Annotated in this window: 95 protein-coding genes and 5 pseudogenes (1 of these 100 cut by a window edge); 35 read left to right on the plus strand and 65 right to left on the minus strand. The window is 68.6% G+C overall.

The window, feature by feature from the left end; translation table 11 throughout:
- Positions 1-180: 180 nt before the first annotated feature.
- On the plus strand, positions 181-336 hold the full coding sequence (locus AC07NI_RS22635) for a hypothetical protein (RefSeq protein WP_494623357.1): 156 nt from the start codon (positions 181-183) through the stop codon (positions 334-336).
- On the opposite strand, the gene AC07NI_RS22640 is transcribed toward AC07NI_RS22635, so the two are convergent.
- On the minus strand, positions 317-1,930 hold the full coding sequence (locus AC07NI_RS22640; protein ID WP_494623359.1) for a carboxylesterase/lipase family protein: 1,614 nt from the start codon (positions 1,928-1,930) through the stop codon (positions 317-319). The genes AC07NI_RS22635 and AC07NI_RS22640 overlap by 20 nt on opposite strands.
- Before the next feature lie 145 nt (positions 1,931-2,075).
- Here AC07NI_RS22640 and AC07NI_RS22645 point away from each other — a divergent pair, with 145 nt between their 5' ends.
- Positions 2,076-3,482 carry a S41 family peptidase gene (locus tag AC07NI_RS22645; protein ID WP_494623361.1) on the plus strand — a complete coding sequence of 469 codons (1,407 nt, stop codon included), beginning with the start codon at positions 2,076-2,078 and terminating at the stop codon, positions 3,480-3,482.
- A 1-nt stretch (position 3,483) separates the two neighbouring features.
- Here the strand turns inward: AC07NI_RS22645 and AC07NI_RS22650 are convergent, their stop codons facing one another.
- The 3 genes from AC07NI_RS22650 to AC07NI_RS22660 all read right to left on the minus strand — a co-directional run bounded on the left by AC07NI_RS22650 (position 3,484) and on the right by AC07NI_RS22660 (position 7,619).
- Positions 3,484-4,953, minus strand: a complete 1,470-nt coding sequence (locus AC07NI_RS22650; protein WP_494623363.1) for a multicopper oxidase family protein — start codon at positions 4,951-4,953, stop codon at positions 3,484-3,486.
- A gap of 189 nt (positions 4,954-5,142) precedes the next feature.
- Positions 5,143-6,036, minus strand: coding sequence for a LysR family transcriptional regulator (locus AC07NI_RS22655; protein ID WP_494623365.1), 894 nt, complete (start codon positions 6,034-6,036; stop codon positions 5,143-5,145).
- 59 nt (positions 6,037-6,095) lie between these two features.
- On the minus strand, positions 6,096-7,619 hold the full coding sequence (locus tag AC07NI_RS22660; RefSeq protein ID WP_494623367.1) for a carboxylesterase/lipase family protein: 1,524 nt from the start codon (positions 7,617-7,619) through the stop codon (positions 6,096-6,098).
- Between the two features lie 143 nt (positions 7,620-7,762).
- Here AC07NI_RS22660 and AC07NI_RS22665 point away from each other — a divergent pair, with 143 nt between their 5' ends.
- Positions 7,763-8,527, plus strand: coding sequence for a LytTR family DNA-binding domain-containing protein (locus AC07NI_RS22665; protein ID WP_494623369.1), 765 nt, complete (start codon positions 7,763-7,765; stop codon positions 8,525-8,527).
- Here AC07NI_RS22665 and AC07NI_RS22670 read toward each other — a convergent pair.
- The 3 genes from AC07NI_RS22670 to putA all read right to left on the minus strand — a co-directional run bounded on the left by AC07NI_RS22670 (position 8,524) and on the right by putA (position 14,368).
- Positions 8,524-9,840 (minus strand): glycoside hydrolase 5 family protein, encoded by a 1,317-nt coding sequence (locus tag AC07NI_RS22670; RefSeq protein WP_494623371.1) that lies wholly within the window; start codon positions 9,838-9,840, stop codon positions 8,524-8,526. The two genes, AC07NI_RS22665 and AC07NI_RS22670, sit on opposite strands and share 4 nt — an antisense overlap.
- The gene (locus AC07NI_RS22675) at positions 9,837-11,210 is read right to left on the minus strand and encodes an alpha/beta hydrolase family protein (RefSeq protein ID WP_494623373.1); all 1,374 of its coding nucleotides are present in this window, start codon (positions 11,208-11,210) and stop codon (positions 9,837-9,839) included. Before AC07NI_RS22675 ends, AC07NI_RS22670 begins: the two co-directional genes overlap by 4 nt.
- A 68-nt stretch (positions 11,211-11,278) precedes the next feature.
- A complete protein-coding gene (gene putA, locus AC07NI_RS22680) occupies positions 11,279-14,368 on the minus strand; it encodes a bifunctional proline dehydrogenase/L-glutamate gamma-semialdehyde dehydrogenase PutA (RefSeq protein ID WP_494624062.1) in 3,090 nt (1,029 codons plus the stop codon).
- A gap of 457 nt (positions 14,369-14,825) precedes the next feature.
- Between putA and AC07NI_RS22685 the strand changes: the two genes are divergently transcribed.
- The 3 genes and pseudogenes from AC07NI_RS22685 (at position 14,826) to AC07NI_RS22695 (ending at position 16,274) form a co-directional block, all read left to right on the plus strand.
- A complete protein-coding gene (locus tag AC07NI_RS22685) occupies positions 14,826-15,293 on the plus strand; it encodes an Lrp/AsnC ligand binding domain-containing protein (RefSeq protein ID WP_494623375.1) in 468 nt (155 codons plus the stop codon).
- A gap of 226 nt (positions 15,294-15,519) precedes the next feature.
- Positions 15,520-15,640: pseudogene (locus AC07NI_RS22690) on the plus strand (hypothetical protein); the annotation flags it as partial.
- A gap of 10 nt (positions 15,641-15,650) precedes the next feature.
- Positions 15,651-16,274 carry a hypothetical protein gene (locus tag AC07NI_RS22695; RefSeq protein WP_494623377.1) on the plus strand — a complete coding sequence of 208 codons (624 nt, stop codon included), beginning with the start codon at positions 15,651-15,653 and terminating at the stop codon, positions 16,272-16,274.
- On the opposite strand, the gene AC07NI_RS22700 is transcribed toward AC07NI_RS22695, so the two are convergent.
- The 4 genes from AC07NI_RS22700 to AC07NI_RS22715 form a co-directional block, all read right to left on the minus strand.
- Positions 16,271-16,657 carry a DUF1801 domain-containing protein gene (locus tag AC07NI_RS22700; protein ID WP_494623379.1) on the minus strand — a complete coding sequence of 129 codons (387 nt, stop codon included), beginning with the start codon at positions 16,655-16,657 and terminating at the stop codon, positions 16,271-16,273. The genes AC07NI_RS22695 and AC07NI_RS22700 overlap by 4 nt on opposite strands.
- Before the next feature lie 160 nt (positions 16,658-16,817).
- Positions 16,818-18,248 (minus strand): efflux transporter outer membrane subunit, encoded by a 1,431-nt coding sequence (locus AC07NI_RS22705; protein WP_494623380.1) that lies wholly within the window; start codon positions 18,246-18,248, stop codon positions 16,818-16,820.
- 2 nt (positions 18,249-18,250) lie between these two features.
- Positions 18,251-21,418 (minus strand): efflux RND transporter permease subunit, encoded by a 3,168-nt coding sequence (locus tag AC07NI_RS22710; protein WP_494623382.1) that lies wholly within the window; start codon positions 21,416-21,418, stop codon positions 18,251-18,253.
- Between the two features lie 12 nt (positions 21,419-21,430).
- Entirely contained in the window at positions 21,431-22,588 is a 1,158-nt protein-coding gene (locus tag AC07NI_RS22715; protein WP_494623384.1) for an efflux RND transporter periplasmic adaptor subunit, read from the minus strand.
- A 186-nt stretch (positions 22,589-22,774) separates the two neighbouring features.
- On the opposite strand from AC07NI_RS22715, the gene AC07NI_RS22720 reads away from it, so the two are divergent.
- Together AC07NI_RS22720 and AC07NI_RS22725 are read left to right on the plus strand one after the other, a co-directional pair.
- Complete coding sequence (locus tag AC07NI_RS22720) at positions 22,775-23,371, plus strand: TetR/AcrR family transcriptional regulator (RefSeq protein WP_494623385.1); 597 nt, start codon at positions 22,775-22,777, stop codon at positions 23,369-23,371.
- A gap of 144 nt (positions 23,372-23,515) precedes the next feature.
- On the plus strand, positions 23,516-24,199 hold the full coding sequence (locus AC07NI_RS22725; RefSeq protein WP_494623387.1) for a M23 family metallopeptidase: 684 nt from the start codon (positions 23,516-23,518) through the stop codon (positions 24,197-24,199).
- A 3-nt stretch (positions 24,200-24,202) separates the two neighbouring features.
- On the opposite strand, the gene AC07NI_RS22730 is transcribed toward AC07NI_RS22725, so the two are convergent.
- The 6 genes from AC07NI_RS22730 to AC07NI_RS22755 form a co-directional block, all read right to left on the minus strand.
- Positions 24,203-25,384 carry a hypothetical protein gene (locus tag AC07NI_RS22730; RefSeq protein ID WP_494623389.1) on the minus strand — a complete coding sequence of 394 codons (1,182 nt, stop codon included), beginning with the start codon at positions 25,382-25,384 and terminating at the stop codon, positions 24,203-24,205.
- Between the two features lie 60 nt (positions 25,385-25,444).
- Entirely contained in the window at positions 25,445-26,296 is an 852-nt protein-coding gene (locus AC07NI_RS22735) for a rhamnogalacturonan acetylesterase (protein ID WP_494624064.1), read from the minus strand.
- On the minus strand, positions 26,293-27,918 hold the full coding sequence (locus AC07NI_RS22740; protein WP_494623391.1) for a family 43 glycosylhydrolase: 1,626 nt from the start codon (positions 27,916-27,918) through the stop codon (positions 26,293-26,295). The genes AC07NI_RS22735 and AC07NI_RS22740 overlap by 4 nt, the downstream gene beginning before the upstream one ends.
- 193 nt (positions 27,919-28,111) lie before the next feature.
- Positions 28,112-29,548 (minus strand): sugar porter family MFS transporter, encoded by a 1,437-nt coding sequence (locus AC07NI_RS22745; RefSeq protein ID WP_494623393.1) that lies wholly within the window; start codon positions 29,546-29,548, stop codon positions 28,112-28,114.
- Between the two features lie 241 nt (positions 29,549-29,789).
- The gene (locus AC07NI_RS22750) at positions 29,790-30,005 is read right to left on the minus strand and encodes a hypothetical protein (RefSeq protein WP_494623395.1); all 216 of its coding nucleotides are present in this window, start codon (positions 30,003-30,005) and stop codon (positions 29,790-29,792) included.
- A gap of 149 nt (positions 30,006-30,154) precedes the next feature.
- Entirely contained in the window at positions 30,155-31,555 is a 1,401-nt protein-coding gene (locus tag AC07NI_RS22755) for a pyridoxal phosphate-dependent decarboxylase family protein (protein ID WP_494623397.1), read from the minus strand.
- A 91-nt stretch (positions 31,556-31,646) separates the two neighbouring features.
- Here AC07NI_RS22755 and AC07NI_RS22760 point away from each other — a divergent pair, with 91 nt between their 5' ends.
- Positions 31,647-31,850, plus strand: coding sequence for a hypothetical protein (locus AC07NI_RS22760; protein WP_494623399.1), 204 nt, complete (start codon positions 31,647-31,649; stop codon positions 31,848-31,850).
- A 34-nt stretch (positions 31,851-31,884) separates the two neighbouring features.
- Here AC07NI_RS22760 and xylD read toward each other — a convergent pair whose 3' ends face one another.
- From xylD to xylR, 6 genes are all read right to left on the minus strand, one after another.
- Positions 31,885-33,660, minus strand: coding sequence for a xylonate dehydratase XylD (xylD, locus tag AC07NI_RS22765; protein WP_494623401.1), 1,776 nt, complete (start codon positions 33,658-33,660; stop codon positions 31,885-31,887).
- Complete coding sequence (gene xylC, locus AC07NI_RS22770; RefSeq protein ID WP_494623403.1) at positions 33,653-34,519, minus strand: D-xylonolactone lactonase; 867 nt, start codon at positions 34,517-34,519, stop codon at positions 33,653-33,655. The genes xylD and xylC overlap by 8 nt, the downstream gene beginning before the upstream one ends.
- Positions 34,520-34,625: 106 nt before the next feature.
- The gene (xylB, locus tag AC07NI_RS22775) at positions 34,626-35,372 is read right to left on the minus strand and encodes a D-xylose 1-dehydrogenase (protein ID WP_494623405.1); all 747 of its coding nucleotides are present in this window, start codon (positions 35,370-35,372) and stop codon (positions 34,626-34,628) included.
- 5 nt (positions 35,373-35,377) lie between these two features.
- Positions 35,378-36,814, minus strand: coding sequence for an aldehyde dehydrogenase family protein (locus tag AC07NI_RS22780; protein WP_494623407.1), 1,437 nt, complete (start codon positions 36,812-36,814; stop codon positions 35,378-35,380).
- Positions 36,815-36,830: 16 nt separating this feature from the next.
- Positions 36,831-37,985, minus strand: coding sequence for a fumarylacetoacetate hydrolase family protein (locus AC07NI_RS22785; protein WP_494624066.1), 1,155 nt, complete (start codon positions 37,983-37,985; stop codon positions 36,831-36,833).
- Between the two features lie 164 nt (positions 37,986-38,149).
- A complete protein-coding gene (gene xylR, locus AC07NI_RS22790; RefSeq protein WP_494623409.1) occupies positions 38,150-39,205 on the minus strand; it encodes a transcriptional regulatory XylR in 1,056 nt (351 codons plus the stop codon).
- A 68-nt stretch (positions 39,206-39,273) separates the two neighbouring features.
- On the opposite strand from xylR, the gene mobA reads away from it, so the two are divergent.
- A complete protein-coding gene (gene mobA, locus AC07NI_RS22795) occupies positions 39,274-39,786 on the plus strand; it encodes a molybdenum cofactor guanylyltransferase (protein ID WP_494623411.1) in 513 nt (170 codons plus the stop codon).
- Here mobA and AC07NI_RS22800 read toward each other — a convergent pair.
- The 3 genes and pseudogenes from AC07NI_RS22800 to AC07NI_RS22810 form a co-directional block, all read right to left on the minus strand.
- Positions 39,780-39,924, minus strand: a pseudogene (locus AC07NI_RS22800) (hypothetical protein); the annotation flags it as partial. The gene mobA and the pseudogene AC07NI_RS22800 sit on opposite strands and share 7 nt — an antisense overlap.
- 1 nt (position 39,925) lies before the next feature.
- Positions 39,926-41,302, minus strand: a complete 1,377-nt coding sequence (locus AC07NI_RS22805) for a sulfite reductase subunit alpha (protein ID WP_494623413.1) — start codon at positions 41,300-41,302, stop codon at positions 39,926-39,928.
- Complete coding sequence (locus tag AC07NI_RS22810; RefSeq protein WP_494623415.1) at positions 41,302-42,291, minus strand: FAD:protein FMN transferase; 990 nt, start codon at positions 42,289-42,291, stop codon at positions 41,302-41,304. Before AC07NI_RS22810 ends, AC07NI_RS22805 begins: the two co-directional genes overlap by 1 nt.
- On the opposite strand from AC07NI_RS22810, the pseudogene AC07NI_RS22815 reads away from it, so the two are divergent.
- Positions 42,266-42,434, plus strand: a pseudogene (locus AC07NI_RS22815) (hypothetical protein). The gene AC07NI_RS22810 and the pseudogene AC07NI_RS22815 overlap by 26 nt on opposite strands.
- Positions 42,435-42,438: 4 nt before the next feature.
- Here AC07NI_RS22815 and AC07NI_RS22820 read toward each other — a convergent pair.
- From AC07NI_RS22820 to AC07NI_RS22850, 7 genes are all read right to left on the minus strand, one after another.
- Positions 42,439-43,314 carry a DUF4198 domain-containing protein gene (locus AC07NI_RS22820; RefSeq protein WP_494623417.1) on the minus strand — a complete coding sequence of 292 codons (876 nt, stop codon included), beginning with the start codon at positions 43,312-43,314 and terminating at the stop codon, positions 42,439-42,441.
- A gap of 8 nt (positions 43,315-43,322) precedes the next feature.
- Positions 43,323-43,841, minus strand: a complete 519-nt coding sequence (locus AC07NI_RS22825; protein WP_494623419.1) for a DUF2271 domain-containing protein — start codon at positions 43,839-43,841, stop codon at positions 43,323-43,325.
- A 10-nt stretch (positions 43,842-43,851) separates the two neighbouring features.
- On the minus strand, positions 43,852-44,481 hold the full coding sequence (locus AC07NI_RS22830) for a PepSY-associated TM helix domain-containing protein (RefSeq protein WP_494623421.1): 630 nt from the start codon (positions 44,479-44,481) through the stop codon (positions 43,852-43,854).
- A 109-nt stretch (positions 44,482-44,590) separates the two neighbouring features.
- Positions 44,591-46,543, minus strand: a complete 1,953-nt coding sequence (locus tag AC07NI_RS22835; protein ID WP_494623423.1) for an HWE histidine kinase domain-containing protein — start codon at positions 46,541-46,543, stop codon at positions 44,591-44,593.
- Between the two features lie 94 nt (positions 46,544-46,637).
- Positions 46,638-47,321, minus strand: a complete 684-nt coding sequence (locus AC07NI_RS22840) for a 2OG-Fe dioxygenase family protein (RefSeq protein ID WP_494623425.1) — start codon at positions 47,319-47,321, stop codon at positions 46,638-46,640.
- The gene (locus AC07NI_RS22845; RefSeq protein ID WP_494623427.1) at positions 47,318-47,707 is read right to left on the minus strand and encodes a group III truncated hemoglobin; all 390 of its coding nucleotides are present in this window, start codon (positions 47,705-47,707) and stop codon (positions 47,318-47,320) included. The genes AC07NI_RS22840 and AC07NI_RS22845 overlap by 4 nt, the downstream gene beginning before the upstream one ends.
- 215 nt (positions 47,708-47,922) lie before the next feature.
- Positions 47,923-50,331, minus strand: a complete 2,409-nt coding sequence (locus tag AC07NI_RS22850; protein WP_494623429.1) for a glycoside hydrolase family 3 N-terminal domain-containing protein — start codon at positions 50,329-50,331, stop codon at positions 47,923-47,925.
- A gap of 250 nt (positions 50,332-50,581) precedes the next feature.
- On the opposite strand from AC07NI_RS22850, the gene mrdA reads away from it, so the two are divergent.
- Entirely contained in the window at positions 50,582-52,555 is a 1,974-nt protein-coding gene (mrdA, locus tag AC07NI_RS22855) for a penicillin-binding protein 2 (protein WP_494623431.1), read from the plus strand.
- Between the two features lie 19 nt (positions 52,556-52,574).
- Here mrdA and AC07NI_RS22860 read toward each other — a convergent pair whose 3' ends face one another.
- From AC07NI_RS22860 to AC07NI_RS22870, 3 genes are all read right to left on the minus strand, one after another.
- Positions 52,575-54,356: a DUF885 domain-containing protein gene (locus AC07NI_RS22860; RefSeq protein ID WP_494624068.1), complete on the minus strand. Its 1,782-nt coding sequence runs from the start codon at positions 54,354-54,356 to the stop codon at positions 52,575-52,577.
- A 339-nt stretch (positions 54,357-54,695) separates the two neighbouring features.
- Positions 54,696-56,651 (minus strand): M61 family metallopeptidase, encoded by a 1,956-nt coding sequence (locus AC07NI_RS22865; protein WP_494623433.1) that lies wholly within the window; start codon positions 56,649-56,651, stop codon positions 54,696-54,698.
- Positions 56,652-56,952: 301 nt separating this feature from the next.
- Positions 56,953-57,804, minus strand: coding sequence for a BON domain-containing protein (locus AC07NI_RS22870; RefSeq protein ID WP_494623435.1), 852 nt, complete (start codon positions 57,802-57,804; stop codon positions 56,953-56,955).
- A 205-nt stretch (positions 57,805-58,009) separates the two neighbouring features.
- Here AC07NI_RS22870 and dnaG point away from each other — a divergent pair, with 205 nt between their 5' ends.
- Entirely contained in the window at positions 58,010-59,944 is a 1,935-nt protein-coding gene (gene dnaG / locus AC07NI_RS22875; protein ID WP_494623437.1) for a DNA primase, read from the plus strand.
- Between the two features lie 507 nt (positions 59,945-60,451).
- Positions 60,452-62,413, plus strand: a complete 1,962-nt coding sequence (gene rpoD / locus AC07NI_RS22880) for an RNA polymerase sigma factor RpoD (RefSeq protein WP_494623439.1) — start codon at positions 60,452-60,454, stop codon at positions 62,411-62,413.
- 116 nt (positions 62,414-62,529) lie between these two features.
- On the opposite strand, the gene AC07NI_RS22885 is transcribed toward rpoD, so the two are convergent.
- From AC07NI_RS22885 to AC07NI_RS22915, 7 genes are all read right to left on the minus strand, one after another.
- Positions 62,530-63,033, minus strand: coding sequence for a VOC family protein (locus AC07NI_RS22885; protein WP_494623441.1), 504 nt, complete (start codon positions 63,031-63,033; stop codon positions 62,530-62,532).
- Positions 63,034-63,220: 187 nt separating this feature from the next.
- Positions 63,221-65,290: a hybrid sensor histidine kinase/response regulator gene (locus AC07NI_RS22890; protein WP_494623443.1), complete on the minus strand. Its 2,070-nt coding sequence runs from the start codon at positions 65,288-65,290 to the stop codon at positions 63,221-63,223.
- An 80-nt stretch (positions 65,291-65,370) separates the two neighbouring features.
- Positions 65,371-65,592 (minus strand): hypothetical protein, encoded by a 222-nt coding sequence (locus AC07NI_RS22895; RefSeq protein WP_494623445.1) that lies wholly within the window; start codon positions 65,590-65,592, stop codon positions 65,371-65,373.
- 90 nt (positions 65,593-65,682) lie between these two features.
- Positions 65,683-66,750 (minus strand): endo-1,4-beta-xylanase, encoded by a 1,068-nt coding sequence (locus AC07NI_RS22900; protein ID WP_494623447.1) that lies wholly within the window; start codon positions 66,748-66,750, stop codon positions 65,683-65,685.
- A gap of 1 nt (position 66,751) precedes the next feature.
- Positions 66,752-67,171 (minus strand): flagellar export protein FliJ, encoded by a 420-nt coding sequence (locus AC07NI_RS22905; RefSeq protein WP_494623449.1) that lies wholly within the window; start codon positions 67,169-67,171, stop codon positions 66,752-66,754.
- Positions 67,171-68,505 carry a flagellar protein export ATPase FliI gene (gene fliI / locus AC07NI_RS22910; protein WP_494623451.1) on the minus strand — a complete coding sequence of 445 codons (1,335 nt, stop codon included), beginning with the start codon at positions 68,503-68,505 and terminating at the stop codon, positions 67,171-67,173. Before fliI ends, AC07NI_RS22905 begins: the two co-directional genes overlap by 1 nt.
- A gap of 55 nt (positions 68,506-68,560) precedes the next feature.
- Positions 68,561-69,562: an alpha/beta hydrolase family protein gene (locus AC07NI_RS22915; protein WP_494623453.1), complete on the minus strand. Its 1,002-nt coding sequence runs from the start codon at positions 69,560-69,562 to the stop codon at positions 68,561-68,563.
- A gap of 159 nt (positions 69,563-69,721) precedes the next feature.
- On the opposite strand from AC07NI_RS22915, the gene AC07NI_RS22920 reads away from it, so the two are divergent.
- The 5 genes from AC07NI_RS22920 (at position 69,722) to AC07NI_RS22940 (ending at position 73,845) form a co-directional block, all read left to right on the plus strand.
- A complete protein-coding gene (locus tag AC07NI_RS22920; protein WP_494623455.1) occupies positions 69,722-69,898 on the plus strand; it encodes a CopG family transcriptional regulator in 177 nt (58 codons plus the stop codon).
- Between the two features lie 36 nt (positions 69,899-69,934).
- Complete coding sequence (locus tag AC07NI_RS22925; RefSeq protein ID WP_494623457.1) at positions 69,935-70,225, plus strand: type II toxin-antitoxin system RelE/ParE family toxin; 291 nt, start codon at positions 69,935-69,937, stop codon at positions 70,223-70,225.
- A gap of 70 nt (positions 70,226-70,295) precedes the next feature.
- On the plus strand, positions 70,296-71,072 hold the full coding sequence (locus tag AC07NI_RS22930) for a LytTR family DNA-binding domain-containing protein (protein WP_494623458.1): 777 nt from the start codon (positions 70,296-70,298) through the stop codon (positions 71,070-71,072).
- 441 nt (positions 71,073-71,513) lie between these two features.
- On the plus strand, positions 71,514-72,209 hold the full coding sequence (ctrA, locus tag AC07NI_RS22935; RefSeq protein WP_099581093.1) for a response regulator transcription factor CtrA: 696 nt from the start codon (positions 71,514-71,516) through the stop codon (positions 72,207-72,209).
- Positions 72,210-72,468: 259 nt separating this feature from the next.
- The gene (locus tag AC07NI_RS22940) at positions 72,469-73,845 is read left to right on the plus strand and encodes a M23 family metallopeptidase (protein ID WP_494623461.1); all 1,377 of its coding nucleotides are present in this window, start codon (positions 72,469-72,471) and stop codon (positions 73,843-73,845) included.
- A 16-nt stretch (positions 73,846-73,861) separates the two neighbouring features.
- On the opposite strand, the gene AC07NI_RS22945 is transcribed toward AC07NI_RS22940, so the two are convergent.
- Positions 73,862-77,179 (minus strand): ATP-binding protein, encoded by a 3,318-nt coding sequence (locus AC07NI_RS22945; protein WP_494623463.1) that lies wholly within the window; start codon positions 77,177-77,179, stop codon positions 73,862-73,864.
- Positions 77,180-77,458: 279 nt separating this feature from the next.
- Positions 77,459-78,982: an ATP-binding protein gene (locus AC07NI_RS22950; RefSeq protein ID WP_494623465.1), complete on the minus strand. Its 1,524-nt coding sequence runs from the start codon at positions 78,980-78,982 to the stop codon at positions 77,459-77,461.
- A 274-nt stretch (positions 78,983-79,256) separates the two neighbouring features.
- On the opposite strand from AC07NI_RS22950, the gene AC07NI_RS22955 reads away from it, so the two are divergent.
- A complete protein-coding gene (locus AC07NI_RS22955) occupies positions 79,257-80,216 on the plus strand; it encodes a DMT family transporter (RefSeq protein ID WP_494623467.1) in 960 nt (319 codons plus the stop codon).
- A gap of 86 nt (positions 80,217-80,302) precedes the next feature.
- Here AC07NI_RS22955 and AC07NI_RS22960 read toward each other — a convergent pair whose 3' ends face one another.
- Complete coding sequence (locus tag AC07NI_RS22960; RefSeq protein ID WP_494623469.1) at positions 80,303-81,595, minus strand: M20/M25/M40 family metallo-hydrolase; 1,293 nt, start codon at positions 81,593-81,595, stop codon at positions 80,303-80,305.
- Between the two features lie 38 nt (positions 81,596-81,633).
- On the opposite strand from AC07NI_RS22960, the pseudogene AC07NI_RS22965 reads away from it, so the two are divergent.
- Positions 81,634-81,766, plus strand: a pseudogene (locus tag AC07NI_RS22965) (hypothetical protein); the annotation flags it as partial.
- Positions 81,767-81,768: 2 nt separating this feature from the next.
- Here AC07NI_RS22965 and AC07NI_RS22970 read toward each other — a convergent pair.
- Positions 81,769-83,802: a phosphocholine-specific phospholipase C gene (locus AC07NI_RS22970; protein ID WP_494623471.1), complete on the minus strand. Its 2,034-nt coding sequence runs from the start codon at positions 83,800-83,802 to the stop codon at positions 81,769-81,771.
- Positions 83,803-83,882: 80 nt separating this feature from the next.
- On the minus strand, positions 83,883-84,986 hold the full coding sequence (locus AC07NI_RS22975) for a Zn-dependent alcohol dehydrogenase (protein WP_494623473.1): 1,104 nt from the start codon (positions 84,984-84,986) through the stop codon (positions 83,883-83,885).
- A 231-nt stretch (positions 84,987-85,217) separates the two neighbouring features.
- On the opposite strand from AC07NI_RS22975, the gene AC07NI_RS22980 reads away from it, so the two are divergent.
- The gene (locus AC07NI_RS22980) at positions 85,218-88,205 is read left to right on the plus strand and encodes a beta strand repeat-containing protein (protein WP_494623475.1); all 2,988 of its coding nucleotides are present in this window, start codon (positions 85,218-85,220) and stop codon (positions 88,203-88,205) included.
- A 6-nt stretch (positions 88,206-88,211) separates the two neighbouring features.
- Here AC07NI_RS22980 and AC07NI_RS22985 read toward each other — a convergent pair whose 3' ends face one another.
- The gene (locus AC07NI_RS22985; RefSeq protein WP_494623477.1) at positions 88,212-88,697 is read right to left on the minus strand and encodes a chemotaxis protein CheW; all 486 of its coding nucleotides are present in this window, start codon (positions 88,695-88,697) and stop codon (positions 88,212-88,214) included.
- A 193-nt stretch (positions 88,698-88,890) separates the two neighbouring features.
- Here AC07NI_RS22985 and AC07NI_RS22990 point away from each other — a divergent pair, with 193 nt between their 5' ends.
- Positions 88,891-89,271, plus strand: coding sequence for a hypothetical protein (locus tag AC07NI_RS22990; RefSeq protein ID WP_494623479.1), 381 nt, complete (start codon positions 88,891-88,893; stop codon positions 89,269-89,271).
- A 185-nt stretch (positions 89,272-89,456) separates the two neighbouring features.
- Entirely contained in the window at positions 89,457-89,684 is a 228-nt protein-coding gene (locus tag AC07NI_RS22995; protein ID WP_494623481.1) for a hypothetical protein, read from the plus strand.
- A gap of 12 nt (positions 89,685-89,696) precedes the next feature.
- Here AC07NI_RS22995 and AC07NI_RS23000 read toward each other — a convergent pair whose 3' ends face one another.
- From AC07NI_RS23000 to AC07NI_RS23025, 6 genes are all read right to left on the minus strand, one after another.
- Positions 89,697-90,002, minus strand: coding sequence for a hypothetical protein (locus AC07NI_RS23000; protein ID WP_494623483.1), 306 nt, complete (start codon positions 90,000-90,002; stop codon positions 89,697-89,699).
- A gap of 146 nt (positions 90,003-90,148) precedes the next feature.
- The gene (locus tag AC07NI_RS23005) at positions 90,149-90,700 is read right to left on the minus strand and encodes a bactofilin family protein (protein WP_494623485.1); all 552 of its coding nucleotides are present in this window, start codon (positions 90,698-90,700) and stop codon (positions 90,149-90,151) included.
- A 90-nt stretch (positions 90,701-90,790) separates the two neighbouring features.
- A complete protein-coding gene (locus AC07NI_RS23010; protein WP_494623487.1) occupies positions 90,791-91,033 on the minus strand; it encodes a DUF2188 domain-containing protein in 243 nt (80 codons plus the stop codon).
- A gap of 81 nt (positions 91,034-91,114) precedes the next feature.
- Positions 91,115-92,248, minus strand: coding sequence for a pepsin/retropepsin-like aspartic protease family protein (locus tag AC07NI_RS23015; RefSeq protein WP_494623489.1), 1,134 nt, complete (start codon positions 92,246-92,248; stop codon positions 91,115-91,117).
- Positions 92,249-92,322: 74 nt separating this feature from the next.
- Positions 92,323-93,333: a cobaltochelatase subunit CobS gene (cobS, locus tag AC07NI_RS23020; RefSeq protein WP_494623491.1), complete on the minus strand. Its 1,011-nt coding sequence runs from the start codon at positions 93,331-93,333 to the stop codon at positions 92,323-92,325.
- A gap of 77 nt (positions 93,334-93,410) precedes the next feature.
- On the minus strand, positions 93,411-93,785 hold the full coding sequence (locus AC07NI_RS23025; protein ID WP_494623493.1) for an RcnB family protein: 375 nt from the start codon (positions 93,783-93,785) through the stop codon (positions 93,411-93,413).
- A 138-nt stretch (positions 93,786-93,923) separates the two neighbouring features.
- On the opposite strand from AC07NI_RS23025, the gene AC07NI_RS23030 reads away from it, so the two are divergent.
- Positions 93,924-94,661: a phosphatase PAP2 family protein gene (locus tag AC07NI_RS23030; RefSeq protein ID WP_494623495.1), complete on the plus strand. Its 738-nt coding sequence runs from the start codon at positions 93,924-93,926 to the stop codon at positions 94,659-94,661.
- An 85-nt stretch (positions 94,662-94,746) separates the two neighbouring features.
- On the opposite strand, the gene AC07NI_RS23035 is transcribed toward AC07NI_RS23030, so the two are convergent.
- Together AC07NI_RS23035 and AC07NI_RS23040 are read right to left on the minus strand one after the other, a co-directional pair.
- Positions 94,747-95,184 (minus strand): hypothetical protein, encoded by a 438-nt coding sequence (locus tag AC07NI_RS23035; protein ID WP_494624070.1) that lies wholly within the window; start codon positions 95,182-95,184, stop codon positions 94,747-94,749.
- A 62-nt stretch (positions 95,185-95,246) separates the two neighbouring features.
- A complete protein-coding gene (locus AC07NI_RS23040) occupies positions 95,247-95,612 on the minus strand; it encodes a winged helix-turn-helix transcriptional regulator (RefSeq protein WP_494623496.1) in 366 nt (121 codons plus the stop codon).
- Positions 95,613-95,722: 110 nt separating this feature from the next.
- On the opposite strand from AC07NI_RS23040, the gene AC07NI_RS23045 reads away from it, so the two are divergent.
- Entirely contained in the window at positions 95,723-96,265 is a 543-nt protein-coding gene (locus AC07NI_RS23045) for an FMN-dependent NADH-azoreductase (protein ID WP_494623498.1), read from the plus strand.
- 7 nt (positions 96,266-96,272) lie between these two features.
- Here the strand turns inward: AC07NI_RS23045 and AC07NI_RS23050 are convergent.
- Both AC07NI_RS23050 and AC07NI_RS23055 read right to left on the minus strand, forming a co-directional pair.
- Positions 96,273-96,402: pseudogene (locus tag AC07NI_RS23050) on the minus strand (hypothetical protein); the annotation flags it as partial.
- 5 nt (positions 96,403-96,407) lie between these two features.
- Entirely contained in the window at positions 96,408-97,064 is a 657-nt protein-coding gene (locus AC07NI_RS23055; RefSeq protein ID WP_494623499.1) for a J domain-containing protein, read from the minus strand.
- A gap of 56 nt (positions 97,065-97,120) precedes the next feature.
- On the opposite strand from AC07NI_RS23055, the gene AC07NI_RS23060 reads away from it, so the two are divergent.
- From AC07NI_RS23060 to AC07NI_RS23070, 3 genes are all read left to right on the plus strand, one after another.
- Positions 97,121-97,396, plus strand: coding sequence for a BolA family protein (locus AC07NI_RS23060; protein WP_494624072.1), 276 nt, complete (start codon positions 97,121-97,123; stop codon positions 97,394-97,396).
- A 101-nt stretch (positions 97,397-97,497) separates the two neighbouring features.
- Positions 97,498-97,914, plus strand: a complete 417-nt coding sequence (gene cdd, locus AC07NI_RS23065) for a cytidine deaminase (protein ID WP_494623501.1) — start codon at positions 97,498-97,500, stop codon at positions 97,912-97,914.
- Positions 97,915-98,243: 329 nt separating this feature from the next.
- A complete protein-coding gene (locus AC07NI_RS23070; RefSeq protein WP_494623503.1) occupies positions 98,244-101,243 on the plus strand; it encodes a TonB-dependent receptor plug domain-containing protein in 3,000 nt (999 codons plus the stop codon).
- A gap of 108 nt (positions 101,244-101,351) precedes the next feature.
- On the opposite strand, the gene AC07NI_RS23075 is transcribed toward AC07NI_RS23070, so the two are convergent.
- From AC07NI_RS23075 to AC07NI_RS23085, 3 genes are all read right to left on the minus strand, one after another.
- Positions 101,352-101,723 carry a response regulator gene (locus AC07NI_RS23075; RefSeq protein ID WP_494623505.1) on the minus strand — a complete coding sequence of 124 codons (372 nt, stop codon included), beginning with the start codon at positions 101,721-101,723 and terminating at the stop codon, positions 101,352-101,354.
- A 3-nt stretch (positions 101,724-101,726) separates the two neighbouring features.
- Positions 101,727-103,316 carry an HWE histidine kinase domain-containing protein gene (locus AC07NI_RS23080; protein ID WP_494623507.1) on the minus strand — a complete coding sequence of 530 codons (1,590 nt, stop codon included), beginning with the start codon at positions 103,314-103,316 and terminating at the stop codon, positions 101,727-101,729.
- A gap of 101 nt (positions 103,317-103,417) precedes the next feature.
- Positions 103,418-104,704 carry an HlyC/CorC family transporter gene (locus tag AC07NI_RS23085; RefSeq protein WP_494623509.1) on the minus strand — a complete coding sequence of 429 codons (1,287 nt, stop codon included), beginning with the start codon at positions 104,702-104,704 and terminating at the stop codon, positions 103,418-103,420.
- A 227-nt stretch (positions 104,705-104,931) separates the two neighbouring features.
- On the opposite strand from AC07NI_RS23085, the gene AC07NI_RS23090 reads away from it, so the two are divergent.
- Positions 104,932-105,861, plus strand: coding sequence for a CPBP family intramembrane glutamic endopeptidase (locus AC07NI_RS23090; protein ID WP_494623511.1), 930 nt, complete (start codon positions 104,932-104,934; stop codon positions 105,859-105,861).
- On the opposite strand, the gene AC07NI_RS23095 is transcribed toward AC07NI_RS23090, so the two are convergent.
- Positions 105,839-106,294: a MarR family winged helix-turn-helix transcriptional regulator gene (locus AC07NI_RS23095; protein ID WP_494623513.1), complete on the minus strand. Its 456-nt coding sequence runs from the start codon at positions 106,292-106,294 to the stop codon at positions 105,839-105,841. The two genes, AC07NI_RS23090 and AC07NI_RS23095, sit on opposite strands and share 23 nt — an antisense overlap.
- Positions 106,295-106,448: 154 nt before the next feature.
- On the opposite strand from AC07NI_RS23095, the gene AC07NI_RS23100 reads away from it, so the two are divergent.
- Positions 106,449-107,009: a DUF308 domain-containing protein gene (locus AC07NI_RS23100; RefSeq protein ID WP_494623515.1), complete on the plus strand. Its 561-nt coding sequence runs from the start codon at positions 106,449-106,451 to the stop codon at positions 107,007-107,009.
- A gap of 96 nt (positions 107,010-107,105) precedes the next feature.
- The gene (locus AC07NI_RS23105) at positions 107,106-109,328 is read left to right on the plus strand and encodes a hypothetical protein (RefSeq protein WP_494623517.1); all 2,223 of its coding nucleotides are present in this window, start codon (positions 107,106-107,108) and stop codon (positions 109,326-109,328) included.
- A 22-nt stretch (positions 109,329-109,350) separates the two neighbouring features.
- Here AC07NI_RS23105 and aroB read toward each other — a convergent pair whose 3' ends face one another.
- Together aroB and AC07NI_RS23115 are read right to left on the minus strand one after the other, a co-directional pair.
- Positions 109,351-110,463 (minus strand): 3-dehydroquinate synthase, encoded by a 1,113-nt coding sequence (gene aroB / locus AC07NI_RS23110; RefSeq protein ID WP_494623519.1) that lies wholly within the window; start codon positions 110,461-110,463, stop codon positions 109,351-109,353.
- Positions 110,464-110,473: 10 nt separating this feature from the next.
- Entirely contained in the window at positions 110,474-111,028 is a 555-nt protein-coding gene (locus AC07NI_RS23115; RefSeq protein ID WP_494623521.1) for a shikimate kinase, read from the minus strand.
- A gap of 78 nt (positions 111,029-111,106) precedes the next feature.
- Between AC07NI_RS23115 and AC07NI_RS23120 the strand changes: the two genes are divergently transcribed.
- The 3 genes in view from AC07NI_RS23120 to AC07NI_RS23130 are tightly spaced (each overlapping or abutting the next) and all read left to right on the plus strand, a layout consistent with a single transcriptional unit that may run on beyond the window.
- Positions 111,107-112,573 carry a hypothetical protein gene (locus AC07NI_RS23120; RefSeq protein WP_494623523.1) on the plus strand — a complete coding sequence of 489 codons (1,467 nt, stop codon included), beginning with the start codon at positions 111,107-111,109 and terminating at the stop codon, positions 112,571-112,573.
- The gene (locus AC07NI_RS23125; protein ID WP_494623525.1) at positions 112,570-113,493 is read left to right on the plus strand and encodes a site-specific tyrosine recombinase XerD; all 924 of its coding nucleotides are present in this window, start codon (positions 112,570-112,572) and stop codon (positions 113,491-113,493) included. The genes AC07NI_RS23120 and AC07NI_RS23125 overlap by 4 nt, the downstream gene beginning before the upstream one ends.
- On the plus strand, positions 113,493-113,641 hold the 5' portion of the coding sequence (locus AC07NI_RS23130) for an alkylphosphonate utilization protein (RefSeq protein WP_291871567.1). 73 nt of this gene lie beyond the right edge of the window; the window shows 149 of its 222 coding nt (coding positions 1-149); the start codon lies at positions 113,493-113,495; the stop codon falls past the right edge of the window. Before AC07NI_RS23125 ends, AC07NI_RS23130 begins: the two co-directional genes overlap by 1 nt.

The following is a 113,641-nucleotide window of genomic DNA, read 5'->3' on the forward strand; positions in this document are numbered from 1 at the left end:
GGCCCCCCCCCCACGCGGCGTTCCCCCCAGCTAGCCCCCTCAGTCGCTCCGCGACAGCTCCCCCGCATCGCGGGGGAGCATCTTGTTTAAAAGCTTCAGCACGATTTCCTGGTTATCGCGCCGTTAACCAGCAACTCCTTGTTCCGCCGACCTTTTTACTCCCCGTAAAGGAGCGTCCCGGTGGAGTACGAAGAGCGTAGAGCGTGGATCGCCCTCTGGCAGGCCGTGTTCGGCGAGCCGCCGCCGGTCGAGCCCGAGCGGGAGCCGACGGCGCGGATCCTGGTCCAGCACCTGCCGCCGACGCTGCCTTACGAACCTAAGTCCCGAACTGAGTGAACGGCACGCGGTTGAAGAACTCGCGCTCGGCCCCGCGCGGGTCGTCCTCCAGCCGCGAGGTGGTGTCGAACACCATCGTCTGGCGGCGGGGCAGGGTGTAGGGCTCCCACTTGGGCAGGGTCCCGCCATTGGGATCACCCGTGGCGGCGAAGCGGACGAAGGCGTCGCTGACCGTGTTCGACATGGCCACCGACTCCGGCCCGCTTCCGACGATCGAGCCCTTGGCGTCCAGCGTGCCGAACACCAGGCCGATGTCGATGGTGTGCGGCGCGCCGAAGACGCCGCCGTCCTTGGGCGACTTCCAGTTGACCTGATAGGCGAAGGCCGGGGCGCCGGCCTTGGCGCGTTCCTCGTCCTGGATGATCGCCGCCTTCCACGAGCGACCGGCCGTCGAGGCGGCGAAATAGACGTCCGACGGCGAATAGTTCGGATAGGTCTGGCGGTAGAAGGCCACCACCGTCTCGGGATCGATGTCGATCCGCGCGTTGAACTGCCCCGGCAGCTTGGCGATCACCTCGTCCCAGGTCTTGGGGAACACGCTGGCGTCCCAGCCGATGAAGCCCTTGGTCTCGTCGTGGGTATTGCCGCACATCATCGGCACGGACAGGCCCACCGGCGAGGCGTCCGGGAAGAACGGGTGGCGGGTCAGGGTCCGCTCGTCCAGCACCGGACCCATATAGACGCCGCCCGAGCCGGCGATCGGATCGGTGGCGCGCAGGCCCTCGACCATCTTGTCGGCGGGCAGGGCGCGCAGGGCGGCCAGGTCCTTGGCGCCGGTCTTGTCCATGAAGGCCTTGGCGCGTTTGGTCGCGTTGAACGGACCGCCGGCGGTGACCTGCTGGCCGCTCATGGTGGCGGCGCGGTGGAACAGGCCCTTGGCGTTCTGCTGGGCCAGCAGCGTGGCGATCTTGGCGCCGCCGCCCGACTGGCCAAACAGCATCACCCGGTTCGGATCGCCGCCGAACGCGGCGATATTGTCCCGCACCCACTGCAGGGCCAGGACGAGGTCCAGCTGGCCGTTGTTGCCGCTGTCGGCCACCGACGGATCGTTGAACAGGCGGGCGAGATAGAGATAGCCGAAGGCGTTCAGGCGGTGGTTGACGGTGACCACCACCACGTCGCTGCGTTTGGCCAGCTTGGTCCCCTCGTACCAGGGATGGCTGCCGGAGCCCGTGTTGTAGGCGCCGCCGTGGATGTAGAACATCACCGGCCGCTTGCCGCCGTCGGCCAGGCCAGCCTTGCTGGCCTTGGCGGGGGTCCAGACGTTCAGGAACAGGCAGTCCTCGCCCTGCGTCTCATCCTCGCCCTTGCCCTGCGGGCAGGACGCGCCATAGGCCAGGGCGTCCTTCACGTCGGTCCAGGGCTCGGGCTTCACGGGGGCGGAGAAGCGGCGCGCGCCGCCGGTGTCCTGGCCATAGCGCAGGCCCTTGAACACGCTGACCTCGCCCTCGACATAGCCGCGTACCTTGCCGGCCGTGGTCGCCACCACCGGCGAACGCTTCTCGGCCGCGAAGCCGGCGCGGGGCAGGGCGGCGAAGGCCGTCAGGGCGGCGGCGCCCGTGATCAGGGTGCGGCGGGTTTGGGCGGTGTCCATGCGGCGTCCTCCGCGCTTTCTCGTGAAGCGTCATCGAAGCGGTAGCACGCGTGACACCGGTAACAATCCACTATTTCGCCGTTTTAACGTGGCGGAGCCGTGTTCGCCGACTACGAGGCTTGGTGAAGCTTTCCGGGGGACCACCATGATCTCGCGCCTTGGCGCCGCCGTCGTCGCCTTCGCCCTGATGGGTGTCGCCGCGCCCGCCTTCGCTTATGATCCCGCGCCTTGGATCGAGGACGCCCGCCAGATCCGCGCCGCGCTGGGCGGCCGCTACGCCAATCTCGACTGGCTGACCGTCGACCGGAGCCTGAACCTCGACACCAGTTTCAAGACGCTGGAGGCCGGCCTCGCCAAGACCACGTCGGACGCCGAGGCCCGCGCCCTGGTCGACCGCGCCCTCGCGTCCCTGGCCGACGGCCACGTGCAGATGGACTGGAGCCCGGCCGCGCCGGCCCCTAAGGTCTCGGCGCCGGCCGCGCCGCCCTGCGCCGACCAGCGCCCCTTCCGCCCGCGCCCGCCGGTGGCCTCGGGCCTGCCGGGCTGGACGCCGCTGGACACGGGCGAGGGCGCGCGCGAGTTCCCAGGCGGCCTGGTCACCGTCGAGGGTCGCAAGCTCGGCGTCGTGCAGATCAACATCTTCATGGCCGATCCGGCCGTCTGCGAGGCCGCCGCCGCCAGGCTGAAGCTGCCGTTGGACAAGCCCTGCGACAGGGATTGCGATGACCGGTTGGACACCGCCGTCTACCAGGAACTGACCGACCGCTTCGCCGCGCGTCTGGCCTCCGTGAAGGCGACGGGCGCGCAGGTGCTGATGATCGACCTAGCCGGCAACGGCGGCGGCCGCGAATGGGCCGAGATCGCCGCCCGCATGGTCACGCCGATCCGCCTCAAGAGCGCGCCCATGCGCCTGGTCCGCTCGCCCCAGGCGGCTGACAACCTGGACGCATTGGCCCTGGATATCGAGATGAACGTCGGCAAGGAGCGGGGCGCCGCTAAGGCCGCCCTGCTGGCCGAGGCCAGGGTCCTGCGCGACCGCGCCGCCGAAGCCCGCAAGCCCTGCGTCGAAGGCCAGCCGTGCGCCCTGCTGGTCGACGCCGGCTACAGCAGCGGCGTCCGCGCCTCGGGCGATCCGGTCGCCCTGGCCGACAAGCCGTGGGGCCAGTCGGTGTTCCGCCCCGTGAAATGGACCTGGCGCGAGGGCGTCTGGTCCGGCCCGCTGATCGTGCTGGTCGACGGCCGGTCGGCCAGCGCCTCGGAAGAGTTCGCGGCCATGATCCAGGACAACAAGGCCGGTATCCTCCTGGGTTCGCCGACCCTGGGCGCGGGTTGCGGCCATGCCACCGAGGCCGGTCCCGTGGTGCTGAAGAACAGCGGCGGCCGCCTGTCGCTGCCCGACTGCCTGCGGCTGCGCGCCGACGGCTCCAACGAGATCGGCGGCGTCGAGCCCGATGTGCTGGTCGGCTTCCGCAACACCGACGGCGCGGCGATGAAGACCCGCCGCCTGGCGCCGCGCCTGCCCGAGGCGGTGCGGCGGGCTACCGGCGGATAGCCTAGACCACGTCGAAGCGCGCCATCATGTCGTGGTCTTCGTGTTCCAGGTTGTGGCAATGCAGCAGGTAGCGACCGCGATAGCCGTCGAAGCGCACCACCACGCTGACCGTCTCGTCGCCCTCCAGGGACACCGTGTCCTTCCAGCCGCCTTCGTGGGCCGGCGGCGGCTTGCCGTTGCGCTCCAGCACCTGGAAGTGGGTCAGGTGGACATGCGGTGGGTGGCAATGCTTGGGGAAGGGCGTCTTCTCGTAGGTGAAGCGCCAGATCTCGACCTCGCCCAGCTTGGGCTTGGCGTCGACCCGTTCGGGATCGAAGCGGCGGCCATTGATGGTCCAGGCGATCGGCGGGAATTGCAGCTTGGCGATCGGCTTGGCCCCGAAGGTGAAGTCGCGCAGCCGCACGGCGTCTTCCGGGCGCAAGCGCTCGATGACGGCGAGGCGGTCGGGAATGCGGGCGAGGTCCTCGACCGCGCCGCCCTCCACCTCGAACCGCATGATCTCGGCCATGCCGCCCCGGCCCCGGCGGTTCAGCAGCAGCAGGGTCTGGCCTTCCACGCAGTCGGCGAAGTCGACCACCACCTCGGCCCGCTCGGCCATGGCTAGCGGCAGGTGCGTCAGCGAGACCGGGCGCTCCAGCAGGCCGCCGTCCGAGGCGATCTGGACCATCGGCCGGCCGTCCTCCAGCGCCAGGTCCAGCGGGCTGGCGTTGTCGGCGTTGAGCAGGCGCAGGCGGTACTTGCGACGCTGGACCTTCAGGCGCGGCCAGGGCGCGCCATTCGCCAGCATCACCGGGCCGCCGGCGCCGGTATAGCCGTGATGGTCGTAGACGAAGGCCCCGTCGGCCGTGAAGCGCCGCGTGCAGATCATCAGCGGCACGTCCTGGTCGCCGCGCGGCAGGGGCAGGGCGGCCTCGTCCGCGTCGTCGAGGATGTAGAAGCCGGCCAGGCCCATATAGGTGTTACGGCCCGAGCCGCCCATGCAGTGGTCGTGGTACCAGAGCGTCGCGGCCGGCTGGTCGTTCGGATAGACGTAAGCCCGCGTGTCGCCGATCGTGGCCTGGACCGTCGACAGGTCGATGCCGGGACCGCACATGGCGAAGGCCGGTCCCGCGAAACTGCTGGGGAAGATGGCGTCGGTCGGAAAGCCGTCCGAGGCCGGCGGCGTGCGTCCGCCGTGCAGGTGGACCACGGTCGGCGTCGACAGCTTGTTCACATGGCGGACGATGACCGGCGTCCCGCGCCGCGCCCGGATCGTCGGCCCGGGAAAGGCGCCGCCATAGGTCCAGGCCGTGGTCTTCAGCCCGGGCAGGATGTCCAAGGCCGCCTCGCGTTGCTCGATCTCGTAGTGCGCGCCGGCGGCGTCGATCCGGGTCGGTTGCAGAGTCGGCGGGATCGGTAGGTCGCGGCTGTAGCGGATCAGCGCCGCTTCGGCCTTGCGGGGACGGAGGGCCGCGCAGCCGGAAACGGCCAAGGCTACGCTCGAGGCTCCAAGGCCAAGCGCCTGCCTGCGCGACGGGGGCGAAATCATCGACGTCTCCGAACAGATGCGCCGGCCTCGCGACGGGGAGGCCTTCAGCGCGCGCGGACTGTTCGCGAGGTGGCCTCTATTCGTCCAATCGATGGATGGTATTTCGAACTATCGACTTGATGGATGTTCCGGCTAGAGCGCCAGGGTCCTCAAGGTGTTGGCGACATGCTGGGTGGCGACGTCGGCGTCATGGCGCGCGTGCCAGGCCAGGTGGACCGTGAACGGCGCGATCGGCACGGGCGGCGGGAAGGCGACCAGGGCTTCCATGTCGCTCAGCGGCAGGCTGTGGGTGGGGGCCAGGCAGATCAGGTCCGAGGCGCGCAGGAGAGGCAGAGCGATCAGGAAGCTGGGCACGACCACCGACACCCGGCGCGCCAGGCCCATCTTCGCCAGGGTCTCGTCGGCCGAGCCGCGCGGGTCGCCGACGCCGGACACCGAGACGTGCGGATAGGCCAGCCATCGCTCCAGGTCGAAACCCGCGGCCGCCGGATGGTCACGGCGCATCAGCACCCGCCAGCGCTCCTCGAACAGTTCCTCGCGGCGGATCGGCGGCGCGGCGTGCGGCAGGCGGGTGATGGCCAGGTCCGTGGTCGCCTTCATCAGGCCGTCCACCGCGCTTTCGGGACCGTGATAGGGCTGGAAGACCAGATCGATCCCCGGCGCGCTGGCCGCTAGCCTTGTGTGTAGCTGCTCGGTGACGCGGGCGGCCATGTGATCGGCGGTGGCCACGCGGACGGCGCGCCGCACCGTCTCCAGGGCGGGCGGCTGCAGCTCGAACAGGGCGTCGGTCTGGGCCAGCAGGTCCTTGAGCCGGACGCGCAGGGTCTCGGCCGTGGGCGTCAGGCGCATGGCGCCGTCGAACCGCTCCAGCAGCGGGTCGTCGAACAATCGCCGCAGCCGGGCCAGGCTGGCCGAGGTCGCCGGCTGTGACAGGTTCAGGCGGCGGGCCGCGCGCGAGACGTGGGCCTCGTCCAGCAAGGCGTCCAGCACCACCAGCAGGTTCAGGTCGATCGCGCGCAGGTTCATGCGGCGATCATAGGCAGTGCGGATGCCGGGTCGCCATCGGTATTCTTCGAGTGGATGAGCTACCGCGTCCGCACCGCGCCGTAGACCGCATCGAAGCCCGCGAGGCCGCCCGGCGTGAAGGGCTTGGCCGCGAGGGTGTCGCCGAGTTCCAGCACGCGTGGATCGGCCTCGTCGAACCGAGGCCAGGCGGGACGGTCGCTGCCGTTCGGGTCGCCGGCGCGGGCGAAGGCGACCCACTGGTCGACCATGGTCGCCGACAGTCGGCGGTCGGTGTCGGTCCAGGCCCAGGGCTCCTGAGGGAGGTGGCCGAACATGTACCAGAGCTCGGCGAAGTGCGACGCGCCCCAGCCGGCCCGCACCGAGCTGTCCGGGAACGGCGGCCGGCGCGAGAAGCGGTAGAGATAGGCCGGCGCCCCCGCCCGCGCCTGCAGCCGCGCCCAGGCCCACATGTCCCAGCCAAAGCGCAGGTCACGCTCGAACGCCCCGCGCGCGGCCTGGGCGCTGGCATCGTCGGTGAACGGATAGCCGGCCAGCAGGGCGGGCGGCAGCGGCCCGAACGTCTTGGCCAGATCGGCCTGGAAGGTGGCGGCGCGTATGGTCGACAGGTCGGTCAGCGACCGCGCCTCCTCGGCGTTGTAGCCCAGCAGCAGCGGGACGCGGTGCTCGCGGCCGGCGGCATAGGCGTCCCACGGCGCCAGCGGCAGGACTCGCGCGCCGATCACCGGGTGGCCCAGGCGCGCCGCGCCCGGGGCGGTCAGGGCCTCGACCGGCAGGGCCCGCAGCTCGGCGGCGGTGGTCGCGCCCAGCGTCTCGCCGAAGGCCGCGCCGTCGCGCTCGGCCTTGGCCAGGTGGTAGCTGGGCGCCAGGTCCAGGGGCTCGAACACCCCGCCGCTCTGGGCGATGGCCCGGTGGAACAGGCCCTTGGCCTCGGGCGCGGCCAGCAGCAGGCTGACCGACATCGCGCCCGCCGACTGGCCGGCGATGGTGACGTTGGTCGGGTCCCCGCCGAAGGCGCCGATGTTCCGCTGCACCCAGCGCAGCGCCGCCACTTGGTCCATCAGGCCGTAGTCGCCGGACGATCCGCCGTCTTCCGCGCTCAGCGCCGGATGGGCCAGGAAGCCCAGCGCGCCCAGGCGATAGGCGATCGACACCACCACGACGCCACGCCCGGCCAGGGCGTCGCCGGCATAGAGCGGCAACGACGTCGCGCCATTGGTCCAGCCGCCGCCGTGGATCCAGACGATGACCGGCAGCCGGCCGGCCGGCTTCGCGGGCGTCCAGACGTTCAGATAGAGGCAGTCCTCGCTCGTCACGGGCGGCGGCTCGCCTGGCATCGAGACGCCCCGTTGCGGACAAGCGGGGGCGAAGGCGGTCGCGGGCCGAACGCCCGTCCACGCCGCCGCCGGACGCGGCGCTCGCCAGCGCAGGTCGCCGATCGGCGGCTGGGCGTAGGGCAGGCCAAGGAAGGCGCGGACGCCCTTGGTCTCGACGCCCTCGACCCGTCCGGTGTCCAGCCGCGCGACTGGTCCAGCCGTCGCCAGGCTCGCCAGCGCCCAAAGCACCGCCGCCATCATCCAACGCATCGCTTCGCCTCTCCCAGACCAGGGCTTCAGCGTCGCGTCCGGCGCGCGTATCGGTAAGACCGGTTCGTCCCGTCCAGGCCTCGGTTCGTCACTTCGCCGCGAGAGGCGTGGACGGCGGCGGCTCGGCGAGGGCAAATGGCGGCATGGGTTCGTCGCTCTCCCTTCCGCGCTTCGAGCGCCTGTCCGGCCCCGGCTGGCTGGCCGTGGGCTTCCTCTATTGGCTGGCGCTGGTCTGCGCCTTGGAGCCCGGGAACCTGGCCTCTGCCAGCGTCCCGCCGCCGTGGCTGCGCGAAGTCACGCGCCTGCTGGCCGCCGGCGCCCTGGGCGCGGCCGCGACGCCGGCGGTGCTGGTCCTGGCTCGCGCTGGCGCCTGGGCGCGCGGCCTGGGCGTGCCGGCCCTGGCCTTCGTCCTGATCGTCGTCTCGTGTCTGCTGGAGGCCTGGCTGCTGGACGGCCGTGTTGTCCCCAGCCTGCGCGAGATCCGCCAGGAGCTGGCCGCCAACTTCGTGCTGCTGGTGTTCGGCCTGTCGATCTTCCTGGGCTTCGTCCTGCTGGTTCGGCGCGGCCAGGTTCAGCCCGAGGGCCTCGTCTTCAGCGAGCGCGGCCGGGCCCTCGTCATCCACCCCCGCGACATCGAATGGATCGAGAGCCAGGGCAACTACCAGGCCATCCGCGCGGGCGGCGTCACCCACCTGGTGCGCCGGACCCTGGACGACCTGGAAGGCCGTCTCGATCCCGACCGCTTCGTGCGCATCCACCGCCGGACCATCGTCGCGGTGGCCGGCGTGCGCACGCTCGCCGCCCTGTCGAACGGCGACGCCGAGGTCACCATGGCCGACGGCCAGGTTCTGCGCGTGACGCGTGGCCGTCGGGCTCAGCTGTCCCAGGCGCTGGCGAAGCTGGCCTAGAGCGCCTTCACCGCCGCCGCGTGCTCGGCGATCACCGCCAGGGTCGCCGCGTCGGTGTCGAAGACGCCGTAGAGGCCCTGCTCCTCTTGCGGCGGATCGCCGACGAAGCTCTTGTCGCCATGGGCGAACCAGGCGTCGGGGTGCTGGGCGCGGCCTTCGCCATTCCAGGCCCAGAAGTTGGTGCCGGCCGTCGGGCCGCCCGCCTTCATGTCGTCGAGGGCCAGGCCGTAGATCGTCCGGTAGAAACGGTCCTTGTCGGCCGTCGCCGAGCCGGGGACGAAGGCGCGACTATCACGGATCAGGCCGAACTCCTCGATGACCAGCGGCTTGTTCAGCTGTTTCGCGAGCGCGATGTGGCGGGTGACATAGTCGCGGCAACGGGCCTCGCCGGCGGCATAGCTCAAGGGCTGGTTCTTGGGATCGATCCAGGTCCAGTTGTTGGGCCAGACGTGCAGGGTGACGTAGTCGATGGTGGCCGGACGGTGGGCTTCCAGCGCGCAGGCCTCGCTGCGCAGGCACCCCATGCTGCCCTCGCTGCCGGTGCAGACCAGGTGGCGCGGGTCCAGGGACTTGATCAGGGCCGAGGTCTCGCGGATCCAGGCGTAATAGGGCGGTAGCAGCGTGTCGGCCTTGGCCTCGGTCCCGCCCGGACGCGGCTCGTTGGCCAGCTGCCAGGCCATGATCGTCGGATCGTCGCGATAGGGCTGGCCGGTGACGCTGTTGGTCCGCTGGACGAGACTGGTCAGGTAGCGGCGGAACAGCGCGTTGGCCTTGGCGTCGGCGTAGAAGCGGGCCGAATAGTCCGCATATTCCGGCCACGGATGTTTCGGGTCGCCCTGCTGGAACCACGGGCCGTTGCCGACCCAGTTCAGATAGGCCGGCATGCCGCCCGACCAGTCCCAGAAGTTGTTGACGTAGATCACCGCCTTCATGTCGCGGCGGGCCATCTCGGCCAGCAGGAAATCGAGGCCCTTCAGCAGGTCGGCGCTGTAGACGCCGGGTTCTTCCTGCACGGTCGGCGACACAGCCGCCTTGGCCGGCGAGCGCTCGCCGGCGCCCAGCACCCGCAGGTTGGTGACGCCCAGGGTCTTCAGCCGGTCGAGCTCGCGCCCTAGCCGCGCGCGGTCGCCGGTGGCGCCGGGCGAGCCCAGCCAGGCCCCGTACCAGAGGTTCGCGCCGGCGAAGCGGTAGGGCTTGCCGTCGAGCGTGAGCCGTCCGTCGGTGACGGCCACGAAGCTCTTCGGCGTCGTGGCCGCGCCGATGGCCGGAAGCGCGGCGAGGCCGATGAGCAGCTGGCGGCGCGAGGCGGTCATTTCTTCACCGTGTGGGCGACGGTCCAGTCGACGATCGTGGCCAGGGCGACGGGGGCGATGGTCTCCTCGATGTCGGCATATTCGGAGATCGACCCGGTCCTGGCCGTCTGGAACAGGTGATTCAGGCCGGGCAGGGCGGTCACGGTGACATCGGGGCTCTGGGTCAGGGCCGCCTTGATCGCCGGCAGGTTCTGCTCGGCCGAGACCTGGCGGTCCTTCTCGCCGTTCAGGGCCAGCACCGGGCAGCGCACCTGGCCCAGGGCCTCGGCGGGGTAGAGCTTGATGAAGTAGTCGAACCAGGGCGAGGTCAGCATCTCACCTTGCGCTTCGGCGGCCTTCTGGGGCGCGCCGAGCCCAGCCAGCAGGGCGACGATCTTGGCCTTGGCCGAGGCCGGGTCGGGCTGCATCCGCACCAGCAGGGTCGCGGCGCCGACGGTGTCGCCCTGCTTCTTGGCCGCCTCGGGCGACGCGCCGCTGGCCAGGGCCATGTCGCGGGCCTGGGTGGCGAGGACCTTGCCCCCTTGGACGCCCGTGCCGGCCAGCAGCACCACGAAGGCGATCTTCGGATCCTTGGCCGCGACCATGGGCGCGATCACCCCGCCCTCGCTGTGGCCGATCAGGCCGATGCGGGCGGGGTCGATGTCTTTGCGCCCGCGCAGGAAGGCCACGCCCGCCTCGACGTCGGTGACGAAGTCGCCCGTGGTGACCTTGGAAAGATCACCGGCCTGGGAGCCGCCCTCGCCCCGGTCGTCGACCCGCAGCACCGCCACGCCCCGCTTGGTCAGGGCGTCGGCGATCAGCAGGAACGGCTTGTGGCCGTCGATCGTCTCGTCGCGGTCCTGCGGGCCCGAGCCGGTGATCAGCAAGGCGACCGGATAGGGCCCGGAGCCTTGCGGCAAGGTCAAGGTCCCGGCCAGCTTCAGCCCCGAGACCGGATTGGTGTAGCTGACGTCCTCGGCGCGGTAGTCGAATGGAGGCTTGGGCGTCTGCGGACGCTTGGGCGCCGGCGCGGCGGCAGGCGCGGTGCGGGTCAAGGTCAACGGCAGGCCGCCGCCGTTCTGGCCCCACTGGCCGACCAAGCTCGCCCCGTCGGCCGCGATGGTCCCCTCGAAGGCGGCGGGGATGGCCTGCAGCGCGACCTTGACCTTGCCGTCCGTCACCGTGGTCGTCGCGCCCAGGCCCATGGCGTGTTGGGCCGGGCTGTCGACCGTGGTCGCCCCGTCGGCCTTTATGTGGAAGACGATCGGCAACGGCTTGCCCGGCGTCTTCAGCGTCCCGTACCAGTCCCCGACGATCGGCCCGACTTGAGCGGCGGCGATCGCGGGCGCGAACAGGGCGGCGGCGACGACCGCGCGAGGCAGGAAACGCATATGCAAAAACTCCCCGAACTTTGCCGGGGAGCTTAGGCGTCACGCGTAACGGTTGTGAAGATAGACCACTACAGATTCAGCAGCGCCGGATCCCCGCCCTGCGCCGTGATGTTGACGCTCACCGCGCGCTCGACCGCGAAGCGGAGGAGGGCGTGGGGGCCGCCGGCCTTGGGGCCGGTGCCGGAGAGGCCTTCGCCGCCGAACGGCTGGACGCCGACGACGGCGCCGGTCATCGAGCGGTTGACGTAGGCGTTGCCGGCCGGGACCAGGCGCTGGACGTCGGCGGCGAAGCTCTCGATCCGCGAGTGGATGCCCAGGGTCAGGCCGTAGCGGCGGGCCGCCAGGGCGCCGGCGACCTGCTCGAGGTTCTCGGGCTTGTAGCGGACCACGTGCAGGATCGGGCCGAACACCTCGCGCTCCAGGAAGTCGGCGGTCGGGATCTCGGCCAGGACGGGGGCGAAGAAGGTGCCGTCGGCCGGAGCCTTCAGGGTGTGAAGAACCTTGGCCTCGCGGCGCAGGCGGCCCTGGTGCTGCTCCAGTGCGTCGCGGGCTTCGGCGTCGATGACCGGGCCGACGTCGGTGACCGACAGGGCCGGATCGCCGACGACCAGGGCGTCCATGGCGCCTTTCAGGCCGTCGATGATGTTCTCGGCGGTGTCTTCCGGCAGGAACAGCAGGCGCAGGGCCGAGCAGCGCTGGCCGGCCGAGCCGAAGGCCGACAGGATGACGTCGTCGATGACCTGCTCGCGCTGGGCGGTGGTGTCGACAAACATGCCGTTGAGGCCGCCGGTCTCGGCGATGAACGGCACGATCGGGCCCTGGCGGGCGGCCAGGGTCTGGTTGATGCGCCAGGCGGTGTCGGTGCCGCCGGTGAAGGCGACGCCGTCCAGGCCTTCGTGACTGGTCAGGGCCGCGCCGACGGTCTCGCCACGGCCGGGCAGCAGGGCCAGAAGGCGCGGGTCGAGGCCTGCGGCGTGATAGAGCTTCACGGCCTCGCTGGCGATCAGCGGGGTCTGCTCGGCCGGCTTGGCCAGCACGGCGTTGCCGGCGGCCAGGGCCGCGGCGATCTGGCCGGTGAAGATGGCCAGCGGGAAGTTCCACGGGCTGATGCAGACGAAGACGCCACGGCCGGCCAGCTTGAGGGTGTTGGTCTCGCCGACCGGACCCTTGAGCAGCTCGCCGTCGCCGAACTGATCCTCGGCCAGCACCGCGTAGTAGCGGCAGAAGTCGACGGCCTCGCGGACCTCGGCGATGCCGTCCGACAGGGTCTTGCCGGCTTCGCGGGCCAGGATGGCGATCAGGCGGTCGATATCGCCTTCCAGGGCGTCGGCCATGGCGCGCAGCACCTTGGCGCGGGCCGGGCCGCCGGCGCGGTCCCACGCCGGTTGCGCGGCGCGGGCCAGCTTGAAGGCCTCGTCGATCTGCGAGGCTTGGGCCTCGGAGACCGCGCCCACCACCTTGTGCTCGTCAGCGGGGGCGACCACCGGCAGCGGCGGCGTGCCGGCGCTGACCTTGCCGCCGATCAGCGGACCGGCCGACAGGGTGACGGCGTCCAGGGCGGCGATGGCCGCTTCCAGGCGCTGGCGGTCGGCCTTCACCGACAGGTCGAGACCGGCCGAGTTCTGGCGACGCGGGCCGTAGACGTCGATCGGCGTCGGGATCTTGGCGTGGCGGTCGGGGTGAGCTTCCACGGTGTCGATCGGGTCGGTGACGACCTTCTCGACCGGCACGCGCTCGTCCAGCAGGGCGTGGACGAACGAGGTGTTGGCGCCGTTCTCCAGCAGGCGGCGGACCAGGTAGGGCAGCAGGTCCTCGTGACCGCCGACGGGCGCGTAGGCCCGCAGGACGATGCCGTCATAGAGGTCGTCGGCGGCCTTGTAGAGCGCCTCGCCCATGCCGTGCAGGCGCTGGTGCTCGATCTTGACGCCGGCGTTCTTGGCCATGCGCACCACGGCCGCCAGGGTGTGGGCGTTGTGGGTGGCGAACTGGGCGTAGAGATGCGGCGCGGCGGCGATCAGGGCCTTGGCGTTGACCAGGTACGACAGGTCGGTGGCCGGCTTGGTCGTATAGACCGGATAGTCCGGACGGCCGGCGACCTGGGCGCGCTTGATCTCGCTGTCCCAATAGGCGCCCTTGACCAGGCGGACCATCAGGCGGCGGCCAGTGTCCTTCGACAGGGCCTCCAGGCGGGCGATGACCTCGCCGCAGCGCTTCTGATAGGCCTGGACGGCCAGGCCCAGGCCCTGCCATTCGCCCAGCTCCGGCTCGCGGCACAGGCGGTCGAGCAGCTTCAGCGACAGGGCCAGGCGGTCGGCCTCTTCGGCGTCGATCGTGAAGTTGATGTTGTGGCGGGCGGCGATCTTGGCCAGGCGCAGGGTGCGGGGATAGAGCTCCTCCCACACCCGGTCCTCGTGCGTGGCCTCGTAGCGCGGGCACAGGGCCGAGAGCTTCACCGACACGCCGTGGCCCTTCTCGGGACCGGCGGCGTTCGACAGCTTGCCGACCGTCTCGATGGCGTCGGCATAGGACTTCTCGTAGCGCTCGGCGTCGGCGGCGGTGCGGGCGCCTTCGCCCAGCATGTCGAAGCTGCACATGTCGCCGTCATTGGCGGCGCGCTTGATGGCGGCTTCGATCGTCCGACCCAGGACGAACTGCTCGCCCATGATGCGAATGGCCTGGCCGACGGCGGCGCGGATGACGGGCTCGCCCAGGCGACCGGCCATCTTCTTGATGAAGCCGGGCAGGTCCTTCTTGGCGTCGTCGTCGGGCTCGACGATCTTGCCGGTCAGCATCAGGCCCCAGGTCGAGGCGTTGACGAACAGGCTGTCCGAACCGCCCAGATGGCTGGCCCAGTCGGCCGAGCCGATCTTCTCGGCGATCAGCTTGTCGCGGGTGTCGTCGTCGGGGGTGCGCAGCAGGGCCTCGGCCAGGCACATCAGGGCCAGGCCCTCACGGGTGCCCAGGCTGAACTCCTGCAGGAAGCTTTCGACCACGCCCTGCTTGCGGACGCTGCGGCGGGCGCCGCGAACCAGGGCCTCGGCCTCGGCGCGGACGGCGGCGCGGTCTTCGCTGGACAGGGGCTTGGCGGCCAGCAGGTCGGCGATCACCGCAGCTTCGTCGCGATACTTGCCGTCGTCGAGGCTATCCCAGTGGGCCAAGTCGGTCATGGTCGGTCCTGTGGTTTTGGATATCGTCGGTTTAACTCGGCTTCGGGCAAAGGTGCTTCGTTTGTCGCGCGGCGGCGCTGTATCTTCTTCGGTAAAAGCGCCGAAAATGATCATCCGCTCCAGCGCGGAATGCCGGCGCGGTTAACGGATGCGCGAAGGATGCGCCGGAAGTCTGGGGAGGGGAATGGGTCGGGAAATGGGGAGGGAGGAAGGGGCGCGTGCTGGGGGAGTTCGCGCCCCTTCCTCTCTTGCGCGACGCCCGGTTAGGGGGAGAGGGGCGAGCGTCGCGTGTGTTCCGCCCTTACGGTCAGACCGTTTCGCCGGGCGCCTTTAGGAGGGGGGAGGGCGCGGGGCAGGGCTGGAACGATTGGAGGTGTAACGCTAAGCTTTCCGAATGTGCTACGTTTGTGACCGCTAAATTTCGAAGTTTATTCGGCGAAAGTTCAATATGGCCATTTCCGCTCTAGATGACACCGATCGCCGGCTTTTGCGGGTTCTGCAGGCCGATGGCCGCATCACCAACGCCGAACTGGCCAAGCGCTGCAACCTGTCGCCGGCGGCCACGTTCGACCGCGTCCGGCGCCTGCGCGAGCGCGGCTACATCACCGGCTACGCGGCGCTGCTGGACCCGGCCAAGGTCGACCGGGCGCTGCTGATCTTCGTCGAGGTGGTGCTGGACCGCACGACCGGCGAGGTGTTCGAGGACTTCGCCGCCTCGGTCCGCCGCGCGCCCGAGATCCTGGAGTGCCACATGGTGGCCGGCGGCTTCGACTACCTGATCAAGGCCCGGGTGCGCGACATGGAGGCCTATCGCAGCTTCCTCGGCGACATCCTCGTGAAGATGCCCGGCGTACGCGAGACGCGGACATATGCGGTGCTGGAAGAGGTCAAGAGCACGGTGCAGTTGCCGCTCTGAGGCGGTGGGCCGAGAGACCGCGCCAACCGGGTGGGGCAGTGGCGCGGTCTTGGCCGGACGACGCGGCTGGAGGCGTCGAACTGGACGGTCTTCGCGAGGATGGGACTTGGGAGAGCCGCCTTCGCGTCGACCCTTCGACCTCTATCGCAATCGTTTGCGAAGTCACGCAACCTCTAGCATGGGTGTGGCCCGTTTCGGGGTTGGGCGACCGAAGCCAGGGGTCTGGGTGATCGCACCCAAAGCTTGTCATCCCGGCCGCAGCGAAGCGGAGAGCCGGGACCCAGGAGGCACCGCACTGGGCTTGGCCCCTGGGTCCCGGACAGCCTCTCCGAGGCTTCCGGGATGACAAGCGTTGTGGTGCAGATGGACGTATCTGCACGCTATGCGAAGCTGTGCTTTATGACGCGTAATCGAGAGATATTCCTGATCTTTGTAGTCGTACTGGTCGGTACCGCCTGTGCTGCGAGTCTTGTGCAAGGCTGGGGAATGAAAGCCAGTGACGTTGCTGCTTGGGCGCAATCCGTGGGGACAGTCGCTGCGATCCTCGTGAGCATCGAGATGACGCGCCGCCAGATCGATGCTGTTCGCGACGGCCGAGCGCGTGAAAAGCAAGATATGGCCGATGGTGTCGCGGAAGCTGTTCAGCTGGCCGTTTACTCCTTTTCGCGGTTTGGCCTTTGTATCGATAAACACGATCGGGTCGGCTTGGACCTCGCCTTTAGCGAACGAGATCAAACCCTAAGAAAAGCGCTGGATGCCTTTATGGAGCTGAACGTCGGTGAGTGGCCAAGCGCAGTGCTCTATACTCGAGCCGCCGCCATTCAGGGATCGCAAGATAGAATGCAGTATGCATTGAGCTACTACTTGCGTACGCAGGGCGTACAGATGAATTGGCAGCATTTGATTGTGGAGCTGAGAAGCTACGAGAAGGCGGTTGCGGATTTTCGTAACGCGTATCAGGGGCTGATTTTTCGTTCCTAGCTCGTCGCCGCCACCCACCGCGCGCAGAGGTCGCTGAACGCGCTGAACTTTGCCTCTACCGCCGGAACGTCCGCGAACACCATGACCCCGCGATCCACCGCTGGCCACTTGGCCAGCTTGGCGGTGTCCTCGAACGCGAAGCCCGCCGTGTCCTTCACCTTGGCCCCTCGGTGGAACACCACCCGTACGCCGCCCTTGCGTTCGAGGCCCAGCGTGATGCGGTCGTCGTCATCGCCGGCGGAAGCCAGCGCGAAGCTCGGGGCGTTCCATTTCAGGCGTTCCACCAGGTCCGGGCAGGCGGCCAGCACCGCCGCGCGCAAGGCGTCGACGGTCGCCCGTGTCTCGGCGTCCAGGCTCTCTCGGAAAGTTTCGAGGCTCGGCATGACGCCGGAGCGTGGGCGAACGATCGTCCGTCCGCAAGGGGTGGAAGGGCGCCTCCAGGGATGGGGGGAGGAGGACGCCCTTCCGTTCGCGACCATCGGGGGTGGGGGATGATGGCCAGCGAACCGCCCCGGCTCGCGCCGGGGAGCTCTGGGTAGAGGCTTAGCCCCGGTCGGCGGGCGCGCCGCCGCCGAGGGTCTTGTAGAGGGTGACGAGGTTGGTGGCCCGGGCCAGGCGCGCGGTGATCAGGCCTTGCTGGGCCGAATACAGGGTGCGCTGGGAATCGAGCAAAGTCAGGGCGCTGTCGAGGCCGGCGTCGCGACGCTGCTGCGACAGGGCCTGGCTGCTGGTGGCGGCCACCACGAGGCGCTCCTGGGCGGCGAGGCGATCGCCGACCGTGTCGCGCACCGACAGGGCGTCGGAGACCTCGCGGAAGGCGGTCTGCACCGTCTTCTCGTAGGTCGCCACGGCGATGTCGCGGTTGGCCTTGGAGACCTTCAGGTTCGACACATTGGCCCCGCCGGCAAAGATCGGCAGGCTGATCTGGGGCGCGAAGCTCCAGGCCTTCGTGCCGCTCTTGAACAGGCCGTCCAGCTCCCCGCTGCTCGACCCGAACGAACCGGTCAGGCTGATGCGCGGGAAGAAGGCCGCGCGGGCCGCGCCGATATTGGCGTTGGCGCCTTGCAGCTGGTGCTCGGCGGCCAGCACGTCGGGACGACGGGCCAGCACGTCCGAGGGCAGGCCGGCCGGCAGGTCGGCCAGGATCTTGGCCGAGGCCAGACCGTTGGACGGCAGCAGGTCGGCCGGCACCGTGTCGCCGGCCAGCAGGGTCAGCGCGTTGAGGTCCTGGGCGACCTGGGCGGTGTAGACCGCCATGTCGCTGCGGGCCGTCTCGGCCTGGACCTCGGCGTTGCGCAGGGTGGCCAGCGAGCCGACGCCGCCGTCGACCTGCTGCTGGGTCAGGCGCAGCGTGTCCTCGCGGGTGCGCAGGGTGTCCTTGGCCAGGGCCAGGCGATCCTGGTCGGCGGCCAGGGTCAGCCAGGCGTTGGCGGTCTCGGCGATCAGGCTGGTGCGCACCGAGCGGCTGGTTTCCTGCGTGGCCAGGAAGCTCTGCAGGGCCTGGGCGTTCAGGCTGCGGATGCGGCCGAAGATGTCCAGCTCATAGGCGGTGAAGCCGATGGTGGCGCTGTAGACCTCGGTGTCGATCGAACCGCCGGCGGCGCCGGGGATCTGGCCGAACTGGGTGGCGCCGGCCGGGGTGTGGTTGCGCTGTTCGGACAGCGTGCCGTTGATCCCCGGGAACAGGGCCGAGCGCTGGACGCCGTACTGGGCGCGGGCCTTCTCGATGTTCAGCACCGCCACGCGCAGGTCGCGGTTCTGCTTGAGGGCCAGGTCGACCACGCCTTGCAGGCGCGGATCGACCAGCACCTGGCGCCAGTCGAGGTCGGCGGCCGTGACATTGCCCGTGGGCTCCGGCGTCGGCGTGGACCAGGCCGGAGCGACCGGCAAGGCCGGACGCTCATAACGCGGGGCCAGGGTGCAGGCGCTGACCGCCGTGGAGGTCAGCAGGATCAGGGTCAGGTTACGGAACATGATCAGTGGGCCTCCGTCGACGAGATCTCGCCGCCGTGCTCGGCGACGGCCGCGTCATGGCCTTTGTGCTTGGGTTTGAAGACCTTCTCGACGACCACGAAGAACAGCGGGACGAAGAAGATCGCCAGCAGGGTGGCCGAGATCATGCCGCCGATGACGCCGGTGCCGATGGCGTGCTGGCTGCCCGAGCCCGCGCCGTTGGAGATGGCCAGGGGCAGCACGCCGAACACGAAGGCCAGCGAGGTCATGATGATGGGTCGCAGACGGATGCGCACGGCTTCCACCGTGGCCTCGATCAGGCCCATGCCCTTCTCGTACAGGTCCTTGGCGAACTCGACGATCAGGATGGCGTTCTTGGACGCCAGGCCCATGGTCGTCAGCAGGCCGACCTGGAAGTAGATGTCGTTGCTGAGGCCGCGCAGGGTGGTGGCCAGCAGGGCGCCGATGATGCCCAGCGGGATGACCATGATCACCGACAGCGGGATCGACCAGCTCTCATAGAGTGCCGCCAGCAGCAGGAACACGACCAGGATCGAGATGCCGTACAGGGCCGGCGCCTGGTTGCCAGACTCCAGTTCCTGGGCCGACAGGCCGGTCCACTCGTAACCGATGCCCGGGGGCAGGGTGGCGGCGATCTTCTCCATGGCCTTGATCGCGTCGCCCGAGCTCTTGCCCGGGGCCGGCGAGCCCTGGATGTTCAGCGACGACAGGCCGTTGTAGCGCTCCAGGCGCGGCGAGCCGTAGATCCAGTGCGTCGTCGCGAAGGACGAGAACGGGGCCATGGTGCCGGTGTTGGTGCGGACGTACCAGCTGTTCAGGTCCTCGGGACGCATGCGGTAGGGCGCGTCGGCCTGGACATAGACCTTCTTGATCCGGCCGCGGTCGATGAAGTCGTTGACGTACGAGCCGCCCCACGCGGCGCTGAGCGCGGCGTTGATGTCGGCGGTGGTCAGGCCCATCGCCCCGGCCTTGGCCTGGTCGATGTCGATCTTCAGCTGCGGGGTGTCGTCCTGGCCGTTGGGGCGAACGCCCGCCAGCGTCGGATCCTTGGCGGCCATGCCCAGCACCTGGTTGCGCGCGGCGACCAGGGCCTCGTGGCCGACGCCGCCGATGTCCTGCAGCTGGAAGTCGAAGCCCGACGAGGTGCCCAGTTCCGGCACGGCCGGCGGCACGATGGCGAAGACCATGGCGTCGCGGATCTGCATGAACTTGCCCATGGCCCGGCCGGCGATGGCCGGGGCCTTGAGGTTGGCGGCCTTGCGCTCGTCGAAGTCCTTCAGGCGAACGAAGGCCAGGCCCGCGTTCTGGCCGGCGCCGGCGAAGCTGAAGCCGGCGACGGTGAAGACGGCCCGGACGGACTCCTTCTCGTCGACCAGGAAGTGGTTACGGACAGTGTCGAGCACGGCCTGGGTGCGTTCTTCCGGCGCGCCGGGCGGCAGCTGGACGATGGTGAACATCGTCCCCTGGTCTTCCTCGGGCAGGAAGGCGCTGGGCAGGCGGACGAACAGGAAGGCCATGGCCAGCAGCACCACGCCATAGGCCACCATCCAGCGCCCGCTCTTGCCGAGCAGGTTGCGGACGGTGCCCTGGTAGCGGCCGCTGACGTCGTCGAAGCTGCGGTTGAACCAGCCGAAGAAGCCGGTCTTGTGCTCCTTGTGACCCTTCTCGACGGGCTTGAGCAGGGTGGCGCACAGGGCCGGGGTCAGGATCAGGGCGACCAGCACCGACAGGGCCATGGCCGAGACGATAGTGATCGAGAACTGACGGTAGATCACGCCTTGCGAGCCGCCGAAGAAGGCCATCGGCACGAACACCGCCGACAGCACCAGGGCGATGCCGATCAGGGCGCCGGTGATCTCGTTCATCGACTTGCGAGTGGCTTCGACCGGGCTGAGCCCTTCCTCCTCCATCACGCGCTCGACGTTCTCGACCACGACGATGGCGTCGTCGACCAGCAGGCCGATGGCCAGCACCAGGCCGAACATGGTCAGCGTGTTGATCGAGTAGCCGAACAGCGCCAGCACCCCGAAGGTGCCCAGCAGGACGACCGGCACGGCGATGGTCGGGATCAGGGTCGCGCGCCAGTTCTGCAGGAACAGGAACATGACGATGAAGACCAGCACGATGGCTTCGAGCAGGGTCTTGACCACTTCCTCGATCGACAGCTTCACGAACGGCGTGGAGTCGTAGGGGATCACGTACTGGAAGTTGGCCGGGAAGGTCTTGGACAGCTCCTCGACCCGCTTCTTGACGGCGTCGGCGGTGTTCAGGGCGTTGGCGCCGGGGGCCAGCTTGATGGCCAGGCCGGCGGCGGGCTTGCCGTTGTACTTGGCGCCGAAGCCGTAGCTTTCCGCGCCCAGCTCGACACGGGCCACGTCACGCAGGTGGACGATGGCGCCCCCGGGGCTGTTGCGGACGATGATGTTCTGGAACTCGGCCGGGGTGGTCAGGCGCGACTGGGCCGTGATCGTGGCGTTCAGGCCGATGCCCGGCAGGTTGGGCACGCCGCCCAGCTGGCCGGCCGAGACCTGGGCGTTCTGGGCCTTGATCGCGGCGATGACGTCGGCGGGGGTCAGGTTGTAGCTGGTCAGCTGGGTGGGGTTCAGCCAGATGCGCATGGCGTATTGCGCGCCGAACAGCTGGACGTCGCCCACGCCGTCGACGCGGCTGAGGGGGTCTTGCAGGTTGCTGGCGATGTAGTCGGCCAGGTCGGTGTTGGTGGTCTTCGGATCGTCCGAATACATGCCGACGATCAGCAGGAAGTTCCGCGCCGACTTGGCGACGGTCAGGCCCTGCTGCTGTACTTCCTGCGGCAGGAGCGCGGTGGCCGTCTGCAGCTTGTTCTGGACCTGCACCTGGGCGATGTCGATGTTGGTGCCGGCCTTGAAGGTCAGGGTCGTGGTGGCCGCGCCCGAGCTGTCGCTGGTCGACGACATGTAGTCCAGGCCGTCCAGGCCCTTCATCTTCTGCTCGATGACCTGGGTGACGCTGTCCTCGACGGTCTTGGCCGAGGCGCCGGGATAGATGGCGCTGACGGCGACCTGGGGCAGGGCGATGTCGGGATACTGGGCGATCGGCAGGCCGCGGATGGCCAGGGCCCCCGCCAGCATGATCACGATCGCGACGACCCACGCGAAGATGGGCCTGTCGATGAAGAAACGGGAAAGCATGACGGGCCGGCCTTAGCGTTGAGCTTGAGCGGTGATGGCGACGGGCTTGACCGGCGCGCCGGGGCGCACCTTCTGCAGGCCTTCGACGATGACGTGCTCGCCGGCGTTCAGGCCCGAGGTGATCAGCCACTTGTCGCCGACCGTCTGGGCGGCGGTGACGACGCGCGGGGTGACCGCGCCCTTGGCGTCGACCACCATCACGGTGGCGTTGCCCTTCGGATCGCGGCTGACGGCGGCCTGCGGGATCAGCATGCCGTCATTGGCCACGCCCTTGCTCAGGGCGGCGCGGACGTACATGCCGGGCAGCAGCACGCCGTCGGGGTTCTTGAAGATGGCGCGCAGCACGACCGAACCGGTGGTCGGATCGACGGTCACATCCGAGAATTCCAGGTGGCCCGGGGTCGGATAGGTCGAGCCGTCTTCCAGCTTCAGCGTCACCTGGGCCGAGCCCGAGCGCCCCAGCTTGCCGCTGGCGAACTGCTGCTGCAGCTTCAGCATCTCGGCCGAGGACTGGGTCAGGTCGACATAGATGCTCGACAGGTCCTGGACCGTCGACAGGGCGGCGGCCTGGTTGGCGGTGACCAGAGCGCCCGGGGTCACGGTGCTCTTGCCGATGCGGCCCGAGATCGGGGCGGTCACGCGGGTGTAGTTGAGGTTGATGCGGGCGTTGTCGAGAGCGGCCTTCTGCACCTGCACGGCGGCGGCGGTCTGCAGGGCGGCGGCCTGGGCGTCGTCATTGTCCTGCTTGGACACCGCGCCGGTCTCGACCAGACCCTTGTAGCGGTCGGCCTTCAGCTTGGCGGCCGTGGCGGTCGCCTGGGCTTGAGCCAGGGCGGCCGAGGCGCTGTTGACCGTGGCTTGGTAGATCGCCGGGTCGATCTGGTACAGCGACTGGCCGGCGCGCACGTACGAGCCCTCGGTGAACTGGCGGGCCTTGATCACGCCGCTGACCTGCGGACGCACATCCGAGACCAGGAAGGCCGAGGTGCGGCCCGAGAGCTCGCTGGTCAGGCCGACCGATTGCGTCTGGGCGACGATGTAGCCGACCTCGGCCGGACCGCCCATGCCCGCGCCGCCGGCGCCGCCCTTGCCTTGCCCGCAGGCGGCGAGGGTGAGAGCCACGGCGGAGAGCCCCACAGCCGTCATCACGGCCGAGCGTTGGAATTGCATATTTGACCCCGGATGCGGGGGCTTCGCGGACTATTGCCCTTGACGAAGCCGGCATGATGAACAATCTGAGAATGAACGTTCATTCTCAAGCGGGCTGGACATAGGTGCGGTACTGTCGCAAGTCAACCTTAGCCCGGCTTGAAGACGCCTGACCTAACGGAAATGTAATGCTGACCAGGAATTTAAATGTCTGACGAGCCGCATTCGAACCGTCCCTCGCCGGAATCGCGTCGTCAGCAGATTCTGGACGCGGCGTGCGAACGGGTGAGGCAGTCGGGCTTCCATGGCGCCAGCATGGCCGACATCGCCAAGGCTGCGGGCCTCAGCGTCGGCCAGATCTACCGCTACTTCGAGAACAAGGAGGCGATCATCGCCGCCATCGTGGCCCAGGACCTGGCCGAGATGCGCGACAAGTTCGCCGAGATGGAAAGCCAGCCGGGCACCCTGCTGGACGCCATCGACGACCACCTGCCCGAGGGCATCGACAAGTGCTTCGACCCGCGCCGCGCGGCCCTGGCGCTGGAAGTCGTCGCCGAAGCCGCCCGCAATCCCAAGGTCGCCGCCATCGTCCGCGCCGCCGACGAGCAGGAGCGGGCGCTCGCCCGCACCATGATGGAGCGCGACCGCAAGCCGGAATGGAGCGAAGAAGAGTTCCAGGCCCGCTGCGAGGCGGTCGGCATGATCTTCGACGGCCTGCTGATGCGCGGCGTCAACCACCCCGACCTCAACCGCGAGGCCCTGGTGGCGGTGCTGCGCTCGACCGTGCGGCACCTGCTGGGGTGAGGCTGCGGGCACACGATTGTGTCCGAAATTCGCCAACGAATTCAGAGCTTAAGCATGGATTTGGCGCGTCGTCCGGTCGCATGGCGATGACGCGTTAACGCTTCCATATCTGCCGGCCACGCACGCCACGGCAGAAAGCTTCCCATGAACGCATCACCCGCGAAGACCGCCAACGCCGCCATTCTGCGCTGCGCCCTGGGCCTGGCGACCGTCCTCGCGCCGATGGTGGTGGCGGCCATGGAGCGACCGGTCTCGCGACCGAAGACCACGCCGGCGATCGTCAAGCTGCTGGCCGACCTCCAGGCCGACAAGCCCAAGCCGACCGTGATGGAACTGGTCTGGAAGGGCGCCGACATCGACGGCGACGGCGCGCCCGACTTCGCCAACCCGACCGGCGCGGCCCCGCGCGGCCACGACGCCTTCGGCGACGGCTTCTTCGGCGCCCGCCGCGACGGCGGCAGCCGCGACCACGAGGGCGTCGACTACACGGCGGTGGGCGGCCAGGCCGTGCGCGCCCCGATGTCCGGCTATGTCACCAAGATCGGCTACGCCTATGCCGGCGACACCGACCTGAAGTTCGTCGAAATCACCAACCCGGCGCTGGGCTATGCGGCTCGGGCCTTCTACGTGACGCCGGGAGTCGAGGTCGGGCAGACGGTGCGGCTAGGCGACACGATCGGCCGGGTGGAGAGCTTGCAGGGGCACTATCCGGGCATCACGGATCACGTGCATCTGGAGATCTTGGATCGCGGCGAGCGCGTGAACGCCGCCCGGCTGATCCAGCCGAAGATGGTGGCGGTGGCCGAGACGTCCGTGTCGGGGGACTGACGCCTAGGACGGCTTCAGGCCGGTCACGTCGTCCAGTCGGCGACAGGCCCAGACGCGCAGGGTCCTGACATAACGCAGGCCGCGTAGCCCTTCGACGGTCAGGCCGGTCGCGCAGAGCCGGCCTTCGCGCGCCAGGTCGGCCTGGTCGGACGACAGTCGCCATTGCGTCGGGCGATCCGCGATCATCACCACGGCGACGCTTTGCCCATCGGACTCGGCCAAGTCCACGATCTCGGCCGGGATCGGGCGCTCGTCGCGCGCCGCGAGGCGATTGACCTCGACCGTCCTCAGGTTGGCGCTGAATGGCAGGGCCAGGATGGCGACCAGAAGCACCAGGCCCAGCACCTTGTGCGCATCGGCGCGGCGCATCGCCAGCAGCGCCGCGGGCAAGACGACCGCCGCCAGCAGCGCCGCCATGCCGATCCAATCTGGCCGGACGAAGCGTTCGATCTGGCGGGCCTCGTGCTCCGTCATGAAAAAGGCGACGCCCAGGATGGCCGCCAGCCATCCGGCCGCCCACGCCAGCGCCAGGCGCCGGCCGTCGATCGGCCAGGGAAGGCGCGATCCTATCCAGCCGACCGCCCCGGTCAGGGCCATGCCAGGACCGCCGACCTGCAACGGCAGGGCAGACCCGCTCGCCGCTTCGCGTGGCCACGCGTCGGCCAAGGCGTCCAATCGCGTGGTGATCGCCGAGAGCGCCTGGCCGCCGTCCATGGCGGGCGAGGGCGCATAGCCGATCTTGATGTTCAGGCCTTGGCGGTCGGCTGCGATGCGCCTCACGCCCAGATCGAAAAGCTCAAGGATCAGCCGCCTGGTTTCCGGCCGGACGATCAGGGCGCGACCGGCCTCGGCGTCGTCCAGCGCCGCATGAACCCGCCGGTCGAAGTCGATGTCGCCGGCCTGGGGTTCGACGGAATAGCGCGACCGCGCGGCCAGACGATCGAGCGGGGTCTCGCGCGACAGGACGCCCGTGGCCCTTTTCGGCCTCGCCAGCACCAGCCGGTGTGAGAAGCTGAGATCAAGATTCACGGCGAAGCGCTGATTGATGCTCGCGTCGGGCGCGGGCTCCACGAAAGCGAAACGCGGGCCGGCATAGGTGACCATGGCGCCGCTCGGCGCTGTGGCCACCCAGTCGTTCTCGCCGGACCTGGCCCACTTCAGAGCCGTGATCTTCTCGTCTGACAACGCGGCTTGGCCCCCAACTAGGCCGGCACGATTGCGACGCGGGTTTGAGGTGGTCAAGCCCTACGGCAGCAACTGCTTTCCCAGCTCTGGGACGGTCTCGGCCAAGGCTTTGGCGATCACCGCCGAGAAGTAGTCCGCGCCTTCCGGCCCCAGGTGGGTGTAGTCGAAGACCGGCTTGAAGCTGGCCATGGCGCTCGGCGGCGCTGGTGGCGCGGCGGGCGGACGCGGCGGGACCACGGCGCCGGGGATGGCGGGCTCGTAGAACATCGCGCTGGTCGTCGTACCGGACTTGGCGGCGGCGGCGACTTCCGGCGGCGGGGGCGTCTCGCCGAACTTCATGGCCGCGACCGGACCCATCGCTTGGACGGCATCCTTCGAGAGCTGGTGCAGATCGACCAGCGGCGTCCCGGTCTCGGCCGCCACCTTGCGCACCGCCTCCGCCCACGGCGCGAGGTCGTCGAACACCTTGCCGTCCTTGAACTGCCGGCGGATCAGCGGCGTCACCAGCACTGGTGTCCCGCCGGCCGCGCGGGTCTCGTCGACGAAGCGCCGGATGTTGACCGGGAACTCGGTGGCCAGGTCCGTCGAGCGTTCGGGGCGGCCGGGCTGGTCGTTGTGGCCCAGCTGGATCAGGACGTAGGTCTTCTCGAAGCCGCCGCTGGCGATCTCCTTCAGGGCCAGGACCCAGGAGCCCTCCTCGCGATAGGTGCGGGTCGAGCGCCCGCCGCGTCCCAGGTTCACGCAGGCCACGTTCGAGGTCACGTGCCGGGCGCAGAAGCTGCCGCCCCAGCCGCTGTTCACGGCGGTGGTGGAGTCGCCGACCAGCACGATCTTGCTGGCCTTGAACATCGGCTCCTGGGCGGCGGCGGGCGTCGCCAGCAGCGCCAGGGCGAGGACGGCGGCGCGCATCAGTCCAGCGCCCGGTACTTGAAGTTCCGGAACCGCGCCGAGCCCTTGCCGGCCGCGTAGAGGCCCGGCTTCAGCATCAGGAACCCGCCACGGACATTGTGGTGGTAGCCCGAGACCTCCATGCCCCGGTCGAAGCGCTTCCAGGTCTTCCCCCCGTCGCCGCTGGTGTGGAAGCTGACGATGTGGCGGGTGTTGATCACCTTCATCAGCATCCGCGCGCCATGCGGATTGGCGGGACGCCCGCGCTCGATGCCGTACTGGTGGGTGACGAAGTTCTTGTCGTCGAAACCCAGGCCGCAATAGAGCTGGCGGTCGTAGAACAGGATCAGGCCGGCGCGGGTCTCGGGATCGATCTCGATGTCGCACTCGATCTCATAGGCCTGGTCGCCATTGACGAAGATCAGCGGCGCGCCGCTGGACGGGGCCTCGCCGGCGCCCTTCAGGGTCATGACGCCGCCCGAGCGGCTGATGCGGCCCTGGTCGCTGGGCTTGGGATCGAAGAACGCCCACTGCACGCCGTACTTGTCGGTCGAGAAGTCGTCCGACAGCGCCTTGCCGTGCGGGCCGGCCTTGCCGCCCTTGGGCTTCCTGATCGGCTTGGAGAGATCGCCGCCGCCGACGTCGAACCAGCCGTCGGCGGTCCAGGTGACCGGGGCCAGCAAGGTCTGGCGGCCCAGCGTGTAATAGCCGTTTTCGTAGCCGTGATAGACGGTCCACCAGTCGCCCGGCGTGGGACCCTCGACCAGGGTGGCATGGCCGCGCGACCACCATTTCTCGCTGTTGTCGACGGTGCGCACGATCGGGTTGCGCGGGTGGTCCTCCCACGGGCCGGCCAGCGACTTGGAGCGCGCGACGATGACCATGTGGCCGGTCGGCGGGCCGGCCGTGCCGCCCACGGCGGTGACCAGGTAGAAGTACTCGCCGCGCTTCATCACCTTGGGGCCCTCGGGCGAGAAGCCCTCGACGTCCCAGGTGTCCGGATAGCGCCACGGATTGTAGACGTGCTCGGGCTCGCCGACGGTGGAGAGGCCGTCCGAGGCCAGCTTGATGCGGTCGCCGCCCGACAGGAACAGCCAGCGGTCGCCGTGCTCGTCGACGATGTGGCCGGGGTCGATGTAGCGGGGCAGCTTGAGGTCGACCGGCTCGGACCACGGGCCTTCGATCTTGTCGGCCCAGATCACGTAGCTGGTGTTGTTGTTGGGGAACTTGGCCGGCAGGTAGATGTAGTAGCGGCCCTTGTGCTTGCAGATTTCCGGGGCCCAGATCGAGCCCACATTGGTATTCAGCGTGGTGGTGACCGGGGTCCAGTTCACCAGGTCCTTGGAGTGCCAGATCAGCAAACCCGGATACGCGTCGAACGACGAGTGGGTCATGTAGTAGTCCTCGCCGTCCTTCAGGATCGACGGATCGGGGTGGTCGCCGGCGAGGATGGGGTTGAGGAACGTGCCGTCGCCGAGGTCGGCCTTGCGCTGGCCCTCGACGCCCTTGACCCAGGTCGGGCCAGACGTGGACTTGGCGGGGAGGAGGCCCATCTGGCCGGCAGCTTCGCTCGAAGCCGGGATGGCGGCGATGCCGGCCCCGGTCAGCAGCGAGCCCAGCGCGCCGCGGCGGTTGATGTCGACCATGATACTGCCTCCCGGACCTTGCGCCTCCTTGTCCGTGGGGCGCTCGTTACCGCTACCCTAGCGGCATGACGGCGGCGATGTCCACCGGTGTCATAATATGTCTCATAAGGTGAGACCGGCCAGGTTCGAGGCACGAAAAAGCCCGGGAGGCGAACCTCCCGGGCTTCCGTGGTCAGCAGGTGACGAAGGGCTATTAGCCCTGCATCGCCTCCAGCTCCTTGCCGCGCGTTTCATTGATCAGCTTCTGGACCAGGAAGAACGAGACCAGGGCGCAGACGGCGTAGAGGCCGTAGGTCGCCGGCAGGCTCGCCTTCTTCATGATCGGGAAGCTGAACGAGATGGCGAAGTTGGCGATCCACTGGGCGAAGCCGCAGACGGCCAGGGCCGAGCCGCGCATCTGATTGGGGAACATCTCGCCCAGCATGACCCACATGACCGGACCCCAGGAGAGGTTGAAGAAGATCACGTAGAGGTTGGCGGCGACCAGGGCGATCGGGCCGACGCTGGCGTCCAGATGCAGGGCGCCGTTGACCGTGGTGGCGGTCGAGAAGCACCAGGTCATCACGCCCAGGGTCACGGCCATGCCGGCCGAGCCGATCAGCAGCAGGGGCTTGCGGCCGATCTTGTCGATGACGGCGATGGCGACCAGGCAGGCCAGGATCGACAGCGCGCCCGACAGGATGTTGATCTTCAGGCTGTCGTCCTCGGTAAAGCCCACCGACTGCCACAGCACCGAGCCGTAGTAGAAGACGATGTTGATGCCGACGAGTTGCTGGAACACGGCCAGCACCAGGCCGGCCCACAGGATGGCGCGCAGCTTGCGGGTCGTGGGGTCCAGCAGGTCCGAGAACTTCGGCTGGTGGTCGACGGCCAGCGAGGCGCGGATCTCGGCGACCTTCTTGGCGCCTTGGCCTTCGCCGAACAGGCGCGAGAGGATGGCTTCGGCCTGCTCGTCCTTGCCCTTGGCGACCAGGAAGCGCGGGCTTTCCGGGATCACCAGCAGGGCGAAGAAGAAGATGCCGGCCGGGATGACCTGCATCCAGAACATCCAGCGCCAGGCCGGCAGGCCCAGCCAGAACTCGGCGGTCGAGCTGCCGGCGGTGTGGGCCAAGGCGTAGTTGGCCAGGAACGCGCCGGTCAGGCCGGTGATGATCATGATCTGCTGCACGGACGACAGGCGGCCGCGCATCGAGGCGGGCGTGACTTCCGAGATGTAGACCGGGCAGAGCACGCTGGCGGCGCCGACGCCCAGGCCGCCGATCAGGCGGAAGATCACGAAGATGGTCGAGGTGTGGGCGGCGCCGGTGCCCAGGGCGCTGATCACGAACAGCAGGGCCGAGATGATCATCACCGTGCGGCGGCCCCACACGTCGGCCAGGCGGCCGGCGGCGAAGGCGCCGAAGGCGCAGCCGAGCAGGATGGCGGCGACGTTGAGGCCTTCGCCGGCCTCGGTCAGGTTGAAGGCGGCCTTCAGGCCGGTCTGCGTGCCGTTGATGACGCCGCTGTCATAGCCGAACATGAAGCCGCCGATGGTGGCGACCGCGACGATCGCGGCGACGAAGGCCATGTTGACCTTCGCGCCGTCGGCGCTCATGCCGGCGCTTGGGCCGGCGTTGGATACTGAAGCCACAGGCTCTCCTCCCCGTTGGGCCATCGGCCCGTTTGATGCCCTCGTGGTCCTTGTCAGACCTTTGGTTGCCGGCGACCTTAGTGTTACCGGTATCAGCGCGCAAGCGGTGGTTCTGGCGACCCTCCGTCCCGCGCGGGACTCACCCCTACGCCTCATCGATAGCGGGTTCCGCAGCGTCCGTCTCCCTGGACACGACAACGTTGTCGTCGGCGCGGAAGCCTAAGCCTGGGCGGGGCGGGCCTCAGTGACCGTCGTCGAAGGGCGGTGGTGGGGGAGGGGCGTAGCCGAGGGCGCGGCGGATCAGTTTCACCAGCAGCACGGTCAGGGCCACGCACGCGGCAGGGATCAGGGCCAGCAGCCAGACCACGACGACGAGGCCAAGCTGCAAGGCCGAGGTCACGACCACCAGGGCCTGTGACTCGCGTTGTTCACGCAGGGCAGGGCTCACCCACGGCATCCGATACGCGCTCGATAAACTAGGCCCCGACTTGGCAAATATAGACCCGTTTTGAGTTTCAACCTAGGCAAGAATTTTACATTTGACTGCAAGTTTCTCAAGGACTTGTTAAGCATTTCGAGGGTGGTCAGGCTAGTTTACCAGAGGGGCTAGTCCCGCACCGCGCGCCAGGCGGCGATCACCGCCGCGACGGTGATTTCGCCGTCTTCTTCCGTGGTCGCCGCCGAGGACACCGACACCCGCATCACCCAGCGATCGCGCCAGGTCGCCGCGCCGATGAAGGCGACGGCGTCGGCCTGGATGCGCTCGACCGTGGCCAGGGTGGCGCCGTCGTCGTCGCCGAAGCGGACCATGAACTGGTTCAGCACCACCTCGCAGACCAGCTCGACGCCGGGCTCGGCGGCCAGGGTGGCGGCCATGTCGCGGGCGATCCTGCAGTCGCGCTCGACCAGTTCGGCCAGGCCCGCGCGGCCGAACTGGCGCAGCATGGCCCAGGTCCCGACGCCCCGCGCCCGCCGCGACAGCTCCGGCACATAGGCCGAGGGCTCGCGGTCGGCGCCTTGGGCGGGCGGCAGGTAGCTGGCGGTGATGGCCATGGCCCGGCGGTGGGCTTCGGCGTCGCGGACGATGGCGAAGCCGCAGTCATAGGGCGTCTGCAGCCACTTGTGGCCGTCGGTGGCCCAGCTGTCGGCCTGATCGACGCCGATCAGCTGGTCGGCGCGCGTGGGCGCGACGCGGCCCCACAGGCCAAAGGCCCCATCGACATGCAGCCAGGCGCCGGCCGCCTTGGCCAGCGGCGCGATCTGGTCGAACGGGTCGCTGGCTCCGGTGTTGATCTGGCCGGCTTGGGCGATGGCGATGACGGGGCCTTCGCCGGCGGCCAGGGCGCGCTCGAAGGCGGCGGGCAGCATGCGGCCCAGGTCGTCGGTCTCGACCGTGACCACCCGCTTGGCGCCGAGGCCGAGGTATTTGAGCCCCGAGAACACGGTGGCGTGGGCGTCGGCGCCGATCAGCACCCGGACCGGCGGCGCGCCGATCAGGCCGTCGGCCTCGACGTCCCAGCCGACCTTGCGCAGCACCTCGGACCGCGCGGCGGCCAGGCAGACGAAATTGGCCACGGTCGCGCCGGTGACATAGCCGACCGAGGCCTCGCGCGGCAGGTCCAGGACCTCCAGCAGCCAGTTGGCGGCCACCGTCTCCATGGCCGCGGCCGCCGGGGCCGAGGTGAGGTTGCCGACGTTCTGGCCCCAGGCGGCGACCAGCCAGTCGGCGGCCACGCCCGTCGGGTGCGAATTGCCGATCACCCAGCCGAAGAAGCGCGGGGCCGTCGCGGCGCGGATGCCTGGCGTGGCCCGCGTGATCAGGTCCTCGATGATCGCGGCCGGCTCGCCCGGCTCTTCGGGGAGGGGCGCGTCGAAGATCTCCAGCATCTGGCGATAGGTCGCCACCGGATTAGTCTCGGCGCTGGCCACACCTCGGCGGTAGGCGACGGCCTCGCGCGCGGCGCGTTCCATGGCCTCGAGTCCGGCTTCCATCTCGTGCGGCGTCATGTGCTTCCCCCTGTGGCGCCGAAGTGACCCCAAGTCGGCGCATTAGCCAAGCTGCCACGCTGTGGCCCCATTGGACCCGGAGTTTCCGGCCATGTCAGAGTCCGCGTCCAACCGAGAGTTTTCCGTCCGCCCGTACGGCGACCGCTGGGGCATCGCCATCGACGGCGAGGTGATCCTGGTCGCCAACACCCTGGAAGACGCCCGCGCCGTCGCGGCCACGGCCGCCGAGGTCCTGGCCCACAGCCGGCAGCGACGCAGCGCCGAGCGGCGCTCGTTCACCCGGGACGAGGACTAAGAAAAAAGCCCCGGATCGCTCCGGGGCTTTCTCTTTAGTGATTGTGCCGGGGAAGCTTGGACGCCAGGTCCTGGTACTTCACGGCGAACTCCAGCACCCCGCCGGTTTCCAGCTGGCCCGTGTGGGCGCGGTAGATTTCCTGCCAGGGGGTCATGGTCGCGGGGACGGCGGGGATGCCTTCCTTGCGGCGTTCGGCGATCGTCGCCTCGTCCACCAGCGCATCGCAGCGGCCGGTGTTGAGGTCGATGCGGATGGTGTCGCCGGTGCGAAGCCACGACAGGCCGCCGCCGATGGCGCTTTCCGGCGAGGCGTTGAGGATCGAGGGGCTGTCGGCGGTGCCCGACTGGCGGCCGTCGCCCAGCGTCGGAAGGCTCATGATGCCCTTCTTCAGCAGGTGATCCGGCGGCTGCATGTTCACGACCTCGGCCGAGCCCGGCCAGCCGATAGGACCCGCGCCGCGGATCACCAGGATGCAGTGCTCGTCGATGTTCAGGGCCGGGTCGTTGATCCGGTGGTGGTAGTCGTCCGAGCCGTCGAACACGATGGCGCGGGCCTCGAAGATGTCTTCCTGGCCCGGTTGCGAGAGGTAGCGCTCGCGGAAGTCGGCGCCGATGACGCTGGACTTCATGATCGCGAAGTCGAACAGGTTGCCCTTCAGCACCAGGAAGCCGGCCTTCTCGGCCAGCGGCTGGGCGTAGGGGAAGATCACCTCGCGGTCGTGGGTCTCACGGCCTTCGAGGTTCTCGCCCATGGTCTTGCCGGTGACGGTCAGGACGTCGCCGTGCAGGCGGCCCTGCTGCAGCAGTTCCCACAGCACGGCGGGCGCGCCGCCGGCCCGGTGGAAGCGCTCGCCCAGATACTTGCCGGCCGGCTGCATGTTGACGATCAGCGGGATGTCGTAGGCCGCGCGCCAGTCGTCGGCGGTGATCTCCAGGCCCGCGTGGCGCGCCATGGCCGCGATGTGCGGCTGGGCGTTGGTCGAGCCGCCGGCCGCCGCCACCAGGGCGATGGCGTTCTCGAAGGCCTTCTTGGTCAGGATGTCGAGCGGCTTGATGTCGTCATAGGCCAGGTCGACGATCCGCTGGCCGGTGCGATAGGCCATCTGGCCGCGCTCGCGGTACGGGGCCGGGATGGCCGCGCAGCCGGTCAGCGATAGGCCGAGCGCCTCGGCCACGGCGTTCATGGTCGAGGCCGTGCCCATGGTGTTGCAGTGGCCCGCCGACGGGGCCGACGAGGCCGCGCGGTCGATGAACTCTTCCTCGGTGATCTCGCCGGCCGCCAGCTTGCGGCGCGAGCGCCAGATGACGGTGCCCGAGCCAACCAGCTCGTTCTCGTGCCAGCCGTCCAGCATCGGACCGCCCGACAGCACGATGGCCGGGATGTTGACCGTGGTGGCGGCCATGATGCCGGCCGGGGTGGTCTTGTCGCAGCCGGTGGTCAGGACCACGGCGTCGATCGGATAGCCGTGCAGGGTCTCGACGAGACCAAGGTACGAGAGGTTCCGGTCCAGCGCCGCCGTCGGGCGACGGCAGTTCTCGAAGATCGGGTGGACCGGGAACTCCATGGGGATGCCGCCGGCGTCGCGGATCCCGTCGCGCACCCGCGTCACCAGATCGAGGTGGATGCGGTTGCACGGCGAGATGTCGCTGCCGGTCTGGGCGATGCCGATGATCGGCTTGCCGCTGCGCAGCTCCTCCGGCGTGATCCCGTAGTTCATGAAGCGCTCCAGATAGAGCGCCGTCATGTCGATATGGTCGGGATTATCGAACCAATCGCGGGACCGGAACCGGCGGGGCGTGCGATCAGGCAAGGCTAACCTCGTATTGCGGCTGGCCCGCGACATCGACCTGTACGGCGAACAGACCCCCGGCCAGCGGATACTGGGCCAGGGTCTCTTCGCTGAGGTCCTTGCGGGCGGTGGTGAAATAAAGGGTCTTCAGGTCAGGCCCGCCGAAGCAGGGCTTGGTGACGTTGGGCGCGGGCAGCTCGATGCGGGCCACGGCCTCGCCCGTCGGGGCGAAGCGCAGGGCGCCGAAGCCGCCCCACAGGGCCACCCACAGGTAGCCTTCGGAATCGACCACCGAGCCGTCCGGATAGACGTCGTCGCCCAGGGCGATCTTCACGAAGACGCGCTTGTTCGACAGCAGGCCGTCCTCGGAGAGGTCATAGGCCCAGATCGTCTTTTCCAGGGTGTCGGTGTGGTAGAAGGTCTTGCCGTCCGGCGAGACGGCCGGGCCGTTGGTGATGCAGATGTCCTTGTCCATCCGGGCCACGCCGGTCGCGTCCATGCGATAGAGCGAGCCGGTCTTGTCGGTCTCGGCGTCGTGCATGGTGCCGAACCACAGGCGGCCCAGGGCGTCGACCGTGGCGTCGTTCGTCCGGTTGTTCAGCGCCGGGTCCTCGATCTCGAGGAAGCGCTGCAGGCCGGTCGCGACGTGGAACTTGTGCAGGCCCGACTTCAGGCCGGCCACGAAGCCGCCGCCGCCGGCCAGGGGGGCCAGGAAGGTCACGGGCTCGGGCGCGTTGACCACCAGGCCTTCGCCGGTGGCGGGTTCATAGCGGTGGATCCTGTGGCCCTTGATGTCCACGAACCACAGTGCGTTGCCGGTCCAGATGGGACCCTCGCCCAGGGTGGCCTTGAGATCCCAGACGCAGGTGGCGGCGCTCATACTCGAAGTCTCCGAAGAACCGGTGTTGGCCGTTCGATAGGACGCCGGAGGCCTTCAGGGAAGACCTCCTTTGGTCGAACGGCCTTTCCGGTCCGCATCAGGCCGGCTACCGCCAGCCGGCGTCGATCCAGTACTCGTGACCGGTGCACAGCGCCGCGTCGTCCGAGGCCAGGAACAGCACCAGCGAGGCGACGTTCTCGGGGACCAGGCGGCCCTTCAGGCACTGGGCCTTGACGATCTCGGCCTCGCCTTCCGGCGTGTACCACTTCTCCTGGCGCTTGGTCTTGACGTTGCCCGGCACCACGCAGGTGACGCGGATGTCGTCGGGACCGAGTTCCCGGGCCAGGGCGCGGGTCATGCCCTCGATGCCGGCCTTGGCGGTTTCGTAGAGGACCAGGTCCTCCAGACCCAGGTGCCAGCTGATCGAACCGAAGTTGATCACCGCGCCGCCGCCGCGCTTGGCCATGCCAGGGGCCACGGCCTGGGTGCAGAACAGCATGTGGCGCAGGTTGACGTTGATGCGCTCGTCCCAATAGGCGCCGGTGACGTCGCCCAGCTTGTGGCGGTCGTCATTGCCGGCGTTGTTGACCAGCACGTCGACGTCGCCGATGTCGGCGAAGACCGCCTTGATCGCGTCCAGGCTCATCAGGTCGCAGTGCTTATAGACCGGCGGGATGGCCGAGCCCGAGAGCTCGGCTTCCAGCGCCTTGGAGTCCTCGTCGGCGATGTCGAGGAAGATCACTTCCGCGCCCTGACGGGCGAAGCCGGCGGTCAGGCCGGCCCCGATGCCCGAGCCGCCGCCCGTGATGACGACGCGCTTGCCCTTCAGGCTGGGATAGATGGCAGAGGACATGCTGCTTAGGACCACGAGTAGGAGGTTTTGGTCTGGGTGAAGAACTCGACGGCGGCGAAGCCTTGTTCGCGGGCGCCGTACGAGCTGCTTTTCGAGCCGCCGAACGGCACGTGGTAGTCGACGCCGGCCGTGGCCAGGTTGACCATGGTCATGCCGGCCTTGGCGTGGCGCTGGAAGTGGCGCGCGTATTTCAGCGAGGTCGTGGCGATGCCGGCCGACAGGCCGAACTCGACGCCGTTGGCGATCTCCAGGGCCTCTTCGTACGACCCGACGCGGATGGTCGAGGCGACGGGGCCGAAGACCTCCTCGTTGTTGATCCGCCAGCCGGCTTGGGTGTCGGCGATCAGGGTCGGCTGCACGTACCAGCCCGGATTGTCGAGCTTCAGGCGATCGCCGCCGGTGACCAGACGGCCGCCTTCCGACTTGGCGATGTCGATGTACTTGTAGCTCGTCTCCATCTGGTCTTCGGAGACGGCCGGACCGATCTGGGTGTTGGGGTCCAGAGCATCGCCGACGCGCAGGGCGGCGACCTTCTCGGCCAGCAGGGCCACGAACTTGTCGTGGATGCCGTCCTGGACGATCAGGCGCGAGCTGGCGGTGCAGCGCTGGCCGGTGGCGTAGAACGAGCCGTCCAGGGCGATGGCGACGGCGCGTTCCAGGTCGGCGTCGTCCAGGATGATCAGCGGGTTCTTGCCGCCCATCTCCAGCTGCACGCGGGCCTGGCGGGCCACGGCGGCGGCGGCGACCTGCGCGCCCACGCCTTGCGAACCCGTGAACGAGACGCCGTCGACGTCCTTGTGCTTGATCAGGGCGTCGCCCATCGCGCCGCGGCCGAACAGCATGTTGAACACGCCGGCCGGAGCGCCGCTTTCCTGCATGATGTCGGCCAGAACGTTGGCGGTGGCCGGGGTCGGGCCGGCCGGCTTGATCACCACGGTGTTGCCGAAGGCCAGGGCCGGAGCCGCCTTCCAGGCCGGGATGGCGATCGGGAAGTTCCAGGGGGTCACGAGACCGAACACGCCGACGGCCTGGCGATAGGTCTGGACCTCGACGCCCGGACGGGTGCTTTCCAGGTTCTGGCCGTGGCGGCGCAGGGCCTCGCCGGCGAAGTACTTGAAGATGCGGCCGGCGCGGACGGTCTCGCCGATGCCTTCGGCGACCGTCTTGCCTTCTTCGCGGGCCAGCAGCTTACCGATGTCGGCGCTGCGGGCGATGATGGTCGAGCCGACCTTGTCCAGCAGGTCCGAGCGGACTTCCGGCGAGGCTTCCGACCAGCTCGGGAAGGCCTTCTTGGCCGCGTCGACGGCGGCGTCGACCTCGGCCGAGCCGCCGTTCGGGACTTGAGCGACGACGTCGTTGGTGTTCGACGGGTTCAGGCTCTGGGTCGGGGCGTCCGAAGCGACGCGTTCGCCGCCGATATAGTGGCGCAGGGTGTCGGTCATCGCGCTTGCTTTCGAACTAGAGGAGGCCGCGGCCGGCCAGGTTGCGGATCAGGGCCGAGACGCCGAACGTCCACGGCTTGGCCTGGTCGCAGGTGGTGACTTCGTTCTCCAGTACGCCCAGCTTCGGCGTCGAGACGCGCACGCGGTCGCCGACCTTGTGGGTGAAGCCCTGGCCCGGCGCGTCGCGGTCCTGGATCGGCGCGAACATCGTGCCCAGGAACAGCACGAAGCCGTCCGGATACTGGTGCTGCTTGCCGAACGCCTGGCCGGCGAGGAGCGCCGGATCACGGCTGATCAGGCTCATGTTGCTGTGGCCATCGAGCACGAAGTTGTCGCGGCCGGTGATCTTCAGCTCGACCTCGGCCGAGCGGACGTCGTCCAGGCTGAAGGCGTCGTCGAACAGGCGGAAGAACGGACCGATGGCGCACGAGGCGTTGTTGTCCTTGGCCTTGCTCAGCAGCAGGGCCGAGCGGCCTTCGAAGTCGCGCAGGTTGACGTCGTTGCCCAGCGAGGCGCCGCGGATCTGGCCCGAGCCGTCGCACAGCAGCACGACTTCCGGCTCCGGATTGTTCCAGTGGCTGTCGCTGCGGACGCCGACCTGGTCGCCCCAGCCCATCGACGACAGGGTCGGGCCCTTGGTGAAGATCTCGGCGTCGGGGCCGATGGCGACTTCAAGGTATTGCGACCACAGGCCGTCCTTGATCAGGGTCTGCTTCAGGCGCTCGGCGCCGTCCGAGCCCGGGTTCACGCTCTTCAGGTCGCCGCCCATGCTGGCCGACAACTGCTCGCGGATCTTCAGGGCGGCGGCGGCGTCGCCGCGCGCGCGCTCCTCGATCACCCGCTCCAGGGTCGAGACGGCGAAGGTCACGCCGGCGGCTTTCAGCACCTGCAGGTCGACGGGGGCCAGCAGCTTCACGGCCGCGGCGCCATCGGCGTCTTCCCAGACGGGGCGGATGTCGAGCGCTTCCAGCGGACCCTTGTCCTCGCCGCGCGGGATCGCCGCGCCGGGAGCAAAGGCGTTCATCAGGTCGGCGACGGTGGGGGCGATTTTGGAGACGTCCTCGACGTGGCCGCCGCGCACCAGCACGGGCGTCGGGCCATCGCCGAAGTCCACGCGGCCCAGCAAGGTCGCGTCTTTCCAATCTTCCGGAAGGAATTCACTCACGCCCACGGCGTCGTCTCCCCAAGGTTCGAGCGTCTGGAAGCTGCCGACACGGCGGCGCTCGTTCATCAGAACCTTGGTAGCGCTAACATGTCTGAGCCGCAAGCCACTTGTCAGACCAATATGGTCGTAGACCGGAACGGGACGCCGGCGGCGTCGCGGCGCGGGGGGTCTTAGTCGGGCGCCGGTCCGCTGGAATCCCGCACGATCAGGGTGTGGGGATGCATCAGCTGGCGGGGGTCGCCGCCGCCGTCGCGCTTGCGGCGGATCTCCTCCAGCACCAGGTCTACGGCGGCGCGGGCCATGGCGGCGATGGGCTGGTGGACGGTGGTCAGGGCCGGCCAGATGTTGTCGGCGATCGAGGTGTCGTCGAAGCCGACGATCGAGACGTCGCCCGGCACGTCCATGCCAAGGCGATGGGCCACGCCCGCGGCGGCGGCGGCCATGTCGTCATTGCCGGCGAAGATCGCGGTTGGGCGCGGATCGACGGCCAGCAGGCGTTCGGCGGCCTCCAGGCCCGAGCGGTAGGTGAAGTAGCCCTGCTCGACCTTGATGTCCTCCATCGGCACGCCGGCGGCCTTGAGGGCGGCCATGAAGCCGTCCAGGCGCTGCTGGCTGACGGTCTGGTTCGGGTGGCCCTTGATGAAGCCGAAGCGCCGGTGGCCCAGGTTGATCAGGTGCTGGGTCAGCTCGAAGGCGGCCGCTTCGTTGTCGATGCGGATGGTGGCCATGTCGGTGCTGGTCATGCCGGGGGCCACGGCCACGGCGGCGGCGCCGGCGGCCTTCACCTCGGCCAGGACCTGCGGCGACTCGCACAGCGGCGGCGGCAGGATGAGGCCATCGACGCCGGTCTTCAGCAGGCGGGCCAGGGTGGCCCCGGCCAGCTCGGGCTCGGCGCACTTCTCGATGACGATCTGGGCGCCGGTGCGGCTGCTCTCGTCGAGAGCCCCGACCAGGAACTCCGACAGGTAGCCGGTCGAGGGGTTGTCGTAGAGCAGGCCGATGCGGAATGGCGCGCTGCCGGCCAGGCTGCGAGCGGCGGGATTGGGAGCGTAGTTGAGATCGGCGATGGCCTGCTCGACCAGGGCGCGGGTCTCTTCCTTGACGGTGCTCTCGCGGTTGATGACTCGCGAGACGGTCATCGGCGAGACGCCCGCGCGGGCGGCCACGTCGCGGATGGTGGCGCTCTGGGTCGTGCGACGACGCTGGCGCTCGGCAGGCTGGCTCATTCTTGTATCCGTCCCTATGCGGCGGGGATGCTAGACCGCTTCGGGGCGGCGGTGGAAGACGGATGGATATGAGCAGTCTCGGCGCGATCATCCTGTGCGGCGGCGCGTCCCGAAGGATGGGACGCGACAAGGCCGTGCTCGACTGGGACGGCGCGCGGGCGGTGGATTTGGTCGCGGCTCTGGCGAAGGCGGTCGGCGCCGAGGCGCTGGTGACGGCGGGGGCGGACTTGGGGCTTCCGTGGGTTCCGGACGAGGCGGCGCTGGCCGGGCCGGTCGGTGGCGTGCTGGCCGGGGCGCGGACGCTAGGAACGGCAAGGCTGCTGGTGCTGGCGGTCGATGCGCCGACTGTGACGGCGGAGGACCTGCGGCCGTTGCTGGCAGGCGGGGGCTACTACGAGGGCTTGCCTGTGCCGATGGTGCTGGCGGCGGGTGCGATCCCGGCCGATGCGGAAGCCGGCTGGCCGCTGCGGCGGTTCGTGGAGCGGGCGGGGCTGGTGGCTTTGCCGGTCCTGAAGGGGGCGATGGCGAGGCTGCGCGGGGCAAATACGCCAGAGGAGCGCGAGGGTTTGTTGCGCCGCTGAGCGCCCCCTCCGTCACGAGGCTGCGCCTCGCGCCACCTCCCCCGTTGCACGGGTGAGGAAATCTTCTCCTCCCCTGCGAAGCGGGGGAGGTGGATCGGCGCGGATACGCGACGAGACGGAGGGGGCGCTCAGCGGCCGCTTAGTACACGTCCCGCCGATACCGCCCCTCGTCCGTCAGGCGTTCGAGCAGTTCGCTACCCAGCGCCTCGACCAGCGCCGCGTGGACGTCGCGAGACATCCCCTCCAGCGAGCCGCAGACATAGATCGCGGCCCCATTCGCCACCCAGCGGCGCAGGATGTCGGCGGCCGCGATCATGCGGTGCTGGACGTAGATCCGGCTCTCCTGGTCGCGCGAGAAGGCCAGGTCCAGGCGGTCCAGCAGGCCCGAGGCCTTCCAGCCCTCGATCTCGGCGCGGTGGAAGTAGTCATGGGCGGCGGTGCGCTCGCCGAAGACCAGCCAGTTCCAGCGGACGCCGGCCGCCGCGCGGGCCTTGAGGTGGGCGCGCAGGCCGGCCAGGCCCGTGCCCGAGCCGATCAGGATCAGCGGCCGCGAGGCCTCCGGGGCGTGGAAGCTCCGGTTGGTCCGCACGCGAGCGTCGATCGTCCCGCCCACTTCGGCGAACTTGCACAGCCAGCCCGAACCCAGCCCCGGCTGGCCGTCGGAGCGGGGCATCAAGCGGACGATCAGCTCGACCGCGCCGTCGGACGGCAGCGAGGCGATCGAATATTCGCGGTGCGGGAGCTCCGGGTCGTTCCGCGGACCAACTTCCAGGATGTCGCCTGCCTGCCAGGTCGTGGCGTCGCTCTCAGGCGGCGTCAGGCGGATATGCCAGGCCTCGCCGCCGGGGCTGCCGGGGTTGAGCAGGGTGCGCTCGGCCAGGGTCCAGCGGCCATAGGCGGGGCGGCTCCAGTCCGGCGCGTCGGTGACGCCGGTAAGCAGGGACAGCTGCCCCTGCCAGTGGCGCAGGGCGGCCGGATCGCCGTCATCGACCTCGACTCGGTCGAACAGCGGCTCGCCGCCGGCATGCGCCAGCCAGGCGTCGAGGCTGCGGCCGAAGGCGCAATATTCGGCATAGGTCGAGTCCCCCAGGGCCAGCACGCCGTAGCGCAGGCCGGGGAGCTGGGCGCCGTCCTTCATCACGTCGCGGATGAAGGCGCGGGCCGGATCGGGCGCGTCGCCCTCGCCGGTGGTGCTGACGATGAAGAGCGCGCGGCCGGTCAGGTCGGCGGCGGTGACGGCGGAGAGTTCGCGCAGGGTGACCGGTGCACCGGCTTCGGACAGGGCCTTGGCGGTGGCGTTGGCCAGTTCCTCGGCGAAGCCCGTCTGGCTGGCGAAGGCGACCAGCACTGGCTCGCCGGCGCCTTGCGACAGGGCCTTGGCCTCGCGGCGGGCGGCGGCGGCGCGCAGGGCCTCGCGCACGGCGATCCCGGCGCAGAACAGGGCGTAGACGCCGGCCACGGCGCCGGCCTCGATCAGGCGGCGGGTTTCGGGCGCGAAGGCGGAGAGATCGACCATCAGTCCAGCATCGCCTGCAGGGCCGGGGAGAGGCGCTCTTCCAGGCCGCCGGGGCCTTGGCTGACGATGAGGGCGGCCAGCTCGTGTTGAGCGGCGAAGGCCAGGGCGGCGTCGGGGGCCATGACGGTCAGGGCCGTGGCCCAGGCGTCGGCGCTCATGCAGTCCTTGGCCAGCACCGTGACGCTGACGGTGGCGTGGGTGGTCGGGGCGCCGGTGGCGGGGTCCAGGGTGTGGGCGTAGCGGCGGCCGTCATGGTCGAAGAACCGACGGTAGTCGCCCGAGGTGGCGACGGAGAAGTCGTGCAGGGCGACCATGGTGCGTTCGGCGTCATTGGCGGTCGGCGGGCGTTCGAGTTCGACCCACCAGGGCTGGCCGTCGGGCTTGGCGCCCGTGCCGCGCAGTTCGCCGCCGACCTCGACGAGGTAGCTCTTCACGCCGGCCCGATCGAGGGCGGCGGCGGCCTGGTCGACGCCGAAGCCCTTGGCGATGCCGTTGAGGTCGAGGCGCAAGGTCCCGGGCTGGAACAGGGCGTCGCCGTCGAGGGCGAGGCGCTTCCAGCTGGCGGCGTCACGCAGCGGGGCGATGTCGGCGGCCATCGGCGGCTCGCCGGAAAAGGCACGAGGCCCGAAGCCCCAAAGGTCAGTGAGCGCCCCCAAGGTCGGGTCGAAGGCGCCGTTGGACCGCTCGGCGATCTCGATCGCGCGGCGCAGGACCGTGGCGGTCGCGGCGGGCAGCTGAGTCCAGCTACCGACGGCGGCGCGGTTGTAGCGGCAGAGATCCGACAGCGGCTCCCACGGGCTCATTTCGGCGACGACGGCGTCGAGGGCGCGCTGGACCATGGCCTCGAGGGCGGGGAGGTCGGTGGTGCTCGGCAGCACCGCCTTCACCGACCAGGTCGTGCCCATGGTCTCGCCGCCGAACGCGCGCACGGTCCCGCCGACGGGGCAGGCGGGCGGCGTGGTGATGGCGGGGACGAGGACGCGGGGCATCTGCAATCTCATCCTCCCCCGTGAAACGGGGGAGGGGGACCGCGAAGCGGTGGAGGGGGCGTCGACGGCGAGGTGCGCCCCCTCCGTCACGGCGCGTATCCGCGCCGCGCCACCTCCCCCGCTACGCGAGGGAGGAGGAATGAGCGGTTACGGCCGCTGGGCTTCGAGCGTGGCGGTGTAGCTGGCGCTGTAGCCGTCGCCGGTCAGGGCCGTGGCCGGGCCTTGCTGGCCGCCGCCCATGCCGCCCGGACCACCCGGACCCGGACCACGACCCGGGGTCGCGCCGGTGCGAACCGTGGCGTTGATCCAGTACATGCCGGCTTCCGGCAGGGTGAACTTCACGACGCCGTCGGCGCCGGTCTTCACCTTGACGTCAGGACGCGGGCTGTAGCGCGAGCCGCCCTCGGCGATGGTCACCTCCAGGTCAGCGGCGGGCTTGCCGTCGACCAGGAACTTGAAGCTGGCGGCCTCGCCGGCGACCAGGTCGTTGGGGTGGGTGATCGGCACGAGCTCCAGGCCCTTGCCGGTCGGCTTGAAGACCTCGGTCGTCGGCTTGTCGCGGGTGACGAAGACTTCGTTGCGGTTGAAACTCTTGATGGTCTTCAGGTCGGCGGCGCCGGCCGGGACCTGCTTGGCGAAGTCCTCGGGGCTCCCACGGAAGCGCTTCACTTCGCCGTTCTCGGTGTAGCTGGCCATCACGCTCTGGCTGGCCGAGCCGATCTTCCAGGTGCCCGGCTTGGTCAGGGCGACGTCGAAGGTCGAGCGGTACTTGCCCGTCGAACCGTTCTGGATCTTGTCGACCGCGCCGTCCGGAGCGGTGACGACCACGCCGTCCAGGCGCATCGGATTGTGGTCGGGATAGAACAGCTCGTTGGAGATGGCGGCGTCGAACGTCACCCAGACGTCGCCCGACAGCACGCTGGCCGACGGCACGATCCAGCCGCGGTGGGCCGAGGCGGTCATCGGCAGGGCGAGAGCCATGCCCATAGCGGCAACGGCCAGAAGGCGCTTCTTGAAGGTCATGGCTTTTCTCACTTCACGGAAACGGTGATGGCGCCCAGCTCGGACGCGCCCTTGACGGTGGCGGGCTTGCCGGCCTTGCCCCAGGTGAAGGGGACGCGGACGGCTTCGTGGCCGCCGACTTCGCGGGCGGCCTCGACGACCAGGTTATAGGCGCCGGGCTTGAGGTCCTTAAGCGCACCCTTCGAGCCGGAGAACACGACCTTCTGCGGACCAGGCGCGCGGGTGGCGCCCGAGACGCCGTCGGCGGGGAAGCTCATCTCGCGGCCGGCCTTGCGCCACCACTGGCGCATGTCCTTCAGCCACTTGACGCCTTTGTCCTCCTTGGAGTCGGCGTCGTACCAGACGGCCAGGGTGCCGGCGGCGGTGCTGTCGGCCGGGTTCTCGATCCAGATCGAGACGTAGGGCTTGTGGTACTCGGCGACCGTCAGTTTCGGCACCTCGACGGTGACGTTCAGGTCGGCGGCCAGCGCCGGAGCGCCGGCGACAGCCGCGCCGGCGAAGGTGAGGAGAGAGATCGAACGCTTCACGGTGTCTGCCTCAGAGGTGGACGAAAAGGATGACGAGAATGATGGGCGCGGCCAGGCCCAGCCCGACCAGCGGCCAGGTCAGCGGCCGGGCGCGGGCGTGGAACTGCAGCAGGATCAGGCCGGTGACCGTGAAGATCACGCAGGCGGCGGCGAAGATGTCGATGAACCAGCCCCAGGCCTTGCCGGCGTTGCGGCCCTTGTGCAGGTCGTTGAGCAGGGACACCGCGCCGCGCGTGGTCTTCTCGTGCTCGATGGCGCCGGTCTCGCGGTCGATCGAGACCCAGGCGTCGCCGCCCGGCCGGGCCAGGGCGACATAGACCTCGTCGGCCGACCATTCGCCCTCGCGCCCGGCGACGTCGGCGCCGACGGCCTTGTCGAGGAACGGCTCCAGCTGGACGGGCAGGGGGCGCTTGCCTTCTTCCGGGCCCTTGGCCAGCAGGGCCAGGAGGTCGGCCGGCAAGGTCGCCTTGCGGCTGACCACCACGGGCTTGGCTTCGATCTGGCCGGCGTGGTTCAGGGTGATGCCGGTGATGGCGAACAGCAGCATGCCGATCAGGGACACGGCCGCGCTGATCCAATGCCACTGATGCAGCTGCTTCAGCCAGAAAGAGCGGCGATGCTGATCGGCGGCGGATTTCACGGTGTGCTGACGAACCTTGGCGATGGAGGCTCGTCCTTACTTGAGAACGAATTGCAATTTCAAGCCACAAGGTGTGGCCGGGGCCGCAACTGTCCGAAACTAGGCAGGCCTATTGCACCGAAGCCGGCGCGCCACGGGCCAGGGCGCCCAGCAAAGCGGACGTGGCGACGGGCTTCCTCAGAATGGGGCCGTCGTCGACATCGGGCTCCTGGTAGCCGGTCAGGTAGACGAACGGGATGCGCCGGCGGGCCAGGGCGGCGGCCACCGGGGTGACCAGGCGGCCGCCCAGGTTGACGTCCAGCAGGGCGCGGTCGATCGGCTGGTCGTCCAGCAGGTCCAGCGCCTCCTCGATCGTGCCGGCGGGGCCGACGACCTTGGCGCCGGCGGCGGTCAGCAGGCGGGCCAGCTCCATGGCCACCACCGCCTCGTCCTCGACCACCAGCACCCGCTGGTTCCTCAGCAGCGAGGTCTCGTCGATGACCAGGCCGGGGCGGTAGGCCGGCACGCTCTCGGCCGCGCGGGCCTGGGCGCCGGTCGGGATGTCGAGGCGGACCTCCAGGCCCTCGGGCCGCCAGTCCTGGACCACGCGGGCGGCGGCCTGCTTGACCGCGCTCTCGATCAGGGTCGAGCCGAAGCCGCGCCGCTGCGGCGGGGAGACCCGCACGCCGGCCGTCTCGCGCCAGACGAGATGCAGGGCGCCATCCAGGCCCCAGCTCCAGGTGACGGAGAGGCGGCCTTCGGGCCTCGCGAGCGCGCCGTACTTGGAGGCGTTGGTGGCCAGCTCATGCACCACCAGGGCCAGGGACTGGGCGGCCTGGGCGTCGATCAGGGCCGGCGGGCCGTCGATGACCAGCTGCTCGCCGCCGTCGCAGTGATAGGCGTCCAGCTCCAGCCGCAGCAGGTCGTGCAAATCAACGCCGCTCCAGCGGGTGGTCGACAGCAGGCTGTGGGCGCGGGCCAGCGACCCGATGCGGCCCGACAGCGCCTCGACATACTGGTCCTTGTCGCGGAAGGGCGTCAGCTGGGCCAGGGACTGGACCACGGCCAGCACGTTCTTGGCCCGGTGGTCGACCTCGCGGATCAGCAGGCGCTCGGTCTCGACGGCGCGCTTGAGGGCCTGGTCGAGGCGGGCGCGTTCGCTGGAGGCCCAGATCAGTTCGGCGACGTCGGTGACGAAGGCGATCTCGTCCTGGGTCCAGTCGCGCGTCACGTCCTGGCAGACATAGATGTAGGCGGCCATACGCGGGCCCTTGACCAGGGGTGAGGTCAGGGCGGCGCCAATCCGCAACGCCTTGTAGGCCGCCAGCACGTCCGGGGCCTCGGTGCGGTGGTCCTCGGCGGGATCTCGGATGACGATCGGCCGCCCGGCCTTCAAGTCCGCCACCATGTCCGGGCCAAAGTCGTCGAGCCTCTGGCGCGAGCCGGCGATGGGCGGAAAACCTTCCGCTACCCATTCACCGACGATCAGCGCCTCGACGCCCGCGGCGTCGACCTCTGCGAAGCCGGCGCGGGACGCGCCCAACTGCCAGGCCAGGACCTCGCAGGCCAGGTTGGCGATCATCTGGGCGTCAGTGGCTTCGCGCAATTGATGGCCAAGATCCAGGAGAGCCGTGCGGCGGCGCTCCTGGTGCAACAGCCGGCCCAGTTCCGTCTCGTTGGTCTGGCGCGAGGCGGTGTCGGCGACCGTCAGATGAAAGCCGCGAACAGCCCCGGTGTCGGTGAAGTCGGGCGTGAACCGGGCCTCGACATGCAACAGGCCGGCCATCTCGAACGCCATCTGGCCTTCGTACAGCACGGTCTCGCCGGACAGCACCCGGTCGAGGAACGGCCGCATCCGGGCGTGGGCGGCGTCGCCGACCACTTCGCGCAGGGGTCGGCCCTCGATCTGGTCGCGCCGCAGTCCAAAGCGGGCCTCATGGGCGCGGTTGGCGAAGCGGAAATAGCCTTCGGCGTCGATATAGGCGATCAGCGTCGGCGAGGCGTCGGCGACGACGGCGGCGAACGCGTCCCGGGTTGAGGCGCGCGGCGTCGCTTCTAAAATGCCATCGTCCGAGACGAACATGCGTGCGCGCGCATCCTCTTTCAGGGTGCGCCAACCTGTCACGCCGCTCGCCTCTGGGCATTGAGGCAAACGGTCGCAGCAATTCTGGCGCGAGTTAACCCTGTTCCACGTCCGCGTGCTGTCGGTATGTGACGACCAGCACATCGCGCAGGGCCAGCTTACCCGGATCGTGTGGTCGGATCGGGGTGACGCCGTGCAGCACGCGGTGGTCGTCCAGGAACACCGCGTCGCCGGGGGCCGTGAGCGTGAACGAGCCGAGGCTCGTCCCGTCGGGCGCGAAGATGTCGGTGACGCCGCTGTCGACGTTCTGGCGATCCACCAACATGACGATGACCCAGTCGACGCCGTCGCGGTGCGCGCCCTCGGGCGTCGGCTGGCCGGCTTCGCCCTCGCGGGCCTCGATGCGGAACTGGTGCAGCTCGACGTGCCACGGACCGGGGCCGAACAGGTCCTGGCCGGCGCGGATGACGCCTTGCGTGACCGGGTGGTCGGCGATGGCGTCGGTGACCGGCTCGAACCAGCGCTGCACGCCGCCGTTCAGCGGGTTGTAGTCGCGGCTCTGCCAGTGCGGCTGGTGCGGCTTGCGCGCGACTTCGCCGGGCTGGGCGGAGAAGGCCGCGAACCGCCGCCGACGATAGCGGCCGCCGTCGGCCATGAAGCCGTCCAGCGGCAGGTCGTTCCAGCTGTCGGCGAAGGTGTCCCAGTCGTCAGCGCCGATCAGGGTCTTGGTCTCGGCGGCCTCGAAGCGGACGAAGCCGTCGGCCTTCAGGCCGCTCAAGCGACCGCGTCCGGCTTGAAGAACACGCCCAGCTTCAGGCTGCGCGCTATGCGCTCGGCCTTCTGGCCGACCAGGGCGGCGCGCGGGGCGTCGAACAGCTCGACGCAGGTCTGATGGAAGAGGTTCAGCCAGGGCATGAACAGGCCCTCGGTCAGGTGCGGGATCTTCTGGTGCACGGCGACCGGCTGGCCTTTGTAGCGGCCGGTGGTGTTCAGCACCGACGACCAGAAGTCCTTCAAGGTCGCCATGTGCGCCGGCCAGCCATCGGGGCCGATGGCCTCCTCGAAGATCGGGCCCAGGCGGTGGTGACGCCGGACGCGGGCGTAGAAGGTCTCGACCAGGGTGTCGATCTCGGCGTCGGTGAACTGGGGCGGGGGTACGGCCATGGTGGGAACATGGTGCCTTGGGGTCGGCGACTGAACCCCGAGGGAGATCAAACTTAGCTTGCGATTGTTACTTAAGGTTCGCCATCCAGATCCTCCCCCGCGATGCGGGGGAGGTGGCCCAGAGGGCCGGAGGGGGCTAGCTCGGCTTCGGCCGTGAAGGCCCCCTCAGTCGCTCCGCGACAGCTCCCCCGCATCGCGGGGGAGCATCTGGACGCCTACGCGACGGTGAGCGTCGTCTTCTTCAGATCCACCGAGTTCGGACCCGCCAGGATCGAGAAGTCCCCCGGCTCGACGACGCGCTGCATGTCGAGGTTCCACATCCACAGGTCCGACGGCTTGATCTCGAAGCTCACCGTCGTCTTGGCGCCGGCCGCGAGAGTCACGCGCTTGAAGTGCTTCAGCTCCAGCACCGGGCGGGTGACCGAGGCCTGCTCGTCGTGGATGTACAGCTGCACCACCTCGTCGCCGGCGACCTTGCCGGTGTTGGCCACGTCGATCTCGACCTTGACGCTCTCGCCCTGGCCGATCCTGGCCTTGGCCAGGCGCGGGGCCGAGATGTCGAAGGTGGTGTACGAGAGGCCGAAGCCGAACGGGTACAGCGGGCTGGTGTCGCCCAGCAGATAGCCGCGGCGGGCCGTGGGCTTGCGGTTGTAGTAGATCGGCAGCTGGCCGACATCGCGGGCGATGCTGACCGGCAGCTTGCCGCCCGGATTGGCGCGGCCGAACAGGATGTCGGCGGCCGCGTTGCCGGTCTGCTCGCCGAGGTACCAGCCCTCGATGATGGCGTCGGCGCGCTGCGTCAGCAGGTTGATCGACAGCGGGCGGCCGTTCAGCAGGAACACCACCGTCGGCTTGCCCAGGTCGAAGATCGCCTTGGCCAGGTCGTTCTGCTGGCCGATCAGGTCCAGGCTGTCGCGGTCGCCCAGGTGGTTGTCGGCCCAGGCCTCGCGGCTGGTCTGCTCGTTGTCGCCCAGCACCATGACGATGACGTCGGCGTTCTTGGCGACTTCCACCGCTTCGGCGATCAGTTTGGCATTGACGGCCGGATCGACCAGCTTGACCTCGTCGGCGGCCCAGATGCGCTTTTCGGTGATCCGCACGGCCTCGGCGTAGTCGAGCGTGAAGCCTTGGGCCTTGGCTTCAGCCGTCAGGCCCTCGTGGATCGAGACCACGTGGCGCGGGGTGTCCGAATAGCCGCCGATCGGCGTGTCCTTGGCGTGGGTGCCCAGCAGGGCCAGGCGCTTGAACTTCTTGCCGTCCAGCGGCAGCACGCCCTTGTCGTTCTTCAGCAGCACGACGGCCTTGCGGGCCGCTTCACGCGCCAGGGCGACGGCGTCCGGCGCGGCCGTCTTGGCGTCGGCGGTCTTCTCGTCGCAGTAGGGATTCTCGAAGAAGCCGCCCTCGAACTTCATGGTCAGCACGCGGGCGACGGCGGCGTCGACCTCGAACTGCGGGATGCGGCCGGCCTTCACCAGCTCCGGGATCAGCGCGTAGGCCTCGCCGTCGGGCAGCTCGACATCGACGCCGGCGTGCATGGCCATCACGGCCGTCTGACCAAGGTCGGTGGTCAGCTTGTGGCGGGCGATCAGCTCCTTGATCGCGAAATAGTCGCTCTGCACCGAGCCCTTGTAGCCCCACTCCTCGCGCAGGATCTTGGTCAGCAGCCAGTGGTTGGCGTGCGAGGGGACCCCGTCGATCTCGTTGTACGACGGCATGACCGAGCGAACCGGCAGCTCCTTCACCGCGCGCTCGAACGGCGGGAAGAAGTTCTCGCGCAGGGTGCGCTCGGCGATTTGGGCCGGGCCGACATTGGTGCCGTTCTCGGGCTGGCCGTGGCCGGTCATGTGCTTGAGGGTGGCGAAGACCTTGTCCTTGGCCAGCGGCAGTGTGCTGCCCTGGAAGCCCCGGATCGCGGCCAGGCCCATCTCGGCGCAGACGTGCGGGTCCTCGCCATAGGTCTCCTCGATGCGGCCCCAGCGCGGGTCGCGGGCCACGTCGACGACCGGCGCCAGCGCCATGTTCGAACCCCGGGCGCGCATCTCGCGGGCGGCCACCGAGAAGATCTTCTCGGCCAGTTCGGGATCGAAGGTCGAGGCCAGGCCAATGGCCTGCGGGAAGCTGGTCGCGTCGCGGGCGACATAACCGTGCAGGGCCTCGTCGTGCATCAGCAGCGGGATGCCCAGGCGGGTCTTCTCGACGGCCCACTTCTGGGCGGCGTTGGTGTAGCGCGCGGTCTGGGCGGCGTTGCGGCCGACCGAGCCGTCATCGGCCCCGGCGGCGGCGTCGACCACCGTGGCGGCCTTCAGGCCCTTGCGGTCGGTCGGGCGCGAGATCTGGCCCAGGCCGTTGGGGAAGTTCTTCGAGGCTTCTTCCGGCGAGAACTCGCCCTCGACGGTCTGGATCTTGTTCTTCGTCAGCCAGATGCCGATCAGCTGGGCGGCCTTCTCCTCCAGGGTCATGCGGCCCAGCAGGTCCTTGACCCGGGCGTCGACCGGCTGGGTGGCGTCCTTGTAGAGCGGCTGGTCGCCTTTCGCCTTCTTGGGCGCGGCCATCGCCGGCGCGGCGGCGAAGGAGAGGGCGGCGAGGCTCGCGCCGAACAAACGGCGGGTGAGGGTCGTGGTCATCCTGGGCTCCCCGAGGTAGCGCAATGGCCGGCGGCTCTGGGGCCGCCTTCGTCACGGCACTATGGGGGCGGTTGTCTGACCACTCAAGCCCGAAATGGTACCGGTCTCATTTTGCAACAAAAGGGCCGCCGTTTCGCTCGATCCCGGACTTGTGAAAAGGCGTTTCCATAAAGGCTCCGAAAGCCGCGAAAAGCGCCTTGACGGGCCCTAGCGGCGTGATGTCTTCGCAACACGGTTTGGTTGAGTCGGCATGAGCGAACCCTCCATCTTTTTCTTCGAGGTCAATGAGCGTCAGGGGGTCTTCCACCGGCGCGCATTCCTGCTGGGCGGTCTGACGGGCGCGGGCCTCCTGGCCCTCGGCGGACGCCTGACGCAGCTGCAACTGGTCGAGGCCCAGCGCTACCAGAAGCTCTCCGCCGGCAACCAGTTCAACTACCGTCTGGTGCCGCCGCCGCGCGGCCTGATCCTGGACCGCAACGGCGTGTCGCTGGCGTCCAATCGGCCGAACTTCCGGCTGATCATCAACAAGGACAAGGGCCTGGACGCCGAGGCGGTGATCACCGACCTCCAGAAGCTGGTTCCGATCGACGACGCGCGCCGCACGCGCGTGCTGAAGGAGCTGGCCCGCGCCCCGCGCAAGACGCCGGTCGTGGTGATGGAGGACCTCTCCTGGGAGGAGTTCTCGCGGATCAACATCCGCGAGCCGGAGCTACCCAACGTCACCGCCGACATGGGCGAGGTGCGGGTCTATCCGTTCGGCGGGGCCTTCGCCCACGTGATCGGTTATGTCGCCAAGGCCTCGGACCGCGACCTGAAGGCCGCCGAGGGCGACAGCACCCAGGACCAGGCGCTGCTGCACAATCCCGGCTTCCGGATCGGCAAGCAGGGCGTCGAGAAAGCCTTCGACCAGGCCCTGCGCGGCCGCGCCGGCGCCACCAAGGCCGAGGTCGACGCGCAAGGCCGCGTCGTGCGCCTGGACCCGGCTGGCGACGTCGCCGCGACGGCCGGCAAGGAGATCCGCCTCACCCTGGACGCCGACATCCAGAACAAGGCTCTGGAGGTGATGGGCGAGGAGAGCGGCGCGATCGTCATGGTCGACTGCCGCACCGGCGACCTGCTGTGCATGGCCTCGGCGCCCAGCTTCGACGCCAACAGCCTGGTGAAGGGCCTGTCGGGCGCAGAGTACCGGGCCCTGGCCCAGTACGAGCGCAAGCCGCTCCTCGACAAGACCATGACCGGCGTCTACCCGCCCGGCTCGACCTTCAAGCCGACCGTGGCGCTGGCGGCGCTGAGCGCGGGGATCAATCCGGCCGAGCGGGTCGTCTGCTCGGGCGGCTGGTACTTCGGCGGCCGCACCTGGCACTGCCACAAGAAGGGCGGCCACGGTTCGCAGACCATGCACGACGCCATCAAGAACTCGTGCGACGTCTATTTCTACCAGATGGCGCTGCGCATCGGGCCCGACCCGATCCACACCACGGCGACGGCGATGGGGTTCGGCCAGACCTTCGACCTCGGCATCCCCGGCCAGCGCAAGGGCCTGGTCGGCTCGCGCGAGTGGAAGAAGAAGGCCTTCAAGAAGGACCCGACCTGGCACCCCGGCGACTCGGTGCCCTACGGGATCGGCCAGGGCTATATCAACGTCAACGCGCTGCAGCTGGCGGTGATGTGCGCGCGCCTGGCCAACGGCAAGCGGGCGCTGAACCCGCGCCTGGTCAAGTCGATCGGCGGGATCGACCAGCCGCATGGCGACGCCGTGGCGGACCTGCCTATTCCGGCCGAGCACCTGGCGATCGTGCGCGAAGGCATGGCGGCGGTGGCCAACGACCCGACCGGCGGCGCCTACAAGCAGAGCCAGCTGGGCCTGGGCGACGTGCTGATGGCGGGCAAGACCGGCACGGCCCAGGTGCGGCAATATTCCCAGACCGGATCGCGCAGCAACCAGGGCATCCCCTGGCGGCTGAAGGACCACAACCTGTTCATCGCCTTCGCGCCCTACGACAACCCGCGCTACGCGATGTCGGTGCTGGTCGAGCACGGCGGCCTGTTCGGCTCCAGCGCCGCCGCGCCGCGCGCCCGCGAGGTCATGCGGGTCGCGCTGCTGAAGGATCCCGAGATCCGCGCCCGCATCGAGAACCCCACGCCCCTGCCGGACTTCCAGCCCGGAGAGGACGAGGCCGTCGAGGCGCCTGTCCCGACGGAGGGCGAGCCGCCGACGGGCTAGGCGCCTTAGCCGGCGCGCCTTACCCCTGCCAGCGGTCGATCACGCCTTCCAGCACCGTCAACGGCGCCGGGCCGACCATCAGCGCGGTGTCGTGGAAGCGCTTGATGTCGAACTTGGACCCCAGGCGCTTCTTGGCCCGCTCGCGCGCCGCCGCCCAGACCGTGTGGCCGACCTTGTACGAGCAGGCCTGGCCGGGGTTGGCGCAGTAGCGTTCGACCTCGCGGGAGATCTTGCCCACGGAGTCGCCGCCGGTGTCGACCATGTAGGCGATGGCCTTCTCGCGGCTCCAGCCCTTGGCGTGCAGGCCGGTGTCGACCACGCAGCGCGAGGCGCGGAACAGGCGGGCCTGGTACATGCCCAGCAGGCTGAGGTCGTCGCCCTCGTACATGCCGATTTCCATGGCCAGCTGCTCGGCATAGAGCGCCCAGCCCTCGGTGTTGGCCGAGAAGCCCATGTTCTGGCGCAGCTTGGGCAGGTCGCTCTGGGCGATCAGGGCCAGCTGGAAGTGGTGGCCCGGCGCGCCCTCGTGGTGGATCAGGGTCGCCAGCGACAGGCGCGGCCACTCGGCCGTGTCCTTGAGGTTGATATAGACCGCGCCCGGACGCGAGCCGTCCAGGGCCGGACGCTCGTAATAGGCGCCCGACGAGCCGGCCTCGGTATAGGTCGGCACGCGGCGGACCTCGACCGGAATCTGGGGCATCAGGTTGAACCACTTCGGCAGCTCGGGCTGGAGCTTGGCGAGGCGGCCGCGGCAGTAGTCCAGGATCTGGGCGCGGCCCTCGTCGGTATTGGGGAACACCTGGTCGGGCTGCTTGCCGAGGGCGGCCATGCGGGCGCCGACGGTGCCTTGGGTCAGGCCGCGCTTCTTGAGGATCTCGTCCATCCGCGCCTGGATCTCGGCGCCTTCGTCCAGGCCCAGGCGGTGGACCTCGTCGGGGGTCTTGTTGGTGGTCGTATAGATCTTCAGCAGGGCGGCGTAGAAGGCGTCGCCGTCCTTCAGGCGGCCGATGCCGGCGTCGTGCACGGCCTTGGGGCGCATGGCCTGCAGGGCGGCGATCTGGCGATCCAGGGCCGGGAAGATCTCGCCGGTCAGCACCTTCTCGGCCTGGACGTCGTAGTCGCCGTATTGCTTGGCGCGGCGGGCGGCCGAGGCGACCATGACGTTCTTGTCGGCCGGGATGGCGCGGAACTGCTGCAGCTGGGCGATGGCCTTGTCGACCATGAAGTCCGACGGGATCACGCCCTTGGCCGCGTCGCCGCTGGCCCGCTCGGTCTCCTGGTCGAGCACGACGGCGAAAGCCTTCATGCGGGCGATGTAGTTGTCGGCGTCGGCCGCGTTCTCGATCTTGTGCTTGCTGTCCAGGAAGTTGGGCGTCGAGATATAGGCCCCGTAGTACTGGGTCAGCACGAACGGCCGCGAGCCGCCGCCGTAGTCGAACTTCGACGTGCCCTCGCGGGCTTCGTAGTTGAAGAGCGCGGTGTCGTAGTTGATCGCGTCCTCGCCGGTCAGGGCCTTGCGATCGATCTTCTTGAGGCGGGCGATGCGCTGGGCCGGCTCGGCGCGGTCGCGCTTCCAGGCGGCCAGCGAGCGGTCGGAAAGCTTGGAGCGGGCGTCGGCGTGCTTGCCGATGTCGAGGCCCAGATTGGTGGCCTGCTCGGGGCTGTCGCTCAGGTCCTCGTCGAAGAAGGCGTCGAACAGCTTGTAGAGGTCGTCCTTCGGCGCGGCGGCGGCCGGGAGGGCGGTGGCGAGAGCGGTCGCGGCCGCTCCCATCATGATCTGGCGACGGTCGAGCATGGCGATCCCTGAACTGAAAACGCCGAAGCCCCCGCGCCCGGCGGGGAGCATCGTTCTCTCGCTGTCACGCAAGCGTCAATGTGCCGGAGAAAAAATGGGCTAGGTGCAATCTGGGGTCTGGGCCAGACGCAAAAAAGGGCCCGCTTGGGAGAGGGGGCGGGCCCTTTTCGGTACGCGTTCAGAGGGATTGAACAGGCGGAAAGATGCCACGTGTGTCGGCTTCCCGCCCTTCTCCAAATCGTCGCAGGCTGAGAACGAATCTCAACCTGGCGACGAGCTGAACTCTCTTTCTTGGCGCATTTTCTTCACGCGAACCGGTGTCCACTTCGCTCGAAAATGCTTGGCTTACTTGCGCGGGTTCAGGATGTCGCCCAGACGGTCCGGCGCGCCGGCGATCTTCTCCAGGCGCGGGTAGCGCAGGCCGCCGCGGTAGTCGAGCTTGACCATCTTGTAGCGACTGCCGTCCTTGATCAGCAGTTCGACCAGCGGGTTCTCCGGCTTGGCGGCGGCCTTGACCGCGGCCTTCAGCTTGTCGCCGTCGAACTGCTCGCCGTTGACGGCGACCACCGTCAGGCCCTGGGTCAAGCCGGCCTTGAAAGCTGGGCCGCCCCACTGCACGTCGGTCAGCACGCCGTCCGAGCCGACCGTCAGGCCCAGCGAGTAGCTGAGCGGGGTGTTCTTGGCCTTGCCCTCGGCCGACTTCAGATATTCCGAAGGCGTGTCGGTATAGACCAGCTTGTAGCCGCCGCGCTCCAGGCCATCCAGCGGGGCCTTTTCCTGCACCTCCTGGATGCGGGTCTTGAGGAAGGTGGCCCAGTCGTTGGCCACCACGCCGTTCAGCGCCGCGACCACGTCGTCGAACGTGTAGGTGCGGACCACGTACGAGCCGTTGTCGACGCCGAAGAAGGCCTTGGCGAAGTCGTCCAGCGACTTCTTGCCGCCGGTCTTCTCGCGGATCAGCGTGTCGGCGTCGAGCCAGACCAGCTGGCCTTCCGAATAGTAGTCCTCGCTGCGCTGCCAGGAGAGCCACGACAGCGGCTTGCGGCTGGCGATGATCGGGTCGTTGGTGGTGTCCTGCACCGGGCGCCAGTCGCGGCCGCGACGGTTGTCGTAGGTGGCGGCGGTGGCGGCGATGGCGTCCAGCGTCTGCTGCTTGGTCATCAGGCCCGAGCGGGCGGCCAGCACATAGCCCCAGTACTGGGTCTGGCCCTCATAGACCCACATCATGCTGTCGCGCATCGGCACGTTCAGATTGGGCGTGAACAGGTCGGCGGCGCGGCGGAACTTGCCGTTCCACGAGTGGGTGTATTCGTGGCTGAGCAGGTCGCGGCCGACGAAGTTCTTGTCCCACTCGGTGAAGTACTTCGGGGCGACGCGGTTCTCGGACGAGCGGTGGTGCTCCAGGCCGATGCCGCCGATCTTGTCCGACAGGGCGACCAGGAAGTCGTAGTGGTCGTAGTGGTGCGCGCCGTAGAGCTTGTAGGCCTGCTGCACCAGGTCCTTGTGGATCTGGATCTGCTCGGGCTTGGCCTCCAGCAGCTCGGGGCTGTCGGCGACCATGTTCAGGCGCACGGGGGCCGGGCCGGTGGGGTCCAGATCGATCGACTTGAAGTACTTGCCGGCGAAGATCGGCGAGTCGACCAGGGTCTCGACCGTGGTCGGCTTGAAGGTCGTGACCTGGCCGTCGGTCTTGGCGGTCTCCAGCGCGGTGGCCAGCTTCCAGCCCTCGGGCAGCTTGACGCTGGCCTCGATCGGGATCTGGCGCGTGTAGTAGCCGGCCGGGTACATGGTCACCTGCAGCCACTGCAGGTTCAGCATCTCCGGCGTGACCTCGGTGCGGCCGACCTTGGCCTCGACGGCGGTCAGGAACTGGTAGCTGATCTGGATCTCGTTGACGCCGGCAGGGACGTCGACGTGGAAGGCGTGGACGCTGACCACGTCACGGGTCCAGGGGATGCGCTTGCCGTTGGCCGTGACCACCAGGCCGGCCAGCTTGTCCAGGTCGTTGCGCGGCGAGTGGCCGCCGGGGACCCACTGCGGATACAGGAACACGAAGTCGCCGGCCTTGCTGACCGGCATGGTCGTGGTGACGGTCCAGATCTTGCGGTCCAGGTCGGTGGCGTCGACCGACAGCTTCAGGGCGCCGGCATAGGGGGTGTCGCGGGGCGCATCGATCGGCGTCGTCGCGGGCGCGGACTCCGGCATGACCTGGGTCGTCATCTGGCCCTGGGCCAGGGCGCTGGTGGCGACCAGCGAGAGGACGGAGACGGAGAAGAACAGCGCTTTCACGAAACACCCCAATGCGGCGCGCGGGCGTGCTCCCGCGACGAGAAGCCGGGATGTTTGTGGCGTTAACCCCCGCTTGTCGAGGCCAAGTTGGCCGATAGGGCAAGAACGTGGGTACGCGGCCTAATTCTCGTTTCGCCGCTGAAACTAAGCGTCGGAAGGGTAACGCGAAGCCGGGAGCCAAGATGCTCCCCCGCGATGCGGGGGAGCTGTCGCGGAGCGACTGAGGGGGCTAGCTGGAGGTCGGCTGAGCTGGCCCCCTCCGGCCCTCTGGGCCACCTCCCCCGCAACGCGGGGGAGGATCTATTCAAGTCGCCTAGCCCAGCGGGTTGGACACCGGGACCGTGGTCGCGGTCGTATCCGTCCCGCGGTCGACCCGCAGGTTGTTCTGGACGTTGTCGACGCCCGAGACGCTCTCGGCCAGGGCTTCGGCGCGCTTCTTGTCCTCACGCGAGCGGACCGTGCCGGTCAGCGTCACGTCGGCGTCGGAGACCGCCACCTCGATGCCGTTGGCGTCCAGCCAGCTGTCGTCGGTCAGGCGGTCGCTGACGTCCTCGCGGATGCGTTCGTCGGAGCGGCGATAGCCCTTGGGGCCGCGACCGCGATGGGCGCCGTCTTCCTCGCGGCGGTGCAGGGCGTCCCGGTCGCCCATCCACGAGGAGACCTCGTCGCGAGCCCGGTCGAACCAGGTGCGCTCTTCGTGGCGCGGGTCACGCTGGCTGAACGAACGATAGGGGTTGTAGTCGCCGCCATAGGCCCCGTCGCGGCGCGCGCGATCGTGGTCGTGCTTGTCGAAATAGCGCTCGTCGCCGTAGTCGGCCGTGCGGCCGGAATAGCCGCTGGAGCCGTAGTCGCCGGTGGCGCCGCCGAAGTCGTGACCGCCGACGCGGCCATAGTCTCCAGGCTGGCGATAGCCGCCGCCGCCGTAGTTCGCGCCCGAGCGGCTGCCGCCATAGCCGATGTCGCCGCCAGCTTGCGTCGCGCGCAGGAACTCGCTCCCGTGGCGGCGGCTGCGGTGCGAGGGCTCGGCGCGATAGCCGGGGTCGTTACGGTCATAGGCCGGGTCGCGGCGGCGCGAGGCGTCGTAGCCATAGCCCTGCTGACGGTCGAAATCGCCGTCGGCCTCGACGTCGAAGCGGCCTTCGCGGTCATTCCATTTCTGAGGCATGGGTCTTCTCCGTGGCGTGTCTGGAAGCGGTGGGCGCGTCGAGGCGCCCCGGCTTGCAAAACGGAGAGGGCGGAGGCGGTGTTCCTAATGCGGAGCTTCGGGAGCGGGCGATTTCGGACGGAATATCGGACGTCTTGTCCGAAATATCGGATATACCGATATGCCTGACCGACATTTTAGACTGCCTATTTAGCCGCACAGCTCCATGCGCTTTGACGACCGCTTCCTTGAAGAACTGAAGTCCCGCCTTCGCCCGTCCGACGTCGTCGGCAAGTCGGTGAAGCTGCGCCGGCAGGGGCGCGAATATGCGGGGCTGTCGCCGTTCACCAAGGAGAAGAGCCCGTCGTTCTTCGTCAACGACGAGAAGGGCTTCTATCACTGCTTCTCCAGCGGCAAGCACGGCGACATCATCAGCTTCCTGCAGGAAACCGAGCGGCTGACCTTCGCCGAGGCGGTCGAGCGGCTGGCGGCCGAGGCCGGCATGAGCCTGCCCACGCCCGATCCGATCGCCGCGCGCGAGGAGCAGAAGCGCTCGTCCCTGGGCGACTGGATGGAGCTGGCCACCGCCTGGTTCGAGGCCGAGCTGCGCCGCCCGATCGGCCAGACCGCCCGCGCCTATCTGGAAAAGCGCGGCCTGCCCGAGACGGAGTGGAGCCGCTTCCGCATCGGCTTTGCCCCGAACAACCGCACGGGGCTGAAGGACTACCTGGTCGCCAAGGGCGCCAAGCCGGGCGATCTGGTCGACGCCGGCGTGCTGATCTCGCCCGAGGATGGCGGCCAGCCCTATGACCGCTTCCGCGACCGCATCATCTTCCCGATCACCGACAGCCGGGGGAAGGTGGTGTCGTTCGGCGGCCGGGCCATGGATCCCAACGCCCGCGCCAAATATCTGAACGGCCCCGAGACCGGGCTCTTCCACAAGGGACGGGTGCTGTACGGCCTGTTCGAGGCCCGCAAGATCCTGCACGACGGCCAGAGCGGCGGCGGCAAGCCGCCGATGGTGGTCGTCGAAGGCTATATGGACGTCATCGCCTGCCAGCGGGCCGGCGTGCCGGCCGTGGCGGCCATGGGCACGGCCCTGACCGAGGAGCAGATGGAGGGGCTGTGGCGCCTGCATCCGACGCCCACCCTGTGCTTCGACGGCGACAAGGCCGGCCAGCGCGCCGCCCACCGCGCCATCGATCGCGCCTTGCCGCTGCTGAAGCCCGGCCGCTCGTTCCTGTTCTCCATGCCCGTCGGCGGCAAAGACCCCGACGACGTGCTGCGCGAGCTGGGCCCGGCGGCGCTGAAGGCCCAGCTCTCCGACACCAAGCCCTTCGTCGAGGCCCTGTTCGAGCGCGAGAAGGAGGTCGAGCCCTTCGACACCCCCGAGCAGCGCACCAACCTCAAGGTCCGCTTGCGCACCCTGGCGGCGACCATCGCCGACAAGGACCTCGCCCACGCCTATAAGGAAGAGCTGCTCGACCGCCTCGACGAGATGCGGGCCGCGCGGCGGGCCAAGCCCAATAACGGCGGCGGCGGCGACGGGCAATGGGCGCCGCGCCCCCGCCGGGAGAACACCCCCTGGCGCGGCGGCAAGCCCCGGATCGAGGGCTCCACGGCCGAAGGGCGCGCGGCCGCCCAGGCCTTGCAGTACGCCCCCAAGCCGTTTTCGGCCGCCCTGCTGATCGCCGCCATCCGGGACCCCAAGGTCGTCGACGACCGCATCGAGGTGCTGATGAACCAGGGCCTGGGCGACGAGCGCCTGGACGGCATCGCCCACGAGCTCGTGAACCTGCGTATGGAGGCCGACCACATCGAGACCGGCATGCTGCGCGGCCGCCTGGCCTCGGTCGGCTACGACGCCGGCGCCCTGGCCCTGCTGGAACGCTCCGCCGCCGGGGTGAAGGCCCTGGACGTCGCCCACAGCGCCGCTCAGAATCCGGAAGAAGCCATCCGCGCCCTGTGGTCGCAGGCCTTCGACCTGCTGATCCGCCTCACGGCCCTGGAACGCGCGGTCGACGACGCCAAGACCGACTTGGTCGATGACAGTGACTTCCAGACCCTGCTGCGCCTGAAGACCGAACGCGACGCGGTCAAACGCCTGATCGACAGCGGCGGCTGGACCGACCCGGAACAGGTTTCGCTGGTTGTGCACTAGGGATAGCGGTTAGCCCACCGGTCCGACGTGCGCCGCTCGACCATGAATTGAAATATCAGGGTCAAGCATCCGGAAATTGGACGCCCCGACGCCGAAACCTGCTGTCACCATCTTGACACCGGCGTCACCCAAAGCCACATGCCGACTCAAGGATTTGCCAAGCAGCTGATTGACATCGCTCGGGCCGCCGTAGCGCGCGCCCTCATCGAAACAGGATGTCACCCTCGCCGCCGCCCCAGGTCCCCAGCGGTCGTCGACCCTTTCAGGGAAGACGCCAGGCCGCGCCCACGCCGTATGGTCTCCGCCGGGTCTCCCGCGGAGCGCTTCTACATGGCGGACCCGGGCGCGCTTGGCGAATTCTGACGGGAACGTGATCTCTGGGAAAGCGCTGACTCAAAACCCTGACTTTTTTGGGGGAAGCGCGCGACCGGACAGGTAACTCCTTTTCGATACGGATTTTTTCGGCGCCGCCCTTGCACGACGGCGGTGTCGATTTCGGAGAGCTTGATGAGCAACAATTCCTCGGCCGAGACGGAAGCGCCCGAAACCAACGGTGGTGACGGCCCTCTGCTCGACCTGACCGATGCCGGCGTAAAGAAGTTCATCAAGCAGGCGAAAGCCCGCGGCTACGTCACGATGGACGAGCTGAACAAGGTGCTGCCGTCGGAAGAAGTCAGCCCTGACGCCATCGAAGACACCCTCGCCATGCTGAGCGAGATGGGCGTCAACGTGGTCGAGGCCGAAGAGGACGCCGAGGGCTCGGAAGGCGGCGAAGTCGCCACCCGCGACGAGAACACCACGGTCATCACCAGCGAGAAGCCGGCCGCCTACGACCGCACCGACGACCCCGTGCGCATGTACCTGCGCGAGATGGGTTCGGTCGAGCTGCTGTCGCGCGAGGGCGAAATCGCCATCGCCAAGCGCATCGAGGCCGGCCGCGACACCATGATCCGCGGCCTGTGCGAGTCCGCCCTGACCTTCGAAGCCATCATGGTGTGGCGCGAGGAACTGGGCACGGGCCGCATCCTGCTGCGTGAGGTCATCGACCTGGAAGGCACCTACGCCGCCATCAACGGCGTGGCCGCCCAGCCGGCCGCCGAGGACGACGACGCCGAACCGGCCGAGCCGGTCGACCAGGAAGCTGGCGCGGAACCCAAGCCCGAGGGCGAAGGCGACGATGACGACGATTTCGACGACGGCGCCGGTCCGACCGTCAGCGCCATGGAAGGCGAACTGCGCGAAGGCGTCATGGCCATCCTGGACGCCATCGCCAGCGAGTTCGAAAGCTTCCGCAAGCTGCAGGACAAGCTGGTCGGCAGCCGCCTGAAGGGCGAGGACCTGACCGATGCCGACCGCAAGGCCTATGAAGGCCTGTCGGCGACGATCATCCAGCACCTGAAGACGCTGAAGCTGAACAACAACCGCATCGAGGCGCTGGTCGAGCAGCTCTATGCGATCAACAAGCGCCTGATCGGCCTGGAAGGCCGCCTGCTGCGCCTGGCCGACAGCTACGGCATCAGCCGCGGCGAGTTCCTGAAGGCCTATTTCGGTTCGGAGCTGAACCCGAACTGGGGCGATCAGGTCAAGGGCATGGGCGTGCGCTGGACCAAGTTCGTCGAGAACGACAGCCAGTCGGTGACCGACATCCGTGGCGAGATCGCCGCCCTGGCCACCGAGACCGGCGTACCGATCGACGACTACCGCCGCATCGTCCAGACCGTCCAGAAGGGCGAGCGCGAAGCCCGTCAGGCCAAGAAGGAGATGGTCGAGGCCAACCTCCGTCTCGTGATCTCGATCGCCAAGAAATACACCAACCGCGGCCTGCAGTTCCTGGACCTGATCCAGGAAGGCAATATCGGCCTGATGAAGGCCGTCGATAAGTTCGAATATCGCCGCGGCTACAAGTTCTCGACCTACGCCACCTGGTGGATCCGCCAGGCGATCACCCGCTCGATCGCCGACCAGGCGCGGACCATCCGGATCCCGGTGCACATGATCGAGACGATCAACAAGATCGTCCGCACCAGCCGCCAGATGCTGCACGAGATCGGCCGCGAGCCGACCCCGGAAGAGCTGGCCGAAAAGCTGGCCATGCCGCTGGAAAAGGTCCGCAAGGTCCTGAAGATCGCCAAGGAGCCGATCTCGCTCGAAACGCCGATCGGCGACGAGGAAGACAGCCACCTGGGCGACTTCATCGAGGACAAGAACGCCGTCCTGCCGATCGACGCGGCCATCCAGTCCAACCTGCGGGAAACCACCACCCGCGTGCTGGCCTCGCTGACCCCGCGTGAAGAGCGCGTGCTGCGCATGCGCTTCGGCATCGGCATGAACACCGACCACACCCTGGAAGAAGTCGGCCAGCAGTTCTCGGTCACCCGCGAACGCATCCGCCAGATCGAAGCCAAGGCCCTGCGCAAGCTGAAGCACCCCTCGCGGAGCCGGAAGCTGCGCAGCTTCCTGGACTCGTAAGCGCCAGGCGCCAGCCCGAACACAAGACGCCCCGGTCGCAAGGCCGGGGCGTTTTTCGTTGTGGCGGAGACAAAAGAGGGCGGCGCGACGAGGGATGGGCGCCGCCCCCTTCCGCATCAGGCGTTTTCGAGGGTGCGCGCCTGAGGCTGGTGGGCGTCGAGCGCCGTGTTGGGGTCGGCCAGCTGCGTCACCGCATTGGCGAAGCCGAGATATTCGGCCGAGAAGGTCGGGGGCAGCAGCTCGACCAGCCAGGTGTTCTCGATCCACACCTCGACCACCCGGAAGTGGCCGCCGCGATCGCAGATGAAGGCGTCCCAGCCCTTGGCCTGGGCGCGGGCCAGGGCCTCGTCCTGAGGCATGTCGATGCTGAGCGCGAAGTGGGTCGGCGAGCGACCGAAGGCCTCCGGCTGGCGCAGGAAGATCGCGCCCGGCTCGCCGTTCGGGACCATGACGCTGCCGGCGGGATAGATCTCGATGCCGGTGCCGTGGCCGTCGGCCTTGAACACCATGCAACTGCCGGGATTGGGCGGGAAGTCGACGACGACGCCGCCCATGATCTCGGCGAAGAATTGGCCCACGCCTTGAGGATCGGCGGCGGCGACGGACAGATGATGGATCACTTTGTTTTTCCTTGGGTGCAGGCGCAGCCGTTCCCGTGCGCGCGACCCCTGCCGCGCGCGGTGCTAAGCTCACCTTTTGATGTTCACTGATCGGCGTTACGCGCCGAGGCCGCGCGATGTACGGGGGCGGTAAGTAAGTCTCAACTTACAAGATCGTCATGACGCCGATTTAACCTTGAGCGTTGCTCTAGGCGATCTCTCGCGAGGGCGTCGGGCCTTCCAGCGCCTGGGCGACGGCGGCGAACAGCTCTTCGCGGCGGATGGGCTTGGCGACGTGGCCGTCCATGCCGGCGGCGCGGCAGCGGGCGATCTGTTCGGGCAGGACGTCGGCGCTGAGGGCGACGATCGGGACGCCGGCGACGGGGCCGGGCAGGGCGCGGATGGCGCGGGCGGCGGTCAGGCCGTCCATCCCCGGCATGTGCACGTCCATCAGCACGAGGTCGAAGGCGCCGGCCTTCACCGCCTCGACGGCCTGGGCGCCGTCGTCGGCGGTGGTCACTTCGCAGCCGGCCAGGGTCAGAAGGGCCATGCCCAGCTCGCGGTTCATCGGGTGGTCGTCGACCAGCAGCACACGGGCGGCGCGGTCGGTGGCGGCGTCGGGCGCGGGACGGGCCACCTGGACGGGCGCGACGGCGGGCTGGGCCGTCAGGGTGATCCAGAAGCGGGCGCCGTGGCCCAGCTGGCTCTCGACGCCGATCTCGCCCTTCATGGCGCTGACGAGGGCCTTGCTGATCGCCAGGCCCAGGCCGGTGCCGCCATAGCTGCGGCTGATCGAGCTGTCGCCTTGCGAGAAGCGCTGGAAGAGCCGGGCCTGGACCTCGGGGGCGATGCCGATGCCGGTGTCGGCGATCTCGAAGCGCAAGGCGCCCGGGGCCGGGCCGGCGACGAGGCGCGCGACCACGCCGCCTTCGCTGGTGAACTTCAGGGCGTTGGCCAGCAGGTTCAGCAGCACCTGGCGCAGGCGAGTCTCGTCCAGGGCCAGGGGCGCATCGACGTCACCCTCGAATACGGTGCGCAGATAGAGGCCCTTGGCGGCGGCTTCGGGGGCGATGATGGCCACGGCGTCGCGCAGCAGGGCCGAAGGCGAGGTCGGCGTCAGGGTCAGGTCCAGGCGCCCGGCCTCGACCTTTGCGAAGTCCAGCAGGTCGCCGACGATCTCGGCCAGCGAGCGGCCGGCGCGGCTGACCAGGTCGAGGCGGCGGCGGTTCTCGGCCGACAGGGTGGGATCGTCGGCCACCAGCGAGGCGAAGCCCAGGATGCTGTTCAGCGGGGTGCGGATCTCGTGGCTGATCGTGGCCACGAAGTCGGACTTGGCGCGGTTGGCGGCCTGCGCGCGCGCCTGGGCGGCGCGGGCCACGGCGTTGCGACGCACCAGCAGGGCCTGCAGCCGCGCCTGGCGGCCCAGCGCCAGGGCCGAGACCAGGCCCACCGCGTAGAGCACGATGTGGAAGATCAGGGCGTGGCGCAGCGGGCCCAGGGCCACCTTGATGTCGAGGCCGGTGCGGTGGAGCACGGCGGGGATGGCCACGGCCATCGAGCCGGTGACCGCGATGGCCACGGCGCGCGGGCCGCCCCGGAAGGCGGTCAGCAGCACGGGCGCGAACAGCATCACGCGGTAGTCGATGTCGACGGCGAAGATGACGGCGGCGGTGGCGATGACCAGCAGCTGGGTGGCGAAGCTCTCCAGCGGCCGGACGGTGAAGCCCTCGCGATGGCGACGGTCCATCAGGATCAGCACGACGGGCAGGGCGATGGCCGCGCCCAGTACGTTGGAGGCGGTCCACTCGCTCCAGTTATGGAAGAACGGCCGCGCGCGGGTGGCCATCAGCAGGCCGTTGACCAGGGTCGCGCCGATGGCGCTGAGGATCGAGGCCGAGGCGATGACCAGCAGCAGGCCGCGCGGATCGCGCACCTTGGACGGCACGCCAAGCGCCCGCATCAGCATCGCGATGATGATGGTCTGGGGCGTATCCAGGACGGAGACGATGGCCACGAAGCGCCAGGGCACGCCTAGCGCCAGCTCCAGCCCGATGTGCACCAGGGTGGTGGCGATCAGGAAGCCGATCGCCTGGCGACGCGGCAGCACCATCAGGGCGGCGATCGCCACCGCGTTGGCGGTCCACAGCGTGGGCATGTTGCGCAGGGTGCTGGCCAGGAACAGGCTGTAGGCCATGGCGGCCGCATAGGCGCAGACCAGGGCGATAGGCCGCGCCCAGTCGTTCAGTCCCCCGATTGTCCGAAGCCTGCTCGCGATCACCGCTCCCCCTAGCGCTCTTCGACGCCGGAGTATGTGCGACAAAACGTCGGTGTTTCGTTAAGCGCGGCCGGCGGTCGGCCTCAGTCGCGGAACAGGCGGTCGGCGGCGCGCGAGCGGATGCCGGTGATCGCCCCGGCGCCGGGCTGCTCGCTGGCCGCCGACAGGCCGATATCGGCGTCGATCCGGCGTTCGGCGCGGGCGGCCGCGGCGGGATTGGTGGTGGCGTCGGTCGGGGTCAGCGAGGCCTCGACCTCGTTGGCGTCGCGCGGCGGGCCTTCCATCGGCGGGGACTTGTCGGACATGGGCGTGGACCTCCTTGACCGAAAGCAGCGGTCGTCAGAGGTCTAGGGGCAGCCGATCTCGCCGGCTTGAACAGAACGGCCGTTGTTGGGCTAGGAGCGGCGCGAGAAGACGTCGGCCAGGGCGCGGGCGGTGGGCTTGGCCTGGCCGGCGGCGTCGAACAGCAGCGGCTGATCGGTGGGGCGCTGGCCAGACGGGCCGTGCAGCCAGGTGTCGCTATCGCGCAGGCCCCAGACGGTGAAGGCGAAGCGCTGGCGCTCGGGCAGGGCCATGAAGGCCTCGGCCACTTCCGTATATTTGGCGATCTGGCGCTTGGGGCGGTCGCCGGGCATGGCCGGGACGAAGCGGTCGCCCAGCGAGATGTCCAGCTCCGACAGGTGGATCGGCAGGCCGAAGCTGGACAGGTCCTTCAGCGCCGCGCCGACCGCGCCCTGCGGCAGGTCGAAGTCGATGTGGGTCTGGGTGCCGATGCCGTCCAGCGGCGCGCCGCGCTTCAACAGGCGCTCGACCATCCGCATGAAGGTCGCGCGTTTGTTGGGCTTCAGCTCGAGATGGTAGTCATTGATGAACAGCGCCGCGTGCGGGTCGGCCTCGCGGGCGTGCTCCAGGGCGCGGACGATGTGGTCGTCGACGCCGAGATTGCGGGTCCACAGGCTCTCGCGCAGGTGCTCGCCGTCGTCGGTGATCGGCTCGTTGACCACGTCCCAACTGCGGGCCTGGCCCTGGTAGCGGCCGACGACCGCCAGGATGTAGTTGCGATAGGCGTTGGCGAAGGCCGCGCCCTTGCCGTCCAGGCGCTTGAAGGGCTCGGGTTCGCCCGCGTACCAGACCAGGGTGTGGCCGTGCAGGGCCATGCCGCGCGCCTTGGCGAACAGGGCGATGCTGTCGGGGCGGTCGAACTGGAAGCCGCCGTCCTCGCGCAGGATGTATTCCATCTTCATCTCCCACTCGGCGGTGAGTTGGGAGAATTGCTGGGCCAGCAGGTCGGCGTAGTCCGGCTCCTGCAGCCAGCGTTCCTGCACGCAGCAGCCGATCGGAAAACGGGTCAGGCTCTTGAGTGGCGGGATCGGGGGCAGCGCCGGCTGGCTCTTGGCCCCCTGGCCGCAGGCGGAGAGGGCGAGCGCGGAAGCGATCGCGGAGCGGCGGGTGAGCCGCTGCACCCTAGCGTCCAGCCATCGCGGCGCGGCGGATGCTGACTTCATCCATCTGGGCGGCTTCGAACGCGCCTAGCTTCTTGGCCGCCAGGATCTTGGCCTGTTCGGCGACGTGCTCGTACTTCTTGAGGTTCTCGAAGGCCTCGGAGAGGGCGTCGCGGGCGCCGATCTCTTCCTGGTGGCACTGGTCGATCTGGACCAGCATGTCGGCCTTGCGGCGCTTGTGGCCCTCGCGATAGCCGATCATGTACCAGCCGGCGCTGGCGTCGCCCTCGGCGCTCTTGGCTTCGGCCTCGGCCTCGGCGTCCAGCATGGTGATGCGCAGTTCAGCCGCCATGCGGCGTTCGGTGATCTCGGCGAGGCGTTTTTGCAGCGTCTCGACCTCGTGGTTCGAGATGCGGATTAGCGAGGCGGCCCACTTGGTCATCAGTACTCACTCGCCAGGATCTGCCCCAGATGACCGAAAGAGTCGTCCAGAGAGGTTGCTTCTTCCTTATCCTGGCTAAGGAAGGCCTCGATCGCGGGATTTAGACGGATCGCGCGGTCGACCGTCGGGTCGGCCCCGGCGCGATAGGCGCCGATGCGGATCAGTTCTTCCATGTTGGCGTAGGCGGCCATCACCTGGCGCGCGCCCTTGACGATGTCGCGCTCGTGCGGGTGCTGGCAGCCCGGCATGGTCCGGCTGATCGACTTCAGCACGTTGATGGCCGGGAAGCGGCCGCGCTCGGCGATCGAGCGCTCCATGACGATGTGGCCGTCCAGGATACCGCGCGTGGCGTCGGCGATCGGCTCGTTGTGGTCGTCGCCGTCCACCAGCACGGTGAAGAGGGCGGTGATCGGGGCGGCGTAGGTGCCGTCCGCGCGGACCGGGCCGGGACCGGCGCGCTCCAGCAGCTTGGGCAGCTCGGTGAAGACGGTGGGCGTGTAGCCCTTGGTGGTCGGCGGCTCGCCGGCGGCCAGGCCGATCTCGCGCTGGGCCATGGCGAAGCGGGTCACCGAGTCCATCAGGCACAGGACCTCCTGGTCCTGGTCGCGCATGTATTCGCTGATCGCCAGGGTCATGTAGGCGGCCTGGCGGCGGGTCAGGGCCGGCTCGTCCGAGGTGGCGACCACGACGACGGCGCGGCGCAGGCCTTCCTCGCCCAGGGTCTCTTCCACGAACTCGCGGACCTCGCGGCCCCGCTCGCCGATCAGGCCGACGACGACGGCGTCGCAGGTGGCTTCTTTCGCCAGCATCGACAGCAGCACCGACTTGCCGACGCCCGAGCCGGCGAAGATGCCCAGGCGCTGGCCCCGGCAGGTGGTGGTGAAGACGTTCATCGACCGCACGCCCAGGTCCAGGCGCTCGCCCACCCGGCCGCGGGCGTGGGCCGGCGGCGGCGAGGTCTTCAGCGGATAGGGGATTTCGCCCTGCGGCAGCGGACCCAGGCCGTCGATCGGCTCGCCAAAGGCGTTGATGATGCGACCCAGCCACGCCTTGGTCGGGCGCACGACCGCGCCTTCCGGCATGAAGCGGATCTCCGCGCCCGGGCCCACGCCCTCGACGGGGCCGAAGGGCATGAGCAGGGCCCGGGTCTCGCGGAAGCCGACGACCTCGGCCGGCAGCGGCTTCTGGCCGGGACGCTCGATCTCGACGCGGGCGCCGACCGTCAGCCGGGTCAGGCCGCCACGGACCTCGATCAGCAGACCGTTCACGGCGGCGACGCGGCCATAGATGGTCAGCGGATCGATACGTTCGACGGCGGCGATGAGGCTACGCAAGACGGCTCCTAATGACCCGCGCAGACTCCGCCATCGTGGTTAATCGGGTGTGAACTCAGCCCTTCGGAAGCGGCTTTGCCGGTGCGACCAATTGGTCGGTGAAGAAGCGGGTGACGTCGGCGTTGAACGCCTTGTGAAACGCCACGCGATCGAAGCCCGAGGCGCTGGCGCACAGGACCTCGACGCCCTTGACGCTGGTGCAGGGCGTGAGGAAGTCGAAGTGCCCCGCGCCTGGGACCACGTGATAGTCGTGCGGGCGGCCGAGATTGCGGTGCACGAACTCCGCATACTCGTCGCCGGGCAGGACCTCGTCGTCGGCGGCCTTCCACAGTTGGACCGGGGCCTTGATCCCCTTCAGCCCGTCCTTGCCGAACGTGAAGCCCAGCGCCGGCGCGGCCGAGACCACGGCCTTGATGCGGTCGTCGTGGACCCACTGGGCGGTCAGGGCGTCGGCCGGGATCGGATGGTTGGCGGTCAGCTGGCAGTCGTAGTTGTTCGGATGCGCCAGGCAGTGGCTCGGGACCTTGCCGAGGTCGGGCTTGCCGCCGGCCGCCGCCAGCACCGTGAAGCCGCCCGACGAGAAGCCGAACGCCCCGACCTTGTCCGGATCGATCTTCGTCTTCAGCGGCGAGGCGTCCAGCATCCAGCCGATCAGCGCCGACAGCGCCGCCGGCCTGTCGGCCATGGCGGTGGCGCGGCTCTGGTCCTTGTAGTTGTCGCCGGGGTGGGTGAGGGCGGCGACCACGAAGCCGGCTTCCGCTAGCGCCTGGGCGGTGTCGGCATGGCCGCCGAAGAAGCCGCCATTGCCGTGAGACATGACGATCAGCGGCAGATGCTCGCCAACGATCGGCGCGCCGGCCGCGACCGTGTGGCCCCACGATCCCAGGGCCATGAAGGCGGGCTTGGCCTCGGTGGGATACCAGACCCCGACCTCGACCGGCGGCAGGCCGTCGGGGCGAGGCTCATGCAGGACCATGAACCCGGCATTGGCGGCGATGGCCTGGGACGAGGCGGCGGCCGTCAGCAGGACGGCGAGCAGCAGAGTACGGAACGACATGACGACCCTTCAGCGAGTGGTGATGGGGCCGCTGTGGCTGTCGGATCGCCGCCTCGCCAGGGCGTTTGCGCGAATGGGCGAACGGGTTCGCGGGCGGGCGGATGGGTTGGCGTCCCGGAGCCCTCCTCCTGGTTTCGGTCCTATGCTACGGTGAGAGACATGAAGCCCGAGCCGTCCATCTTCGATGAGGTCGACGACGCCGCCGATGCGGCGGCTGATGCTGAAGGGCTGGCCGATCTCGATGCCGGCCGGGTTGTGACCCACGACCGTATGAAGGCGTGGCTGCAGTCCTGGGGTACGCCGGACGAGTTGCCCGCGCCCTCCAAGGTTCGCTGACTTCGAGCTCCTGACGCTGTGTCTTGATCCGGCGCCATGACCGATCCCATCGCTCCCCGAACCATAGTGTGGTCCACGCGGTCTGAACGCGACCTGGAGAGTATCCACGCCTATATCGGGCAAGTCGCGCCGCTGGCCGCGCAACGGTTTGCCCTACGTTTGGTGGCCGCCGTGGAGAGCCTTGGCGACAATCCTCACCGAGGTCGGCTGGTGCGGGGGTCTGTGCGCGAGTTGGTGGCGATCCCGCCCTACGTCGTCCGCTATCGGATCCGGGCGGGGTCGGTAGAAATCGTGCGGATCAAGCATGGCGCCCAACTGCCCGACTGAGTTTATGACCGCCTGAGCTCTCATCCGAGAGGCTGGCGACTCCGCATAACGTCGCTCTATACCTCGACCCATGACCGCCCGTCGTTCCAACCCGCCGCTGCTGGGGACCGCCCGTGAATGGGCGATCGACCTCGCCGTCGGCGCGGGGATCGGACTGCTGCTGGGGCTGATGGGGCCGTTCGGGAGCTTCTTCAACGACAACCCGCCGCTGCGGATCGCCTACTGGATCGGGACGATCTCCAGCGGAATGGTGTTCTTCGGCATCGTGACCCGGCTGGCGGCGGCGGGCGCTTGGCGGCTGGGCCTGCCGGACTGGGCGATGGTCCCACCGGTCATCCTGATCGGCAGCGCCGTGCAGGGTCTGCCGCTGCGGGTCGTGGCGATCGCCATCTGGCCGCAGATCGACCACGCCGTGCCGCCGCTGGACTGGTACGGCCAGTGCCTGGCCATCACCAGTCCGATCGTGCTGGCCTACTATTTCCTCCGCGTGCGCGCGCGAGGCGGCAAGCCCGCGCCGCTGGTCCCGGTCGAGGCGCCCGCCGTCGCGGCCGACCCCGGCGCGGTGCTCTATCTGCGGATGGAGGACCACTATGTCCGGATCCGCACCGAGCACGGCTCGCGGCTGGAGATCGGGCCGCTGGCGCGGGTGACAGCCGGGCTGTCGGGCGTCGAGGGCCTGCAGGTCCACCGCTCGTGGTGGGTGGCTAGGCGGGCGATCGCAGGCGTCGAGCGTGACGGCCGCAACCTGCGTCTGCGCCTCACTGACGGCGAAACCGCTCCCGTCAGCCGCGCCTCGGTGGCCAAGCTGCGGGCCGCCGGCTGGCTGGCCCAGGAAAATCCGCTCTAGGGCCTGCGGCAGGGCGTCGCGCCCCTCTTTCACGGCCGAGCTTCCGCTTCGCCTCGTCCGTCGACGGACGCACTTCAAGCGCGAGCATGGCGTTCAAATTCTCGCGACGGAACGTCGCAATCTCGCCTCAAAGGCGAACCGGAACCGGTCCTGGCCTTAACGGCGTAACGGCGTTCGGATCGTTGCGTCTGCACGGATTTTAGGGATTTGCGAGGGCCAATTAGGGTCTTGGAAAGGCCCTCCGCGGCGCCTGCGACCAATGTGTCCAAGGGCCCCGCGACCGCTTGCGCCCGATTCGCAAATCATATTAACCATTCGACCAACGGAAACATTCACCATTAACCAGTCTTAAATTAACTCTCGGGCAAAGTGGCCGAAGGGTTTTGCGGCGGACTTCCGCCTAAGACGTTCGAATACGCCAGATTTGGCGTGGAGGGGCTCATGCGCGTACTGTTGATCGAGGATGACAGCGCGACGGCGCAGACCATCGAACTGATGCTGAAGTCTGAAGGCTTCAATGTCTATACGACGGATCTCGGCGAAGAAGGCGTGGATCTGGGTAAGATCTACGACTACGACCTCATCCTGCTCGACCTCAATCTTCCGGACATGAGCGGCATCGATGTTCTGCGCACCCTGCGGGTCGCGAAGATCAACACGCCGATCATGATCCTGTCGGGTTCGTCGGAAATCGACACGAAGGTGAAGACCTTCTCGGGCGGCGCTGACGACTACATGACCAAGCCCTTCCACAAGGACGAGATGATCGCCCGCATCCATGCGGTGGTCCGTCGTTCGAAGGGTCACGCCCAGTCGGTCATCAAGACCGGCGACATCGTGGTCAACCTGGACGCCAAGACGGTCGAAGTGAACAGCAACCGCGTTCACCTGACCGGCAAGGAATACCAGATGCTGGAGCTGCTTTCCCTGCGCAAGGGCACGACCCTGACCAAGGAAATGTTCCTGAACCACCTGTACGGCGGCATGGACGAGCCGGAACTGAAGATCATCGACGTCTTCATCTGCAAGCTGCGCAAGAAGCTGGCGGCCTCGGCCCACGGCAAGCACCACATCGAGACGGTCTGGGGCCGCGGCTACGTGCTGCGCGACCCGAACGAGCAGGTCAACGCCGCCTAAGGCGGACGAATTTCAGTAAGCGTAACAGTACAGCGTACCCAAGACGCCCACCGGAAACGGTGGGCGTTTTCTTTTATCGATCATATGGTTACGCTCCGTGTCCTAACGGCTGTTAACCATGCCGTGACAAAACGACCGAAGCGCCGAATAGTCCTTGCCGACGAATACGCGGCTCGCGCATGTTCCGGCCCGACGATTGCTGGGGGGCTACCCAGCCGTGTCATTTTGACTGAGCGGCATCGACACCGACGGGGGCACGATGCAGGAATTTGATCCGCGCCGCGGCGCAACGCGCTGGGCGCCGAGGGTGTTCACCGCCGTGGCCGGCATGGCCGCCCTGGCGCTGGGCTGGAAGCTGACCGCAGACGACACCGCGCCGACCACCGTCCGCGCGCCCCTGGATCCCGCCGCCCTGGTCGCCCTGCAGCACGTGGCCTTCGCCAGCGCCGAGGCCCAGCCCGGCTTCCAGCGTCCCGAGAACATCGCCGTCAAGGTCCGCCCGGGCGAGACCCTGCAAGGCGCCGTGCAGCGCGCCGGCGTCGCCCCGGAAGAGGCCCAGGCCGTCGTCGCGACCCTCCAGGGCGCGATCGACACCGTCAACATCAAGGCCGGCATGGCCTTCGAGGCCGCCGTCGCCCAGCGCCGCAGCCAGCGTGGGCCGGCCCGCCTGATCGGCCTGTCGATGCGCACCAGCCCCAACTCGACCCTGACCGTCTCGCGCACCTTCGACGGCGCCCTGCGCCTGCGCGAGCTGGAAGAGAAGGTGAAGGACGAGAAGAAGGTCGCCTGCGGCGAGATGAACGGCTCGTTCTACGAGAGCGTGGCCAATGTCGGCGGCACCCCGGCCGTGATCAGCGAGGCGGCCAAGCTGTTCTCGCACAAGATCGACTTCTCGCGCGACATCCACGAGGGCGACCGCTTCTGCCTGGTCTTCGACCGCAAGGTCACCGAAAGCGGCCGCACCATCGAAGCCGGCGACCTCGAATATGCCGAGGTCAAGGGCCAGAAGTTCTACGCCTTCGACCGGAAAGACAGCGACGGCAAGCCGCAGTTCTTCGACGAGCTGGGCAAGAACATCAAAGGCTTCCTGCTGCGCACCCCGGTGGACGGCGCGCGGATCACCTCGACCTTCGGCCAGCGCAAGCACCCGGTGCTGGGCTACACCCGCGCCCACAAGGGCGTCGACTTCGGGGCCGGCACCGGCACCCCGATCCTGGCCGCCGGCGACGGCGTGGTGCTGGAGGCCCGCCGCTGGAGCGGCTACGGCAACTGGCTGCGCATCCGCCATTCGGGCCAGTGGGACACCGGCTACGGCCACATCTCCCGCTACGCCCCCGGCATCAAGGCCGGCACCCACGTGCGCCAGGGCCAGGTCGTGGCCTATGTCGGCGCGACGGGTCTCGCGACCGGTCCGCACCTTCACTACGAGGTCTGGCTGAAGGGCGAACGCGTCAACCCGATCGGCGCCAAGGTCCCGCAAGGCACCATCCTGGCCGGCTCGGAACTGGCCTCGTTCAAGTCGCAGAAATCCCGCATCGACCGCATGCTCGCAGAGGGCGGCCAGCCGGTCAGCGGCGAGGACACGCCGAAGCTGGCGATGGCGGATTTGGAAAAGGCCAAGCACTCACTGCGGTAACGGCCGAGCGGGATGCTTAAGTCGCTTCAGCGGATGCAACGAGTCCGACCTTGGTCGAGAGCGGCAAGCGTATGACGCACCGCAGTCCGGTGGGCAGGAACTGAAGTTCGACTTCGCCGCCCAGTTCGCGGGGAAGGCCCTGTTCGAGCAGGCGCGAACCGAAGCCTCGTCGTTGCGGCGACGCCACCGCGGGCCCGCCCGTCTCGCGCCAGTCCACAACGATCGCGTTCCCGTCGTTGTTCAGCGACCAGGTCACGCCGACATGTCCGGCGGCGTCTGACAGGGCGCCGTACTTGGTGGCGTTGGTCGCCAGTTCATGGAACGCCATATTGACCGTGACGGCGGCGTTGGGGCCAAGCCGGACGTCTGGTCCCGCCAAGGCGAACCTGTCCCGCTCTCCATCAGACAGGTGCACCGCCACGGTGCGCCGGATGACGTCCGACAAGCTCGCCCCTTCCCAGGCGCTGGCCGTCAGCAGTTCATGGGCTCGTGACAGCGCGTGGATGCGCGCCACGAACGTCTCGGCGAAGGCAGAGGGATCGCGGGCGTGCCTCAGGGTCTGGACAGCGATCGACTGGACGCTGGCCAGGGTGTTCTTGGCCCGATGATCGACCTCGGCCAGCAGCAGTATCTGGCGAGCCTCGGCCGCCTTGCGTTCGGTGATGTCCAAACTGACCCCGGCGATGCGAACAGGGCGCTGGTCGACATAGGTCGCTCGACCGCGCGCCATGACCCAGCGCACGCCGCCGTCGGAATCGAGGATGCGGTACTCGACGTCCAGGTCTTCGCCCGAGGCGATGGCGCGCTGGATTTCGTCGTGCCGCCGATCGCGGTCCTCCGGATGCACGCGTCCGACCACGTCGTCGTAGTGCTCGAAAGGGTCTCCGGGCTTGAGCCCGAACAGGGCGCGGCAGTGGTCGGATGCGGTGATGCGGCTGGTGGCGACGTCCATCTCCCAGCTGCCCAACCGACCCGCCTCGAGGGCGAACTCCAGTTGCTCCTGGCTCTGGCGCAGGGCTACGCGGCCATGCTCGGCGACCATTTCCGCCCGCAATTCCTGTTCGCGATGCGCGGCCTGCCGACGTTGGCGGGCCAGGCGCACCGCACCGTCCACCCGGGCCCGCAGTTCGCGAGCGCTGAACGGCTTGACCAGATAGTCGTCGGCGCCGGCGGCCAAGCCCTCGACCCGCGCCTCCTCGCCCGCCCGAGCCGACAGCAGGATGACCAGCAGGCCTTCCAGCCGCGCCTCGGCCCGTAGCGCCGCCAGCAGGCCGAAACCGTCCAGCTTCGGCATCATCACGTCGCTCAGCACCAGGTCGGGCGGCGGTCCCGCCAGAGCCGCCTCCAGGGCCGCCTGGCCGTCGGACACGGCGCGGACGTCGTAGCCGCTCGCCTCCAGCAGGCGTTTGACGTAGGCGCGCATGTCGGCGTTGTCGTCGGCCAGGATCACGCGGGGAGGCCCCTGGATCAGGCTGTCGGCGTCGTTCGTCGCCTCGGCGGGGTCGTCCTCGGCGTCCGGCAGCCAGCGCAGCGCCTCGGCGACAAACGCGGGGGCGTGAACGCTGGCGTCGGTCAGCGTCTCGCGGCTGGAAACCTGCTCGCGCGGCAGGTGGCCCGAGCCCAGCGGCAGGCTGACGGTGAAGGCGCTGCCCTGGCCGAGCCGGCTGCGCACCGAGACGCCGCCGCCGTGCAGCTTGACCAGTTCCTCGACCAGGGCCAGGCCGATGCCGCTGCCCTCGTGCGTGCGGCCGCTCTGGCCTTCGATCCGGTGAAAGCGTTCGAAGACGCGGGGCAGTTCGGCCTCGGCGATCCCCGCGCCGGTATCCTCGACAACCAGCTCGACCTGGCCGCCCGCCTGAACCAGTCGCACCGTGATGCCGCCCTGCAGCGTGAACTTGAAGGCGTTGGAAAGCAGATTGAGGACGATTTTCTCCCACATCTCGCGATCGACATTGACCGGCTGCGAGAGCGGCGGGCAATCGACCGTGAGGCTCAGGTTCGCGCGCTCGCAGGCCGAGCGGAAGTTGCTGGCCAGCTCCGAGGTCAGGCCCGCCAGATCGGTGGGCTGGAACGTCGCGCGCGCCCGCCCGGCTTCGACCCGCGAGAAGTCCAGCAACGAGTTGACGAGCTTCAGCAGGCGCTGGGCGTTGTGGTGGGCGACCTCCAGCCGCTGCCGGTGTGACGCGGGAAGATCGGCGCCATCCTCCAGGGCGTCCTGGATCGGTCCCAGCATCAAGGTCAGCGGGGTGCGGAACTCGTGGCTGACGTTCGAGAAGAAGGTCGTCTTGGCCTGGTCGAGCGCGGCCAGCGCCTCGGCGCGCTGGCGGGCTTCCTCGTAGCTGCGGGCGCTGGCGAGACCCGCGCCGATCGCGGCCGCCAGAAGGCCGAGAAAGCCGCGATAGGGCTCGTCCAGGGGGAGGCGCGGACTGGCGCCGACCATCATCAGGACCTGAGGTCGCACGGTGTCGGGCGTGGTGATCGGGAAGGCCAGGGCGGTGTGCGCGGGCTCTTCGTAGGGACCGCGCGCGTCTCCGCCGTCATGCGGCGCCAGGGCGACCTCGATCGGCTCACGGGCCATGCTCAGCGCCGCCACGGGCCAGGGTGACGCCGCCTCTTCCCCAAGGGTCTCGGGCGCGAGGGGGGAGCCCATCGCGGCGCCGAGGGATCCGACCAGGCGATAGGCCCCGTGTTGCGGGTCCAGCGCATAGAACAGCACGAACGGCGCGTCGAACACGTGCTCGGACAGGACCGCCAGGGCGTTGTCGAACACCTGGCGGACGAGGCGGACCTCACCCAGGCTGGCGTTCAGGTCCCGAAGCGCCCGCGCGCGGCGTTCGGCCAGCATGCTGACGGTGGTCTCGGTGACGGGATGGAACAGGCCGCCGATACCGCCGGTCTCGTCGCGGATCGGGCTGAGCGAGAAGGTGAAGAAGGTCTCTTCCAGATAGCCGTTGCGGAACAGGAACATCCGCTGGTTCTCGAGGAAGGACGTCGCTCCGGCCAGGGCGCTATGGAAGGGCTCGCCGATCGCCGGCCAGGCCGAGGCCCAGGTCTTGGTGTAGGGCTCGCCCAGGGCCTGGGGATGGGCCGCACCGCAGACCACGCGATAGCCGTCATTGTAGATCTGGCAGTGCTCGGGGCCCCAGATGATGTTGATCGGAAAGTTCGACGCCAGGCACAGGCTGACCGTGGTGCGCAGGCTCTGCGGCCAGGCGTCGATTGGCCCGAGCGGCGTCGTTGACCAGTCGGTTTCACCGATCAGCCGCGCCATCTCGCCGCCGCCGGAAAGAAAGGCGGAGTCCAGTACGGTTGAGGCGCCGTTCCGACCGCTCATGCGCAAGTCCGAGGCTCGCCATGCCGACAACCGCAAGGAGTGCGAGGGCGGTGGACAATCGGACCGTATAGCTCGCGCTTAGGGCGAACAACGCGTATGGCGAGCATCGCGACGCTTTGGGCCACGAGAGAGCGGCTGGCGGGATCGAAATACGCCGCGAACCAAGGCGTTTCCTGGCTTGGCGTGCGCGCGCCTGCGACAAGGGGTCGCAGCACGGGTGTGGGCGTTCAGCCTACGGAATGCAACGCCTTGGCTAGTGAGCGTCGCTACAGGTCTGCTTTACCCCACCGCCGCCTGGATCCCCGCCAGCAGGTTCGCCGCCGTGATCGGCTTGGACACGTGCAGGTCCGCCCCGGCCGCCAGGGTCTGCTCCCGGTGCGCCGTCAAGGCGTTGGCGCTGAGCATGATGATCGGGGTGCGGGGCGCGCCGCGTTCGGCTTCCAGGTCGCGGATGACGCGGGTGGCGGTCAGGCCGTCCATGCGGGGCATCTGCATGTCCATCAGGACGACGTCGAAGGTCCCGGCCTTGAAGGCGTCGATGGCGTCCAGGCCGTCGTCGACGGTGACGACCTCGGCGCCTTGGGTGGCCAGGATCAGCTGGGCGACGCGCTGGTTGGTCGGGTGGTCCTCGACCAGCAGCACCCGCAGCGGGGCGTCGTCGGCGCGGTCGGGCAGGGCGGTCTGGGCGGGGACGAGCGCCTCGGGCTCGGCGCGGGGCAGGTCCAGCGCGACGGCGAAGCGGCTGCCGGCGCCGGGCGTCGAGGACGCGGTGATCTCGCCGCCCATCATCTCGACCAGCGAGCGGCAGATGGACAGGCCCAGGCCCGTGCCGCCGAACCGGCGGCTGATGGTGGCGTCGGCCTGGTGGAAGCGGCCGAACAGGCCGGCGGCGTGCTCGGTGTCGAAGCCGATGCCGGTGTCCTCGACCGCGAAGGCCAGGCGGGTCTCGCCGGCCTCGATGCGCAACGTGACGCCGCCGGTCTCGGTGAACTTGATGGCGTTGGACAAGAGGTTGCCGACCACCTGGCCGATCCGGGCGCCGTCGCCGAGGTAGCACCCCCGCGTCTCGCCCACGACGCGGAACGCCAGGCCCTTCTCCTCGGCCCGGTGGCGCATGATCTCGATGCAGGGGCGCAGCGTCCGGTCCAGGCAGAACGGGCGCTGCTCCAGATGCATCTGGCCGGCCTCGATCTTGGCGATGTCCAGGAAGTCGGAGACCAATCGCTCCAGCGCAGCGCCGCTGTCGCGGATCAGCCCGACCATCTCGGCCTGGTCGGGGTTCAGCGGCGTGCGGGTCAGGGCGTCGACGATGCCGATGACGCCGTTCAGCGGGGTGCGGATTTCGTGGCTGATGTTCGCCAGAAAGTCGGTCTTGGCGCGATTGGCCGCCTCGGCCGCGGCCTTGGCCTCGACCAGGGCCCGCTCGGCGGCGACGCGCTCGGTGACGTCGCGGGCCACGCCATAGATGCGGTCGCCCAGCCGCTGGGCGCGCCATTCCAGGGTCAGGTAGTGGCCGTCGGCGTGGCGATAGCGGTTGGTGAAGCCCATCACCGCGTCGTCGTCCTTGCGGTTCTCGACCTCGATCACGCTGTGCAGGGTGCCGGGCATGTCCTCGGGATGCACGAGGCGCAGCAGCTTCTGGCCCTCCATGTCCTCGGGACGGTGGCCCAGCTTGGCGTGCCACGAGCGGCTGGCCTTCAGCACGCGGCCTTCGATGTCGCGGATGATCAGCAGGTCCAGCGAGACGTCGAAGAAGGCGCTGATGTCTTCGGCAAGCGTCGCGTGAGTGGCCGTCTGCGTCATCGTGACCGAAATCCTTTTGGGCGTCCGCAATGTCGGCAAGCCGAAGCAGCGAGGCAAAGCATCGATATCAGTGACGCTAGAGAGGTGTGAACAACCTGGGAGGGATTTCCAGAAAGACTTGCGAGATGCGTCGAAAAGTCCCTCAATTCAGGTATAACCGACCTTCGAAGAACGACGTTATTCACGGGCGCTCGGTGATTATTTGCACATCGGCCGAGATTGAAGCCCGGGAGCCCAGGGCCTAGAAGCAGCGCTTGCCAGCCGCGAGCCCGTCTTGACCTCTTCCAAAGCCTCTCTCTACAGCGACCGCCGATTTGTCCTCGGCGTCGCGGTGCTGTGCTGCCTGCTGTGGGGCAGCGCCTTTCCGGCGGTGAAGATCGGTTTTGCGCTGCTGCACGTGGCCAAGACCGACATGGCCACGCAGATGCTGTTCGCCGGCTGGCGGTTCCTTGGCGCGGGCGTGATCCTGCTGGTTCTGGCCGTGCTCGGTCGGCGGTCGATCGCCGTGCCACGCGACCAGGTCGGCCGGGTGGTGGGCCTGGGCTTTTTCCAGACCACGCTGCAGTACGTGTTCTTCTATGTGGGCCTGGCCCACGCCACCGGCGTGAAGTCGTCGATCATGAACGCCACCGGGGCGTTCTTCAGCGTGATCCTGGCCCACTTCCTGTTCAGGAACGACCGCCTGACCGCCCGCAAGATCGCCGGCTGCGTGCTGGGCTTCGCCGGCGTGCTGGCCGTGAGCTTCGGCGGCAAGGGGTTCGACTTCGAGTTCACCCTGCTGGGCGAGGGCTTCGTGGTCATCGCCGCCTTCGTGCTGGCGGCGGCCTCGATCTGGGGCAGGGCCATCTCGCAGAAGATGGACCCGATGGTGATGACCGGCTGGCAGCTGGCCATCGGCGGCGCGGGCCTGCTGGTCATCGGCGAGGTCGCGGGCGGCCATCTGGGCGGCTTCGATGCGCGGTCGCTGGCGCTGCTGGCCTACATGGCCGGGCTGTCGGCGGCGGCGTTCGCGCTGTGGAGCCTGCTGATGAAGCACAACCCGGTCGGGATGCTGGCGGTGTTCAACTTCCTGATCCCGGTGTTCGGGGTGCTGCTGTCGGCGGTGTTCCTGCACGAGCCGGTGCTGGCGTGGAAGAACGCGGCGGCGCTGGCGCTGGTGTGCGGGGGGATCTGGCTGGTGACGCGGAAGAAGATGCTCCCCCGTGATACGGGGGAGCTGTCGCGGAGCGACTGAGGGGGCTAGCTGGAGCGAGGCCGAGCTGGCCCCCTCCGGCCCTCTGGGCCACCTCCCCCGCAACGCGGGGGAGGAGCTAGTTTGGTTTAGTTCACCCCCGCCACCGCCAGCAGCGCCGCAAGACCCACCTGCATCCCCTGCACGCTCGGCGCTTTCTCCACATCGATCCACTCGTCCAGCGCATGCGCCCGGCCGGCCTTGCCGCCCGAGCCGATGGTCACGGCCGGAATCCCAAGGCTCATCGGCACGTTCGAGTCCGTCGAGCTGTCCTGATGCTCCGGCTTCATGCCCAGCGCCGTGATCGCCGCCGCCGTCAGCACCACGATGTCCGCCGTCTGCGGCGTGGTCCCGGCCGGGCGCTCGCCGATCACCTTGGCGTCGTAGCTGACCTTGCCGGGCCCCGTGGAGCGGGCGGCGTTCTCGCCGGCGATGGCCTTGTCCAGGATGCCGATGAAGGTCTGGTCCATCTTGGCCAGTTCGGCGGCGCTTTCCGAGCGCATGTCGAACTCCATGAACACCGAGTTCGGGATCGAATTGACCGAGGTGCCGCCGCCCGTGACGCTGGCCGAATAGGTCACCTTCGGGTCCTTCGGCGCCTGCACGGCGTAGAGATCGACCACGGCCTGGCTCATCGCCGTCATCGGATTGACGATGCCGAACGCGCCGTAGCTGTGGCCGCCCGGGCCCTTGAAGGTGACGCGATAGCGCTTGGAGCCGACGCCGCGATCGACGATCCGCGACGGGTCCGAGCCGTCCATCGAGAAGAAGGCGCTGATCCGGCCCTTGTACGCACCCTTGTTGAACAGGAATCGCGTGCCGCGCAGGTCGCCGGGGCCTTCCTCGCCGACATTGCCGACGAACAGGATGTCGGCCTTGGTCGAGATCTTGGCCGCGTCCAGGGCGCGCATATAGGCCAGCAGGGTGGCCAGCGAGCGGGTGTCGTCGCCGATGCCCGGGGCCATCAGCTTGGTGCCCTCGCGCTTGACCTTCACGTCGGTGCCTTCGGGGAAGACGGTGTCGAGGTGGGCGGCCAGCACGACGAACGGGCCCTTGCCCTTGGTCACCGTGCCCGGGCGGACGCCCATGACATTGCCCTCGGCGTCCATCTCGACATTGGTCAGGCCGTGGGCCTTCAGCATTTCGAGATAGGCCTTGCCGCGCGCGGCTTCCTTGAACGGCGGGGCCGGGATCTCGGTCAGGGTGACGATGTCGGCGACCGTGCGGTCGAAGTCGGCGTCCAGCTTGGCGGCGGCCGCTTTGAACGCCGGCGAGGCGACCATCTTGGCGACGGCCTTGTTGGCGTCAGGTTTGGGCGCGGCGGTGGCGGAGCTGGCGGCCAGGACGGCGGCGAGCGCGAGAAGGGAAGGGCGGAGGGTCATGGGCGAATCCTTGAAGGTCCCGCACACCCTAGCTTGCGATAACAGCGTCACCCAACCCAGCTTGTCATCCCGGCCGCAGCGAAGCGGAGAGCCGGGACCCAGGGGCAGCCGCACTGCGCTTGGCCCCTGGGTCCCGGACAAGCCCTGCGGGCTTTCCGGGATGACAAGATTGGTTATGCGGAAAGCCGCGCCGTCCCGCCCATCAGCGGATCGGTGATCGAATCCCGACCGGTCTCGATGCGTCCGGCCAGTCGCCGCAGCCAGGTCGGATCAGCCGCGTCGCGGACGGTCAGGTCGTACCAGCCGTGGTCGGTGGCGAAGGTCTTGGCCTCGGTCGTGCGCAGGGTGACGCGCCAGGGCGCCTTGCCGCCCTCGACGATGAGGATGCGCGGCTCCTTGCGGGTGTTGCTCAGGGTCAGCTGCACGGCGCCGTCCTTGGCGCGCGCGGTGACCTCGACGCCGATGTCGGACCCGGCGAAGCGGCGGTGGAAGCCGTTCGGGCCCAGCACCCACAGGTCGTGCGGCCCGGCGGGCCAGGCGTCCTCCAGCCAGGCCTTTGGGCCGACCGTGTAGCGGCGCGGGACGGCGTCCAGCTTCAGGCGGTCATAGACGTGGATCACCGCCGCCGCCGAACCGCTGTTGGCGAGGCTCAGAGTCATGGCCCCGTCCTTCACGCGGCCGTCCACGGAGAGAGCGTAGGGCAGGGCGCGCGAGGGCCGCGCGCCCTTGGCCTGGACCGGCGCGACCATGGCCGCAGGCGTCGGCGGCTTGGTCTCCGGCAGCTTGGCTGCGCGGGCGGCGGTCTCGGCTACCGACGGCAGCGGGGCGAACGGCTTGTGGTTGGGGGTCTTGAAGTCGAAGCACGAGGTCAGGTCGCCGCACACCGCCCGCCGCCAGGGGGCGATATTGGGCTCCATCACGCCGAAGCGCGTCTCCAGGAAACGGATTACCGAGGTGTGGTCGAACACCTCGCTGTCGACGTAGCCGCCCCGGCTCCACGGCGAGATGGCGTAGAGCGGCACGCGCGGACCCAGGCCGTAGGGCCGGTTCATCAGGTCGTCGCGCTCGGCCTTGGCCTCGGTCGGGTTGCGCACCGTGTGATGCATGCCTGTCAGGTCCACGGTCGAGCCGCCGATCAGCTTGCCGTCGGCGTCCTTGGACGGCGGCGACGGCGGCGGCATGTGGTCGAAGAAGCCGTCGTTCTCGTCGAAATTGACGATCAGCACCGTCCGCGCCCAGACCTTGGGATCGGCGGTGAGGGCCTCGATGACCTTGGCGGTGTAGGCCGCGCCCTGGGCTGGGCTGGACGGGGCGGGGTGCTCACTGTCGGCGGCCGGGGCGATGATCCACGACACCTGCGGCAGGCGGCCCGTGACCACATCCTCGCGCAGCCTGTCCAGGTGCTGGGTGGTCAGGGCCAGGTCCTTCAGGCGCTTGTCCGACCCCGGAACGTCCTTGTGCGCCTCGCGATAGGCCGCAAAGCCGGCCAGCGGGTTGTCGGTGAAGTTGTCGGCCATGTCCTGGTAGATCCGCCAGGAGACGCCGGCCTTCAGCAGCCGCTCGGGATAGGTCGTCCAGCGATAGGAGTCGGCCGCGCCGCCCTTCTCGGGGAAGTCGTCGTGCGAGTTGGAGATCGACGGGCCGCCCAGGTCGCCGGCCGGGTTGTTGGTCCCGGTCCACAGGAACAGGCGGTTGGTGTTGGTGCCGGTCTGGGTCGAGCAGTGATAGGCGTCGCAGAGGGTGAAGGTCTCGGCCAGGGCGAACTGGAACGGGATGTCGGCCCGCTCGAAATAGCCCATCGACCAGGGCTCCTTGGACTCCGGCCAGCGGTCCATGCGGCCCTGGTCCCAGGCGTCCTGGGCGTTGGTCCAGCTGTGCGGCGTGCTCTCGACCCGCATGTGGGCGAAGGTCTTGGTGGTCTCCAGCGGGAACGGCGCGATCCGCTGGTCCTTGTAGGCCTGGGCGAAGATCGAGCGCTCATCACGCACCGGAATGGTGAAGCGGTCGCCGAAGCCCCGCACGCCCGCCATGGTCCCGAAATAGTGGTCGAAGCTGCGGTTCTCCTGCATCAGGATCACCACGTGCTCGACGTCCTTGATCGTGCCGGTGCGCACGTCGGCGTCGATCGCCGCCGCCTTGGCCAGGGCCGGCGGCAGGGTCATCGCGCCGATCGCGGCGAGCAGACTGCGGCGGTCGAGCTGGGGCATGGGGAGGCTCCGGTAGAACTAGGCCGGAGTTAGCACGGGTCGTTCGTCAGGGATGTGACAGTTGGTCTAGACCAGCGACCTCAATCGAAAACGATCACCGACCGCGCCAGCTCCCCGCGCTTCAGCTCGTCGAACGCCGAGTTCACGTCCTCCAGCTTGATCCGGCGGGAGATCAGGTCGTCCAGGTTCAGCTTGCCGTTCATGTAGAAGTCCACCAGCCGCGGCATGTCGACCGGGAAGCGGTTGGAGCCCATGTAGCTGCCCTGGATGCGGCGCTCGCCCAGGAAGTCGACACCGTGCAGTTCGATCTTGGTGCCGACGGGGATCATGCCGATGACATTGGCCGTACCGCCTCGGCGCAGCATCTTGAACGACGCCTCGGCCGTCGCCTTCAGACCGATGGCCTCGAAGCTGTGCTGGACGCCGCCGCTGGTCAGCTCGACCACGGCCTTGGCGATGTCGTCGACCTGCGAGGCGTCGATCACGTCGGTGGCGCCGAAGGTCTTGGCCAGGGCCAGCTTGGAGGGCATGCGGTCGATGGCGATGATCCGGCCCGCGCCGGCGATCGCCGCGCCGTTGATGGTGGCCAGGCCGACGCCGCCGCAGCCGATCACGGCCACGGTCTCGCCCGGGCGGACGTTGGAGGTGTGCATCACCGCGCCGACCCCGGTCATCACCGAGCAGCCGATCAGGGCGGCGCGGTCGAACGGCATGTCCTTGCGGATGGCGACGCAGGCGTGCTCGTGGACCAGCATGTACTCGGCGAAGGACGACAGGTTCAGGAACTGGGCCATCTTGCCGTTGGCGCCGCCACCGAGGTCTTCCTTGAAGAGGCGCGGCTCGGCGTCCTTGGGACGCTTGGTCTCGGGGCTGATGCACAGGTTCATGTGCCCGGTCAGGCAGACCTCGCAGTGGCCGCAATAGGGGTTGAGGCAGGTGATGACGTGGTCGCCGACCTTCACCGTGCGGACCTCGCTGCCGACCGCCTCGACGATCCCGGCGCTCTCGTGGCCCAGCACGGCGGGCAGGGGGTGGCTGTAGGAGCCCTCGATGAAGTGCAGGTCGGAGTGGCAGACGCCGGCGGCCTTGGTGCGGATCAGCACCTCGCGCGGGCCCGGCTTGCCGATGGCCACGGTCTCGATCTCGAGGGGCTTGCCCACCTCGCGCAGAACAGCGGCCTTCATGCGTCTCTCCCTTTGACTTTGGGGGAGACTAGCGGGCGGGCGCGGGGGGACGGAAGGGGTAATTCGAACAAATGTTCGAGGCGTGGCGCGCTGTGCCGGAACGGCACGCGTGGCTCAATCCTGGACATCGGAGACCGTAAACACTCGCCTTTTGGCTGATTTCTCCAGGCTCAACTCTTGCAGTCGTCGGGTCACGCTGAGGTTGCAGCTTGTTCCGAGGGGTTTAGGGCGATGGATTATCAAGGCACCGAACGCGCCGATGTTCTGACCGGCGGCGTCGACAACGACGTGATCTACGGCTACGGCGGCGCCGACACCCTGAAGGGTGGCGCGGGCGACGATGTCCTGGCCGGCAACGACGGCGCCGACATCCTGCAAGGCGGCGACGGCGACGATTACATCCTCGGCGGGGCCGGCAACGACACCATCGACGGCGGCGCCGGCAACGACTGGGCGGCTTACGAGGACGCCACGGCCGGGGTGAAGATCGACCTCAACATCACCGGGACCCAGAACACCGTCGGCTCGGGCACCGACAAGCTGACCGGCATCGAGAACGTCTACGGCTCGGACTTCAACGACACCCTGACCGGCAATGCCGCCGACAACATGATGGTCGGCGGCGCGGGCAACGACACCGTCACGGGCGGCAAGGGCAATGACACCCTGTGGGGCAGCGCCGGGACCGACACGCTGGATGGCGGCGACGGCGACGACTACCTTGTCGGCGGCGCGGGCGACGACATCGTCAAGGGCGGCGCGGGTTCGGACTGGTCGTCCTACGAGGACGCCACGGCCGGCGTGAAGGTCGACCTGAAGCTGACCACGGCCCAGGACACGGTCGGCGCCGGCAAGGACACCCTGAGCGGCATCGAGAACCTGCTGGGCTCGCAATTCGCCGACACCCTGCAGGGCGACGCCAAGGACAACTACCTGACCGGCGGCGCGGGCGCCGACAACCTGTACGGCGGGGCCGGCGACGACCACCTGGAAGGCGGGGCGGGCGACGACTTCATCGACGGCGGCGACGGTTTCGACGTGGTCAGCTACGAGGACGGCATCGCCGGCGGCGTCTATGTCGACCTGCGCCAGCCGATCCAGAGCATCGATCGCGGCGGCGCGCACGGCAACGACCGCCTGATCTCGATCGAGGCCCTGTGGGGCTCGGCGGGCAATGACACCTTCATCGGCAATGCGTCCGAGAACTACCTGGCCGGCAACGGCGGCGACGACGTCATCCTGGCCGTCGGCGGCCACGACGTCCTGGAGGGCGGCGACGGCAACGACATCCTGACCTCCAGCACCGGCGCCGATGGCGACATGCTGCTGGGCGGGGCCGGCAACGACATCCTGACGATCGGCATCGGCACGGGCACGACCACCGTGGACGGCGGCGAGGGCCGTGACACCCTGCGCTTCAGCGGCACGGTCGGCGTGACCTACGATCTCTCCAAGACCGGCCTGCAAGAGGCGGCGCCGGGCCTGAAAGTCGACGTCCAGGGCATCGAGGACCTGACGGGCGGGGAGGGCAACGACCACCTGACCGGCGACGCCAAGGACAACATCCTCACCGGCGGGGCCGGCGACGACGTGCTGAACGGCGGCGCGGGCTTCGACATGGTCAGCTACGAGGCCGACGGCGTCGACGGCGGCGTGACGATCGACATGTCCAAGGCCACGCAGAGCAACGGCGCGCATGGCGTGGACACCTTCATCTCGATCGAGGGCGTGTGGGGCACGCGCTTCGACGACACCCTGACCAACGCCGACGGCGGCCATATCTACGGCGGGGCCGGCAACGACAAACTGTTCGGCAACGGCGGCGGGCTCCTGGTCGGCGGCGACGGCGACGACACCCTGACCGCCGTGATCGGCGGCGACGACCTGTACGGCGGCGCGGGCAACGACATGATCAGCCTGGCGTCCGGGAGCGGCGAAAGCCTCACGGCCCCGCTCGCCGACGGCGGCGCGGGTGACGACTACATCAGCTTCCAGACGGGCTTCGGCCACTTCATCGTCGACGGCGGCGAGGGCTCGGACTGGCTGGACCTGCTGTCGGTCACCAATCCCTTCGGCCAGTCGCTCACGGTCGACCTGCGGATCGCCGGCGAGCAGGCCCTGATCGCCGACCGGTTCTACGTCAACATCAGCAACATCGAGAACGTCCGTGGCTCCGGCCTGGCGGACCACATCATCGGCAACGCCGCGGACAACATCATCGAAGGCTTCAGGGGCGACGACGTCATCGACGGCGGCGCGGGCTTCGACATCGCCAGCTACTCGGCCAGCATGGGCGTGCGGATCGACCTGCGCCAGGAGGTCCAGGACAACAGCGCGGCCGGGCCTTCCGGCTCGGGCGTCGACCACCTGATCTCGATCGAGGGTGTGATCGGCAGCGCCATCGCTCCCGACACCCTGACCGGCAACGACGCCAAGAACTATCTGAGCGGCCTGGGCGGCAACGATACCCTCAGCGGCCTGGGCGGTGACGACGTCCTGGTCGGCGGCACGGGGGACAACACCCTGGACGGCGGCGACGGCTCGGACACCGTTGACTATTCGGCCGCCACCAGCGGCATGAACCTGGACCTGGGCGTCACCGATTGGCAAATCGGCAACGCCTTCTCCAGGGACCGAATGATCTCGATCGAGAACCTGACCGGTTCGAAGTTCGACGACACCTTCCACGGCAACAGCACGGTGAACACCCTGTCGGGCGGCGCTGGCGGCGACGAGCTCTTTGCCGTGGGCGGGGGCGATACGCTGGACGGCGGCGAGGGCGACGACATCCTGCACGCCTCGGCCACCGCTGACGGCGATGTGCTGATCGGCGGCAAGGGCGAGGATATCATGTGGGGCCACTCGGGCCGCGCCACCTTCAAGTTCGCGGTCGGCGATTCCGTGGCCAATGCCGACGGCTCGGGCGCGGACGTGATCAACGGCTTCCATGTCGCCGACCGCCTGGTCTTCAAGACCGGCGCGTTCGCCTGGAGCTATGCCGAGAAGACGGCCACGTCCTATGGCGAGGCCCTGGGCATGGCCCAGGAGCGGCTGGCCACCGGCGAGGCGGGGATGAACTTCACCGCGGTGAAGGTCGGGTCCGACGTGTTCGTGTTCGCCGGCGAGATCACCGGCCAGAGCTTCGCCCTGCAGAACGTCGTGAAGCTGGCCGGCGTCGGTCTGGACGCCGTCGAGTATTACGACTTCCTGGGCGGCTAGGACGTCTTAGGCGGCCAGGGCGACCTGGCGCTCGGGCAGGATGCGGCTGACGGCCAGCAGGACCGTCATGTCGCCTTCGCCGCTGGTGATCACGGCCGAGACCAGCGGCGAATCCTCGCCGTCGCCCAGGGCCGGGGGCGCATTGATGTGCTCGGCCTCGACGGTGAAGCTGTCGCAGACGGCGTCGACCAGCAGGCCGGCGACGTCGTCATGGTTCTCGACCACGATGATCACCTGGCGGGCGCCGTCCTGCGCCGCGCCCTTGCCCAGGCGCCACGACAGGTCGATGACCGGCATGACCTGGCCACGCAGATTGATGACGCCGCGCACATAGGGCGGAGCCTCGGGCAGCGGAGTCGGCGGGGTGACGCCGCGAATCTCGCGCACCGCGCTGACGGGGACGCAGTAGGTCTGGGCCCCGACCTCGAACGAGAGGACCTGCAGGGCCTGGCCCTGGGCGTAAGACACGGTGCTGGTCGCTTGGACGGTCATGGCGGCGGTCTCCGTGGAGGTCGCAAAGAGGCTGTTTCATCGCCACCCTCCCTGAAAAAGATGAACAAACCGGTTCCGAGAGCCGTTGAAGGAATCCGTTCAGGCGCCGTTCAGGCACGGAGTCCGATCGTCCATTCAACGCTTAGACGACGCGCCGCGCCGCCCAGGAGCGAAGGATCCAGAGGAGGCCACGATGGCCAACAAGATGATCACCACCGCCGGTCGGATCGCCGCCGGCCTCGCCGCGCTCTCGATGGTCGCCGCCGCGACCACGGCCTCGGCGGACTCGCGCTACCGCCACTATCGCGGCCACCGGGGCGGTGACACCGCCGCCGTGGCCGTCGCCGCCGGCATCGTCGGCCTGGCGGTCGGCTCGGCGATCTCGAACAACGACCGCCGTGATCGCGGCTATTACGACCGCGGCTACTACGCCCCGCCGCCGCCCCCGCCGGCCTATGGCTACGGCTATTACGAGCCGCGTCCGTACTATGGCCACCGCGGCCGCGACTGCTGGACGACCCGCGAGTACGACCGCTGGAACGGTTCGTACTACGAGCGGACCGTCTGCCGCTAAGCCTTCACGAGATTGGATCGCCGTTGTGAGCCGGCGATCCGATAGGCGCTGTCCGCCCCGACACGCCGTCAGCCCCGAGGCCGCCCCGCCTCGGGGCTATTTCGTTTTGAGTTCTAGGGGGACTCGACTCCGGCGAATAATGGGAACAAAAAAGGAACATTACTGCGCGCCGCCAGGAGCTCGACATGGCCTTCGCTGATCAGACGTCCGTCTTCCAGAGCCCGTTCGGCGCTGGCTTGCGCATCACCGACGACCGGCTCGACATCGCCGAGGCCGTGCTGGCCGGGGCCTGGCGCACCCTGCGGGCGGCGGGGTTCGGCGAGGCCGAGGTCCAGGCGCTTTTCGACCAGATCGCCGACCGGCCCGAGGACCTGGCGCGCCGCCTGCGCAAGATGGCCAACGCGGCGGCCTGATCCAAAAAGAGACTAGTGGTTACGGTCCAGCAGGGCGCGCAGGATCTCGGCGCGCTGGGCGGTGTCGACACCGATGCGGCCCGCCAGTTCGCGGATGCCGGCCGGATAGGCCTCGCCGCCGTCGGCGATCGTCTTGGCCTGATCGGCCAGGCGACGGAGGTCGCGGTCCAGCCGCTCGATCTCCTCGCGGGCCAGCAGGCGAGCTTCCTCCTGCAGGCGCTTGACGCGCTGGGCGGTGGTCTCGGGACCACGCCCCAGGTCATAGATTTCCGCCACGCCCGAAACGGGGGGCACGACCTTGAACGGCTTTCCGGCCATGGATTTGAGCTCCTCGATCCAGGCCGGTTCGCGCCGGCCTACACCTACTCAAAGCCCGGCTTAGCGTCAGCGTTCCGAGGATTTCCGCGAAAGCGCGACCGCGTGGCCGCCGCGCCACAGAAGCGGGCGCGGCGCCTCGAAACGGGTCAGTGCGCGACCTGGCTGTACGGGGTCTGCGAGGCCGACGGCGGAGCGGCGGGCTGCGGAACCGGTTGGGGCGCATAGGCCTGAGCCTGTTGCGGGGCCGGCTGGGCTTGCGGTTGCGGCGGAGCGGGGCGGCGGAACTTCAGGCTGCGGCCCTGGAACTCGGCGCCGGTCTCCATGGCCAGCTGCTCATGGGTGATGTCGCCGTCGACGCGAGCCGTGCCGTAAAGGCGCACCGACTGGGCCGTCACCGCGCCGATCACCAGGCCGTGGATTTCCATCGCCTGGGCCACGACCGTGCCCTCGATGCGGGCGTTCGGGCCGACGATCAGCTTGCCGACCTTCACGTCGCCCAGCACCACGCAGTCCAGGTGCACCTCGACATCGCCGACCACGTCGCCACGGATCGTCATGCCTTGGGTGAACATCGAGGCCGGCTTCGGGCGCGCGGGCGCCGGGGCGGCTTGCGGCTGGGCTTGCGGCGCGGCGGCGCGCGGCTGTTCCAGCGGCGTCAGGGCCAGCGGCGCGGCGGTCTCTTTCTTCTTGGCGAACATCGGCGGCGACCTTTGTCTCAAAATGGGCTTCAGGAAGCTCCATCCCGCAAGATCGGGGCCGATTTCAGAACGAGACCGCCGCGTAAGGCTCTAGGCGTCCTTGACGTGGGTCGTCGGGCGGTCGTCGCCGGCCGAGACTTCCTGATGCCAGACGGCGTTCTTGTCCTCGTAGCTGATGCCCTCGGTCTCGCCCGGGGCCCGCTGCTCGCCGGCCGCCCGCTGGGCCGCCTTCAGCGCCGCATCGTGGCTCGGGAAGGTCTCGGAGAAGGTGTCGCCCACCTTGTAGGCCCAGCCGCCGTCGTGCTCGACGATGTTGTAGGTGATGTCGGTCATGAGGCGTCTCCAAAAGCGTCGCAGGTCGAACGGGCCGCCAGGGGAGGGGGTTCCGGTCACCGCGTCTTGTCTAAACCCACCCTAGAGATAGGCGCTCAACACGAACTTCGCCTCGATCGCCTGGCCGCCGCGCTTCAGCGGCAGGGTCACGGTGTCGCCCAGGCGGCGGTTGATCAGCGGGAGGGCCTCGCGGACGGTGGCGACGCCGGTGATCACGTCGCCGGGCTTGATCCCCGCGCCGGCGGCGGGGCTGCCGACGCCGACGTCGGAGACGCTGACCACGCCCTTGTCCTCGTCCACCCACAGGCCCGAGCCGTTGTAGGACATCGGCCGTCCGGCCGGCAGGCCGTTGCGGGCGACCCACAGCTTGTCGGCGGCCGGGTCGACCGAGAGGTTCAGGGTGCGGATGGCCGGCAGGCCCAGCAGGGAGGGGGTGTGCTCCCAGGGGCCGCGGACGATGATCAGCGGGTTCTCGTAGGTCGCGGACCCGATCTTCAAGGTCGGGGCGCGCACGATGCGCGACAGCTCGCGGGCGGGCTGACCGACGCCGCGCATCTGGTACGGCGAATAGGGCGTCTTGTCGTTCCACAGGCCCAGCTTGCGGGCGTCGCTGTTCTCCAGCGACAGCAGGAAGGGCATGCCGGTGTCCCAGACCGGCATGACGGCGGTGTCGCCCAGCGTGACCTCGGCGTGGATCCGGGCCGATCCGGTCTGGGTCGAGCCCTTGCGCAGGTCCGACTTCAGCTTGGTGTAGCCCGAGCGGTCGATGCCGCCATTAGGATACAGCCGCCACTCCTCGCGCTCGAAATCCATCTCGCTGTCGATGGCGGTGACCATGCCGGCCGCCAGCAGGCCTTCGCCGCCCAGGTTCAGGTCCTCCAGGCCGAACATGGCCACGCCCGATTGGCGGATTTGGCCGCCCAGCACCATGTCGTCGACGGCGTAGAGCACGAAGGGCCGGTTGTTCAACCGCACGTCCCGCAGCTTGCGCAGCTTCAGGCTCTCGGCCAGCGAAGCCCTGAGCCCGCTGACGACCGCGCCGGTGTCCACCACCAGGGGATAGGGGCCGTGGCCGTTCAGCATCGCGCCGATGATGACGCGGTCATTGATCAGCTTGATCTTGGCGACGATCGGCGCGCCGGCGGCTCGCGCTGGAAGAGCGCCTGCCAGGGACAGGGCCAGGGATGACTGTACGAGCCGACGACGGGACAGCATGGACGCAGGCTCCGGAAACGCTACCGGGCGATACGACCTTGGGGTGAGCCCGGCGTCAACCGGGCTCCAGTGGTTTAAGCCACCTTCACCCGGGCGGCGCTCTCCGGCAGGTCCGTTCCGAACGCGCGCTGGAAGAACTCGGCGACCGTGGGGCGTTCGAGCTCGTCGCACTTGTTCAGGAAGGTCAGGCGGAAGGCCAGGGCCACGTCGTGATCGAAGATCTCGGCGTTCTGGGCCCAGGTGATCACCGTACGCGGGCTCATGACGGTCGAGATGTCGCCGTTCATGAAGGCGTTGCGGGTCATGTCGGCGACGCGGACCATGGCGGCCAGGGTGCGCTTGCCCTCGGCGGTGTCGTACGACGGGTTCTTGGCCAGCACGATGGCGGCTTCGACGTCGTGCTCCAGGTAGTTCAGCGTCGTGACGATCGACCAGCGGTCCATCTGGCCTTGGTTGATCTGCTGGGTGCCGTGATAGAGGCCGGTGGTGTCGCCCAGACCGATGGTGTTGGTCGTCGAGAACAGCCGGAAATACGGATTGGCGCGGATGACGCGGTTCTGGTCGAGCAGGGTCAGCTTGCCGCCGGCTTCCAGCACGCGCTGGATCACGAACATCACGTCCGGACGGCCGGCGTCATATTCGTCGAACACTAGGGCGATCGGGCGCTGCAGGGCCCAGGGCAGGATCCCTTCGCGGAATTCGGTGACCTGCTTGCCTTCCTTCAGGACGATGGCGTCCTTGCCGACGAGGTCGATACGGGAAACGTGGCTGTCGAGGTTCACGCGGACCAGCGGCCAGTTCAGGCGCGCGGCGATCTGCTCGATGTGCGTGGACTTGCCGGTGCCGTGATAGCCTTGGACCATCACGCGGCGATCCTTGGCGAAGCCGGCGCAGATGGCCTTCGTCGTCTGGGGATCGAACTTGTAGGCGGTGTCGATCTCGGGGACGTGCGGGTCGCGCTGCGAGAAGAACGGGACCTTCATGTCGCTGTCGACGCCAAATGCGTCGCGGAGCGTCACCCACTTGTCGGGGACCAGGGTGATCAGAGGATCGTTGGCGGAGCTGTTATCGGCGAACTCGGGCATGATTACCCGATTAAACGCTTGACCCTGGGTAGGGGAAGGGGGCGCCGCGCTGCGGCGCCCACTCCGGTGCTAATTTTTTAGCGGTTGGCGATGATCACCGAGGCGATCAGGCCGGTCGCGACGGCGGCCAGGACGTATTGGTCGTCCACGCGCTGCCAGCGATAGCCGCGCGGCGGCTGACGCAGGCCACGGGCGCGATAGTCGCTGACGTAGTAGCGGTTGTCGCGATAGCGGCTGTCCAGACGCTGGCCCTTGGCCCAGCGGCGGGCGTCGCGGCGGTCGCGACGATCTTCGGCGCGGGCCTGGTCGTGACGGCCGTTTTCGTAAGCGCGGTCGCGGGCGTCGTAGCGGCCGTTGTTGTTGTGGTCGCGACGATAGTCCTGAGCCGAAGCGGCGCCAGCGCCGCCGGCCAGCATCAGAACAGCGAGGGAAGCGGTGATGAGGCGTTTCATATCGGATCTCCTTTGAAGGTGAGAGCACCCTAGGATGCTCGACCTAGAGGCAGCATGAACGGCCCCGCTCAGCTTAGGTTCATGTTTCATTCAGGATATATTGTTGCGGGAAATGTCGACTAGGTGACTATCCATTTGATGCGTATCGACTTTGCCGTCCTGCTGGCCGCCGCGCGGCGTGAACTGGGCGCGACCAGCGCCCTGCTGGTCGTCACCTTGGGCGGCTGGGGCTTCCTGTCGATCGCCGAAGAAGTGGCCGAGGGAGAGACCCGGGCGCTGGATCTCTCGGTGCTGAAGGCCCTGCGAGTCGATGGTGATCCGCATGCGCTGATCGGGCCGGGATGGCTGCACGTCGCCGCCACCGACATCACGGCGCTGGGCTCGGTGACGGTGCTTTCCCTGATCATCCTACTGGCCTTCGCCCTGCTGGCGTCCTTGCGCCGTTGGACCGAGGGCGTGCTGCTGGTCGCGGGAGCGGGTGGCGGCCTCTTGATCAGCCAGACCCTGAAGCGGGTGTTCGAGCGTGAACGGCCGGACCTGGTCTATCGCGCCGTCGAGGCGGTCAATGCCAGCTTTCCTTCGGGCCATGCGATGCTGTCGGCCGTGGTGTTTCTGACCCTGGGCGTCCTGGCCGCGCGCTTCGCGCAGAAGCGGCGGGTCAAGGTGCTGGCGGTCGCGGCCGCCGTGCTGGTCAGCCTGCTGGTGGGGGCCAGCCGCGTCTATCTGGGCGTCCACTGGGCCAGCGACGTGCTGGCCGGCTGGTGCATGGGCGCGGCCTGGGCCATGGCCTGCTGGCTCATGGCCTTCCTGGTGCAGAGAAAGTTCAAGGCCTCTCTCTCATCCGCTCATCCCCGCGAAAGCGGGGACCCAAGCTGACTCTCGGGTTGTGGCGCGGTCGAGCTGAAGCCCACTGACTCGGCTTGGGTCCCCGCTTTCGCGGGGATGAGCGGTGTTGGGGGATTTAGGCTTTGGGTTTTGGCCGCCAGCGCAGTTCCAGCGTCGTCCACACCGCGCCGACCATGTCGAACAGGCCCACAGCCAGCCAGGCCTTGGGCAGCCAGTCCAGCAGGACGAAGGCGCCGATCACCACCAGCGAGAACACCCGCAGCACCACCGAGGCCCGCATGTAGGTGCGCTGACCGGTCCAGCCGGCGACGTGATAGCCCATGGCGTAGGCCAGCAGGAGCAGGCCGGCGAATCGCACCCAGGGCAGGGACGTAGGTTCGACGTGGGCGTGCAGCAGAGCCAGGACGGGGCGCGGCGCGACGGCCAGGGCCAGGCCCGCGGTCGAGATCAGCCCGCCCCAGGCCCAGATGCTCCAGGGCTTGCCGAACGGCACCGGGGTCACCGGGGTCGGGTCGTCGACCGGCGCGCGCCACTCTGGATCGCTCATGTGAATGTCTGTCCCTCGCCCGAAAGGCGGTGGGGAAGATGGCCCAGGCGCGGGTCCTTCCGCAAGCGTCAGGTCGTCGAGCCGTCGTAGCGCTGGCGATTGTCGTGGATGACGCCGAGATGGGCCTGGGCCCACTGGCCCAAATGCATGACCGGAACGGCCAGCGACTGGCCAAGATCGGTGAGGGCGTATTCCACCTGCGGCGGCACGGTCGGATAGACGGTGCGCGAGACCATGCCGTCGCGCTCCAGGGTGCGCAGGGTGCGGGTCAGCATCTGCTGCGAGATGCCGCCGACCGCCCGCTTGATGTCGTTGAAGCGCAGCGGGGCGGTCTTCAGGGTCATGACCACCAGCACCGTCCACTTGTCGCCGACCCGGCTGAGGATCTCGCTGACCGACCGGCAGTCGCTGTGGTCGATGGGGCGGGGAGGCATGTCTGCCTTAGGCATATGGATGTGACCTAGTCCTAGAAATATGCGTTCTTGGCCCGGCGCGGGCGGTCTCATAACTGGTGCAGGTCACCAATCGGGACCTAGTGCATATCATGAACCTTCTCCATATCGACTCCAGCATCCAGGGCGAAAACTCGGCCAGCCGCGCCTTGACCGCCGCCGCCGTCGCGCGGCTGAAGACGCCCGGGACCACCGTCACCTATCGCGACCTGGCCCGCGAGCCGCTGCCGCACCTGACCCTGGAAGGCCTGGGCGCGGCCAACCCGACGCTCGACGAGTTCCTGGCCGCCGACGTCGTGGTCATCGGCGTGTCGATGTACAATTTCAGCATCCCCAGCCAACTGAAGGCCTGGATCGATCGCATTCTGGTGGCCGGCAAGACCTTCAGCTACGGCGCCAATGGCCCGCAGGGGCTGGTCGGCGGCAAGCGGGTGATCCTGGCGATCACGCGCGGTGGGCACTACGCGGTCGGCGGTCCGCTGGAGCACGTCGAAACCTATCTGCGCGGCGTGCTGGCCTTCATCGGCGTCACCGATCCGGAGGTGATCAACGCCGATGGGCTGATGTTGGGCGATGAGGCGCGCGCCGGGGCGATGGCCAAGGCGCTGGAGGGTGTCGAGGCGTTGGCGGCTTAGAGGCCGCAGCGCCCCCTCCGTCACGATGCTTCGCATCGCGCCACCTCCCCCGTTTCACGGGTGAGGAGATCTTCTCCTCCCCTGCGAAGCGGGGGAGGTGGATCGGCGCGGATACGCGACGAGACGGAGGGGGCGCTCCAGCCTAAGCCTTCACCATCCCCGACTTCTGCAGGGTCTTGTACGCCTTGATCACCCGCTGGAGCTTGTGCTCGGCGCTGCGGTCGCCGCCGTTGACGTCGGGGTGGCAGCGCTTCAGCAGTTCCTTGTACTTCGCCTTGATCGCCGCGCTGTCGGCGCCGGCTTCCAGGTCGAGGTCGGCCAGGGCCTGGCGTTCCAGCTTGCCCAGGCTGCGCTCGGCGGCGTCGCGCGCCGACTCGGCCTTGCGCTGCTGGGCGCGGAAGATCCCGAACGGATCGGCGAAGGCGCGGGCGTCACGCGCGGCGGCCGCCGCGGCTTCGCGCGAATTGGCGTCCGCCTTGAAGCTCCAGGTCGGACGGCCGCCGGTCTGGCGTTCGGCCTCCTGGGCGGCGCGGATCTGGCCCTCGCTCATGCCGGCGTAGAAGTTCCAGTTCTTGTTGTATTCGGCGGCGTGCGCCTGACAGAACCAGTAGTGCTGGTTCGGCAGGTCGCGCGACTTCGGCGCCTTGGTCGATCCCGCCAGTCGGCAGTCGGGATGATCGCAGCGCTTCTCGCCGGGCTTCAGGCCCAGGACGTCGTTGACCACGTCGTCCTCGCCCTTCTTGGGAGGGCGGACGCGGATGTCGGTGAACTTGGGGCGGTATTCGAACTCGCGGCTCATGGCGTCTAGAGTAAGCCCACGCTATTTCCGTTCAAGGATTGACAAGCAAGAGTCGCATCATGGGCGCCGTTACGGACACCATCCGCCGCAAGCTGACCGAGGCTTTTTCGCCCTCGAAGCTCGATCTCGTGGACGATAGCGACCGCCATCACGGCCACGCTGGGCACACCGGTTCGGGTGAAAGCCACTTCAATCTGCGAATCGAAGCGCAGGCCTTTGCGGGCAAGGCGCGGGTGATGCGCCAGCGCATGGTGATGCAGGTCCTGGCCGAGGAGCTGGCGGGGCCCGTCCACGCCCTGTCGATCATCGCCAAGGCGCCCGGCGAAGAGTAAGGCGATGCTTACTTTTTTGCTTGCCTGACGCGGCTGCGGCTGATTGCCTCTCTCCCCGGCGCGATCCTGCCGGAAGGCAAGAAAACCCCCAAGAAAACCCTATGAGCGCCGCCACCGACACCCTTGAAGCCGAAGCCGCCCGCGTCCTGCCGGACCTGCTGTCGCGCGCCTATGCCCGCTATTCCAATTTCACGGTGGCCGCGGCGGTGATCGATGACGAGGGGCGGGTCCACTACGGGGTCAATGTCGAGAACGCCGCCTATCCCGTGGGCACCTGCGCCGAGCAGACGGCGATCGGGGCGATGATCACGGCCGGCGGCGCGCGCAGGATCGACAAGGTGCTGATCGCCGCCGGCTCCGACGCGGTGGTGCAGCCGTGCGGCGCCTGCCGCCAGCGGATCGCCGAGTTCGCGGGCGAAACGTGCGAGATCGTCTCAATTCAGGGTGGCGAAGCGACCGAGCGGACGCTTTTCTGGACGTTGCTGCCCCATTCATTCGGTCCCCGCGACCTGGATTGACCGTCTGCACGAAAATTGTGCAACGAACTGCCTGATATTTCGGCGGCGGCGCAACGTTCGTCTAAGATATCGACTTCCGTTGGGTGAATTCCGTTCATTCGAAAATTGGAAGATATTGCCACCATATCGGCGTTCTTCGAACTAAACGACCTGATTTGGGGCGAAAGCGTGTTCATATAGCCACGTTATGCCTAAATGCGGGCAAATATTCTTTCCGTAGTGTTGGCCTTCGAGACGAAGCTGTTACAGGGCGCGCCCCGCCGATCAGGGGGCGTTCGCGCCAAGGGTCGGTTGGGAAACCTTTAGTACCGCCCTTGGGGGATTACCTGTTGAAGTTGAATAAGAACCTGCTGCTCGGCACCACCGTGATCACCGGCGTGCTGTCGCTGGCCGCTATCGCTCACGCCCAGACCGCTCCGGCCGCCCCGGCCGAGGCGCCGGCCGCTCAGGAAGCGCAGGAAGTCGAAGCGATCACCGTCACCGGCTCGCGCATCCGTCGTTCGGAGTTCACCGCCGCCGCGCCGATCCAGGTGCTGACGGCTGAGCGCGCCGAGATGGAAGGTTCGGCCACGCTGTCGGCCGTGCTGCAGAACTCGTCGCTGGCCGCGGGTTCGGGCCAGATCAACAACCAGTACACCGGCTATTCGGTCACCGGCGGTCCGGGCGTCAGCACGATCTCGCTGCGCGGCCTGGGCGCCAACCGCACCCTGGTGCTGCTGAATGGCCGTCGCGCCGGTCCGGCCGGCGTGCGTGGCCAGGTCGGTCCGTTCGACCTGGGCGTGGTTCCGGAATCGATCGTCGAGCGCGTCGAAATCCTGAAGGACGGCGCCTCGTCGGTCTACGGTTCGGACGCCGTCGCCGGCGTCGTCAACATCATCACCCGCAAGAAGATGGACGGTGGTGAGGTCAAGCTCTACGGCAGCAACCCGCTGGATCACGGCGGTAAGGCCTACCGGGCGACCGCCGCTTACGGCAAGACCTTCGACAAGGGCTATTTCAACATCTCGGGCGAGTACTTCCGCCAGGAGATCCTGCGTCGTTCGGACCGCGCCGACACCGCCTGCGCCGCCGACTACCTGTTCGACCCCAAGACCGGCGCCCGCAAGGACTACCTGGACTCGGTCACGGGCGGCTTCAAGTGCAACAACCTGGGCAACGGCTACATCCAGCTGGTCAGCGGTTCGGTCAACCTGGTCCCGGTGACGCCGGGCGCCAGCTATCCGACCGCCGCCCAAGGCAATAACTCGACGATCGCCGGCTTCGCGCGCTTCAACCGCATCGGCTATCCGGACACCTATTCGTACGCCCCGACCACGACCCCGCTGTACGATCGCGCCAGCACGGTCTCGCCGGAAATCCGCTCGACCGTCGCCTTCAGCGGCGGCTACCAGGTCACGCCGAACGTCGAGGCCTACACCGAGCTGATGTTCAGCGAGCGCAAGTCGTCGCAGATCGGCGTCGGCCAGATCTTCCAGTCGTTCGCCCAGCGCAACACGCTGAACGGCGCGGTGAACTACCTGCCGTCGACCAACCCGAACAACATCGTCGGCGAGAACGCCCTGACCATCTCGGCCTATGCGTCGAACGGCAATCAGGACGTGAAGTACTACCGCGCCGTCGCGGGCCTGCGCGGCTCGATCGACTGGAATGGCGGCTGGGACTGGGACATCTTCGGCCAGTACTCCAAGTCGGACGCGACCTATGACTTCGGTCCGCGCGTCTATCTGGACCGTTTCGTCGCCCTGAACAGCCCGAACGTGGCCTGCACCAACAACCCGGCGGGCGGCAACTTCTCGAACTTCAACTGCTCGGCGCTGCCGAACGGCATCCCGTGGATGTCGACCCGCGTCCTGCAGGGCCAGTTCACCCAGGCCGAGCGCGACTTCCTGTTCTTCAACGAGACGGGCACGACCGAGTACTCGCATGCCTATGTCGAAGGCACGATCTCGGGCGACCTGTTCCGCCTGCCGACCGGCGCCGTCGCCGGCGCGTTCGGCTTCCAGGTCCGCAAGGAGCGCATCAACGACAAGCCGGGCTACCAGGCCGCCAGCCGCAACATGGCGCTCTACAGCTCGGCCGGTCAGACCAAGGGCGATGACAACTCGAAGGAAGTCTTCGGCGAGCTGGACATCCCGCTGGTCCGCGATCAGCGCTTCATGGAGCGCTTCGACCTGAACCTGTCGGCCCGCTATTCGGACTATGCCTCCTACGGCTCGGACAGCACCTGGAAGATCGGCGCCAACTGGAAGGTCTTCCCGTCGCTGACGCTGCGCTTCACGCACGGCACCTCGTTCCGCGCGCCGTCGCTGTACGAACTGTATCTGGGCAACCAGATCAGCTACGCGGCCCAGAACACGGTCGATCCCTGCTTCGACCTGGCCAACTCGACCACGGCCACGCCGACCATCCGCGCCAACTGCGCCTCGCAAGGCATCCCGGCCTCGTACAACGCCCTGGGCGGTTCCAGCGCCACGGTGTTCGCGAACGGCGGTCAGGGCAACCTGAAGGCCGAGACGGCCGCGGCCAACACCTTCGGCTTCGTCTGGTCGCCCAGCTTCGCGGACCTGAACATCGCGGTCGACTACTTCACGATCAACGTGAACGACGAAGTCCGCCAGTTCGGCGCCACGAACATCCTGAAGCAGTGCTACAACTCGTCGGACTTCGCGACGAACCCGTTCTGCTCGCTGTTCACGCGCGACCCGACGAAGTTCTACGTCCTGACGGTCCAGAACAGCTACGTGAACGTCGCCAACCAGGTTAACCGCGGCATCGACCTGACCACCTACTACGGTCACCAGCTGTTCGGCGGTAAGCTGGCGATCAACTCGCAGTTCACCTGGGCGACCAAGAACGTCACCACCCTGCTGGGCGGCGCCGCGCCGCTGGACTACCTGGGCACGACGTTCACGAACGACGGTCCGGGCTTCTCGGGCAACATCTCGGCGTCCTTCAAGAAGGACGACTGGACGCTGTTCTGGGGCGTCAACATGTACGGCAAGGGTTCGGACGCCGATCAGCCCGGCTTCCTGGGCGACGTCTTCCCGGTGACGAAGTACACGAACGTTCCGGCGGGCGTGACGACGGACTGCAAGGCGACGGTCAACGCCTGCGCCTACTACAAGCTGCACTCGGAATTCACCGCGTACCACACGTTCTCGGTGAAGAAGGACTTCGGCGACATGTCGACCCAGATCGGCGTCAACAACGCCTTCGACGAGCGTCCGCCGTCGGCCTCGACCGGCCAGCTGCGCGTGGGCACCGCCCAGATCGGCAACTACGACATGATCGGCCGCCGCATCTTCGTGGCCGTGACGAAGAAGTGGTAGTCTGATGGTGTTTCGACCGGTCGGTTCTCCGGCCGGTCGATAGGCTAAAAAGAAGGAGCGCCGGATCACTCCGGCGCTCCTTTTTTCTTTGTGCGGAGGCTGAGAGGCCTAGGCCGTGGTCTTGGCCACCAGCGTCTCCAGCACCCGGCGCAGATCCGCCTCGCGGAAAGGCTTCTGCAGCACGGTGGCGCCGCGGTGGTCGTCGGTCAGGCCGGCCTCGCCATAGCCGCTGGCGAAGGCGAAGGGCACGCCGCGCGCCTTCAGGGCGTCGGCCACCGGGAAGATCGGGCGACCGCCCAGATTGACGTCCAGCAGGGCGGCGTCGATTTCGGCCGAGCCCGCCAGGCGCAGGGCTTCCTCGATTTCGGCGGCCGGGCCGACGATCGAGCAGCCGAGGTCGGTCAGCATGTCCTCGACCAGCATCGAGACCAAAGCCTCGTCTTCGACAACCAGGACCTTCAGGGACGAGAGTGCAGTCATGTTTCAGGGCTCCAGCGCGCGCAGGGGCAACGCCATTTGGCAGACGAGGCCGGCCGCATCATAGGTCAGCTCGACCCCGCCGGATAGCTCGGCCGCGAGGCCGCGCTCCAGAAGGCGGACGCCGAAGCCGCGACGGGCCGGGGGCAGGACGGTCGGACCGTTGGTTTCGGTCCAGACCAGGCGCAACACGCCGTCCTCGATGGCCCAATCGACCGCGACGCGGCCTTCGGGGATCGAGAGCGCGCCATATTTGACGGCGTTGGTGGTCAGTTCGTGGATACCCATTCCGAGGGCCACGGCGGCCTTCGGGTTCAGGCGCACGTCGGCGGCGTAGTCGAAGGTGACGCGATCCTCGCCGGCCATGGCGTGCAGCTCGACGTCGAACACCTCGCGCAGGCTGGCGCCGGCCCAGCTCTCGCGGGTCAGCAGGTCGTGGGTGTGCGACAGGGCGATCAGCCGGGTCTCGAAGGCGTCGCGGAAGAACTCCGGCGCGGCCACCGAGCGCAGGGTCTGGGCGGCGATCGACTGCACCGTGGCCAGGCTGTTCTTCACGCGGTGGTTCAGCTCGTTGACCAGCAGCTTCTGGCGTTCCTCGGCGCGCTTGCGCTCGGTGATGTCCAGCGAGACGCCGGCCAGGCGGCGTACGCCGCCGTCGTCGGCGGTCTGGGCCGCGCGGCCGCGGGCGTGCAGCCAGCGCAGGTCGCCATGCGGATGCACCACCCGGTACTCGACGTCGTACTCGGCCCCGTCGCGGATGGCGCTCTCGATCGAGGCCAGGACGCGCGGGCGGTCGTCGGGATGGATGGTCTCGATCAGGTCGGCGAAGGTGAAGGTCTCGTCCGGACGGCGGCCGTAATTGGCCTTGCACAGGTCCGAGGCCTCATAGGCCTTGGTCGCCACGTCCAGGTCCCACGAGCCCATGCGGCCGCTGTCGAGGGCGAACTTCAGGCGCTCCTCGGCTCGGCGGCGCTGGGTCAGCTCGGCCAGGGCCCCGGCGTTCAGCTTGATCGACTCGATGGTGGCCGCGACCTGGGCCCCCAGGCCGACCAGAAGGGTCTCGTCGCGGACGCTGAAGCGGCCCGCCTCAGGATGGCCGAAGAACAGGCCGCCCAGCACCTCGCCCTGCCGCGTCGCGACGGGGATGGCCAGGTAGCTGCGCACCGGCAGATGGCCCTCGGGCATGCCCTTGCGCGGGGCGTTCCTGCCGTAGCGCGGGTCCTGGGTGATGTCGTCCGACCGCAGCACGCCGGCGTTCTCGAAGGTCGGGGCGAAGATCTCGGTCTTGCGGACCTTCGGAAAGTCGGCGAACGCCTCTGGCGCCGCGCCCGACAGGCGGTACAGGGCGTAGGATTCCCCGTCCGGCTCGACCTCGTTGTAGAAGAACGCCCCGAACGCCGCGCCGCTGATCTCGCGGGCCCCGTCCAGCACGGCCTGCACGCAGGTGTCGACGTCGTTGCTGGAGGCGATGGCCTCGGTCACCCGGGCCAGGGTGTCGGACTTGCGGATTTCGTCGGCGAGGGCGGCCTCCCGTTCGGCCAGACGCGCGCGCACGTCCGGCGCGTCGCCGTCGCGAACGATGCTTTCAGCCGCCAAACTGGCCAAAACGCCCCCCTAGACCCGAACCGCCCCTGGTCCGTAAGGACACAGAACGCACCGTTTCCGGTCTGGTTCCGCTACCTTCACCGTGGAAGTTTTCAGAGTTCGGCGTCGTCGTCCAGCGGAGCGCTGATGCGCAGGGCGGTGATCTGGTTCCTCTGCCGGCGGAAGACCTGGAACCGGTGACGGTGGAAGATGAAGGTCTGGCCCGGCTCGGGGATCATCTGGGCCTCGTGAATGACCAGGCCGGCGATGGTGACCGCGTCGCCTTCCGGCAGCCGCCAGTCCATGGCCCGGTTCAGGTCGCGCACCGTGACGTGACCGTCGACATTGACCGAGCCGTCGCCCTGGCGGCGCACGCCCTCCAGCGAGGTGTCGTGCTCGTCCTCGATCTCGCCGACGATCTCCTCGAGGATGTCCTCCAGCGTCACCAGCCCCTGCAGGGCGCCGTACTCGTCGACGACCAGAGCAAAGTGGCTCTTGCGCTTCAGGAACGCGGCCAACTGGTCCTTGAGGTTGGTGGTGTCGGGAATGAACCACGGCTCGCGCAGGATGGCGGCGATATCCAGGCCCTCGACCCCGGTCGGACATTCCGCCAGGGCCTTCAGCAGGTCGCGGGCATGCAGCACGCCGATGATGTTGTCGGGCTCGTCGCGATACAGCGGCACGCGGGTGTGCTGGGCCTCCAGCACCTCGTCGACCAGCTCGCGGGCGGGCAGGCCGGCGTCCAGCAGCACCATCGACTTGCGGTGGACCATGATCTCCGAGACGTCCATGTCCGACAGATCGAGAACCCCGCCCAGCATCCGCCGGTCGCCGCTTTCCACCAGGCCCTCGGAGTGGTGGTAGTCGACCGCGCCGCGGATCTCCTCGTGGGCGGCCAGGACGTCGACGGCCATGTCCAGCTTGACGCCGAACACCCGCAGCGCCCGGCGGACGATCCACTGGATGACATAGATGATCGGCCCGAACGCCCGGACGATGAACAGGGTCGGGCCTGACAGCGCCCGGGCCGTGTCGTCCGGGCGGACGATGGCCACGGTCTTGGGCAGCACCTCGGCGAAGACCAGGACGAGCACGGTCATGGCGGCGGTGGCCACGGCCACGCCCCACGGTCCGGGGATCAGGCGGGTCAGCACCTGGGTCGCCAGGGCCGAGGCCAGGATGTTGATCAGGTTGTTGCCCAGCAGCACCGCCCCGATCATCGTCTCCTGATCGGCCAGCAGCTTGTTGACCCGTCGCGCCGGCGCGTCGCCCTCGCGCTCCAGCTGGTGCATCCGCGAACGGCTGGCCCCCGTCATCGACGTCTCCGCCGCCGAGAAGATCGCCGACAGGGCCAGCAGGGCGATGACGATGGGCGCGAGGCCGAGGAGGGCGGTGAGCATGGGGTTGTTCTATCCCGCTCTCGCCAAACGAGGGAGAGGCTAGAAGCAGCCCTGAACTCCGGTCATTTGCGCGCGGCGGCTCGTTGCCTGTTCTGACAAACAATTAATGAAAGCGGCTGCATCCAAGCGCCTGCCCCGACGCCTCTAAAGCACGTGCCGAAATGATCCGCGCATTTCTCAAGATCTGCGCGCGGCCTGTTGTTTCCTGGGGAAGTCGGAGGGGGCTTATGAGTGGAGTTGAGATTTTTGCGCCGCGCACCGCCAGAAGTCGGCGCACGTGGACCGCTGCGGTACTGATATTGCTCGTCGTTTTCTTCTTGATCGGGCAGCTGGCGACCGTCTTCGCCATATTGAAGCCCCTGGGGTATCACAAGGCGGACCTCGATACGCAATGGCAGCCGCTTGCGATCTACTTGGCCGGTGGCGGCGTTACCATACTTCTCATTGTCGCCTGGGCGTTTCTGTTCGAGCGGAGATCCCCCGCGGCCTTGGGCTTCAACGCCAGGATCGCCGGCCCCTATCTGCGTGGGCTGCTGGTCGGAGGGCTCTCTCTCGCCGCCGTCGTCGGCATCATTTTCGCCGCGGGCGGTTACAAGGCCGCTGGGACCCTGTCCTTGGGCTTGCTGTCGCCAGCCGTCCTGACGCCGTTTCTCGCCTTGTTCGGCGGCTATATGCTCCAGGGCGCAGCCGAAGAGACCATGTTGCGGGGTTGGCTGATGCCTTTGGTCGCCTCCAGGCACGGATTGATCGCCGCCGTCCTTCTCAATGCCGGCTTCTTTGCCTTGCTCCATGCGAGCAATATCGATCCCTCGAGGGAGCTGGCGCTCGGGCTCGTCAACCTGTTCCTTTTCGCCGTCCTGCTGAGCCTCTACGCCGTCAAGGAAGGCTCATTGTGGGGCGTGTGCGCTTTCCACACGGCCTGGAACGCCCTCCTGGGCATGGGTTTCGGACTGGAGGTCAGCGGCCAGAAGGTCGCCATCACGCCGATCGTCGTGGGTCTGGCGCCGGTCTCGAGCGCGCCGTGGTGGCTGACCGGCGGGGCCTTCGGCCCAGAGGCGAGCGTCGCCACGACGATCGTGCTGGCTGGGGGCTCCGCCTATCTGATGGCAAAGGGGGCCTTGGGGGGCGGCGCGCTCAAGGCTCGGGTCGCTCACTGACGAACCTAGCGACCGAATCCCGGAACGCCTGGACCTCCTTGTTCAGCTGGATCAGGCGCGGGATGTCCATGCCGCCGGCGGCGAACAGGGTCTGGCCCAGGCACGTGCTGCGGGTCTGCATATCGCGGCCGGCGTCGGTTAGGCTGACCACCACCTGGCGTTCGTCGGCGGGATTGCGGACGCGGGTGACCAGGCCCGAGCCCTCCATCCGCTTGACCAGGGGTGTGACGTTGCTGGAGTCGAGGCCCAGCCGCTCGCCGATCGCGCCGACCGGCAGGTCGTCGGTCTCCCACAGGGCGCTCAGCACCAGGTACTGCGGATAGGTGATCTCCAGCGCGTCCAGCAGCGGCTTGTAGGCGCGGTTGATCGCCAGGCTGGCGCCGTACAGCGAGAAGCATAGCTGCTGGTCGAGCGTGGGGATGTGGTCGGGCAAGGCTGGCTCCTGGTCGTCGGCGTTTCCTACCGCGAAATTAGATGTCGTGACAAATATTGGCTGGACTCGTCCGGCGCGGCTCTGTAGTGAGCTTTCATATGTCGCGACATATAATGTCTCGGCATGGAAAATTCAGCTTCAGAGGGATGCCGTCATGGCCCAAGCCGACAACGTCCAGCGCGACGGTCTCAAGCGCTACTATTTCCTGCGGGCCGGCGTGTCCGTGGCCTGGATCCTCGCCGCCGTGGCGGTCGGGACGAGCAACCCGCTGCTGGGCGGCGTGCTGCTGGTGGCCTATCCGGCCTGGGACGCCCTGGCCAACGCGCTGGACGCGCGGAGCAACGGCGGGTTCAAGGCCAACGGGCCGCAGACCTTCAACCTGATCGTCAGCCTGACCGTCGCCTGCGCGGTGCTGTTCACCCTGCAGACCAACCCGCACCGGGTGCTGACCGTGTTCGGCGTCTGGGCGGCGTTCTCGGGCATCCTGCAGCTGGCGGCCGGCGTGCGTCGCTGGCGCTCGGTGGGCGGCCAGTGGCCGATGGTGCTGAGCGGCGCCCAATCGGTGCTGGCCGGCGTGTTCATGATCAGCCAGTCGCTGGTCGCCGGCGGCCATTCGCCCGCGCCGATCCAGATCGCGCCCTATGCCGGCTTCGGCGCCTTCTACTTCCTGGTCGCGGCCATCGCGCTTACGCTCAAAGGGCGCAAACGCGCGTAAGAAAAACCTACGCGAGAATACTCTTTTCCCGATTAAGTTGGTAGACGGCAACCTTGTGGTGAGCATGATCGGCGCGCGATCAGCCCGGAGAACACCATGAGCGCGATGTCCCTGAACACGACCACCCTGGTCAACCTGTACAAGGGGCTGCAGCCCTCTGAGAACCAAGGCTGGAACCTGGACGACGGCGACACCGCCTACTTCGTCAGCCAGGGCAGCGAATACTACATCGGCAAGCCGACCACCTCGTCGACGACGGGCGCCGCCAGCAGCGATCTTCGCCAGACGGCCCAGGCGTTCGGCGAGGCCGCCGCCAAGGCCCTGTCCGGTTCGTCCGATCCGAACGTCGTCCAGACGGGCCAGGCCATCAAGGCCTGGGGCGACGCGGTCGGCAGCGGCGGTTCGGTCAGCCAGCTGAGCGTCAGCTCCATGCTGACCCACGTCCGCAACAACCAGGGCGACGACACCGCCGACGTCACCCTGGTCTATCTGTACTGCGATCCGATCGGCTGTCCGATCCTGATGCAGGTCTCGACCTCGATCACGTGGTCGGGCCAGGCGCAGACGATCGACAACATGATCAACGCCGTGGACGGAACCTACAGCGCGTCCAACCCACCCACCCTGCCCGATGGCACCAACTTCAACGCCATGGTCCTCGAGCTTCTCGAGCTGGATACGATCGCCAGCTGTCTGCAGGTGTGGATGGCGGGCTATTTCGCCCTGGAAGTGGTCGACGTCGTCGGCGGCGCGCTGATCGAGTTCGCCAACGACGGCGGGCGCGTGAACTTCCTCGCCGTCATCGTCCACGCCCTGCAGCGCGTCACCGTCTCGGTCGGCCCCAGCGCGCCCAAGCACGACAGCTATTACGCGCTGGACACCGACGCCATGCCCTGCGGCTGGATCAAGCAGTCCAAGGACGCGACGATCAGCCCGATGGGCGACACGCCCTACGAGGAGGGCGCCTTCTACGCCAGCTACATGTCGACCGATTGGTGGAACGGCTCGCAGATCACCTACGACGACGCCAACGTCTACCGGATCGGCATGCCGGAGATGTCCTGGGGCGTGGGCGGCCTGTCGACCCTGGCGACCACCAAGGTCTCGTATGACGGCGACCGCGACTTCTACACCATCGTCTTCATGCTGGTCGGGGCCAAGGGCCAGCTGCTGGCGCAGACCGCGGTGGTGCAGAACGGCGCGTCCGCCGACTGCATCGCCCAGCCCGATCCCTCCTGGACCCTGGGCAGCGACCCCAACGCCCTGACCGGCGTCATCCATTCCGAGCTGGAAAACCTGGGCGTGACGGCGAACCAGACCACCATCATCCAGCTGCAGTACATGATCCCGCAGCTGATCGGCGCCTGCCGCGACTCGCTGCGGTCGCAGAGCGGCGACGCCCTGAGCGCGCCCCAGCCCCTGTGCGGCTGGAGCATGACCTGGAGCAACGGCGAGCAATACGACAACGGCAGCAACCCGACCATCGCCATCCGGTCCGACGGCGCGGTGATGGAATGCCACACGGCCGGCGACCAGCTCTACTGGCATACCGGCACGGTCGACTCCTCCGGCAAGGTGTCCTGGAACGGTTCGGGCGGCACGAACTACCAGACCGGCTATTGCCCGACCATCGCCACCCAGTCCGGCAGCTCGGGCAACCTGCTCGACATCCACAACGACTTCGGGACCGGCGATCTCTACTGGACGTACGCGACGCTCAGCAGCGGCAAGCTGGATTTCGAGGACAACGGCCACAAGATGTTCACCGGCGATCATCCGGGACAGCACCTGGACGCCTCGGACGGCACGGTCGTCTTCATGTACGTGGTCGGGTCCAACACCCTGCACGTCACGACCGCCCACTTCGACGGAACCAACCTTAGCGTCAATTCCAGCTTCAAGGACCGGCCGTACAAGTCAGGCGACTTCCCGGCCCTGGCGCGTCACGGCTCCCAGATCCTCGAGGTCCACAACGACGGCTCGGACATCTACTGGAACGTCCTTCCGGTCGAGTCGGGCAACACGCTGAGCTGGTGGACAGGTCCGTGGCCGATGATGATCAAGGGCAACCAGCCGCATATCAGCAACAACAGCGACCTGGTGGTCGTGACGTATGACGACAACGGCGTTGTCTACTATGCGATCGGCAAGGTGATCGACGGACAGAAGATCGCCTGGAAGCTGCTGAACGGCCGGGTCGACGAAGGCTCCGTCACCTCGATCGCCCTGACGCCGCACGGCCAGTTCGTGGTGGTGTACGAATACATCTACGTCCCGGAGCTCTACTGCCGCACGGGCACGGTCAACGCGCCGAGCTGAGCGTGAGCGGCGAGGGGCGGTCCTAGACCGCGCCCTCCTCGATCAGGAACGCCTTCAGCGCTTCCCGGTCCACGTCCTTGGCCACGAACGCGTCGCCGATGCCGCGCACCAGGACGAAGGTGAGCTTGCCGCCTTCGGCCTTCTTGTCCTGGCCGCAGTGGGCGACGAGGGCGTCGGCGTTGAAGGGTTCGGGGCGGACATCGGCCATGGTCGTCGGCAGGCCCGCGGCCTTGATCGCGGCCACGGCGCGGACCGCGTCCTGGCTGGGGCACAGGCCCTGGCTGACGGAGAACCGGAACGCCTGGGCCATGCCCACGCCCACCGCCTCGCCGTGCTTCAGGGCGTCGCCAAAGCCCATCTCGGCCTCGATCGCGTGGCCGAAGGTGTGGCCGAGGTTCAGCAGGGCGCGGCGGCCGGCTTCCTTCTCGTCCTCCTCGACGATCTCGGCCTTCATCCCCACCGAGCGGCCCACCGCGCGGACCAGGGCGTCGACGTCGCGCTCCAGCACCTTGGCGACATTGGTTTCCAGCCACTCGAAGAAGGCGAAGTCGCCCAGCAGGCCGTACTTGACGATCTCGGCGTAACCGCAGGCCAGCTCGCGGGCGGGCAGGGTGGCCAGGACGTCGAGGTCGGCCAGCACCAGGCGCGGCTGGTGGAAGGCGCCGATCAGGTTCTTGCCGCGCGGGGTGTCGATGGCGGTCTTGCCGCCGACCGAGCTGTCGACCTGGGCCAGCAGGGTGGTCGGCACCTGCACGAAGTCGATGCCGCGCTTGTAGATCGCCGCCGCGAAGCCGGCCAGGTCGCCGACCACGCCGCCACCGAAGGCCACGATCTGGTCGCCGCGCTCCAGGCCCAGCGCCAGCAGGCGGTCGGAGAGGTCCTGCAAGCCCTCGAAGCTCTTGCTCTCCTCGCCGGGCGGGATGGTGATGACGTCGACCGTGACGCCGGCCTTTTCCAGCGACACCGCCAGGCGCTCGCCGTGGTGCTCGCCGACGTTCGAGTCGGTGACGATGGCCACGCGCTTGCGCTTGCCCAGCACCGGGGCGATCCGCGCGCCGGCCTGGTCGATCAGGCCCGGACCGATGACCACGTCATAGGCGCGCTCGCCCAGGCCGACGGGAACGGTGCGGATCATCGCGAAACTCCTACTGGTGGGCGCGCAGGGCGGTCAGGATGGCGTCGACCGCCACCCCGTGCGGGGTGTCGCCGGTCTGGACGTGGACCTGGGCCTCGGCATAGGCGGGATTGCGGACCTTGGCCAACTCGGTCAGCACCTGGATCGGGTCCTTGCCGCGAACCAGCGGTCGGTTGTCCTTGCGCGAGACGCGGCGGGCCAAGAGCTCGACATCGGCCTTCAGCCACACCGAGATAGCTTTCTCGTTGATCAGGGCGCGGGTTTCGGGATTGACGAAGGCCCCGCCGCCGGTGGCCAGCACGTGCGGCGGCTCGTCCAGCAGGCGGCCGATCACCCGGCGCTCGCCGTCGCGGAAGGCCGACTCGCCCAGTTCGGCGAAGATCTCGGAGATCGAGCGCCCGGCGGCGGCCTCGACCTCGTTGTCGGCGTCGCGGAACGGCAGCTCCAGGAAGTTGGCCAGACGCCGTCCGACGCTGGATTTGCCGACGCCCATCAGCCCGACCAGCACGATCGTGCGCTGGCGCAGCGGGGCGAGTTCTTCGGGGGAAAGGACGGTGGCGGTCATGATGCGGTCGCGGGTTTACACGAGGCTTGGCCAAACCGCCAAGTTTGCGAGAACTCCGTGATGCGTCATAACCGGTCCATGGTCCTTTCGAAGCGTCTCACGCAAGCCGTCGCGCTGTCCGCGCTCCTGCTCACGCCGGCCGTTGCCGGGGCTCAGGAGGAGGTCAAGGTCAAGAGCCTGGCCGCGCCCGACTACTTCTCCAGCCCCGTGGCCGACACCGGCCTGGCGGGCGATCTGTGGAAGGACGCAGCCCCCGACATCATGCGCGACGTGGTGCCGAAGCTGGCCGGGACCAAGCCGCTGTCGCCGGCCTTCGCGAGCCTCGCCAAGCGCCTGCTCTCCACTGGCGCCAACGGCCCGGCGGGCGTGGGCGACAATATCGACATGGGTGCGGCGCGGGGCATGGCCCTGGTCGCGCTGGGCGAGGCCAAGGGCGCCAACGCCATCCTCGATCGCGCGACCGGCGCGCCGGGCAACGCCCCGCTGTCGCTGGCCACCGCCGAGGCGGCCCTGATCGTCGGCGACGACGACAAGGCCTGCCGCACGCAGGACGCCCTGACCGTCGATCGCGGCGCGGCCTACTGGCTGCGGCTGCGGGCCTTCTGCCAGCTGAAGGCCGGCCAGGCCGACGCCGCCCAGCTGACCTTCCAGCTCGCGCAGAACGCCACGAAGGACGCCGACTACGCCCGCCTGATGGGCGCGGCGCTGGCCGGAACCGCGTCGGGCGCGGCCAACCTGAAGAACGGCGTCAACTACGCCCTGTCGCGCCGCCTGACCCTGGATTTGCAATCGGCCGCCGCCATCGCCTCGGCCTCGCCGGCGCTGAAGTCCGTGCTGAAGCCGGCCGGCGGCGACCTGGCTGGCGTGTCGTCGGGCGCGGACCTGACGGCGCAGGAGGCCTCGGACCTGGCGTTCCTGCGTCAGGCCAAGACCGTGCCGGCCTTCGTCGAGGCCGCCCGCGCCTCGGCCGCCTCGATCGCCGCCCTGGCCGCGGCCGGCGCGCCCTTGCAGGACCCGGTGCTGATGGCTCGCGCGGCCGTGGCGGCCGGCGACGTCGCCAGCGCCCAGACCATCCGCGGCCACCTGGTGCAGGACAGCATCCCCGGCGCCGGTCCGGCCGATCTGGCCATCCTCGACGCCCTGATCGCCGCCGCCTCGGGCAAGATCGACAATCAGGTGCTCGGCAACCTCGTGGCGCGGGGCGCCTCGGGCGGTCCGAAGTCGCCGGCCCAGCCGGCCGCCGTGCTGCTGTCCAGCCTGGGCGGGACCATGGACGCGGACACCCGCACCCAGTTCGCCGCCTTCGACCTCGGCAAGCCCGCCGCCTCGGCCGCGCGGGTCCAGGTGCTGGAGGACGCCGGGACCGCCAAGCGCAAGGGCGAGGCGGGCCTGCTGGCCCTGTCGATCGCCCTGGACGCCGGTGTGAGCGGCCCGCAGCCCGTCGACCGCGCCCGCATCGCCCGGGCTCTGAACCACGCCGGCCTCTCCGCCGACGCCCGCGCCATCGTCGTCGAGGGGCTGCTGTCGCTCGCCTTCACGAAATGAGCGGCAAGGGCGCGGGCTGGGTCGACGCCTTCCTGGAGATGATGGCCGTCGAGCGCGCCGCGGCCCGCAACACCCTGACCGCCTATGGCAAGGACCTGGAGGACGCCCGGGGCTTCCTCGGGCGCACGGGCCACGACCTGGACGACGCCGACGCCGAGACGATCGAGGCCTATTTCCAGGACCTCGGCGCGCGGGGCCTGTCGCCGGCCACCGCCGCCCGCCGCCGCTCGGCCGTGCGCCAGTTCTACCGCTTCGTGCTGGGCGAGACCTGGCGCACCGACGACCCCTCCCGCCGCGTCGCCGCCCCCAAGGCCGGCCGGCCGCTGCCCAAGGTGCTGGAGCGCGAGGAGATCGAGCGCCTGCTGGCCGCCGCCACCGCCAAGGACGGGGCGCAGGGCCTGCGGCTGTCCTGCATCATCGAACTGATCTACGCCTCGGGCCTGCGAATCTCCGAGCTGCTGGCTCTGCCGCTGACTGCCCTGGCGCGCGATCCGGCCTACCTGATCGTCAAGGGCAAGGGCGGCAAGGAGCGGCTCGCGCCGTTGAACGACGCGGCCCGGACGGCGGTGAAGGCCTACCTCGTCGAGCGTCCGTCCTTCCTGCCGAAGGGCGGCAAGGATAGCCCGTGGCTGTTCCCGTCGCGCACCGCCGCTGGCCGCCTGACCGCCCGCCGCGTCGGCCAGTTGCTGGAAGACGCCGCCCTCGCCGCCGGGGTCGATCGCGACAAGGTCAGCCCGCATGTGCTGCGCCACGCCTTCGCGACCCACCTGCTGGAAGGCGGCGCCGACTTAAGGGTCATCCAGACCTTGCTTGGCCACGCCGACATTGCGACCACCCAGATCTACACCCACGTGGCCGGCGAGCACTTGCAGCACGTCGTCCAGACCAAGCATCCGCTGGGGCGGAAGAGGCAAGATTGATGAGCGAAGAGACCCGCGACTCCAACGGAACCCTGCTGGCCGACGGCGACACCGTCACCCTGATCAAGGACCTCAAGGTCAAGGGCTCGGGCGGCGTGACCCTCAAGCGCGGCACGGTGGTCAAGAAGATCCGCCTGACCGGCGACCC

This window comes from Caulobacter sp. GW821-FHT10E02, assembly GCF_059415225.1.

Bases quoted from the DNA above. Each gene is read 5' to 3' on its own strand.
- AC07NI_RS22640 (WP_494623359.1), bottom strand. From the start codon at position 1,930: ATGGACACCGCCCAAACCCGCCGCACCCTGATCACGGGCGCCGCCGCC.
- AC07NI_RS22645 (WP_494623361.1), top strand. From the start codon at position 2,076: ATGATCTCGCGCCTTGGCGCCGCCGTCGTCGCCTTCGCCCTGATGGGT.
- AC07NI_RS22655 (WP_494623365.1), bottom strand. From the start codon at position 6,036: ATGAACCTGCGCGCGATCGACCTGAACCTGCTGGTGGTGCTGGACGCC.
- AC07NI_RS22660 (WP_494623367.1), bottom strand. From the start codon at position 7,619: ATGCGTTGGATGATGGCGGCGGTGCTTTGGGCGCTGGCGAGCCTGGCG.
- AC07NI_RS22665 (WP_494623369.1), top strand. From the start codon at position 7,763: ATGGGTTCGTCGCTCTCCCTTCCGCGCTTCGAGCGCCTGTCCGGCCCC.
- AC07NI_RS22670 (WP_494623371.1), bottom strand. From the start codon at position 9,840: ATGACCGCCTCGCGCCGCCAGCTGCTCATCGGCCTCGCCGCGCTTCCG.
- AC07NI_RS22675 (WP_494623373.1), bottom strand. From the start codon at position 11,210: ATGCGTTTCCTGCCTCGCGCGGTCGTCGCCGCCGCCCTGTTCGCGCCC.
- AC07NI_RS22685 (WP_494623375.1), top strand. From the start codon at position 14,826: ATGGCCATTTCCGCTCTAGATGACACCGATCGCCGGCTTTTGCGGGTT.
- AC07NI_RS22700 (WP_494623379.1), bottom strand. From the start codon at position 16,657: ATGCCGAGCCTCGAAACTTTCCGAGAGAGCCTGGACGCCGAGACACGG.
- AC07NI_RS22705 (WP_494623380.1), bottom strand. From the start codon at position 18,248: ATGTTCCGTAACCTGACCCTGATCCTGCTGACCTCCACGGCGGTCAGC.
- AC07NI_RS22710 (WP_494623382.1), bottom strand. From the start codon at position 21,418: ATGCTTTCCCGTTTCTTCATCGACAGGCCCATCTTCGCGTGGGTCGTC.
- AC07NI_RS22715 (WP_494623384.1), bottom strand. From the start codon at position 22,588: ATGCAATTCCAACGCTCGGCCGTGATGACGGCTGTGGGGCTCTCCGCC.
- AC07NI_RS22720 (WP_494623385.1), top strand. From the start codon at position 22,775: ATGTCTGACGAGCCGCATTCGAACCGTCCCTCGCCGGAATCGCGTCGT.
- AC07NI_RS22725 (WP_494623387.1), top strand. From the start codon at position 23,516: ATGAACGCATCACCCGCGAAGACCGCCAACGCCGCCATTCTGCGCTGC.
- AC07NI_RS22740 (WP_494623391.1), bottom strand. From the start codon at position 27,918: ATGGTCGACATCAACCGCCGCGGCGCGCTGGGCTCGCTGCTGACCGGG.
- AC07NI_RS22750 (WP_494623395.1), bottom strand. From the start codon at position 30,005: ATGCCGTGGGTGAGCCCTGCCCTGCGTGAACAACGCGAGTCACAGGCC.
- AC07NI_RS22755 (WP_494623397.1), bottom strand. From the start codon at position 31,555: ATGACGCCGCACGAGATGGAAGCCGGACTCGAGGCCATGGAACGCGCC.
- AC07NI_RS22760 (WP_494623399.1), top strand. From the start codon at position 31,647: ATGTCAGAGTCCGCGTCCAACCGAGAGTTTTCCGTCCGCCCGTACGGC.
- xylC (WP_494623403.1), bottom strand. From the start codon at position 34,519: ATGAGCGCCGCCACCTGCGTCTGGGATCTCAAGGCCACCCTGGGCGAG.
- xylB (WP_494623405.1), bottom strand. From the start codon at position 35,372: ATGTCCTCTGCCATCTATCCCAGCCTGAAGGGCAAGCGCGTCGTCATC.
- AC07NI_RS22780 (WP_494623407.1), bottom strand. From the start codon at position 36,814: ATGACCGACACCCTGCGCCACTATATCGGCGGCGAACGCGTCGCTTCG.
- xylR (WP_494623409.1), bottom strand. From the start codon at position 39,205: ATGAGCCAGCCTGCCGAGCGCCAGCGTCGTCGCACGACCCAGAGCGCC.
- mobA (WP_494623411.1), top strand. From the start codon at position 39,274: ATGAGCAGTCTCGGCGCGATCATCCTGTGCGGCGGCGCGTCCCGAAGG.
- AC07NI_RS22805 (WP_494623413.1), bottom strand. From the start codon at position 41,302: ATGGTCGATCTCTCCGCCTTCGCGCCCGAAACCCGCCGCCTGATCGAG.
- AC07NI_RS22810 (WP_494623415.1), bottom strand. From the start codon at position 42,291: ATGCCCCGCGTCCTCGTCCCCGCCATCACCACGCCGCCCGCCTGCCCC.
- AC07NI_RS22820 (WP_494623417.1), bottom strand. From the start codon at position 43,314: ATGACCTTCAAGAAGCGCCTTCTGGCCGTTGCCGCTATGGGCATGGCT.
- AC07NI_RS22835 (WP_494623423.1), bottom strand. From the start codon at position 46,543: ATGTTCGTCTCGGACGATGGCATTTTAGAAGCGACGCCGCGCGCCTCA.
- AC07NI_RS22845 (WP_494623427.1), bottom strand. From the start codon at position 47,707: ATGGCCGTACCCCCGCCCCAGTTCACCGACGCCGAGATCGACACCCTG.
- AC07NI_RS22850 (WP_494623429.1), bottom strand. From the start codon at position 50,331: ATGACCACGACCCTCACCCGCCGTTTGTTCGGCGCGAGCCTCGCCGCC.
- mrdA (WP_494623431.1), top strand. From the start codon at position 50,582: ATGAGCGAACCCTCCATCTTTTTCTTCGAGGTCAATGAGCGTCAGGGG.
- AC07NI_RS22870 (WP_494623435.1), bottom strand. From the start codon at position 57,804: ATGCCTCAGAAATGGAATGACCGCGAAGGCCGCTTCGACGTCGAGGCC.
- dnaG (WP_494623437.1), top strand. From the start codon at position 58,010: ATGCGCTTTGACGACCGCTTCCTTGAAGAACTGAAGTCCCGCCTTCGC.
- rpoD (WP_494623439.1), top strand. From the start codon at position 60,452: ATGAGCAACAATTCCTCGGCCGAGACGGAAGCGCCCGAAACCAACGGT.
- AC07NI_RS22895 (WP_494623445.1), bottom strand. From the start codon at position 65,592: ATGTCCGACAAGTCCCCGCCGATGGAAGGCCCGCCGCGCGACGCCAAC.
- AC07NI_RS22905 (WP_494623449.1), bottom strand. From the start codon at position 67,171: ATGACCAAGTGGGCCGCCTCGCTAATCCGCATCTCGAACCACGAGGTC.
- AC07NI_RS22915 (WP_494623453.1), bottom strand. From the start codon at position 69,562: ATGTCGTTCCGTACTCTGCTGCTCGCCGTCCTGCTGACGGCCGCCGCC.
- AC07NI_RS22920 (WP_494623455.1), top strand. From the start codon at position 69,722: ATGAAGCCCGAGCCGTCCATCTTCGATGAGGTCGACGACGCCGCCGAT.
- AC07NI_RS22925 (WP_494623457.1), top strand. From the start codon at position 69,935: ATGACCGATCCCATCGCTCCCCGAACCATAGTGTGGTCCACGCGGTCT.
- AC07NI_RS22930 (WP_494623458.1), top strand. From the start codon at position 70,296: ATGACCGCCCGTCGTTCCAACCCGCCGCTGCTGGGGACCGCCCGTGAA.
- ctrA (WP_099581093.1), top strand. From the start codon at position 71,514: ATGCGCGTACTGTTGATCGAGGATGACAGCGCGACGGCGCAGACCATC.
- AC07NI_RS22940 (WP_494623461.1), top strand. From the start codon at position 72,469: ATGCAGGAATTTGATCCGCGCCGCGGCGCAACGCGCTGGGCGCCGAGG.
- AC07NI_RS22945 (WP_494623463.1), bottom strand. From the start codon at position 77,179: ATGAGCGGTCGGAACGGCGCCTCAACCGTACTGGACTCCGCCTTTCTT.
- AC07NI_RS22950 (WP_494623465.1), bottom strand. From the start codon at position 78,982: ATGACGCAGACGGCCACTCACGCGACGCTTGCCGAAGACATCAGCGCC.
- AC07NI_RS22960 (WP_494623469.1), bottom strand. From the start codon at position 81,595: ATGACCCTCCGCCCTTCCCTTCTCGCGCTCGCCGCCGTCCTGGCCGCC.
- AC07NI_RS22970 (WP_494623471.1), bottom strand. From the start codon at position 83,802: ATGCCCCAGCTCGACCGCCGCAGTCTGCTCGCCGCGATCGGCGCGATG.
- AC07NI_RS22975 (WP_494623473.1), bottom strand. From the start codon at position 84,986: ATGAAGGCCGCTGTTCTGCGCGAGGTGGGCAAGCCCCTCGAGATCGAG.
- AC07NI_RS22980 (WP_494623475.1), top strand. From the start codon at position 85,218: ATGGATTATCAAGGCACCGAACGCGCCGATGTTCTGACCGGCGGCGTC.
- AC07NI_RS22985 (WP_494623477.1), bottom strand. From the start codon at position 88,697: ATGACCGTCCAAGCGACCAGCACCGTGTCTTACGCCCAGGGCCAGGCC.
- AC07NI_RS22990 (WP_494623479.1), top strand. From the start codon at position 88,891: ATGGCCAACAAGATGATCACCACCGCCGGTCGGATCGCCGCCGGCCTC.
- AC07NI_RS22995 (WP_494623481.1), top strand. From the start codon at position 89,457: ATGGCCTTCGCTGATCAGACGTCCGTCTTCCAGAGCCCGTTCGGCGCT.
- AC07NI_RS23000 (WP_494623483.1), bottom strand. From the start codon at position 90,002: ATGGCCGGAAAGCCGTTCAAGGTCGTGCCCCCCGTTTCGGGCGTGGCG.
- AC07NI_RS23005 (WP_494623485.1), bottom strand. From the start codon at position 90,700: ATGTTCGCCAAGAAGAAAGAGACCGCCGCGCCGCTGGCCCTGACGCCG.
- AC07NI_RS23010 (WP_494623487.1), bottom strand. From the start codon at position 91,033: ATGACCGACATCACCTACAACATCGTCGAGCACGACGGCGGCTGGGCC.
- AC07NI_RS23015 (WP_494623489.1), bottom strand. From the start codon at position 92,248: ATGCTGTCCCGTCGTCGGCTCGTACAGTCATCCCTGGCCCTGTCCCTG.
- cobS (WP_494623491.1), bottom strand. From the start codon at position 93,333: ATGCCCGAGTTCGCCGATAACAGCTCCGCCAACGATCCTCTGATCACC.
- AC07NI_RS23025 (WP_494623493.1), bottom strand. From the start codon at position 93,785: ATGAAACGCCTCATCACCGCTTCCCTCGCTGTTCTGATGCTGGCCGGC.
- AC07NI_RS23030 (WP_494623495.1), top strand. From the start codon at position 93,924: ATGCGTATCGACTTTGCCGTCCTGCTGGCCGCCGCGCGGCGTGAACTG.
- AC07NI_RS23040 (WP_494623496.1), bottom strand. From the start codon at position 95,612: ATGCCTCCCCGCCCCATCGACCACAGCGACTGCCGGTCGGTCAGCGAG.
- AC07NI_RS23045 (WP_494623498.1), top strand. From the start codon at position 95,723: ATGAACCTTCTCCATATCGACTCCAGCATCCAGGGCGAAAACTCGGCC.
- AC07NI_RS23055 (WP_494623499.1), bottom strand. From the start codon at position 97,064: ATGAGCCGCGAGTTCGAATACCGCCCCAAGTTCACCGACATCCGCGTC.
- cdd (WP_494623501.1), top strand. From the start codon at position 97,498: ATGAGCGCCGCCACCGACACCCTTGAAGCCGAAGCCGCCCGCGTCCTG.
- AC07NI_RS23075 (WP_494623505.1), bottom strand. From the start codon at position 101,723: ATGACTGCACTCTCGTCCCTGAAGGTCCTGGTTGTCGAAGACGAGGCT.
- AC07NI_RS23085 (WP_494623509.1), bottom strand. From the start codon at position 104,704: ATGCTCACCGCCCTCCTCGGCCTCGCGCCCATCGTCATCGCCCTGCTG.
- AC07NI_RS23090 (WP_494623511.1), top strand. From the start codon at position 104,932: ATGAGTGGAGTTGAGATTTTTGCGCCGCGCACCGCCAGAAGTCGGCGC.
- AC07NI_RS23100 (WP_494623515.1), top strand. From the start codon at position 106,449: ATGGCCCAAGCCGACAACGTCCAGCGCGACGGTCTCAAGCGCTACTAT.
- AC07NI_RS23105 (WP_494623517.1), top strand. From the start codon at position 107,106: ATGAGCGCGATGTCCCTGAACACGACCACCCTGGTCAACCTGTACAAG.
- aroB (WP_494623519.1), bottom strand. From the start codon at position 110,463: ATGATCCGCACCGTTCCCGTCGGCCTGGGCGAGCGCGCCTATGACGTG.
- AC07NI_RS23115 (WP_494623521.1), bottom strand. From the start codon at position 111,028: ATGACCGCCACCGTCCTTTCCCCCGAAGAACTCGCCCCGCTGCGCCAG.
- AC07NI_RS23120 (WP_494623523.1), top strand. From the start codon at position 111,107: ATGGTCCTTTCGAAGCGTCTCACGCAAGCCGTCGCGCTGTCCGCGCTC.
- AC07NI_RS23125 (WP_494623525.1), top strand. From the start codon at position 112,570: ATGAGCGGCAAGGGCGCGGGCTGGGTCGACGCCTTCCTGGAGATGATG.